General features: G+C 56.8%; 105 protein-coding genes and 1 pseudogene (2 of these 106 running past the window's edge). 40 read left to right on the forward strand and 66 right to left on the reverse strand.

Annotated elements, in window-relative coordinates:
• Both ACR3EH_RS18750 and ACR3EH_RS18755 read right to left on the reverse strand, forming a co-directional pair.
• Nucleotides 1–136, reverse strand: the 5' end (the start) of a protein-coding gene (locus ACR3EH_RS18750) for a M24 family metallopeptidase (RefSeq protein WP_171187618.1). It extends 1,124 nt beyond the left edge of the window; the window shows 136 of its 1,260 coding nt (coding positions 1–136); its start codon is at nt 134–136; its stop codon lies beyond the left edge, outside the window.
• Nucleotides 133–924, reverse strand: coding sequence for a HalD/BesD family halogenase (locus ACR3EH_RS18755; RefSeq protein ID WP_171187617.1), 792 nt, complete (start codon nt 922–924; stop codon nt 133–135). Before ACR3EH_RS18755 ends, ACR3EH_RS18750 begins: the two co-directional genes overlap by 4 nt.
• 79 nt (nt 925–1,003) lie before the next feature.
• Here ACR3EH_RS18755 and ACR3EH_RS18760 point away from each other — a divergent pair, with 79 nt between their 5' ends.
• Together ACR3EH_RS18760 and ACR3EH_RS18765 are read left to right on the forward strand one after the other, a co-directional pair.
• Complete coding sequence (locus ACR3EH_RS18760) at nt 1,004–1,906, forward strand: LysR family transcriptional regulator (RefSeq protein ID WP_171187615.1); 903 nt, start codon at nt 1,004–1,006, stop codon at nt 1,904–1,906.
• A 628-nt stretch (nt 1,907–2,534) separates the two neighbouring features.
• Entirely contained in the window at nt 2,535–3,308 is a 774-nt protein-coding gene (locus ACR3EH_RS18765) for a hypothetical protein (RefSeq protein ID WP_171676280.1), read from the forward strand.
• Nucleotides 3,309–3,493: 185 nt separating this feature from the next.
• Here the strand turns inward: ACR3EH_RS18765 and ACR3EH_RS18770 are convergent, their stop codons facing one another.
• Nucleotides 3,494–4,735 (reverse strand): M24 family metallopeptidase, encoded by a 1,242-nt coding sequence (locus ACR3EH_RS18770; protein WP_171187611.1) that lies wholly within the window; start codon nt 4,733–4,735, stop codon nt 3,494–3,496.
• Nucleotides 4,736–5,363: 628 nt separating this feature from the next.
• On the opposite strand from ACR3EH_RS18770, the gene ACR3EH_RS18775 reads away from it, so the two are divergent.
• On the forward strand, nt 5,364–6,692 hold the full coding sequence (locus ACR3EH_RS18775; protein ID WP_171187610.1) for an MATE family efflux transporter: 1,329 nt from the start codon (nt 5,364–5,366) through the stop codon (nt 6,690–6,692).
• 28 nt (nt 6,693–6,720) lie between these two features.
• Here the strand turns inward: ACR3EH_RS18775 and ACR3EH_RS18780 are convergent, their stop codons facing one another.
• Complete coding sequence (locus tag ACR3EH_RS18780) at nt 6,721–7,536, reverse strand: IclR family transcriptional regulator (protein WP_171187608.1); 816 nt, start codon at nt 7,534–7,536, stop codon at nt 6,721–6,723.
• Nucleotides 7,537–7,746: 210 nt separating this feature from the next.
• Here ACR3EH_RS18780 and bhcA point away from each other — a divergent pair, with 210 nt between their 5' ends.
• From bhcA to bhcD, 4 genes are all read left to right on the forward strand, one after another.
• On the forward strand, nt 7,747–8,937 hold the full coding sequence (gene bhcA / locus ACR3EH_RS18785) for an L-aspartate--glyoxylate aminotransferase BhcA (RefSeq protein ID WP_171187606.1): 1,191 nt from the start codon (nt 7,747–7,749) through the stop codon (nt 8,935–8,937).
• A 10-nt stretch (nt 8,938–8,947) separates the two neighbouring features.
• Complete coding sequence (gene bhcB / locus ACR3EH_RS18790) at nt 8,948–9,922, forward strand: beta-hydroxyaspartate dehydratase BhcB (RefSeq protein WP_171187605.1); 975 nt, start codon at nt 8,948–8,950, stop codon at nt 9,920–9,922.
• 10 nt (nt 9,923–9,932) lie between these two features.
• A complete protein-coding gene (gene bhcC / locus ACR3EH_RS18795) occupies nt 9,933–11,096 on the forward strand; it encodes a 3-hydroxy-D-aspartate aldolase BhcC (RefSeq protein ID WP_171187603.1) in 1,164 nt (387 codons plus the stop codon).
• Between the two features lie 89 nt (nt 11,097–11,185).
• Nucleotides 11,186–12,166: an iminosuccinate reductase BhcD gene (gene bhcD / locus ACR3EH_RS18800; RefSeq protein WP_216600486.1), complete on the forward strand. Its 981-nt coding sequence runs from the start codon at nt 11,186–11,188 to the stop codon at nt 12,164–12,166.
• A gap of 112 nt (nt 12,167–12,278) precedes the next feature.
• Here bhcD and ACR3EH_RS18805 read toward each other — a convergent pair whose 3' ends face one another.
• The 8 genes from ACR3EH_RS18805 to ACR3EH_RS18840 all read right to left on the reverse strand — a co-directional run bounded on the left by ACR3EH_RS18805 (nt 12,279) and on the right by ACR3EH_RS18840 (nt 20,557).
• Complete coding sequence (locus tag ACR3EH_RS18805) at nt 12,279–13,391, reverse strand: mandelate racemase/muconate lactonizing enzyme family protein (protein WP_171187599.1); 1,113 nt, start codon at nt 13,389–13,391, stop codon at nt 12,279–12,281.
• Nucleotides 13,392–13,602: 211 nt separating this feature from the next.
• Nucleotides 13,603–14,286: a GntR family transcriptional regulator gene (locus tag ACR3EH_RS18810; protein WP_171187597.1), complete on the reverse strand. Its 684-nt coding sequence runs from the start codon at nt 14,284–14,286 to the stop codon at nt 13,603–13,605.
• Nucleotides 14,287–14,414: 128 nt separating this feature from the next.
• Nucleotides 14,415–15,440: a trans-3-hydroxy-L-proline dehydratase gene (locus ACR3EH_RS18815; protein WP_171676277.1), complete on the reverse strand. Its 1,026-nt coding sequence runs from the start codon at nt 15,438–15,440 to the stop codon at nt 14,415–14,417.
• Nucleotides 15,441–15,518: 78 nt separating this feature from the next.
• Complete coding sequence (locus tag ACR3EH_RS18820) at nt 15,519–16,769, reverse strand: NAD(P)/FAD-dependent oxidoreductase (RefSeq protein WP_171187592.1); 1,251 nt, start codon at nt 16,767–16,769, stop codon at nt 15,519–15,521.
• A 65-nt stretch (nt 16,770–16,834) separates the two neighbouring features.
• A complete protein-coding gene (locus tag ACR3EH_RS18825; RefSeq protein ID WP_171648035.1) occupies nt 16,835–17,767 on the reverse strand; it encodes a 4-hydroxyproline epimerase in 933 nt (310 codons plus the stop codon).
• Nucleotides 17,758–18,717, reverse strand: a complete 960-nt coding sequence (locus tag ACR3EH_RS18830; RefSeq protein ID WP_171187588.1) for a dihydrodipicolinate synthase family protein — start codon at nt 18,715–18,717, stop codon at nt 17,758–17,760. Before ACR3EH_RS18830 ends, ACR3EH_RS18825 begins: the two co-directional genes overlap by 10 nt.
• A gap of 290 nt (nt 18,718–19,007) precedes the next feature.
• Nucleotides 19,008–19,541 (reverse strand): 2'-5' RNA ligase family protein, encoded by a 534-nt coding sequence (locus tag ACR3EH_RS18835; RefSeq protein WP_171095263.1) that lies wholly within the window; start codon nt 19,539–19,541, stop codon nt 19,008–19,010.
• A 2-nt stretch (nt 19,542–19,543) separates the two neighbouring features.
• Complete coding sequence (locus ACR3EH_RS18840) at nt 19,544–20,557, reverse strand: LacI family DNA-binding transcriptional regulator (protein WP_171676276.1); 1,014 nt, start codon at nt 20,555–20,557, stop codon at nt 19,544–19,546.
• Between the two features lie 143 nt (nt 20,558–20,700).
• Between ACR3EH_RS18840 and ACR3EH_RS18845 the strand changes: the two genes are divergently transcribed.
• From ACR3EH_RS18845 to ACR3EH_RS18875, 7 genes and pseudogenes are all read left to right on the forward strand, one after another.
• Complete coding sequence (locus ACR3EH_RS18845) at nt 20,701–21,873, forward strand: ABC transporter ATP-binding protein (RefSeq protein ID WP_171187584.1); 1,173 nt, start codon at nt 20,701–20,703, stop codon at nt 21,871–21,873.
• Nucleotides 21,874–21,890: 17 nt separating this feature from the next.
• Nucleotides 21,891–23,033 (forward strand): extracellular solute-binding protein, encoded by a 1,143-nt coding sequence (locus ACR3EH_RS18850; protein ID WP_171095269.1) that lies wholly within the window; start codon nt 21,891–21,893, stop codon nt 23,031–23,033.
• A gap of 74 nt (nt 23,034–23,107) precedes the next feature.
• Nucleotides 23,108–23,944 carry an ABC transporter permease gene (locus ACR3EH_RS18855; RefSeq protein ID WP_171187583.1) on the forward strand — a complete coding sequence of 279 codons (837 nt, stop codon included), beginning with the start codon at nt 23,108–23,110 and terminating at the stop codon, nt 23,942–23,944.
• On the forward strand, nt 23,941–24,423 hold the full coding sequence (locus ACR3EH_RS18860; protein ID WP_253762141.1) for an ABC transporter permease: 483 nt from the start codon (nt 23,941–23,943) through the stop codon (nt 24,421–24,423). Before ACR3EH_RS18855 ends, ACR3EH_RS18860 begins: the two co-directional genes overlap by 4 nt.
• A gap of 12 nt (nt 24,424–24,435) precedes the next feature.
• Nucleotides 24,436–24,744, forward strand: a pseudogene (locus ACR3EH_RS18865) (ABC transporter permease); the annotation flags it as partial.
• A 1-nt stretch (nt 24,745) separates the two neighbouring features.
• Nucleotides 24,746–25,534 carry an inositol monophosphatase family protein gene (locus ACR3EH_RS18870; RefSeq protein ID WP_171676274.1) on the forward strand — a complete coding sequence of 263 codons (789 nt, stop codon included), beginning with the start codon at nt 24,746–24,748 and terminating at the stop codon, nt 25,532–25,534.
• Nucleotides 25,535–25,735: 201 nt separating this feature from the next.
• Nucleotides 25,736–26,863: an aminotransferase gene (locus ACR3EH_RS18875; RefSeq protein WP_171187578.1), complete on the forward strand. Its 1,128-nt coding sequence runs from the start codon at nt 25,736–25,738 to the stop codon at nt 26,861–26,863.
• A gap of 194 nt (nt 26,864–27,057) precedes the next feature.
• On the opposite strand, the gene ACR3EH_RS18880 is transcribed toward ACR3EH_RS18875, so the two are convergent.
• The 14 genes from ACR3EH_RS18880 to ACR3EH_RS18945 all read right to left on the reverse strand — a co-directional run bounded on the left by ACR3EH_RS18880 (nt 27,058) and on the right by ACR3EH_RS18945 (nt 40,918).
• On the reverse strand, nt 27,058–27,753 hold the full coding sequence (locus ACR3EH_RS18880) for an RraA family protein (protein ID WP_171187576.1): 696 nt from the start codon (nt 27,751–27,753) through the stop codon (nt 27,058–27,060).
• The gene (locus ACR3EH_RS18885; RefSeq protein WP_171187574.1) at nt 27,750–28,445 is read right to left on the reverse strand and encodes an alpha/beta fold hydrolase; all 696 of its coding nucleotides are present in this window, start codon (nt 28,443–28,445) and stop codon (nt 27,750–27,752) included. Before ACR3EH_RS18885 ends, ACR3EH_RS18880 begins: the two co-directional genes overlap by 4 nt.
• Nucleotides 28,442–29,569, reverse strand: coding sequence for a cobalamin-independent methionine synthase II family protein (locus ACR3EH_RS18890; RefSeq protein WP_171187572.1), 1,128 nt, complete (start codon nt 29,567–29,569; stop codon nt 28,442–28,444). The genes ACR3EH_RS18885 and ACR3EH_RS18890 overlap by 4 nt, the downstream gene beginning before the upstream one ends.
• A gap of 18 nt (nt 29,570–29,587) precedes the next feature.
• Nucleotides 29,588–30,550, reverse strand: coding sequence for a cupin domain-containing protein (locus tag ACR3EH_RS18895; RefSeq protein WP_171095283.1), 963 nt, complete (start codon nt 30,548–30,550; stop codon nt 29,588–29,590).
• A gap of 155 nt (nt 30,551–30,705) precedes the next feature.
• Nucleotides 30,706–31,695 carry a nuclear transport factor 2 family protein gene (locus ACR3EH_RS18900; RefSeq protein ID WP_171187570.1) on the reverse strand — a complete coding sequence of 330 codons (990 nt, stop codon included), beginning with the start codon at nt 31,693–31,695 and terminating at the stop codon, nt 30,706–30,708.
• The gene (locus ACR3EH_RS18905) at nt 31,692–32,711 is read right to left on the reverse strand and encodes a LacI family DNA-binding transcriptional regulator (RefSeq protein WP_171187569.1); all 1,020 of its coding nucleotides are present in this window, start codon (nt 32,709–32,711) and stop codon (nt 31,692–31,694) included. The genes ACR3EH_RS18900 and ACR3EH_RS18905 overlap by 4 nt, the downstream gene beginning before the upstream one ends.
• Nucleotides 32,711–33,478 carry an SDR family NAD(P)-dependent oxidoreductase gene (locus ACR3EH_RS18910; RefSeq protein ID WP_171187567.1) on the reverse strand — a complete coding sequence of 256 codons (768 nt, stop codon included), beginning with the start codon at nt 33,476–33,478 and terminating at the stop codon, nt 32,711–32,713. Before ACR3EH_RS18910 ends, ACR3EH_RS18905 begins: the two co-directional genes overlap by 1 nt.
• A gap of 1 nt (nt 33,479) precedes the next feature.
• The gene (locus ACR3EH_RS18915; protein WP_171187566.1) at nt 33,480–34,532 is read right to left on the reverse strand and encodes an ester cyclase; all 1,053 of its coding nucleotides are present in this window, start codon (nt 34,530–34,532) and stop codon (nt 33,480–33,482) included.
• Nucleotides 34,529–35,860 (reverse strand): histidinol dehydrogenase, encoded by a 1,332-nt coding sequence (gene hisD / locus ACR3EH_RS18920; protein ID WP_171187564.1) that lies wholly within the window; start codon nt 35,858–35,860, stop codon nt 34,529–34,531. Before hisD ends, ACR3EH_RS18915 begins: the two co-directional genes overlap by 4 nt.
• An 11-nt stretch (nt 35,861–35,871) precedes the next feature.
• Entirely contained in the window at nt 35,872–36,402 is a 531-nt protein-coding gene (locus ACR3EH_RS18925) for an ester cyclase (RefSeq protein WP_171187562.1), read from the reverse strand.
• Between the two features lie 137 nt (nt 36,403–36,539).
• Complete coding sequence (locus ACR3EH_RS18930) at nt 36,540–37,421, reverse strand: carbohydrate ABC transporter permease (RefSeq protein ID WP_171187560.1); 882 nt, start codon at nt 37,419–37,421, stop codon at nt 36,540–36,542.
• Between the two features lie 10 nt (nt 37,422–37,431).
• Nucleotides 37,432–38,463, reverse strand: coding sequence for a carbohydrate ABC transporter permease (locus tag ACR3EH_RS18935; RefSeq protein WP_171187558.1), 1,032 nt, complete (start codon nt 38,461–38,463; stop codon nt 37,432–37,434).
• 69 nt (nt 38,464–38,532) lie between these two features.
• Entirely contained in the window at nt 38,533–39,777 is a 1,245-nt protein-coding gene (locus ACR3EH_RS18940; RefSeq protein WP_171095302.1) for an ABC transporter substrate-binding protein, read from the reverse strand.
• Between the two features lie 94 nt (nt 39,778–39,871).
• Nucleotides 39,872–40,918, reverse strand: coding sequence for an ABC transporter ATP-binding protein (locus tag ACR3EH_RS18945; protein ID WP_171095304.1), 1,047 nt, complete (start codon nt 40,916–40,918; stop codon nt 39,872–39,874).
• A gap of 113 nt (nt 40,919–41,031) precedes the next feature.
• Between ACR3EH_RS18945 and ACR3EH_RS18950 the strand changes: the two genes are divergently transcribed.
• Nucleotides 41,032–42,036 carry an ester cyclase gene (locus ACR3EH_RS18950; protein ID WP_171187556.1) on the forward strand — a complete coding sequence of 335 codons (1,005 nt, stop codon included), beginning with the start codon at nt 41,032–41,034 and terminating at the stop codon, nt 42,034–42,036.
• On the forward strand, nt 42,033–42,908 hold the full coding sequence (locus ACR3EH_RS18955; RefSeq protein ID WP_171187554.1) for an amidohydrolase family protein: 876 nt from the start codon (nt 42,033–42,035) through the stop codon (nt 42,906–42,908). Before ACR3EH_RS18950 ends, ACR3EH_RS18955 begins: the two co-directional genes overlap by 4 nt.
• A gap of 20 nt (nt 42,909–42,928) precedes the next feature.
• Here ACR3EH_RS18955 and ACR3EH_RS18960 read toward each other — a convergent pair whose 3' ends face one another.
• The 4 genes from ACR3EH_RS18960 to ACR3EH_RS18975 are packed head-to-tail and all read right to left on the reverse strand — an operon-like array spanning nt 42,929 to nt 47,202.
• Nucleotides 42,929–43,792: an HpcH/HpaI aldolase/citrate lyase family protein gene (locus ACR3EH_RS18960; RefSeq protein ID WP_171648021.1), complete on the reverse strand. Its 864-nt coding sequence runs from the start codon at nt 43,790–43,792 to the stop codon at nt 42,929–42,931.
• Entirely contained in the window at nt 43,789–45,207 is a 1,419-nt protein-coding gene (locus tag ACR3EH_RS18965; protein ID WP_171676272.1) for an MmgE/PrpD family protein, read from the reverse strand. Before ACR3EH_RS18965 ends, ACR3EH_RS18960 begins: the two co-directional genes overlap by 4 nt.
• 11 nt (nt 45,208–45,218) lie before the next feature.
• On the reverse strand, nt 45,219–46,055 hold the full coding sequence (locus ACR3EH_RS18970) for an HTD2 family dehydratase (RefSeq protein WP_171676269.1): 837 nt from the start codon (nt 46,053–46,055) through the stop codon (nt 45,219–45,221).
• 19 nt (nt 46,056–46,074) lie between these two features.
• Complete coding sequence (locus ACR3EH_RS18975) at nt 46,075–47,202, reverse strand: CaiB/BaiF CoA transferase family protein (protein WP_216601667.1); 1,128 nt, start codon at nt 47,200–47,202, stop codon at nt 46,075–46,077.
• 101 nt (nt 47,203–47,303) lie between these two features.
• On the opposite strand from ACR3EH_RS18975, the gene ACR3EH_RS18980 reads away from it, so the two are divergent.
• Nucleotides 47,304–48,191, forward strand: a complete 888-nt coding sequence (locus ACR3EH_RS18980) for a LysR substrate-binding domain-containing protein (protein ID WP_253746681.1) — start codon at nt 47,304–47,306, stop codon at nt 48,189–48,191.
• A 47-nt stretch (nt 48,192–48,238) separates the two neighbouring features.
• Here the strand turns inward: ACR3EH_RS18980 and ACR3EH_RS18985 are convergent, their stop codons facing one another.
• The 6 genes from ACR3EH_RS18985 to ACR3EH_RS19010 form a co-directional block, all read right to left on the reverse strand.
• Nucleotides 48,239–49,261 (reverse strand): GlxA family transcriptional regulator, encoded by a 1,023-nt coding sequence (locus tag ACR3EH_RS18985; RefSeq protein ID WP_171187542.1) that lies wholly within the window; start codon nt 49,259–49,261, stop codon nt 48,239–48,241.
• 18 nt (nt 49,262–49,279) lie between these two features.
• Nucleotides 49,280–50,494, reverse strand: coding sequence for an NAD(P)/FAD-dependent oxidoreductase (locus tag ACR3EH_RS18990; protein ID WP_171187540.1), 1,215 nt, complete (start codon nt 50,492–50,494; stop codon nt 49,280–49,282).
• Between the two features lie 24 nt (nt 50,495–50,518).
• Nucleotides 50,519–51,880: an aminotransferase class III-fold pyridoxal phosphate-dependent enzyme gene (locus tag ACR3EH_RS18995; protein WP_171676265.1), complete on the reverse strand. Its 1,362-nt coding sequence runs from the start codon at nt 51,878–51,880 to the stop codon at nt 50,519–50,521.
• Nucleotides 51,881–51,910: 30 nt separating this feature from the next.
• On the reverse strand, nt 51,911–53,014 hold the full coding sequence (locus tag ACR3EH_RS19000; RefSeq protein WP_171676263.1) for a mandelate racemase/muconate lactonizing enzyme family protein: 1,104 nt from the start codon (nt 53,012–53,014) through the stop codon (nt 51,911–51,913).
• A gap of 76 nt (nt 53,015–53,090) precedes the next feature.
• Nucleotides 53,091–54,248 carry an alcohol dehydrogenase family protein gene (locus ACR3EH_RS19005; RefSeq protein WP_371810738.1) on the reverse strand — a complete coding sequence of 386 codons (1,158 nt, stop codon included), beginning with the start codon at nt 54,246–54,248 and terminating at the stop codon, nt 53,091–53,093.
• Between the two features lie 10 nt (nt 54,249–54,258).
• Entirely contained in the window at nt 54,259–56,736 is a 2,478-nt protein-coding gene (locus tag ACR3EH_RS19010) for an FAD-dependent oxidoreductase (RefSeq protein WP_171676261.1), read from the reverse strand.
• A gap of 106 nt (nt 56,737–56,842) precedes the next feature.
• Between ACR3EH_RS19010 and ACR3EH_RS19015 the strand changes: the two genes are divergently transcribed.
• From ACR3EH_RS19015 to ACR3EH_RS19035, 5 genes are all read left to right on the forward strand, one after another.
• The gene (locus tag ACR3EH_RS19015; RefSeq protein ID WP_171648014.1) at nt 56,843–57,730 is read left to right on the forward strand and encodes a MurR/RpiR family transcriptional regulator; all 888 of its coding nucleotides are present in this window, start codon (nt 56,843–56,845) and stop codon (nt 57,728–57,730) included.
• The gene (locus ACR3EH_RS19020; protein ID WP_171095334.1) at nt 57,727–58,815 is read left to right on the forward strand and encodes an aromatic ring-hydroxylating oxygenase subunit alpha; all 1,089 of its coding nucleotides are present in this window, start codon (nt 57,727–57,729) and stop codon (nt 58,813–58,815) included. Before ACR3EH_RS19015 ends, ACR3EH_RS19020 begins: the two co-directional genes overlap by 4 nt.
• 74 nt (nt 58,816–58,889) lie before the next feature.
• Nucleotides 58,890–60,344, forward strand: coding sequence for an aldehyde dehydrogenase family protein (locus ACR3EH_RS19025; protein WP_171676259.1), 1,455 nt, complete (start codon nt 58,890–58,892; stop codon nt 60,342–60,344).
• Between the two features lie 34 nt (nt 60,345–60,378).
• The gene (locus ACR3EH_RS19030) at nt 60,379–62,052 is read left to right on the forward strand and encodes a BCCT family transporter (RefSeq protein ID WP_171648010.1); all 1,674 of its coding nucleotides are present in this window, start codon (nt 60,379–60,381) and stop codon (nt 62,050–62,052) included.
• 58 nt (nt 62,053–62,110) lie between these two features.
• Nucleotides 62,111–62,494 carry a carboxymuconolactone decarboxylase family protein gene (locus ACR3EH_RS19035; RefSeq protein ID WP_171095340.1) on the forward strand — a complete coding sequence of 128 codons (384 nt, stop codon included), beginning with the start codon at nt 62,111–62,113 and terminating at the stop codon, nt 62,492–62,494.
• A gap of 103 nt (nt 62,495–62,597) precedes the next feature.
• On the opposite strand, the gene ACR3EH_RS19040 is transcribed toward ACR3EH_RS19035, so the two are convergent.
• Nucleotides 62,598–63,722, reverse strand: a complete 1,125-nt coding sequence (locus ACR3EH_RS19040) for an amidohydrolase (RefSeq protein WP_171187529.1) — start codon at nt 63,720–63,722, stop codon at nt 62,598–62,600.
• On the reverse strand, nt 63,715–64,725 hold the full coding sequence (locus ACR3EH_RS19045) for a pyridoxal-phosphate dependent enzyme (RefSeq protein WP_171676257.1): 1,011 nt from the start codon (nt 64,723–64,725) through the stop codon (nt 63,715–63,717). The genes ACR3EH_RS19040 and ACR3EH_RS19045 overlap by 8 nt, the downstream gene beginning before the upstream one ends.
• Before the next feature lie 86 nt (nt 64,726–64,811).
• Here ACR3EH_RS19045 and ACR3EH_RS19050 point away from each other — a divergent pair, with 86 nt between their 5' ends.
• The gene (locus ACR3EH_RS19050; protein WP_371808454.1) at nt 64,812–65,288 is read left to right on the forward strand and encodes an Lrp/AsnC family transcriptional regulator; all 477 of its coding nucleotides are present in this window, start codon (nt 64,812–64,814) and stop codon (nt 65,286–65,288) included.
• Between the two features lie 86 nt (nt 65,289–65,374).
• Here ACR3EH_RS19050 and ACR3EH_RS19055 read toward each other — a convergent pair whose 3' ends face one another.
• The 6 genes from ACR3EH_RS19055 to ACR3EH_RS19080 form a co-directional block, all read right to left on the reverse strand.
• Complete coding sequence (locus tag ACR3EH_RS19055; RefSeq protein ID WP_171187526.1) at nt 65,375–66,352, reverse strand: HpcH/HpaI aldolase/citrate lyase family protein; 978 nt, start codon at nt 66,350–66,352, stop codon at nt 65,375–65,377.
• A gap of 17 nt (nt 66,353–66,369) precedes the next feature.
• Complete coding sequence (gene glyA / locus ACR3EH_RS19060; protein WP_171679265.1) at nt 66,370–67,665, reverse strand: serine hydroxymethyltransferase; 1,296 nt, start codon at nt 67,663–67,665, stop codon at nt 66,370–66,372.
• A 78-nt stretch (nt 67,666–67,743) separates the two neighbouring features.
• Nucleotides 67,744–68,715 carry a 2-hydroxyacid dehydrogenase gene (locus tag ACR3EH_RS19065; protein WP_171676159.1) on the reverse strand — a complete coding sequence of 324 codons (972 nt, stop codon included), beginning with the start codon at nt 68,713–68,715 and terminating at the stop codon, nt 67,744–67,746.
• Complete coding sequence (sucD, locus tag ACR3EH_RS19070) at nt 68,715–69,602, reverse strand: succinate--CoA ligase subunit alpha (protein WP_171187157.1); 888 nt, start codon at nt 69,600–69,602, stop codon at nt 68,715–68,717. Before sucD ends, ACR3EH_RS19065 begins: the two co-directional genes overlap by 1 nt.
• Entirely contained in the window at nt 69,602–70,798 is a 1,197-nt protein-coding gene (locus tag ACR3EH_RS19075; RefSeq protein ID WP_171187159.1) for a malate--CoA ligase subunit beta, read from the reverse strand. Before ACR3EH_RS19075 ends, sucD begins: the two co-directional genes overlap by 1 nt.
• A 28-nt stretch (nt 70,799–70,826) precedes the next feature.
• Nucleotides 70,827–72,068, reverse strand: coding sequence for a pyridoxal-phosphate-dependent aminotransferase family protein (locus ACR3EH_RS19080; RefSeq protein WP_171187161.1), 1,242 nt, complete (start codon nt 72,066–72,068; stop codon nt 70,827–70,829).
• Nucleotides 72,069–72,287: 219 nt separating this feature from the next.
• Here ACR3EH_RS19080 and ACR3EH_RS19085 point away from each other — a divergent pair, with 219 nt between their 5' ends.
• Both ACR3EH_RS19085 and ACR3EH_RS19090 read left to right on the forward strand, forming a co-directional pair.
• Nucleotides 72,288–72,917 (forward strand): response regulator transcription factor, encoded by a 630-nt coding sequence (locus tag ACR3EH_RS19085; protein ID WP_253746657.1) that lies wholly within the window; start codon nt 72,288–72,290, stop codon nt 72,915–72,917.
• 115 nt (nt 72,918–73,032) lie between these two features.
• Nucleotides 73,033–73,878 carry a TauD/TfdA dioxygenase family protein gene (locus tag ACR3EH_RS19090; RefSeq protein WP_171676161.1) on the forward strand — a complete coding sequence of 282 codons (846 nt, stop codon included), beginning with the start codon at nt 73,033–73,035 and terminating at the stop codon, nt 73,876–73,878.
• On the opposite strand, the gene ACR3EH_RS19095 is transcribed toward ACR3EH_RS19090, so the two are convergent.
• Nucleotides 73,875–75,143 (reverse strand): cytochrome-c peroxidase, encoded by a 1,269-nt coding sequence (locus ACR3EH_RS19095; RefSeq protein ID WP_171187165.1) that lies wholly within the window; start codon nt 75,141–75,143, stop codon nt 73,875–73,877. The two genes, ACR3EH_RS19090 and ACR3EH_RS19095, sit on opposite strands and share 4 nt — an antisense overlap.
• Nucleotides 75,144–75,158: 15 nt before the next feature.
• Between ACR3EH_RS19095 and ACR3EH_RS19100 the strand changes: the two genes are divergently transcribed.
• Complete coding sequence (locus ACR3EH_RS19100) at nt 75,159–75,629, forward strand: tetratricopeptide repeat protein (protein WP_171095376.1); 471 nt, start codon at nt 75,159–75,161, stop codon at nt 75,627–75,629.
• Nucleotides 75,630–75,660: 31 nt separating this feature from the next.
• Here the strand turns inward: ACR3EH_RS19100 and ACR3EH_RS19105 are convergent, their stop codons facing one another.
• From ACR3EH_RS19105 to ACR3EH_RS19130, 6 genes are read right to left on the reverse strand one after another with little or no spacing between them, the layout of a single operon-like run.
• A complete protein-coding gene (locus ACR3EH_RS19105; protein WP_171187167.1) occupies nt 75,661–76,722 on the reverse strand; it encodes a TRAP transporter substrate-binding protein in 1,062 nt (353 codons plus the stop codon).
• Nucleotides 76,723–76,746: 24 nt separating this feature from the next.
• The gene (locus ACR3EH_RS19110; RefSeq protein WP_170337175.1) at nt 76,747–78,036 is read right to left on the reverse strand and encodes a TRAP transporter large permease; all 1,290 of its coding nucleotides are present in this window, start codon (nt 78,034–78,036) and stop codon (nt 76,747–76,749) included.
• Nucleotides 78,037–78,624 (reverse strand): TRAP transporter small permease, encoded by a 588-nt coding sequence (locus ACR3EH_RS19115; RefSeq protein ID WP_171095381.1) that lies wholly within the window; start codon nt 78,622–78,624, stop codon nt 78,037–78,039.
• Nucleotides 78,625–78,676: 52 nt separating this feature from the next.
• Entirely contained in the window at nt 78,677–79,192 is a 516-nt protein-coding gene (locus tag ACR3EH_RS19120; RefSeq protein ID WP_171187168.1) for a flavin reductase family protein, read from the reverse strand.
• A complete protein-coding gene (locus ACR3EH_RS19125; RefSeq protein ID WP_171187169.1) occupies nt 79,192–80,082 on the reverse strand; it encodes an aldo/keto reductase in 891 nt (296 codons plus the stop codon). The genes ACR3EH_RS19120 and ACR3EH_RS19125 overlap by 1 nt, the downstream gene beginning before the upstream one ends.
• On the reverse strand, nt 80,082–81,236 hold the full coding sequence (locus ACR3EH_RS19130) for an LLM class flavin-dependent oxidoreductase (RefSeq protein ID WP_171187170.1): 1,155 nt from the start codon (nt 81,234–81,236) through the stop codon (nt 80,082–80,084). The genes ACR3EH_RS19125 and ACR3EH_RS19130 overlap by 1 nt, the downstream gene beginning before the upstream one ends.
• Nucleotides 81,237–81,343: 107 nt before the next feature.
• Between ACR3EH_RS19130 and ACR3EH_RS19135 the strand changes: the two genes are divergently transcribed.
• Together ACR3EH_RS19135 and ACR3EH_RS19140 are read left to right on the forward strand one after the other, a co-directional pair.
• Nucleotides 81,344–82,054 (forward strand): GntR family transcriptional regulator, encoded by a 711-nt coding sequence (locus ACR3EH_RS19135; RefSeq protein ID WP_171187496.1) that lies wholly within the window; start codon nt 81,344–81,346, stop codon nt 82,052–82,054.
• Between the two features lie 12 nt (nt 82,055–82,066).
• Nucleotides 82,067–83,164 carry a Gfo/Idh/MocA family protein gene (locus ACR3EH_RS19140; RefSeq protein ID WP_171676163.1) on the forward strand — a complete coding sequence of 366 codons (1,098 nt, stop codon included), beginning with the start codon at nt 82,067–82,069 and terminating at the stop codon, nt 83,162–83,164.
• Nucleotides 83,165–83,284: 120 nt separating this feature from the next.
• Here ACR3EH_RS19140 and ACR3EH_RS19145 read toward each other — a convergent pair whose 3' ends face one another.
• The 3 genes from ACR3EH_RS19145 to ACR3EH_RS19155 form a co-directional block, all read right to left on the reverse strand.
• Nucleotides 83,285–85,300 (reverse strand): DEAD/DEAH box helicase, encoded by a 2,016-nt coding sequence (locus tag ACR3EH_RS19145; RefSeq protein ID WP_253746655.1) that lies wholly within the window; start codon nt 85,298–85,300, stop codon nt 83,285–83,287.
• 154 nt (nt 85,301–85,454) lie between these two features.
• Nucleotides 85,455–87,395: a CocE/NonD family hydrolase gene (locus tag ACR3EH_RS19150; protein WP_216601665.1), complete on the reverse strand. Its 1,941-nt coding sequence runs from the start codon at nt 87,393–87,395 to the stop codon at nt 85,455–85,457.
• Nucleotides 87,396–87,603: 208 nt separating this feature from the next.
• Nucleotides 87,604–88,110, reverse strand: a complete 507-nt coding sequence (locus ACR3EH_RS19155) for a RidA family protein (RefSeq protein WP_371732125.1) — start codon at nt 88,108–88,110, stop codon at nt 87,604–87,606.
• 201 nt (nt 88,111–88,311) lie between these two features.
• Between ACR3EH_RS19155 and ACR3EH_RS19160 the strand changes: the two genes are divergently transcribed.
• The 6 genes from ACR3EH_RS19160 (at nt 88,312) to ACR3EH_RS19185 (ending at nt 94,944) form a co-directional block, all read left to right on the forward strand.
• Nucleotides 88,312–89,106 (forward strand): creatininase family protein, encoded by a 795-nt coding sequence (locus ACR3EH_RS19160; RefSeq protein ID WP_171187174.1) that lies wholly within the window; start codon nt 88,312–88,314, stop codon nt 89,104–89,106.
• Nucleotides 89,103–90,353 carry an amidohydrolase family protein gene (locus ACR3EH_RS19165; protein ID WP_253762114.1) on the forward strand — a complete coding sequence of 417 codons (1,251 nt, stop codon included), beginning with the start codon at nt 89,103–89,105 and terminating at the stop codon, nt 90,351–90,353. The genes ACR3EH_RS19160 and ACR3EH_RS19165 overlap by 4 nt, the downstream gene beginning before the upstream one ends.
• On the forward strand, nt 90,350–91,756 hold the full coding sequence (locus ACR3EH_RS19170) for an FAD-binding oxidoreductase (protein WP_171187176.1): 1,407 nt from the start codon (nt 90,350–90,352) through the stop codon (nt 91,754–91,756). Before ACR3EH_RS19165 ends, ACR3EH_RS19170 begins: the two co-directional genes overlap by 4 nt.
• Before the next feature lie 9 nt (nt 91,757–91,765).
• The gene (locus tag ACR3EH_RS19175; protein ID WP_171187178.1) at nt 91,766–92,650 is read left to right on the forward strand and encodes a TauD/TfdA dioxygenase family protein; all 885 of its coding nucleotides are present in this window, start codon (nt 91,766–91,768) and stop codon (nt 92,648–92,650) included.
• A gap of 88 nt (nt 92,651–92,738) precedes the next feature.
• Complete coding sequence (locus ACR3EH_RS19180; RefSeq protein ID WP_171187180.1) at nt 92,739–94,400, forward strand: ABC transporter substrate-binding protein; 1,662 nt, start codon at nt 92,739–92,741, stop codon at nt 94,398–94,400.
• Nucleotides 94,401–94,464: 64 nt separating this feature from the next.
• Nucleotides 94,465–94,944 carry a DUF2165 family protein gene (locus ACR3EH_RS19185; protein WP_253746650.1) on the forward strand — a complete coding sequence of 160 codons (480 nt, stop codon included), beginning with the start codon at nt 94,465–94,467 and terminating at the stop codon, nt 94,942–94,944.
• A 155-nt stretch (nt 94,945–95,099) separates the two neighbouring features.
• Here ACR3EH_RS19185 and ACR3EH_RS19190 read toward each other — a convergent pair whose 3' ends face one another.
• Genes ACR3EH_RS19190 through ACR3EH_RS19215 form a run of 6 tightly spaced genes read right to left on the reverse strand, consistent with a single transcriptional unit; the run spans nt 95,100 to nt 100,335 of the window.
• Nucleotides 95,100–96,116, reverse strand: a complete 1,017-nt coding sequence (locus ACR3EH_RS19190; protein WP_171187184.1) for a proline racemase family protein — start codon at nt 96,114–96,116, stop codon at nt 95,100–95,102.
• A gap of 20 nt (nt 96,117–96,136) precedes the next feature.
• A complete protein-coding gene (locus ACR3EH_RS19195; protein ID WP_171187186.1) occupies nt 96,137–96,583 on the reverse strand; it encodes an SDR family oxidoreductase in 447 nt (148 codons plus the stop codon).
• Nucleotides 96,580–97,404, reverse strand: coding sequence for a pyrroline-5-carboxylate reductase (locus ACR3EH_RS19200; RefSeq protein ID WP_171187187.1), 825 nt, complete (start codon nt 97,402–97,404; stop codon nt 96,580–96,582). Before ACR3EH_RS19200 ends, ACR3EH_RS19195 begins: the two co-directional genes overlap by 4 nt.
• A 7-nt stretch (nt 97,405–97,411) precedes the next feature.
• Nucleotides 97,412–98,113, reverse strand: a complete 702-nt coding sequence (locus ACR3EH_RS19205; protein ID WP_171095408.1) for an SDR family oxidoreductase — start codon at nt 98,111–98,113, stop codon at nt 97,412–97,414.
• A gap of 20 nt (nt 98,114–98,133) precedes the next feature.
• Nucleotides 98,134–99,384, reverse strand: coding sequence for an NAD(P)/FAD-dependent oxidoreductase (locus tag ACR3EH_RS19210; RefSeq protein ID WP_171187189.1), 1,251 nt, complete (start codon nt 99,382–99,384; stop codon nt 98,134–98,136).
• 60 nt (nt 99,385–99,444) lie between these two features.
• Entirely contained in the window at nt 99,445–100,335 is an 891-nt protein-coding gene (locus tag ACR3EH_RS19215) for a dihydrodipicolinate synthase family protein (protein ID WP_171187191.1), read from the reverse strand.
• 411 nt (nt 100,336–100,746) lie between these two features.
• Between ACR3EH_RS19215 and ACR3EH_RS19220 the strand changes: the two genes are divergently transcribed.
• A complete protein-coding gene (locus tag ACR3EH_RS19220; RefSeq protein WP_171187193.1) occupies nt 100,747–101,469 on the forward strand; it encodes a GntR family transcriptional regulator in 723 nt (240 codons plus the stop codon).
• Nucleotides 101,470–101,530: 61 nt separating this feature from the next.
• Here the strand turns inward: ACR3EH_RS19220 and ACR3EH_RS19225 are convergent, their stop codons facing one another.
• The 5 genes from ACR3EH_RS19225 to ACR3EH_RS19245 all read right to left on the reverse strand — a co-directional run bounded on the left by ACR3EH_RS19225 (nt 101,531) and on the right by ACR3EH_RS19245 (nt 106,686).
• The gene (locus ACR3EH_RS19225; protein ID WP_171095413.1) at nt 101,531–102,661 is read right to left on the reverse strand and encodes a CobW family GTP-binding protein; all 1,131 of its coding nucleotides are present in this window, start codon (nt 102,659–102,661) and stop codon (nt 101,531–101,533) included.
• Between the two features lie 140 nt (nt 102,662–102,801).
• Nucleotides 102,802–103,329 carry a flavin reductase family protein gene (locus ACR3EH_RS19230; protein WP_171187195.1) on the reverse strand — a complete coding sequence of 176 codons (528 nt, stop codon included), beginning with the start codon at nt 103,327–103,329 and terminating at the stop codon, nt 102,802–102,804.
• Between the two features lie 96 nt (nt 103,330–103,425).
• Nucleotides 103,426–104,589 (reverse strand): LLM class flavin-dependent oxidoreductase, encoded by a 1,164-nt coding sequence (locus ACR3EH_RS19235; protein WP_171187197.1) that lies wholly within the window; start codon nt 104,587–104,589, stop codon nt 103,426–103,428.
• Nucleotides 104,590–104,799: 210 nt separating this feature from the next.
• Nucleotides 104,800–105,675 carry a helix-turn-helix domain-containing protein gene (locus ACR3EH_RS19240; protein ID WP_171187200.1) on the reverse strand — a complete coding sequence of 292 codons (876 nt, stop codon included), beginning with the start codon at nt 105,673–105,675 and terminating at the stop codon, nt 104,800–104,802.
• A 249-nt stretch (nt 105,676–105,924) separates the two neighbouring features.
• Nucleotides 105,925–106,686, reverse strand: a complete 762-nt coding sequence (locus ACR3EH_RS19245; protein ID WP_253746649.1) for a DnaA N-terminal domain-containing protein — start codon at nt 106,684–106,686, stop codon at nt 105,925–105,927.
• Between the two features lie 390 nt (nt 106,687–107,076).
• Here ACR3EH_RS19245 and ACR3EH_RS19250 point away from each other — a divergent pair, with 390 nt between their 5' ends.
• From ACR3EH_RS19250 to ACR3EH_RS19270, 5 genes are all read left to right on the forward strand, one after another.
• Entirely contained in the window at nt 107,077–108,384 is a 1,308-nt protein-coding gene (locus ACR3EH_RS19250; RefSeq protein WP_171676167.1) for an AAA family ATPase, read from the forward strand.
• Nucleotides 108,381–109,490 carry a ParB/RepB/Spo0J family partition protein gene (locus ACR3EH_RS19255; protein WP_171676169.1) on the forward strand — a complete coding sequence of 370 codons (1,110 nt, stop codon included), beginning with the start codon at nt 108,381–108,383 and terminating at the stop codon, nt 109,488–109,490. The genes ACR3EH_RS19250 and ACR3EH_RS19255 overlap by 4 nt, the downstream gene beginning before the upstream one ends.
• 993 nt (nt 109,491–110,483) lie before the next feature.
• Nucleotides 110,484–111,344, forward strand: a complete 861-nt coding sequence (locus ACR3EH_RS19260; RefSeq protein WP_171676171.1) for a LysR family transcriptional regulator — start codon at nt 110,484–110,486, stop codon at nt 111,342–111,344.
• A gap of 90 nt (nt 111,345–111,434) precedes the next feature.
• A complete protein-coding gene (gene acdA, locus ACR3EH_RS19265) occupies nt 111,435–112,670 on the forward strand; it encodes a 3-sulfinopropanoyl-CoA desulfinase (RefSeq protein ID WP_171676173.1) in 1,236 nt (411 codons plus the stop codon).
• Between the two features lie 120 nt (nt 112,671–112,790).
• Nucleotides 112,791–114,209 (forward strand): tetratricopeptide repeat protein, encoded by a 1,419-nt coding sequence (locus ACR3EH_RS19270; protein WP_216600472.1) that lies wholly within the window; start codon nt 112,791–112,793, stop codon nt 114,207–114,209.
• A gap of 357 nt (nt 114,210–114,566) precedes the next feature.
• Here ACR3EH_RS19270 and ACR3EH_RS19275 read toward each other — a convergent pair whose 3' ends face one another.
• Nucleotides 114,567–115,343: the 3' end of a tetratricopeptide repeat-containing sulfotransferase family protein gene (locus tag ACR3EH_RS19275; RefSeq protein ID WP_171187210.1), read on the reverse strand. 1,329 nt of this gene lie beyond the right edge of the window; only the last 777 of its 2,106 coding nucleotides appear in the window; its start codon lies beyond the right edge, outside the window; it ends in the stop codon at nt 114,567–114,569.

Consider the following 115,343-nt stretch of genomic DNA (forward strand, 5'->3'; position numbering starts at 1 on the left):
ACCGTGTCAACCGATAGGCGCGGGCCTTGTCCAACGTGGTTTGTGATACCGGGCTGATCAGCGGCTTGTCCGCCCCGTCGCTGTTCAAATATGTCAGCTTGCGGTCATCTTTGAAGGCGTTGCGCGCCCGCGTCATGACACGGATCGACCATAAAAACCGATTTGTTCCTCAGCCGAGAAAGCGACGCCTGGTGTCTCGTAGAAGGAAAAAATCGCGATCACGCGTTCCGTGTCGCCTTTTACCGGCACCACGCGGTGCGGTGTGTTCACCCCGCGAAAAACGTTCAGCGCACCCGGCGCAGGCATGATCCGTTTGATTTCCGGATCCTTGCCAGCCAGAACAGCGGCCACGCCTTCATAGTTCTGGTCATCCGGTGTGCGCAGATCCTTGCGATACTCAAGCTCACCACCCACCTCCGGCGCCTGCAGCAGGATCGTGGTGGTAAATTCTGAGCGGTCGAAATGCCAGTTCAACCCTTCGCCATCCCGCGTCGCCTGCACGTTTACTCGGGCCATCGGGTCGTCCATTTGATAAAGCCGTTCCTTGCCCATAGTTTCGGCCAGAAAGTCCGCGAAGGGCTGCCATTCATACACTTCGATCACGGGGTTACCCTCTAGCTGATCGGCACAGAGCGTGTGATTGACCGTCTGCGATTTGATCATCGCGGGGTGATTGTCATCGATACCGGGCATTTCGTCCTTGAAGTAGACGTTGTGTTTGCGCGCATGCCGGAATGAGGCCGTTTCCATAGCGGGTTTCGCCTTGTCTGCCGCCTGCTGCGCAACCCCGGCTCTGAAAAACCCCGGCAGATTAAACATGCCATCAGAAGCCAGATCTGCCCGGCACTTTTCTACCAACTTCGCGTATTCTGGACTGTCAGGCCGATCCAACGGGTAAGTTTCAAGCTCAAGCAGATGATTCATGGCGTCCTCCTTTACAGCATTGAAATTCAATCTATGACAAAGACAACCAGAAAAATTATTGGGTATCATAAGATTTACTATGGGCTACAGTGACTCCCTTCCGCCTCTGACAGCATTGCGGGCCTTCGAAGCCGCCGCACGATGCGGCAGCTTCGTGTTGGCCGGGAAAGAACTGGGCGTCAGTTCGGCCGCCGTCAGCCTGCAGATCAAAACGCTCGAGGATCACCTGGGCAAAAGACTGTTTGTCAGAAAGGGCAATCGGATTTCACTGACGGATGCAGGTGAAATGATGTATCCCAAACTCGCCCGCGCTTTTGAGGAAATGTCTGACGCGGCCCGAATTGTGCAAAACGCGACACGTCCCCGACAACTGGTGATCAGCGTGCTACCGGCATTGGCAGAGCTTTGGTTTCTACCCAAGGCAGTCACATTTTCCGAAGAAACCGGAATACCGCTGGATATCCGCGTGCAGGAAGACCCAATCGATTTTGAACGTGAAGCCATCGACGTTCGCCTGACCTATGGCTCGACACTCTATCCAGGCTACCGGGAAGCAAGCCTGTTTTGGGATGTTGCGATACCGGTCTGCGCCCCTTCGTTCCAAGAGGCATATCCGAACATGGATGAATCCTTGTCACATATCCCCGACAGCAAGCTCATTCACAACAAATGGGGCCCCAGTTATGCCAGCGAACCACTCTGGTCGGATTGGAGACAGCAGGCCGGATCTGATGCGACGCAGTTTTCCCATGCAGGTTTAACGATCAACGATCTGACGCTTGCCATCTCTGCCGCAAAAAGAGGAGCTGGCATCGCCCTGGTTCCATCCGTTTTGGCAAAAACCGATCTCGCATCCGGATTGCTCGTGACGCCTTCGCAGCATGCCCTGAAAATGAAAAAGGACTACGTTTGCGTGATGCCGCATGCTCGATCCGAAACATCTGCCATCCGCCAATTCAGTGCGCACCTCACACTTGAGTAGGATTGAGAAAACGACCGACCGCAACGAAACACCCGAAAACACAGCGCCGCAGCGTTTTTGCGATTGGATGGACGGCGAGGCGCTTTACAGGGTACCGCACTCGCAAATTCTTTAGATGCGAGACAACAGGACCCTGCTAATCTGTCCAAAATCGCCCTGTCGCAGATTTCTGTCTATTTTGGGGAAATTGCGAATGAAGTACTGACACTTTCAGATTAGAGGCGAACTTTATTGCTTTATCTGGACGGTTTGCGGAAAGTGGTCGAGGAGTAAGTTGATGCGTGTAGGTCATCCCAATAGCCACAGTCAAACTTTGGAACGGAAGCCCGCGCCCTTTTTGCGGGCCATCGTCATTCTTTCTCTCTTTTGTTTTGGTTTTTTCGGGTCTCGTTCAGCGTTGGCCTGCCAAGTTTGCGTCACCTTGCCCGAGGCTTCTCTTGCGGATCATTTGATTACCGCCGACGTCGTCGTTCTGGCCGCACCCGCCCCGGGTAATCCGTTCAAATTCGTGCCAAAGCGACAGATAATAGGGGCACAGACCGACCTTGAAAGAACTCCTGACATCCCTTTCCTTGTAGATAGCAGGACACGCGCCGCCTTCCGCGCAAATCCCTCAATGACGGTCCTGATGACGTTCGGAACCGTTACCAAGGATGGCGCAGGGCGCGGCGTTTCACGCAAATGGACGCGGATATTCAATCTGACCCCAGAGCGTGAAGAATTTTTGAATGCCCTTTGGGCGGAGAAAAATCTTTGGCCGGGTGGAAAGTCCGCATCCGGCGCGCGCGTTGCGTTTTTTGCACGATACCTTTCACACAAGGATCAGGTGTTAAGAGACACCGCCCTGATAGAAATCGACCGGGTGCCGTACAGCAGTATCCAGATATTGCGAAATACGGTCGCCGCAGACAATCTGTTGCGTGAGTTTGACAGCCTCGGTCGGTTGAGCTTCGTTCCGGTTGCGATCCGACTATTGGGTTTGCAGCACAACGATGAAAAGGCCAAACGCATTGTTCGGTCTCGATACCCCGGGTCTATTCTTCGAAGCTCTGGCTATGCGTATGATTGGGCGCTGGCTGGCATAGCCGTAGATGGGCCAACAGCAGTAGATGCCATTGGCTCGGCTTTGCAGGCCGCAAACGTCAAACAAGACCACAAAGAATCCCTCATTCGCGCATTGACAGATTCTGGTACTGTGTCGCCTGGCCTAAGGGATCAGATCATTCCAATCTTCTCTCGCGAACTGGCCCAGGACAGCCAGACGGCCATGGAGATTGCAATTGCCATGCGCAATTGGGATGAGACACGCTTGGACGCCCAGCTCGGCAAATTGCTTCACATGGAAGACATTGATCCGGTCACGCAATTCATCATCCAAACCAAACTTTCTTCAAAGGACTGAAGTTCATCACAGCTGACAGAGGGGGTTCTCTGATCGGTTCTGCGTTTTGTGTTGGCGGTGCATGCCTCTTGATTTTACCGGAAGCCAACACATCTACGCGCCAATTTCAATGCAGTTGGTCGAAGACGTTTTTCCGCCTCTCACGTCTCCCTTCGCGAAGCCTTCTACACCAATACAGATATGGTTTAATCGAGCAACTCTTCCTCGAAAGGATAACTGGAAAGCAGCTCAAAACCATTGTCGGTTATGAGTACCTGTTCTTCCAGCTTGACCCCATCACGCTCGCCTACGGCGCCTACATAGCTTTCAACTGTCAGCACCATGCCGGCCTCGACCTCACCGTCATAAGGGTTCAGCCCCGAGTGATATGGGATGATCTTCGGGTATTCGTCACACATACCGACCCCGTGAAAGATGCAGGGATAGGCTTGTTTCTGAAAGGGTTCCGGGATTTCAAACGACTGCTTCTGCAATTCGTGAAAGGTTATCCCGGGACGCAAAAGCGCCATATTGTGCTGCACCTCGTCATAGGCAATCTGATAGATTTCCTTCTGCCGGGCGGTGGGCTTGGCAGGTCCGCAATGGAACGTGCGCGAGACGTCACAGAAGTAGCCCATCGGACCAACCATATCGGTGTCAAATCCAACCAGATCCCCGGATTCAATCACCCGCTGGGTCGCCTCTTGCAGCCAAGGGTTGGTGCGCGGGCCAGAACACAGCATCCGCCCGTCATGCCATCCGCCCTGGTTTGCCAGATTTGTGTAATTCAAAATGCCCCAAAGCTGGGTTTCGGTCACGCCAGGACGCAAAGCCTCCTTCATCTTCGCCATTCCCAGCTCTGCCACCGCCACTGACCACTTGATACATTCAATCTCGTCAGGAGATTTTATCAACCGGGCGCTTTCAGTCAGTGTCACACCGTCAACCACCTCAAGACCGCGCTGCAGACAAGCCTGAGTAACAGACGGGTTCACATATTCAATCGCGACGCGCCGATTGTCAGACCCGATTTCTTCGAGGTAACCGTGCAGACGATCAGCCAACCTGCGTGCATTATCCGCCAGGTTGGGGCCCGCATCAAAAAACGCGATAAAGTCCGCCGGTTCCTCTCGGTCTATCAGACGACTGTTACCATAACCTCCGAACACAATGGTCGGTCCGTCCTGCGCCATGAAAAGATAGGTTGTGGGTACTCGCGACTGATACAGCTGATAGGAATCGTAATTCGCGGCGTATTGCATACTAAGCGGGTTCACGATGACCAGCGCCGCCACGTCCTGCAGCTTCATCTGTTCCCGAATCCGACCTGTTCGGTACTCAAGAAGCCGCTCCAAATCGATGTCTGGCAGTTCGCGGAACTGACGTAGATCACTCCAGTTGTCATCCAAAACCATCGTGTCCGGGCGCTGTGGCACAGTATTTTGCATTGGTGAGGGTCTCATCACTAAAAAGCACGTCGCGCAGGCAGGATTGAGCAAAGTTTTTCGAAAAAACTATCAATTCTGCGCCAAGTTTTTGTCGCGTTCACTCTCAACCAGCATTCGAATTTCTAAACTGATTTGTCCTTTTCGATCATTCCAGACCAGGACCGAACCCGGCACGTTTAACCCTAGAAGACAGTTGTTCCGTTGATGCAGTTCAAAAATACCGCGCGCAGCAGACATTCCGCATTGACCAGAACGACCAAGGCGATGCTTTCACTGGTTTAAACCGCGTCAATGGCAGCATGCTCGGCTACGACATGTCCGCTCGACGCGTTGGATATCGACAACTCAAACAAAGATTGCCCCACTCCTCCCAGGAAAACTCTCTTGTGCGGGTGCCCTGCTCTTGGCCGATGTGAACGAGTGGAAATTCAGTCAACGCGTTAGGATACCAGACTTCAACCCTCTGGACGCGGTTCAACTTATCCCATAGAACCACGTGCAACGCATCGTCCAGAAAAGGACCAAGTTCATGATTCATCCGTCGCTGGGCTGAACGCCCCAAATCATCCAGAGCAAAAAACGCTCGATCTTGCGACTTTGAGGCCGGACCGAATCCGGTGTTTGAATCATGACAGACCATATCCTTGTGTCCCAGGCGCAAACGCGCGCTGAGTTGTTGCCGCTGATCAAGTTAGCCGTTCCTTTGATGGTGGGACTTGCCGCAGCGCTTTTGATCGGTGTTGTCGATACCGCGATGATCTCACCCCTTGGAACTGTGCCTTTGGCGGCAGCTGGAGTGACCACTGCGGTTTTGATCATTCTGATCTCTGCCCTTTGGGGCGTCGTAACAGCGCTTTCAGTTCAGATCAGTCAGGCAGAGGGTGCCCAGGACCCAAAAAAGGTCGCCCTCGCATTACGTGGCGGGCTTTTGCTTTGTTTGCTGGGCGGTGGGCTTGCGGCCCTTCTCATGATGGCTCTTTACCCTCTTTTAGGTCTTTTGGGTCAACCAACGGAAGTTCTTGAGATCCTTTTGCCCTATTGGATGTCAATGGCGGTCTGGATCATCCCATTCACCTTGTTCTTTGGCCTCAAGGCACTTTTCGATGCGGTGGGACGGCCCTGGACGGCAGTGGGCCTGTCCTATCTCGGCGTGCTCATCAACGTGCCGGCCAACTACACCCTGATCCATATTCTGGACCTCGGAATTCTAGGCGCAGGTCTGGCCAGTATTCTTTCACAATGCGTGTCTCTGATTGCTGCTCTTGTTGTTCTTAAACGGGCCCCGGGATTGGCTGCGTTTCGTCAACGGGTTCAGGTTGTCTGGGCCGATGCTTGGGCGCAGGCCAAAGACGCCCTGCCGCTTTGTCTTGGTTATGCAGGCGAAGGCGGCGCATACGCCGTGGTTGGTCTGATGATGGGGTGGCTTGGTGCCGAAGCCCTTGCGGCACATCAGATTGTCAACGCACTGGCAGGACTGGCTTACATGATTCCGCTTGGAATGGCTGGCGCGGCCTCCATCCGCGTGGGCCTTGCAGTGGGGGCTTGCGATACCTCACGGCTGCGACCAATCCTGAAAGCTTCGTTTGTCATGGTGACCCTCTGGCAGGCGATTGCAGCAATCGTGTTCATAACCGCTGGTCGAATGATGGCGGAATCCATGTCCGACGATCCTGCGGTGGTCGATCTTGCAGTCACTCTGTTCTTTATCGTCGCGCTATTGCAGGTCGCCGATGGTGTTCAGGGTACTGCGCTTGGTGCGTTAAGGGGCATGTCTGACATGAACTTGCCTACTGTCATCACACTGACCGCGTATTGGCCACTTGCCCTGCCAGCAAGCTATGCCCTCGGCTTCGTTTTTGATTATGGTGCCATGGGTGTTTGGATAGGGTATACGATCGGTTTGGTCGTCGCGGCGGTTGCGTTACCCATTCGATTTTGGTCGCTGACCAAAGCGTGACAGTCGGATACCCAACTTTGTAAAGCCTTCAGCGCGGCGACCCTCCGATTGCGATAGTTATCTCCCGTGCTGCATCCAGGACCATTTCGCCGAAATAGGCGACGTTGGCTTTGTTGATCCTTGCTGTTGGGCCCGAGACGGAAATACCAGCACAAGGAATGCCGAACTGGTTTAAAATAGCGGCACCTGTGCATGACATGCCTGCATAGCGCTCTTCATCATCAAAGGACCAGCCGCGTTGCCGGACCAGCGTCAGATCCTCTAACAACGATATGGTTGATCGATGAGTGCGGTCAGTAAAGGCTTCGTAAGCGACATCTGACAGCAGAGCTTGAACCGCATTCGTGCTCATTTCGGCCAGCAATGCCTTTCCGGTCCCGGACGCGTACATGGGCGTCCGCGCGCCCGGAGGAAAGAAAGCGCGAATTGGATTTCCGGTTTCTACCTGACTGACGAATACGACGTGGCTGCCGTCAGGCATGGCCATATTCGCGGTCTCACCGGTATCGCGCATGAGCCTGCGCAGGATGGGCCGGCCGATTTCAACCACACTGTTGCGATTGAGGTAGGAGGCGCCTGTTCGATAGGCCTCGATACCGACCATCCATTCCTGGCGTTGTTCGTCGAAGCTGACATAGCCACGGTTGGACAGCGTCGTCAGTATGCGATGGGTCGTCGCCGTTGGAACGCCGGTTTCCCGACTGAGGTCGCTGAGCGTAGAGCGTTCCAGGGCTGCGAGCGTTGTCAGTGTTTCCAACGCGCGGTCGAGGGATTGCACTGTCCCGGCCGAGCTTTCCTTGAAGATTGATTTGGGCCGTCCTCGCGGTTTTTTGTGATTCTGCACCGGTTTTTTCCTGTGTGGTTAGGACCTTGATTTTAGGCGTCGGAGCGTGTTTTTCAAAATCGGCATTTGCTTTCGTCAATATTGAAAAACTGTCTCTTTCATTTCTTTCAGTACGTTATGGTATTTTTCCGTATAGTGAAAAACTTTTTCGAGAAAATTGCAAAGCGCGCGTCTTGGTAAGATAATTTTACCAAACCGGAGGATTTTCATATGTCCACACAGAACCCAGTTTTCATTCCCGGCCCGACCAACATCCCGGATCGCTTGCGTTTGGCGATGCAGGTTCAGACGCAGGACCACCGCGCGCCGGATTTTGTAGAGACATTTGCGCCCGTGCTTGAAGACACCAAGCGGGTGTTTGGCTCCAGCGCGGGTCAGATCATCACCTTCCCGGCCAGCGGGACGGGCGGATGGGAAGCGTCGATCACCAACACACTCAGCCCCGGTGATACGGTTCTGGTGGCGCGCTATGGCATGTTCAGCCATCGCTGGACCGACCTGTGTCAGCGTCACGGGCTGGATGTTCGGATCATCGAATGCGCGTGGGGCAGCGGTGCGCCGGCAGACAAGTTTGCCGAGGCTCTGGCAGCCGACAAGGCCCATGAGATCAAGGCGGTTCTGGTCACCCATAATGAGACGGCCACCGGCGTACGTTCGGATATTGCGGCGGTGCGCAAGGCGATGGATGCCAGTGCCCACCCGGCGATGCTGTTTGTGGATTGCGTCAGCTCGCTGGCCTCGATGCCGTTCGAGTTCGATGACTGGGGCGTTGATATCGCGGTCTCGGGCTCGCAGAAGGGCTTCATGCTGGCGACCGGCATGGCGATCCTGTGCGTCAGCCCCAAGGCGCTGGCGGCAATGGAGACGGCACAACTGCCGCGCACCTTCTTTGACTTCCGCGACATGATGAACGCCAACGCATCGGGCGGCTTTCCCTATACCCCGCCGCTGCAGCTGATCTATGGCATGGGTGAGAGCCTGAAGATGCTGTTCGAGGAAGGCTTGGACAATGTCTATGCCCGCCACTTCCGTCTCGCCGAAGGCGTGCGCAAGGCCACCTCGGCCTGGGGGTTGGAGCTGGTGGCGCAGTCGCCGGATCTCTACTCGGACACCGTCAGCGCGATCTATGTACCCGACGGCTTCGACAGCAATGCCCTGACGGATCACGCCTTCAACGCCTATGGCGTCAGCTTTGGCATCGGGTTGGGCGAGATGAACGGCAAGGCCTTCCGCATCGGCCATCTGGGCAGCCTGACGGACGTGATGGTGCTGTCCGGTCTGGCCACGATCGAAATGGCCATGGCCGATCTGGACTATCCGATCGAGCTGGGCAGCGGTGTGGCCGCAGCGCAGGAATACTTCCGCGCGGGCCGTGCCACACCCATGCAATCTGCAGCGTAAGGAGGCTCCGATGTTGGATGCAATGACCACAGCCGATTGCCTGACCATCGCCGATATGCGCGAGGCGCATGAGCGGATCAAACCCCATATCAACCGCACCCCCGTGTTGCGGTCGGAGTATCTGGACGATCTGACCGGCGCGCAGCTGTTCTTCAAATGCGAGAACTTCCAGGAGGCGGGCGCTTTCAAAGTGCGCGGGGCCTGCAATGCGGTCTTTGGCCTGAATGACGAGGCCGCCGAGCGCGGCGTCTGCACGCATTCTTCCGGCAACCATGCGCTCAGCCTGTCTTATGCGGCGGGCCGCCGGGGCATTCCCTGCAACGTGGTGATGCCGCACACGGCACCGCAGGCCAAGAAGGACGCGGTGCGCCGCTATGGCGGGATCATCACCGAATGCGAGCCCTCGACCACTTCGCGCGAGGCGGTATTTGCCGAGGTGCAGGCGCGCACCGGCGGTGAGTTCGTGCACCCCTATAACGACCCGCGCGTGATTGCGGGGCAGGCGACCTGTTCGGCAGAGCTGCTGGAACAGACCGACGGGCTGGACGCGGTGGTTGCGCCCATAGGCGGCGGTGGCATGATCTCGGGCACCTGCCTGACCCTGTCGAACCTGGCGCCTGAGGTGCAGATCTATGCCTCGGAACCGGAACAGGCCGACGATGCCTATCGCAGCTTCAAGGCCGGTCACATCATCGCTGATGACGCCCCGGTCACCATTGCCGATGGGCTGAAAGTGCCGCTGAAGGAAAACACCTGGCACTTTGTGTCGAACTTCGTGCGCGACATTCACACCGCCAGCGAAGACGAGATCATCGCCGCGATGAAGACCACCTGGAAATACCTGCGCATTGTGATGGAGCCCAGCTGCGCCGTGCCGCTGGCCACCATTCTGAAGCACCCCGAAGCCTTCAAAGGCAAACGCGTCGGCGTGATCATCACCGGCGGCAATGTGGATCTGGACAAACTGCCCTGGACCCGGGGCTGAGGAGGACATCATGAACAAGCCCGTAAACATCGAGCAACTCGAAGTCGGCTACGACATTCCCGCCGCCATCGGCATGGACGCATCCGAGATCCAGACCCCGGCGCTGGTTCTGGATCTGGACGCGCTGGAACGCAACATCCAGAAGATGGGCGATTACGCCAAGGCCCACGGCATGCGCCACCGGGTGCATGGCAAGATGCACAAATCCGTCGACGTGGCGCAGCTGCAGGTCGAACTGGGCGGCGCCTGTGGCATCTGCTGCCAAAAGGTCTCGGAGGCCGAGGTGTTTGCCCGTGGAGGTATCAAGGATGTTCTGGTCTCCAACCAGGTGCGTGACCCGGCCAAGATTGATCGGCTGGCGCGGATGCCCAAGCTGGGTGCGCGCACGATCTGCTGTGTGGATGACATCGACAATGTCAGCGATCTGTCCAAAGCGGCTGAGCGCCACGGCACCCAGATCGAATGTCTGGTCGAGATCGACTGCGGCGCGGGTCGCTGCGGCGTGACCACCACGCCCGAGGTCATCGCCATCGCCAAGGCCATCGACGCGGCCCCGGGGCTGAAGTTTGCCGGTATCCAGGCCTATCAGGGCGCGATGCAGCACATGGATCTCTACGAGGATCGCAAAGCCAAGATCGACATCGCCGTGGCGCAGGTCAAAGACGCCGTGGACGGGCTGGCCGCCGAAGGGCTGGACTGTGACATCGTCGGCGGTGGCGGCACCGGGTCGTATTACTTCGAGAGCACCTCGGGCGTGTACAATGAACTGCAATGCGGCTCTTACGCCTTCATGGACGCCGATTATGGCCGCATCCTTGATGAAAACGGCAACCGCATCGACCGGGGAGAGTGGGAGAACGCCTTCTTCATCCTCACCAGCGTCATGAGCCATGCCAAGGCAGACAAGGCCATCGTGGATGCCGGCCTCAAGGCCCAATCCGTGGACAGTGGCCTGCCGGTGATCTTCGGGCGCACGGATGTGGAATACGTCAAATGCTCGGACGAGCACGGCGTGGTCGCCGACCCCGACGGTGTTCTCAAGGTCAATGACAAGCTGCATCTGGTGCCCGGTCACTGTGACCCGACCGCCAATGTGCATGATTGGTATGTGGGTGTTCGGAACGGCAAAGTTGAAGCGCTTTGGCCGGTCTCCGCGCGCGGCAAGGCTTACTAGCCGCCGCACATGCGTCCCGGGCGGCAGTTATCCCTTCCCCTGCCGCCCGGACCTGCACCCCAAAGCTCAAGGAAAAGGTCATGAAAGATATGACAGACAAACCCCTGCTGATCGTTGGAGAAGACCTCTGCCAGCAACTGGTCGGACGCCGCGAGGCCTTCGACGCGGTTCAGGACGTCTTCGCTGCCATGGCGCGTGGCGACGCCTATAACTTCCCGGTCATTCGTGAGGCCATCGGCTATGCCGATGCGCTTTATGGCTTCAAATCCGGCTTTGACCGCGCCGGTCAGGTGCTGGGTGTGAAATCCGGCGGCTACTGGCCTGGCAACATCGATAAGGGCCTGACCAATCACCAGTCCACCGTCTTTTTGTTCGACCCCGATACCGGGCGGCTCTCGGCACTGGTCGGCGGCAACTACCTGACCGCCGTGCGCACAGCGGCATCCTCGGCTGTGTCGATTGCACATCTGGCCCGCAAGGATGCCAAGGTGCTGGGCATGGTCGGCGCAGGCCACCAATCCGCCTTCCAGCTGCGCGCCGCTGCCGAGCAGCGCGACTTTGAGAAAGTCGTCGCCTGGAACCCGCACCCCGAGATGCTGCCTCGCCTGGGCGCGGTCGCAACCGAGCTGGGTCTGGAGTTCGAGGCCGTCAGCCAAGAAGATCTGGGTGCACAGGCGGATGTCATCATCACCATCACCTCGGCCTTTGAACCACTGTTGATGAAAGACTGGATCAAACCCGGCACCCACCTGGCCTGCATGGGCACCGACACCAAAGGCAAGCAAGAGGTCGACGCCGCGCTGGTCGCAGCCGCCACTGTCTTCACCGACGAGGTCGCCCAGTCCATCTCCATAGGCGAGGCCCAACACGCCATCGCGGGCGGCACCCTGACCGAGAACCAAATCACCCCCATCGGCGCCGTCATCAACAGCGACCACAAGGGCCGCACCAGCGACACCGAAATCACCCTCTTCGACGGAACAGGCGTCGGACTACAAGACCTCGCCGTCGCATCAGTCGCCGCAAAACTCGCAGATCAAGCAGGGCTGGCTGAACACGTTGCACTGTGATCATCCACGAAAAAGAGTGAACGGATGCTCACCCAGAGCGGTTCGTTCCGGGCCGTTCCAAGACTAAGGCGACAGCGTCCAACCCGGACGCTTTCGCACACACAAATCAACGTTAGGCACTGAAAGAAAAGGGCTCGCCCAAGGTGTCAGGGTCGACCTCAACCCCCAGACCTGCTCCTTTCGGCACGTGCAGCAATCCGTCAGTGCAGGGCGGCATACCGGTCGCATTCTGTACCGTCACCCAATTCATGAAATCCACCGTGTGAGCTGCAAGCCGCACTGGGAGTCTTGCCATCATCTGAGCTGTGGCGGCCGTGTTGATGGTGCTTCCGCCAGTATCTTCAATGGTCACCTTCAACCCCAGCTGCACGGCCACATCACTGAGCAGCCGGGTTGGGCCAACCCCACCGATCCGGGCCATTTTAAGCGTTACCCCCGAAACCATCCCATCGGCATGAGCGACTAGCATAGGTTCGAGACCCGTAATGCTTTCATCCAAAATGAACGGATGAGGACAAGATTGCGCAACACGCCGGTTTTCGGCCATCGACATACAAGGCTGTTCAAGCCAAAAATCCAGATCGCCCACCCCCCGCAAAAAGCGAAGCGCATCTTCGACCAGCCATCCGCCATTGGCATCCGCATAGAGCGCAACATCAGAAGGAACAGCGCTTCGGACTGCGCGCAAACGTTCAATATCTTCCAACGGGTCCTGTCCAACTTTGACCTGTAGACGCCGGTAGCCTTGCTTTAGATAGGACTGCGCGCTCTGCGCCATCTCATCGGGGGCAGCCTGACTGATCGAGCGATAGAGCGTAACGGATCGAGTGGCGCCCCCGCCCAAAAAAGAACAAAGCGGCATCCCTGCCCGGCGCGCCGCCAAATCCCACGCGGCCATGTCAATTGCGGATTTCACCCCGGGCTGGCCCAGCATGGCCGCGTTCAACACCTCGGCCAATTGAGCTGGTGCGTCAGACGGTCGACCAATCACCTCTGGTAACAACCGCGCTGTGCCTTCCGCCATCTCTTCGGGAAAAGCCTCGGCATAAAACGCCCCAAGGGGCGCCGCCTCTCCCCAGCCGATGGTGCCGTCAGCCGCTTCAATCGCTACGATCACAGCGTGAAAGCCATGTTCGGTCTGCCCGCGGCACACATACTTTCCTGCGGCAAAGGGTTGGTATTGCTGCCAGGCTCGGGCCGAAACAATGGGAGCAGGTTGGATCATGTGACCGCCTTAGACCGCCGAAGCACGTCAGTCGGAACAGCTTGCAGGTTTAGCATTGCGTTCTCATTTGCCTCTGTCAAAACCTTCAACTTTCTTTTTCAATTCTTCAGACGGTATGTGCCGCGTCAAACGGTTATCAGGCCAAACCAAGTTGTTCTGAACATATGCCACCGCCCAAATACGAAAAGAAGGATCCCGACCCGACAATTTGTCAAGTCGCCCCTTCAGCGTCGCGCTTCGCGGCGATCATGCCCAGAAGCTGCTCTTTGGTGCGCCGGATATGGTTGGCCAAGACGTTGCAAGCCTCTTCAACTTTACGCTCTTGCGCCAGCCGCAACAGGTCGCGATGGTCTTTCTTTGCCGGTTCACGCTGCTTCATCACACTCAGATGCATACGCACATACCGATCCGATTGCAGACTGATGCGATCCAGCAATTCATTGGTGAGTTTCCGCTTCGAGGCAGCGTAAAGCGCTGAATGATATTCGTAGTTCAGGACGCCCCACTTCCCCACATCGTTTTCGTCATAGGATCTCTCCATCTGGGTTAGAATCTCTTCGCACCGTGCAAAGTCAGCGGATGTCATATTTGGGATAGCGTGGTGAAACAGATCCACTTCGATCAGGATGCGCAAATCGAAAATTTCACCAATTTCACTGAGGGAATGTTTGGTGACAGAGCCGCCTCGATTGTTAGCCCATTGCACAAGACCCTCGGCGTTCAAGCGTTTGAGCGCTTCACGGACCGGCATTCGAGAAACATCGTATTCTTCAGCCAGAGCCTCTTGCCGAATGGTTTCGCCCTCGGCCAGTTCACCGCTCAGAATACGTTCCCGCAGATCATTTGCGATGACCTCCGGCAAGCTCTGCTTGGTGATTGCTCGTTTTCCTGCCATTTCAAGTCTAGCCCTGCAGCATTTTAGTTAGGGGTACTGAGTTTTCGCAATTTCTCAATGCCGAACCAATGATTTCGCGCCGGCAGAATGCTTCCACCAACCCGAGCGTGGGGTATGGGTATACGCGGTCAAACACCCCAGGTATCCGACAGACGATAGCCTCCGGGCCAAGGATCGTCAGGGTCAAGCATATGCTGGTGAATACCTGTGATCCATCCTCGGCCACTGATCTCGGGTATGATCGCCGCGCGACCGCCCACCTGCGCCACGTCAACGATCCGGCCCGTAAAGCTCGACCCGATGATTGAGGTGGCTTCAAACGTCTGACCAGTCGTCATCAATCCTTTTGCGATCATCAACGCCATGCGTGCGGATACTGCTGTTCCGGTGGGCGAGCGGTCGACCTTACCCGGTTGGATTGCGACAGCGGACTTACCGGTCAGCCCTTTTTCGGTCGCAGTCAACGGACCACAGAAGGCACAGAACGAGATATGATCCCATTCGGGATTTTCAGGATGCGAGAACCCAAGCTGCTCATTGGCTGCGTTCGTGATCTTGACGCCCAAACCGGCGATGTCGCGGGCTTCATGTTCGGCGATTTCGAAGCCCAGCGCCTTGGCATCAACCATCACAAAACTGTCGCCGCCATAGGCCGTATCCACAGTGATCGTGCCCAACCCCGGCACCTCAAGAGGGACCGACAGCTCATCGGCGAAACTGGGCAGGTTCTGCACAAAAATACGCCGCGCCTTGCTATTGCTGCACTCAGCCCTGACCCGAACCAGCCCGCCCGGGGCCTCTAGCACCATATTGGTTTCGGGTTCCTGCATCGGAATGATCCCGCCATCCAGCAGCACGGTCGAGACACAGATCGAATTTGACCCTGACATTGGTGGTGTGTCTTCCGGCTCCATTATAATCCAGGCTGCGTCGGCCTCGGGGTGTTTCGGTGGCACCAGCAGATTGACATGGCGGAACACACCGCCGCGGGGTTCGTTCAGGACAAAGTTTCGCAAGGTCTGGTCTTGCGCGATGAAATTACGCTGCGCCCAAACCGTTTCGCCGGGTGGTGGGGCTACACCTCCAACTATAACATCGCCCACCTCGCCTTCAGCATGCGCCGAAATCACGTGTATCGTCTTGCTGCTACGCATTTGGCTCCTCAATCATGTTGCGCGAAAGGCGCTGGTTACCGCGAATGCCGAAGTGATTTTCATCGCGCATCCTCGGGCTCAAAACCGTGTGGATGCGTAAGGCGTCAAGTCAAGCACGGGTTTCGCGCCTGTGGCCAGATCAGCAATAAGCTCAGCGGTGCCTGCGGATTGGGTAAGACCCAGATGGCCGTGGCCAAAGGCATATAGAACCTGAGGCGCTCGGGCAGAGCGGTCAATGACCGGCAGGCTGTCTGGCAGCGATGGGCGGAAACCCATCCATTGCGTCCCACCTTCAAGGTTCAAGGCAGGCAGGAACCGCCCAGCCTTGGCCAACAGCGTATCGGCACGCTTGTAATTTGGGGCCAACGTCAACCCACCCAGTTCAACCGCGCCTCCTACTCGGACACCATCGTTGATCCGCGTCACCACGAACCCGTGCCCGCCAAAGGTCAGGTGCGTGCGCAGATCAAAAGCGCCTGCTGGCAGGGTGGTGTTGTACCCGCGCTCGGTCTCAAGCGGAATGTGGTCATCCAAGGTTGCAGCCAATTGGTGCGACCATGCCCCGGCCGCCACAATCACCTGACCGGCCGGAACGTCACCATCTGTCGTTGAAAGAGTCACGCCCGCATCGGACCGGGTCAACGCCTCAACACCCGCGCGTTCAACACGACCTCCGCGCGCGGTGAATTGCGCGGCCAGATGGCTGGTCCAGCGGGCCGGGTCAACCGTGTTCATCCAAGTTGGTGTAAAGCCCGCATGGGTAAATCGGCGGTTCAAACCGGGCTGAACCTCGGCAATCTGTTCTGGGCTATCCAACAGATCAAATGGAATGCCATGCTCCCTGCGCAAGTCCCAAGTGGGCAGGCTGGCACGAAACTCAGCTTCGCTTTCGAACAGCTGTAACTGGCCCTCGCGCCGTATCAGCGTCTCGCCATCCACCTCTTTGATTTGACGTTCCAGCGCGGCGCGGCAGTGGTTCATCAAAACGGCCTGCGCTGACAGCGATGCCACATAGCGATCACGCCAACTGGCTCGCCAGAACCGCAGCATCCAAGGCGCAATGTTCAACGCATATGCGGGAGGAATCGACAACGGGCCCAACGGATCAAGCAGCCACCCCGGCGCTTTGCGCATGATCCCGGGCGTAGCAAGCGGCACAATGTCGGTAAAGGCAAACGCACCGGCATTGCCTTTCGAAGCCCCTGCCCCAATACCTTCACGGTCAAGAACCAGAACCTGCTTGCCGCGCTTTTGCAACTCTAACGCCGCGCTGATACCAACGACACCAGCGCCGATCACAACGATTTCTGTTGGGTTGCTTTGCTGCATCGCTGGAAAATCTCAATCTGTAGTTCAAGCTCAGAGGCCGATCACGCCGCACCCTGAAATCTAAGTCAAAGGAAGATCCCGTCGCGAAAAGGGTCGTTTTGCGCGAAAACCAATTTGCCTTCCCCCATGATATACGCCCGGCCGGTCAGCGTTGGGATCACGCCCCCGTTCGGCCCGGCTTGAAAACTCAGGCGATACGAGCTGCCGATCACACTTTCCTGAGTGATTTCTTCACCGGGGGCCAGCACTCCATCCGCAGCCAAACACGCCAGTCGCGCCGAACTGCCCGTGCCGCAAGGGGACCTGTCATATTGATCATCTGGGCACAGCACGAAATTGCGGCTGTGAATGCCCTTTGTGGGCGACGAGCCCTGCAGGATCACATGGTCGACCGGTTGTCCGTTTTCACCACATACCTTCTGAGAGATACAAGCTTCGCGGATGGCAATGGATAAGTCAGTCAAAGCGCGAATGTTCACTGGTTCCACAGCAATTGGGCTGGGGTCGACAATAAAGAACCAGTTACCGCCATACGCCAAGTCACCTTTCACCTGACCATGGCCTGCGACCTCAATCACAACCGACGTCTTTACCCGGCGGCTTTCGATATTGGTGACACGCACGGTATTTGCGTCCAGCAGATCGACCGTGATCTGACCGGCTGGCGTTTCAATCTTATGCGTGCCCGGCGCGATCCGGCCCAGATGCGCCAACGTCACCGCCAGACCAATAGTGCCATGCCCGCACATTCCCAGAACCGCGTCGGCATCGAAATAGATCACACCTGTTTCACAACTCGGGTCTTCTGGCGGTACAAGAAGCGCGGCCACCATGCCGGGCTGCCCGCGCGGTTCCAGCAAAACAGACTTGTAAAATGCCTCATGCTCTGTGGCCAGAAGGCGGGCCCTTTCAGCCAATGAGCCTGATCCCAAATCGGGTGCCCCATCCAGAATCACCCGCGTGGGCATCCCGCCCGTATGGCTGTCGATCACATGCATTCAGCTATCACTCCGCCCTGCTTCGACCAGTCGGCAAACCACGCGCAGAACAGGGTGTATTGCTGTTCGCAATACTTGCGTTGCGCATCCGTCAATTCGTCGGTCTCTACAAAATGCAGTCGGTATTCCGTTTCACCGTTCAGAACCAACAGATGCTTGTAATACAGCACCAGATCGGTGCCTTCGTCAAAGCTTGCCAACACACCAAAGGCTTCCTCCAGTTCACGCGCGCGCAAGCGCGCTTCGGCATGACCGGTCGCCGCCTTTTGGCACAAGGCCGCAAGCAGCAAAGCCTCTTTCGGCAGCGCCGTTCCAATCCCGGTGATCGCGCCAGTTGCTCCGCAATTGACAAAACCATGATAAACTTCGGTGTCTACGCCCACCATCAGCGTAACCTGATCGTCTTGTGAGGTAATATGCTCTGCCGCATAGCGCAGATCGTCCTTGCCGCCGAATTCCTTGAACCCCACCAGATTTGGGTGCTCGGCCCGCAAGGCAAAGAACAACTCGGCCCGGGTCGCAAAGCCATAGACCGGGCTGTTGTAAATAATGGCCGGAACGTCAGGAGCGGCGGACAGGATTGCTTTGAAATGGTTGCGCTGTGCTGCGACCGAGGACCCGCGAGACAAAACGCGCGGGATAACCATAAGCCCTGCTGCGCCCACCTTTTGCGCATGCGCCGCCAGCGCGACCGCTGATTTCGAGTTGATTGCACCTGTACCGACGACAACAGGCAAACCTGCTGAAACCAAACGCTCGACACCTTCCATCCGTTCGGCATCCGACAGCAGCGGCCAGTCACCCATCGAACCACAATACACAACGGCAGACATACCGGCCGCGATCATTTCCTTGCCCTTTTTGACCAGGGCATCGAAATCGGGTGTCCGATCGTCTTTGCAGGGGGTCATTAGGGCGGGCATGATGCCGGTAAAGACATTCTTGGACATGAAGGTATCCTTCCTCAATGCGTCAGCGGCCAAAGTGCTTTGGGCACGTTGGCCGAAACTTTACAGTCGCCCAGTCGTTCTCCGGACGTTTCAGTGGCTAAAACGAACCGCGATACGTGACACTGGCCTCTGTGAATCACCTACTATCGCCTCAATATGGGATTTTGGATCCAAAATCCATAATTGATTGATACGTCCTCATAGACCTAGTTGGCAATGACCAGTGAGCCATGCGCAGCAATGTGTTTTCTCGGTAACGAATGTAACCTAAGAGACCAGATCCGAGAGCCCTAGATAGATGCAAGATCAAAAGACTGCAGAATGTTCCAGTCTTCGACAGGCACGTTCTGACTCGACCTTACCAAATGTAAGCGCCGGAAACTGATCTGCGTTCCAATCATGTCTTCATAAACATGGGCTTCCGCAGATTTGATTTCCGGGGCAATCGGACCGTAAGCCACACTTACATGAGGCAGAAAGTCCCTGGGACGCTGGGATGCCGGCAAGGCACTGGCCAACTTTTCCTGCTCGCGCACCAAATCCGCCGTAGGTGCAAGATCCAGATAAAGCGATTTAAAAAACACGTTTTCAGCACCAATCCCGGTCACGGTCAGGTTGCAGCTGGAAAGACCCGCTGAGAATTTGCCCAGAGTCGCCTTCAGTTCTGCCTCTTCCCCCGCGATGTCACCCACCAGAGTTACATGTGGGATAAACGAGGGCGTGCCGTTTGCATCAGCAAATCGCTTGATCCTTTTACTCAAGTCAGTCAGCAGAGGTTCTTCTGGCAGCATCCAGATTGAAAAACTTGCAACATTAGCCTTCATATTCAATGCGTTCCTCGAGAAATAAATTCCGGTTCGATGAGAATGGTTTCGCTGGGCTTTTCAGGTTGATCCAAGCGTTCAGTGAGCAGTCGCAAAATCTGCGAAACAGTCTGATCCATATCGTTTCTGATGGTCGACAACTGAAAACTGGGCCATTGGGCAATCGCGATGTCATCAAATCCCACAACGGACAGGTCAGAAGGGATAGACATGCCAAACTGTTGCCGGGCCGCAGCAATCGCACCCAATGCCATAGCGTCATTTGCACAGAACAGCCCGTCCAGCTCGACCTCACTGCTCATAATTTCTGTCAGGGACTCGTATCCGCCCTCGTAACTGAAGTCAGAGTGTTTCACGGCCGCTGGTTTCAGACCTGCCTTGGTAAGAGCATTCTCAAAGCCTGCCTTCCGTTCCTGATCGGACGACAAATGCGCCAAGCCGCCTAGATAGCCCAACCGGGTTTTACCCTGGGCGATCAGCCGCGCCACCGCCAGTTCCGCCCCGCGCGCGTTGTCGCAACAGACACAATCCACTCCTTCGGCGTCCATCACACGACCAGACACGATCAGGGGAATGTTCAACTTGGCGCAATGGATCGCAACTGATTCGTCCACACTGCCCCCTCGCAGAATCAGGGCATCCAACGGATACGCCAGCACTTCGAGAACTTCGGCTTCAGATGTTTCGGCAGAGCCTCCCAGTACAACGGGCCACTTGCCCATCGCATGTAATCCCCGCATCAGTTTTGCCAGAATTTCGCTGTCGTAGTGATTGACAAGATCACCTATAACAATGGCGACAAGGTTAGATCGACCCCTGCTTTGCAACCCCGCCGCAAGCGCATTGGGTCGGTACCCAAGCTGTTCAGAAACCTGAAGAATTTTTTTCTTCTTGTCCTCATCCAAAGGCGATCCCGGTGTGAATGCACGGGATACTGCTGATCGCGAAACGCCTGCGGCCTCGGCGACCTGTTTTGCCGTTACACGGCGAGGCTTGATTTCTTTACCAGTATTCATGTGTCAGTCGGGGCTCATCTCGAAGGACCGGAACTTCTTTTCCGAATACCTGAAATTTAGGGTTGCGTCATAAAGGTGTCATTTCTTACCGTTACATGAACACGTGTTCACTACGTTTGTAGCAGAATTATGAAAGATGCAAAATGAACCTTGCTCCGGTCGACTACGAATCTTCTTCTTCCACGCTTGGGGCCGAGATCAAGCTGCGCAACCTTCGGGTGGGATACGCCGAGCAGGATGTGCTTTCCAATATCGACCTTGACGTTAAGGCCGGTGAGTTCATTGCCCTGCTCGGGGCGTCGGGCTGTGGCAAGACAACGTTGCTGCGGGCCCTCGCTGGTTTTGTTCCAGTGCGCGGCGGGTCGATTTCTGTCGATGGGCAGGACATGAGCCACACCACCCCCGAGAACCGCGGCATGGCGATGATGTTCCAATCTTATGCACTGTGGCCGCACATGAATGTGGCGCAAAACATCGGATACGGGCTGAGGCTTCGCAAGAAAAGCAAAGCTCAAGTTGCATCCCGCGTACAGGAAATGGCCGCGCTTGTCGGGTTGGGTGATCTGATCCATCGCAAGATCGGCGCGTTGTCGGGTGGTCAGCGGCAACGTGTGGCGCTTGCCCGTGCTTTGGCCATAGACCCACCGGTTTTGCTGCTGGATGAACCGTTGTCCAACCTTGATGCAGGCATCCGCGCGAATATGCGGCACGAAATCCGGAGCCTGCAACAGCGACTTGGTCTTACAACAGTTCTGGTCACCCACGACCGCGAAGAAGCCATGTCGATGGCAGACCGCGTTGTGATCTTGAACCAAGGTCGGATCGCGCAGGTCGGCACCCCGGAAGATGTCTTTCAAACACCCGCCAATCCATATGTCGCTCGGTTCATGGGTGCGGGAAACACACTGCATGGTGTCGCCGAGATTGGCCCTTCATCAATTGATCTGACATTGGATGGCGAAACGCATCGCCTTCCGGTGCCCGGTCAGGATCGTTCAGGCGTCCATTTCCCCGAAAGCCAAAGCGGCCCGGTGGAAATACTGTTTTACAGCGATGCTGCCCGATTGGGTGGCGCGTCTGATGATTGTTTGTCACTGCCCGGAACGGTCCTTCAGCATTCCTATCTGGGATCGGTCTATCGCCACGAAATCCAGGTCGGCGAAGCCCGGATCATGGCGGACAATCCCCACAAAATGCCCATCGGCGCAGTTGTCGATGTAAGCGTACCGGCCACGGCCTTAAGTCTGTTTCCTGCAAAGTCCCAGACAGCCGTGACCGGACATGAGGCGGCGACCCCGGCCGCACAACACCTCTGAGACCCTGGAGAAACACCATGACTTCCAAAATTGCAAACCTTTTTGCCTCAGCGGCCATAGTCGTCGCTGTCGCAGGCACGGCGCAGGCCGAAAACGTGCTCAACGTGGCCTCTGGCGGCAGTCAGAACATGGTTGATTACGTAACCGATTATCTTGGCCCGTTGTTCGAGGAACAGAACCCGGGCTGGGAAGTGAACGTTGTCGGCACAGGCCCAGGCAACGCAGGCAGCCAGGCAATTCTTGAAAAAATCAAGGCACAGGCCGGAAACGAAGCTTGGGATACAGATGTCGTTGTCATGACCCAGCTGAAATCTGGTGAGATGGTGACAGAAGGTCTCTTGCAGAAATACGTAGGTGACATCGATACCGGTCAGCTTGCCACGCGCGACACGTCCAAGACCGCTCTGGGCACAGATGTCGAGGGCTATGTCATGCCCATGTTCCACAGCCAGACCGCGATTGCCTACAACCCCGATCTGGTCCAAAACCCACCTGCAAGCTTTGACGAACTGAAAACCTGGACAGCAGAAAACAAAGGCGCGTTCGGCTATAACGGCATCAAGAACGGAATGTCGGGCGTCGCATTCACCGCAGCGTGGATGTATGCTTATGCTGGCAACACCGATCAGTTGATGAACGGCCCCTACGATCCGGAGTTGAAAAACAGCTGGGACCAGGCCCTGAACGACCTGAAAGCTTTCAACGAAAACGTCACCTTTACCCCCGGCAACGCGGGCACTCTGGATATGATGAACCGGGGTGAGATCGTGATGGGACCGGTTTGGGTTGACATGTTCTACACATGGCAAGCCGACGGCCGCCTGAATCCGAACCTCAAACTGTTGCTGCCCGAGCCGGGCATGCCGGGTCAGCCCTATTACTACGCGATCCCGGCCAAGGCAGAGAACGCTGAAGCGGCGCGCAAGTTCATCGCCCTGGCCACCAGCCCCGAAGTTCAGGCCGAAGGCATCGTCAAGCGCTTCAACTGGTATCCTGGCATCGACGCTCAGCATGTCGAAAGCGCGTTGGATCAGGAAACCTGGAACAAGCTGTTCACCGATGTCACGCCGGAAGATCTGGCTGCCAAAGGCAAACCCTTCCCGCTGGGTCCGTTCTTTGACGATATCCGCGAAGCCTACGAGCAAAAGGTTTCCAACTAAATCCCTCTCATGGAAACCAATGTGCGGGCCTTCCCCCATGGGGCCCGCACTCAAAATTCTTGGACTGACCCCCGATGATCACCCGAAAAGCCTCATTAATCCTGATTGCTCCGGCAATCGTATTGCTTGCCTGCCTGTTTCTATACCCTCTGGGTTACTCCCTGTTGTGGGCGTTCCGGGATGAGGAGCTTGGCGGTTGGGGTCTGCAAAACTTCACAAAGGCCTTTGCCTTGTATTCCAACGATGTCCTGTTCACCCTGATCATCGTCAGTATCTCAACCGTGATTATCGGCCTGCTTTCTGTTGCCATCGGTGGCTATCTGACCTTGGGCGAAAACCGCGTGGCCCTTGCTGTGTTGCGCTGGCTCTATCGCTGGCCATTGTTCATTCCGTTTGTTGTTGCCGCACAGCTGATGCGAACCTTCCTCGCCAAGAACGGCATGATGAATAATATCATTGTCTCAACCGGTTTGATGGAACCCTTGCAAGCCGCCAGCTATCTGGACTGGCGCGGCATCGTGATTACTTTTGTGTGGAAACAAACACCCTTCGTGGCCTTGCTGGTTGCAGGCGCGATGGCGTCTTTGGATCGTTCGACGATCGAAGCCGCGCGCAATCTGGGCGCATCCCGACTTAGAATTCTGTTTGAAATTGTGGTGCCGCAAGTGGGCACAACACTCATGGTTGGACTGATCCTGTCTTACGTCGTGATGATGTCCGTTTTGTCCGTGCCGCTAATGATCAACGCACAGACGCCCACGATGATCACGGTGGACATGGCATGGCGCATCAACGCCTATTCCGACTATGGCGTGGCAAACGCGCTGGGCTTTATTTCATATGCAATGACGGCCGTGATTGCCTGGGTCTACCTGCGTCAAGGCGTCCGTGAAGGAGGGAAGCCCGCATGACCATTCTTCGCACAACCCTCACGGCAGTGCTGTTGGCCCTGCTGGCCTTTGCTATCTTTGGACCGATCACCAACATGCTGATCTGGTCCGTCGCCGAGACGTGGTATTTTCCGGCGAAACTCCCGCAAAGTTATGGCTTTTCCTTCTGGGAGCGTGTGTTCCGTCCTCAGGGCAACGCAATGGAATCGCTCTATAGCTCGGTTCTGATCGCTCTGTTTACTGTGCTGGCGTCTCTGGTGGTTGCTATCCCGGCGGGGCTGGCGTTGGGGCGCGGCAGCCTGCCATGGCGGACATTCTTCCTGCTGTTGTTCCTGTTGCCACAAGCCTTTCCATCCATCGCCGTACACATGAACATCGCGCGCATATTCTATGGGCTGGGCCTGAATGGCACTTATGTCGGCGTGGTTCTGGTACATACGATCCAAGGGCTGGTGTTTTCAGTTTGGATCGCCACCGCCGCGTTTGCCGCCGTGGATTGAGAGCTTGAGGAAGCCGCCGCAAATATGGGGGCGTCACCCTTCACGGTGTTCCGCACTGTCACCTTACCGCTTGCCCTTCCCGGACTGATGGCCAGTGCAATCTTCGTATTCCTGATCTCGCTGGACGAGTTCACCGGAACGTACTTTGTTGGCGTGCCGGACATTACGACGATGCCCTTGCTGTTGTTCACCGCATCAATGGAGGGGAACTATCAAATCGCCTCAATCACTGCGCTCATTCTGTTGGTCCCATCGGTTGGATTCATGTTGTTCATCGAACGGTTTCTGAAATCGGAAGTTTTGGCCAAGGTGGGAAGCTGACATGACCGATGTCGAGAACCGGCTGGCCTTCGCCAAGTCTTTGGCCCAAGACGCCGCTGCGCTGGCTGTGCGTCTTCGCGACGAGCGCGGTGCTGAATTCATCGCCGAGAAAGGCCCACAGGATTTTGTCACCTTCGCGGATCGCGCGGTCGAAGACCTGATACGTCAACGCATCGCGGAAAGCTGGCCAGACGACGCCATATTGGGTGAAGAGGACGGCGTATCCGGGTCGGGCAATGCGTTTTGGGTTGTGGACCCGATTGACGGGACCGCCAACTTCATGCGCGGGCATCGCGACTGGGGCGTTTGCATAGCGTTTTATGACGGCCAAAACATACCGCTTGGTGTCATTTGCGCGCCAGACCTGAACATGTTGGCCTGGGCGTCTGTCGGGGGTGGCGCGTGGCTGAACGAAAAACGCCTGAGTGTTTCCACTTGCGCTGAACCAACCCGTTCTCAATTGATGTTGGGCTGGTCGACCCGCCGACCATTTACAGAACATACTCAGTTGATCGAGGCTTTGCTGGGTGCAGGTATAGATTACCGCCGCAACGGCTCTGCTGCGATCAGCTTGCTGGCCGTGGCCACCGGTCAGGCTGAAGGTTACTATGAGGCCCATTTGAACCCCTGGGATGCTTTTGCCGCCATTCCGATGATCCAGGAGGCCGGAGGGCAGATCGACTGCGAACCCCTGGACGAGTTTTTAACGCAAGGCAGCCAAATTTTGGCGAGCGGTAAGGGCATGCACCTTTTGTTTCGCGAAAAAGTCAGCGGGCATTGTCAAACTTAATCCCGACAGCTCTGTTTTGAATTCTTGAGCCGACGGCTTGTTCATCTGAAAGGTCAATTCTGTCGGCTTGGTGTCTCAGAGACGAAGCCGAGCAAAAATCTTGTGTTCCTACTTTCCATTGACCCGAGTCTGGAAGATACCATGGTGGCACGCGCCATCAATGTCGCGGCTTCGGCTTTACTGAGACGATAGGAGAGACCCATGGATATCAGGCCTTTCGGTGTCGAAATGTGGATGAACGAGTTCGAAACCAAGTGCGAACTCAATCTGGCTGAAACCTGCGTCGAGTCTATTACACTGGGTGAGCTCTTTGAGATGGCGGGCCAACACAACAGCATTCTGAACGATCTGTCCGCCATGAAGATGACCTATGGCGCAATCGAAGGTTCGGACCGTTTGCGCGATGCCATCAGTGGGCTGTACGAAAACCAGACTCGTGAAAATATCCTGACAACCCATGGAACCATCGGTGCCAACTCTTTGGTGCATCAAACGCTGGTTGCGCGCGGGGATCACGTGATTTCGGTGATCCCGACCTATCAGCAGCATTACTCGATCCCCGAAAGCATCGGAGCGGAAATAGAGCTGTTGCACCTGACCCCAGAAAACGCGTTTCTGCCCGATCTCGACAAGTTGCGCGCGATGGTTCGACCCAACACGCGGTTGATTGCGATCAACAATCCGAACAACCCGACCGGCGCTTTGATGGACCGTGCCTTGCTGGAACAAATCGTCGAAATCGCGCGCAGCATCGATGCATGGCTTTTGTGCGATGAAGTCTATCGCGGCACCGACCAGACCGGTGATGGCTTCACGGCGGCCGTGGTCGATCTTTACGAAAAAGGGATCAGCACGGCAGGTATGTCCAAGGCGTATTCATTGGCCGGGTTGCGGGTCGGCTGGATCGCGGGGCCCAAAGATATGCTTCATGATGTGATGATCCACCGTGACTACAACACCATCTCGGTCGGTCAGGTGGACGAAATGCTCGCGGCCATTGCGCTTGAAAACCGCGATAAAATTTTGGCGCGCGCACAGCGGATCACGCGAGAGAACCTGAAGATCGTCGAAGATTGGATGGCAAATGAACCACTGCTAAGCTGGGTACCGCCAAAATCAGGCACCACGGCGCTGCTAAAGTATGATTTGCCTATGTCGTCACGCGATCTTTGCGTGATGCTTTTGAAAGAAGAAGGCGTGATGCTGACACCGGGCAGCGCGATGGACATGGAGGGCTGGCTGCGCCTTGGCTACACCAATCCGACAGCGGACCTTAAGGCCGGGTTGAAAAAGCTGTCGGGCTTTTTGGCGCGCCACAGTGTAGCGTAAATTACGGATTAGAGATCGCTCGATACCCAGCGCACCCAGACATGTTGTCCCTCTGGCGGTAAGAGACGAACCGCATTGCAGTTTTGGACTGTTCAACGAAGTTGTGACGGCCGGATTGTAATCTATCGACCGGCAACCACAATTTTATGCTGGAACCAGAATCCGCAGGCTCGATCCAGTTGAGTCACACGTCTTCAGGTACGAGCTTTCTCGAACTCAGACCAAGCGACCGAGAAGGCATCAAAATCAAATCCTGGCTGCGCAGCCGCGTCCAGGACGATACGTTCCGTGGTCAGCAGCTTCTGGATTGCGGCCTCAAGCTGGTCAACAACGTCTTCGGGAATCGCCAACGCACCGTGCCGATCCGCATGGATCAAGTCACCGGGATTGACCGTCAGGCTAAAAATCGTGACGGGCGTGTCAATCTCGCGGACATGGACAAAGCCGTGGCTTGGGCCAACAGACCCAGCAACAACGGGGAATCCTTCGGGCACGTCCCCCAGATCCCGCATCACGCCGTTGGTCAATGCCCCCGACATGCCAAATCCCTTGTGGACCGTAGTGTTGATCTCTCCCCAATAGGCACCGATGCAATCGGGGAAATCCAAATCCTCAACCACTGCCACCGAAGGCGCGGGCCCTTCGGCCATGTACTTGTAATAGGCCATTCGGCGCGCCTTGATGACATCGGCGGGTTCGGTTGGCGGATTGACCGCTGCAATCTTGGCTGTGCGGGCATAGCCGACAATGGCTGGTTCGTCCGGAGCCGAGCACAGCATGGTGCCGCGGGTAAAGCCGTTGAACCCGCGCTTGCCTTGCGCCACCTCAATGGCGTTGCAGACAGTGGGCGTATCCACTTTGCGGAGCAGTGACAAAAGTGACGGTGTCATGTGTCCTCCAACCAGCGGATCAACGCCGCCGTGGTTTTGTTTGGTTGTTCCAATGTGGGCAAATGCCCGGCTTCTTCGATGATCTCAAACACGCTGTTTGGCAGCAGATCATGCATCAACTGATGCCGCTCGACCGGGCAAAGACCATCTTCCCTGCCGCAGAGAACCAGAGTTTTTCCGGAATAGGCAGATAGGGTCTGGCGTTGGTCCGGGCGGTTCATCAAAGCGTGGGACTGGCGCAGAAATGCCTCGGGCCCCAGATCAGTGGCCATTGCCATGCACAGGTCAAGTATCGCCCCCTGATGAGGGCCATCTGCCAAATAATTCGGCTTCATCTCGTCCCGCATCACGTTTCGCAGCTTACCATTCTTTACGGCCTCGATCTGAGGGGCACGGCGGGCTTTGACCTCGGACGTTTCCGCCAAGGGGTTGGTGTCCATAAGCACCAGCTTTTGGGTGCGCGCGGGCGCTTGTCGCAACACTTCCATCGCCACGATCCCGCCCATCGACAGCCCGGCAAGCGCAAAGGCGGGCGGTGCGTGGGCCAGAATTTCAGCAGCCAGGGCCTCGACGCTGTCATGCTGATGCAGCGGAAAGGTCATGACCGGCATCTTACCCGACAACGCCTCGATCTGGGGACCAAAGAGCCGGGCATCGCACATCATGCCCGGTAAAAGGATCAATGGTGTCATGCCGAAGCCAGCTTAGCCCCTTCGGACAGCGAAGCCAGTTTGGCATAGGCGATCTGAGGGTCTACGGCCCCAAAACCGGCAAAGGTGCCAAAGCCGCAGTCACTGCCGGCAATCACACGATCTGCCCCCACGATGTCCTTGAAACGCTCAATTCGCTGGGCCACCAATTCGGGATGCTCGACGAAATTGGTGGTGGTGTCGACGACACCGGGCACCAGAACCTTGTCGTCCGGGATCTCGGCCTTGCGGTCGCGGAACACGGTCCATTCGTGGGCGTGACGCGGGTTTGAGGTCTCGAACAATATATAGCGGGCTTTGGTTGCCATCAGCGTGGTGAACACCTTGTCCATTCCGATATCGCAACAATGCGGCCCTTCGTAGTTGCCCCAGCAAATATGCACGCGCACGCGATCCTGCGGTACGTTTTGCAAGGCATGGTTCAGAGCCTCGACATGCATATCGGCGATCTTGAGGAACTCGTCATCGGACAGATCGGTGAACAGCATGTGGCGCGACAAGGCCAGATCGGGGCAGTCCAATTGCAGGTCCAGACCAGAGGCCACGATGGTTTCGTATTCTTCTTTCATCGCATCCGCCAGCGCCGCAAGATAAGCTTCACGCTTGGGATAGAAGTCGTTTTGAAGGAACAAGGAAATCACACCGGGTGAGGCTGCGTTCATGAACCCGCGCTCAGCACCATGTTGAGCCATGGCAGCTTTGAGGTTGGCAATATCTTTCTCAAGCTCGCCCTGACCTTTCGAGCGGACCTCGCCCGTACACATGGGCCTCGCATATTGCGGCGTACCACCGTCATTAGCGAGGCGTTCCAAAAAACTGGGAAACATTTTCAGATCAGCTGGCGCGTTACGCGGGCTGTCACCGGAAAACCCCGTGTAGCGGTCCTTGACGTAGGTGGCATAGGAAATCTTTGAGGTTTCGCCATCACTGACAATATCGACGCCAGCCTCAACCTGCTTACGCACGGTTTCGGAAACCGCTTCTGTCATGCAAGCGTCAAAAGCAGCGGCGTCGTAAGCCTCGTTGTTCTCGCGCGCGAAGATAAAGTCCACAACGTCCTGAGTTCGGGGCAGAGACCCCACATGTGAAGTAAGAATTTTGGTCATGCGGGGTCTCCGTCTGTGTTAGTTACCAGTCCAGGTTGCACCTGCCGGATCATCGGTTGCGGTGATACGGTAGAGCCCGGCCTGACCGGTCATCGAGGGTTGAGCGCTGTAGCTTTCGCCCGGCATTACCACTGCGGTATCGCCGTTGGACAATGTGGTCACAACATCGTTGATCTCGATCCGCCAATGGCCACTTGCGGGCATCAGAACCACCGGTTTTTCTGCTTTGACACGATCGTTCACAGCTGAGCCACGGGTCAGGAAATCAACCTCGAAGCCCGGCTTGTCCTTGATCAGGCCGTTTTCACCGATCACAACAGCAGGCTTGTTTGCCGACAGCGCCATCAGGTCCCAATAGCGGGCAACGTATTTACCGACCACATCCTGAACCGGAACCTCGGGATAGGCTTTCAGTTCCACTTCGGTCAGCAAGGGCATGGGCTGCACATTGTGCGGCAGCTCTTCACCCTTCTTGCTGTCATAAAGCACGCCATTGTTGCCCAGCATCAGGCCATGGGCTTGAGCGTCTTCAATAACCTGAGGTGCCCATGTCACGCCACCACCCGCGTCGTCACCACCAAGGATCGACATGATCATGCCGTAGTCCTGACCAACGTTTTCGAAGCCGCGGAAGATGCCGGTGGGGATGTTGAAGATGTCACCCTCTTCAGCGATGAACTCACCAGCAGTACCATACCGGCCCCAGAAGAAACGCCAGCGACCTTTGGCAACAAAGAACACCTCGGCCGTGGTGTGGCTGTGCAAAGAGTTGCGGCATTTCGGCGGTTGCCCCGCCGCGCCGATGTTGAACCCGATCTTGTCGGTGATGTGAACGTGCTGGTCCGGGCTTTCCGAGACGCCACCGCCGACGATGGTAAAGTTCTCTTTCTGGTCCGACCCGGGTGTGTGGGCATCGATGAAAGCGGTTTTGCAGGGTTGCAGCTCTCCGTAACGGACGATGCGGCTTTGAATGGTACTCATATCTGTATTCCTTTGCTTGGTTTGAGGTTTGAACGGATCAAACCCCAAACCCCGGCGGGCGATTATTCAGCCGCCGGGCGCGCAGGCTGGCACGATGAGCGTGGTACCGCCGCATCGCCTGCCCCGCATCCAGATTTGAGATACGGCGGGACATGTTACTTGCCGCCGGTCTGCAACAGGATCTGTTTCCAGACCGATGTTTCGTCAAACAGGGTGTATTCCCGGCGCAACTGCGGCTGGCCGCTGATCAACTCGCCAAATTCACCGTGGCTGATGCCCAGCACATACACCTCGGCCCCGGTTGGAACACCGAACACGCCCCAGCCGTCATGCTTACCATGCAGGCTCCACCGCACTGCCGCGCGCGGGGCCATGTTGGGATCGTCTCGCCCGATCTGGTGTTCGATCTTGAACTCGGCATTGGGGAAGCTGGCGCGCAGGCCCATCCAGAACCGATCCACCGAGTCCCAGCCGTGGCCGGTGACGCCGCCCACATATTCGGATTGTACAGCGCGGTCATACTCGGCCTCGATCACGCCCATATCGGCGCTCATGATCCGGGTCAGGATGTCGGCATAGCGCTGACCCCATTCATTGTCGTTGCCTTTGCTCTTGTAGGGGCCGGGCTGGTCCGTCGCGGGCGTCAGCGGTTTGACGCAATTTTCCGGCCCGCCCTCACGCGCGATCAGATCAGCAGCATATTCCTTGGGGTCCCAGCCCATTTGGCGCACGATGGCACCCTGGTCGCGGATCAGCCATTCATCGTTGATCTGATTGTCGATGGCATGGCAGTCGGCCAGAATCCGATAGCGCAGTTGCTTGCCTGTCGCCTTGCCATAGACACCATCGGCCAGATGCGTCGCGGTCGAGATGATGCGGTGCGAGCTCAGCATCCCTTCTTCCGGAGTACCGGACCAGATCACATCCTCGCCCAGCAACTGCCGGTCGGGGAATTCGGTCAGAGTTGCCATCGTTGCCCCTATGACGTTCTGGTTACCCAGCACCACCGAAGCGGGCGAGCGTACAACGATGTCCGGCGAGTAGTAGTGATGCAGCGTTGCAATGCCGCGATCTTCCCAGATTTCCTTGGTGATCCCGATGATATAGTCGGGGAAATCTTTGAATTTGGGATCAAATCCCTTCATGTCTTCCATCCTTCAGGTATGCGGGCCGAGCCGCGAACAATCAAAGGCCCATCAATCTCTAACCGGCGCGGACCAACATCCGGGTCATCGATTTTGCTGAGCAGAATTTCCACCGTTTCGCTCACCATACGATTGGCTCGCTGGCGTACGGTTGTCAGGTCGTAAGTTGGCCAAGCGGCCACCGAGACATCGTCATATCCAACGACAGATACGTCGTCTGGCACCTTGACGCCCAATTCAAAGCGCAGCGTATCCATCACCGCAATCGCCATATGATCATTGGCCACAAACAGCGCATCGGGCGGATCCGAGGCGAACATGCGCCGCGTCGCTTCCTGCGCCTGTTCGGTTACAAAGTTACCAACCTCGCGCGCATGCAGTTCGACACCTGCGTCACGCAACGCCCGGACAAAACCTGCCTCGCGGTCACGTTGGGTCGAAGTACCTTCCCAACCTGCGATGTAGCCGATTTTCTTATGGCCCGCAGCCAGCAGGAACTCAGCCACCTTACGCCCGCCTGCAATGTTATCTGACGTGACCGCAGACATGGCCGGGTCGTCCTGCGCCCGGTTGAACAGCACCATTGGCACCCCCGCCGCGCGGCACCGATCTGATAATTCAGAGGACAGAGTGACCGAGGCCGCAATGATACCATCAACCTGAAAGTCCAGTATTTCAGACACCACCTTGTCGACGTTGACTGTCGCTTGCGGTGCCATGAAGATCATCACGTGATAGCCACGTTCCTGCAGTAGATTGGTCAGCTTTTCCAAAGCTTCGGGATAAAACTGGTTGTCCAGATACGAGACCACAAGGCCGATGATCCGGCTTTTGCCAGAGACCACCGCACGCGCCAGAACATTGGGGCGGTACCCAAGCTCATCCGCAGCCTTGCGCACCTTGGCGATGGTCTTTTCCGAGGCCGACGCACCGGGCGTAAACACACGGCTGACAGCGGATTGGCTTACCCCTGCCCGCCGTGCCACGTCCAATGATGTGACCTTCTGAGTTCCCATCAGTCCGCTGTCCAGCCTCCATCCACCAACATCGAAGTGCCTGTTACCAGTGCTGAAGCATCCGAGGCCAGATAGACCACCGCGCCCATTATATCTTCAATCTCACCAGGGCGGCCTAACTTGATCTTGTCTAGAATCCAAGCGCGCTTATCCGGGTCGTCGAAGGTCGAACGTGTCAGATCGGTCAGAATAAATGTCGGGCATATAGTGTTGACCCGGATTTTTGCAGAACCGAATTCAAGCGCCATGGCTTTGGTGAAGCCTTCAACTGCAAATTTTGAGGCACAATAGACAGCACGCTCGCGCCCGCCCACATGCCCCATCTGACTTGAGATATTGATCAACGAGCCAGGGTGCCCTGCGTCGAGCAACCCCTTTGCCACGGCCTGAGTCAGGAAATAGGCACCGCGTACATTGACATTCATCACCGCATCGAAATCCGGTGCCGACGTGTCAATCGCCTTGCCATGACGGGCCAGCCCGGCCGAGTTTAATAGGATCTCGAACGGACCGTTTTCCGCCACGGCCGCAGCAGTGGCATCAACATCGGATACATCCAGTTCCAGCACCTTGGCCGACCAGCCGCGCGCAGACATCTCGGACGCGATCTCTTGCAGCGCGCCCGTCCGACGCGCTGCAAGAGTAACCTCAGCCCCATGTTCCGCCAGCGCCACGGCACAAGCCATGCCGATGCCGGACGATGCCCCCGCAACCAAAGCGCGCTTGCCGCCAAGGTTGAAGCTGGGCGTACTGGGGAGTTGCGCCATATTAGACATCCCCGACCGGGAACGAGATCGACCCAGGAACCCGCGCTTTGTTGAACTCGCGCAGACGGGCAAACACGTCGACACCCAGTTGCCTGTAGGCATCCAGAATATCGACGGTGACCCAGTTTTCGCGGATCTTGCCGTTCTCAAGACGCCAGAAGTCCAAGCTGCGCATGGAGATCCGTTTGCCTGACGGCGCAATGCCCATCCAACCATCGTGAGTCACAGTCTGGATCATATCGGGCCAACCGGTCACAGCTGCATATTCACCGTCACCGAAGAAGTGATACTGAATCTCGTCGAGATACTGACCACGATCCGGCATTCCGTTCAGAAACGGAATTTGGTGCCAGTTGCGGAACCCGGAAATTCCCCGCCCCGTACCGATTGCGGCAGGTCCGTACCAATTCATGCGCTCGTGCCAGAACTTTGGCATCTCCATCACTTCCGGACCACCCTGAGTGGGGTGCTTCTTGAGATGTGCCAGCATTGTCACGATGTGCTCACAGGACGCCTGCGACTTCGCCTCATCCCAGGGCCCCGGCACAAGGCCGTCATGTGTCGCAGGGCCCGGAATGCAGAATTCAAGCCCAAGCGACGGTGCCATCGGCCAGGCATTGGCCTGAATCATGACTTCCGGAATATCCCAGATCGTTTGGATCTCGACCACCTTGCCATCTTCAAATCGGTAGAATTCGTGGTACCGCATATGAGTCAGATGGCCTGTTGGCGGAATATCCAGCCAAGGTGCTACGAAGGTGCCATAGTAATGGCCGCCGCAACCGATCCAGTCACCGCCATGCTCGGTACGCCCTCCCATGACGATCCAGTCACGCCGCTCCAAATCCGGCATCGAGGCCAGTAGCGGTGCGTAGCATTTATCATACAACTCGACCGGGCCAGTCAGGTCACCAAAGGGGTGGCACATATGCACCACCGCATCCGGGGCAATCAGCGCTTCCAGCGCTGCGCGTACCCCGGTTTCTTCAAAGTCATACATCGCCGCCCGAAGCGGCGCGATCAGCGCTTTGTTTGCTGAATGTACGTCGCTCATTCCGCGGCCTCCCGGTACGGCGCACCCTCACCGTAAGGAACATTGATGCCGCCATAGCGACGCACACGGATATTGCATTGCTCGGCATGGCCGACAAAGCCTTCAAGCATGCACAGGCGCGAGCCATATTCGCCGATCATCGTTGCGGCCTCATCCGTCAGTACTTTCTGATAGCTGTGTGTTTTCAGGAACTTGCCAACCCACAGACCGCCGGTGTAGCGACCGGCCTTTTTGGTGGGCAACGTGTGGTTGGTCCCGATCACCTTGTCGCCATTGGCCACATTTGTGCGCGGACCCAGGAACAGCGCTCCATAACAGGTCATGTTTTCAAGGAACCAGTCGTCTCGGTCGGTCATGACCTGAACGTGTTCCGAGGCGATATCGTCAGCAACCTGCAGCATCTCGTCATAGGTGTCGCAGACTATCACTTCGCCGTATTCATCCCAGCTGACCCGCGCGGTGCCCGAAGTCGGCAGAATGCCCAAAATGCGCTCGATCTCGACCAGGGTATCCTCGGCCAGTTTGCGCGAGTTGGTCAGCAAAACGCAGGGGCTGTTATAACCGTGCTCGGCCTGACCCAGCAGGTCGGTGGCGCACAGTTCAGCGTCAGCCGCGGATTCATCTGCAATGACCATGGTCTCGGTCGGACCAGCGAACAGATCGATACCAACACGGCCAAACAACTGGCGTTTGGCTTCAGCAACAAATGCATTGCCGGGACCGACCAGCATATGAACCGGGTCGATGGTTTCGGTGCCGATGGCCATAGCGCCCACGGCCTGAATACCGCCCATCACATAAATCTCATGCGCGCCACCCAAATGCATCGCCGCGATCACAGCAGCGTTGGGCGCGCCATTGAACGGAGGCGTGCAGGCGATGATGCGCGGTACACCCGCCACTTTCGCTGTTGCCACCGACATATGCGCCGAGGCCACCATCGGGAACTTGCCGCCGGGCACATAGCAACCCACCGACTGAACCGGTATGTTCTTGTGGCCCAGGATCACGCCAGGCATCGTCTCGACCTCGATGTCCAGCATCGAGTCGCGTTGCGCTTGGGCGAAATTTGTCACTTGTTCCTGTGCGAACTTGATATCGGCCAGCTCGCGATCCGACAGCGAAGCAATCAGATCATCGATCTGCTGCTGGCTCAGCCGATAGCTTTCGGGTGAGTAATTGTCGAACTTCTCAGAAAGTTCACGCACGGCCGCATCGCCGCGCGCTTCGATGTCCTTCAAGGTCGCCTCAACGACAGCGCGGGTCTTGGCGTCATCCTCGGCCCTGTCAGCCTCGGGCTTGCCACGTTTCAGGTATTCGATAGCCATTGTCCTAATCCTCAGTTTGCGGGCCGAGGCGGAGTTTTCTCGCCCCGGTCATATGCTTCCCATCCGTTCCCCTGGAACAGATCAACGCCCAATTGGGCTGCCACATGGGCAAAATCGACATTCACCCAGTTGTCGACAATCTTGCCGTCAACCACTTTCCAGAAATCCATGTACCGAATTTCGACACGCTTGCCCGTGGCGGGAATGCCCAGAAACTCGCCCGAATGGGTGGCTTCTTGACGACCAAAGGCCGCAGCCCATTCACCCATGTAAAGGCGCGCCTCATCAATGCAGGTCTTGTCGGAAAACGCCGCCTGAAAAGGGCGTTGCCAATTGTCCTGGAATTCATTCAACCCGGTCTTGGTGCCGCAGCCCTGGTTGCCCATCCAGCGGAAACCCTGCGCGAAAAATTCACCGATGTCATCGATGCGGTGGTCATTCAGCCCGTCAACCATCCCTTCGATGACGGCGCGCGTTTCTTCGGTTTTGCTCATATCCGTGTCTTTGGTCAGCACGGCTTGTTCGGGGCGTGAACCCTTCATGTTTTCAGTCCTTTAATCGTATTCAAATGAGATGATCTGTTTGGCAGAGGGACGTCAGCCGCGTGTCAGAAAATCTCTTGGCATCCGGTTGAGCGCCGGATGGCGCGCAACCGCGTTATGTCTTGCAGATGCACTCATCAGCCTTTGACCGCACCGGCTGTCAGACCACTGACAATCTGGCGCTGGAAGAACAGGATCAGGACGAACAGCGGGGCAGTGGTCGAGACCACAGCAGCAACCGCGTACATGATCTTGCCTTCAACTTGCGTGGTGCCCATGAAGCTGTTGATGGCAGGAATGATGGTCTCATTCTCTTCACTCAACAGCATCGCCGTGACGGCAAAGTCGTTATAGGCCAGCAGGAAGCTGAACAGACCTGTGGTGATCACGCCGGGCCACATGACCGGTACGATCACATGCCAGAAGGCCTGGAACCGCGTACAACCATCGACCATGGCGCTTTCGTCCATGTCCTTGGGGATGTTCTTGAAGAAAGAATGCAGCATCCACAGCGTGAACGGCTGGTTGATCGCCACAAGCACGATGATCGTTGTGGGCAGAATACCCCAGACATTCCACTCGAAAAACGGCAACAGATAGCCCGAGACTAGCGTGATATGCGGCATGGCACGGAACACCAGCGCAGCCATCAGGATCCAGAAGGCATAGCGAAAACCGGACCGGGCCAGAGCATAGCCGCCCAAGGTGCCGAAGGTCAGCGAGATGACCACGGTAAAGAACACAACGATGCCGGTGTTCCTGAAATTGAACCAGAAATCCTCGAGCACCCAGGCGCCGTAATAGCCCGCACCGGTAAAGGCGCTTCCGGTCTGTTCGATTGTGTTGGTACCTGTCAGGGCGTTCATCCAGTCGGCCTTTGACAAGAAGTCGGCCTGCACCTTGAAACTGCCCCAGAAGGTCCAGAAGAACGGGAACGCCGCAATGATCAGCCACACCGCCACAAAGGCGTATGAGAACAGCTTGAGCGGGGTCATGCGAGATTGTGCTTTGGTCGCCATGTCGTGTCCTCTAGTGAGATTTGCGGGTGAAGTCGCGCCAGGTGCGGATCAGCACAGGCGTCATCAGGATGACCACCAGAATAATGGTAATCAGCGAAGTCGCACCGGCCGAACCGTAAAGCGGATTGCCGCTTTCGCGCAGGTCATTGTAGATGATCCAGCTGAGCGACTGAGCGTGCGCTTCAGCCTTGAAGCTGACGATCGGTTCAAAGACGCGGAAGTTATCCATGATCATCATCAGCGTCACAAAGGATACCAGCGGGGCAAGGTGCGGTACGATCACATGGATCATACGCTGCCATTTGGTGGCACCATCGATCTGTGCGGCCTCCATCGTGTCCTCGGGGACCGTTTGCAAACCCGCGTAGAATGTGATGAAGCTGAAGGGTAAGGTGTGCCACACCCCGTAAAACATCAGCATGATCCATGTCAGCGCGGTCGATGCTTTCAAACTCAGAGTTGGATCGTTGAAGATGTTTTGAATCGTGGCCCCAATCACACCATCACTGTCGACCATCCAGAACAGGATCAAAGAACCCACAAGCGGTGTAACGAGGAAGGGCAACAGCGAGATGAAAATCGCCAACCCCTTGAGCATATTGGGCAAGTTGTTCACGCCAACTGCGATGGCCATACCAAGGACTAGCACCAGTGGGGTTACGATCGCCGTGTAGGCCAGTGTAAAGGTCAGCGCGCTATAGAACGGAAGGTTGTAGACCTTCGAAAAGAACTCACCCATCGAAGCCGAGCTTGCCCAAGCCTCGCCTACTTCTGCAAAAGCCAGATGCGAGCGGTTGGTGTAAGTTCCTAAACCATTGAACTGACCCAGCGGCCGTTCCTCTTGCAGCTTGGCCGTTGCTTCAAGGTCTACCGACGTTGTCGGCGTACAACCGAACGGGCCGCAGCTTTCAGACACGACCAGAACTTGTTCGTGCGCAACAAACAGCGACTGAATAAAGACCGAGACGATAGGCAGGGCGATGAACAAAATCATCGCGGAAAGCGTCGGCAGAATGAACCAGAAAAAGGTGCGGTGCTTCATGGCGTTCGTCCCGATCTGAAGTCCGAGTTGTGTGAGGGGGCCTGAACAGCCCCCTCGGTTCCGGCAGAATTACTGGAGGAAACCAGCTTCTTTAGCGGATGTTCTGTAGGCGGCCTCGACATCGGCCAGCGCTTGTTCAGCGCTTTCGTCACCCTTCAGGAAGTCCGCCAGTTCCGCGCCCAGCGCTGCGTGCAGCAGGCCCATCTGCGGGATCATCGGATAAGGCTTGGCACCACCCTGAGCGGTTTGCGCTACACCCGCCGCAGCCGGTCCGGGCTGGAAGCCGTCCAGCAGCCAAACGGCGTCGTCATTGTTGGCTGCAACCATGTCCGGTGTCAGAGCACTGACCAGAGCCGCAAAGGTGGCTTCAGCCTCTTCATCCGATACGTTGGACGAGATCGCGATGCCATCCCACCACAGTGTGGCCGAAGGGATCGAGCCACCACCAACGGTCGGCGCCGCAGACAGAACCGTGTTCGATGTCACTTCTTCGGTCGAACCTTCATCGTCCAGGATTGGCGAACCGCGCGAACCCCACATGACACCCAGTGCCGCCTGACCGGATTCCCACAGGCCCTGCGTCTCGTTCGAGGCGTGGGTCAGGTGGTCAGGATGGGCATACTCGGCCAGCGATTTCATGACTTCCAGAGCAGCAAGGCCCTTTTCGTTGTTGACCGCTGGTTCCGCCGAACCGGGCTCGAAGAACTCACCGCCATGACCCAGATAGATCATGTTGAACACCTCACCGACGTTCCAGCCGGTTTGCAGGTTCATCACAATCGGGTGCTCCATGATACCCGCTTCGCGGATCATGGCTGCGGCTTCTAGAACCTCTTCGTACGTGGCAGGGATGCCTTCGAAACCTGCCTGCTCAAGAATGTCCTTGCGCGAGAACAGGTGCTGCGAGTTGGCCATGAACGCTACGGCCATGACGTTGCCGTCGATGGTGATCAGCAGGTTGGGCGAGATGTTTTCGCCGTACTTCTCAACCAGATCGTTCAGCGGGCGGACCAGACCGTCATTCATCAGCTGAGTCAGCGTCGCGTTTGCCAAAATCACCGAGGAATACTCAGCCGGATTCGGCGTCAGGGCCGCGTTCATGATCTGACGGGCTTCGGTCGTGTGGTTGGTGGAAAACTCAGACGCACCGGCGGCACAGTTGCTCTCAGCAGTACCTGCGACAGCGTGGATGGCCGGGAAGTCACTGGCCAGAATGCGAATGGATTGACCTTCGGGACCACAGTTGGCCGCATAGGCAGCCGTACCCATCAGACCCACAAAGGCGGTTGCGGTAGCTAGATTTTTCAGAAACATCTCATCTCCCTGTTTCTTTGAAAAGTGATGCGCGCCCCTTACGCGCATGGGTTAGATTCCCGGGGTTGCTCCCGGTGGTTTGGCGGGGCTTTCTTCAGATCCGTTGTCCAGACGTGCCATCAAACAGGTGGCAAATTTCGGTGGGAACCGAAATGGAAACCATATCGTCGATCTCTGCCCGGAAGTTCTTGTCTGCCTTCACGGATACCAATGCGCCTCCGACACGAACCGAAATCATCGTCGCATCGCCCAGCAGTTCCTGCGTGTAGATCGGAGCGTTGATCTGCCCCTGCCCTTCCGCCGCCAGCGTCGCATCTTCAGCGCGGAACCCAAGTGTCAGGGGACCATCAGGCGCAGTGATATTCGGAATCTCCACGTGGTCGGCGACAAACGTGCCGTTGCGGACTTGGCCTTCCATCAGGTTCATGGCCGGGTTGCCGATAAAGCTGGCCACAAATGTATTGGCCGGGGTGTCGTAGATTTCGGTCGGGCTGCCGACCTGCTGAACGACACCGCTTTTCATCACCACAACGCGATCTGCCAGCGTCATTGCCTCGATCTGGTCGTGTGTCACGTAGATGGTTGTCACTGCCAGTTCATGGCTGAGGTTCTTGATCTGCGCCCGAGTTGAAACCCGCAGTTTCGCGTCAAGGTTGGACAGTGGTTCGTCCATCAAAAAGACGTTCGGCTCACGCACAATGGCGCGCGCCAAAGCAACGCGCTGGCGCTGCCCGCCCGACAGTTCCGCTGGTTTGCGATGCAGGAAGTCGTCCAGTTCGACCATTGCCGAGGCACGGCGCACCTTATCATCATGCGTTGCAGGATCGATACCGCGTACCCGTAGCGGGAAGCGGATGTTCTCGTACACGTTCATGTTCGGATAGAGCGCGTAAGACTGGAACACCATCGCCACATCGCGGTCTTTCGGCTCCATTTCGTTGACGCGCACGCCGTCGATCATGATGTCGCCTTCACTGGCATCTTCCAGGCCCGCGATCATCCGCATCGTTGTGGTTTTGCCGCAGCCTGAGGGACCCAGCAGAACCAGGAACTCCTTGTCAGCTATGGTCAGATCGAAATTGTCGACGCCGACAAACGAACCCCATCGCTTGCCAACATTGCGCAATTGAATCTCGGCCATCCGCTTCTCCCGTTGGATTGGAAATTTTTTGCATACGCTTGCAAATACGGTAGACTTAACTGCGTCATTTTGGCAAGGTTTTTTTGCAATCGTATGCAGAAAGGCGTTACTCGATGTCCGGGTTCTCGGCAGAAAAGCAAGTAATCAAAGAGTTTTATGAGCAACTGGACCGCTCCGAAACAGGAGCGGAACACAAGGTTCTGTCAGAGTACTACAGCTCGAATCACATCTGGCGCGGGTTTCATCCGTTTGACGAGATACGCGGACCTCAGGCCGTTGCAGATACCTTCTGGACGCCCCTGCGCGCATCGCTGACGCAATTACAAAGGCGGCAGGATGTCTTCATGGCAGGCGCCAACGAAATGGACGATTTCTCGTCTGTCTGGGTGGTGTCGATGGGACATCTGATGGGCTTGTTCGATACGCCCTGGTTGGGTATCGCGCCAACCGGCAAGTTGGCTTTTTTACGCTATTGCGAATTCAACCGTGTGGAAGATGGCAAGATCACCGAAACAGCGATGTATTTCGATGTTCCACATCTAATGTTGCAAGCCGGGCTGCAACCCTTCCCGCCGCAAACCGCTGCCCAACTGGTACAGCCCGGACCAATGACCCATGACGGGCTGATGTTTGACCCCCAACCCCCAGAGGAAGGTGAACAGACTCTGGCGGCGATCAACGCGATGATCTCGGATCTGGGTCAATGGAACAGCGGGCTGAGCCTTGAGGATGAACTGCGCCGCACATGGCACGAAGACATGTTGTGGTGGGGACCCACAGGGATCGGCGCGACCTACACGATTGAGCGCTACGCCAAGCAACATGCAGGGCCGTTCCGCGCAGGTTTCACCGACCGGTCAAAGACCAAACATCTCTGCCGCATGGCCGAGGGGCATTATGGTGGCTTCTTCGGCTGGCCCAACTTCACCGCCCGCCCTACCGGAGGCTTCATGGGCATGCCCGCCACAGACAAGGCCGGAGAATTCCGAGTGATCGACATTTACCGTCGCGCGGGTGACAAGCTGGCTGAAAACTGGATTTTCATTGACTTGCTGCATTTCTGGAAACAGCAAGGCGTAGACATTCTGGGACGTATGCAACAGGTGCCGCGCACATGACTGGCTGGATAGACGCGCATCATCACCTTTGGGATCTAAAGGCCGTTCACTACCCGTGGCTGATGGCCAAAGGCGTTGAGCGGTTTTTTGGAGACCCGTCTACCATTCAGCGGAACTACCTTTTGGGCGAATTCAACGCAGATGCCCAAGCTCAGGGCATCCGCGCCTCGGTCCATATTCAGGTGGGGGCCGAAGATGGGATGGCCGAAGCCCGGTGGGTTCAATCGGTGGCGGACGCCAACCCCAACTGGCCCATGGCACAAGTGGTCTTTTGCGACCTGACCGCACCGGATCTGACGGACCAATTGGATGCGTTCCAGCACCTCAGCACCGTACGTGGCGTGCGCCAGATCGTTGGCCGCGCGCCCGGAGAGGATGCGCAAACCGGCACCAACGCCCTGTTGGACGACCCCCGCTTTCTGACCGGTTTGCAAGAGGCCGGGCGACGAGGGTTAAGCTTTGATTTGCAACTGATCCCCGAACTCTACGAGAAAACCGCTCGTGTGTTGGCCAAAGCGCCAGACACGCAAGTTGCGCTTTGCCACGCTGGATCACCCCATGACCGCAGCACTGCGGGGTTGAATGAATGGGCCAAAAATCTGCGAACGCTGTCAGATTTGCCGCACGTGACCTGTAAACTCTCGGGTCTGGGCATGTTTGACCATCACTGGTCGACCCAAAGCATCCGCCCGATTGTCGAGACAGGCCTTGACCAATTCGGCGCGCACCGAACCATGTATGGTTCGAATTTTCCGGTCGACAGCCTGTACAGCGACTACGCAACCCTCATGAGGGCCTATGCGGAATTAATCCCGGAAGAGGCCAAGTCGGCAGTGTTTCGTGAAACAGCAAAGCGGTTTTATAAGCTCTGACGCCGAAGAACTGTGTAGGTTCATGCGAAACGGTCAGAAAACCGAGATCCCGCCTCAAGGACGCGCCGCGCTTTTTCGACGATCGGCAAGTCGATCATCTTGTTGTCGAGCGAAACGGCACCACGACCTTCAGCCAGGGATTTTTCGTATGCAGCCACAATCCTCTGCGCCTGAGCAACTGCGTTTTTCGACGGGGTAAACGCAGTATTCAACGGCGACACTTGTGAAGGGTGGATTGCAAAACCGCCCTCAAACCCCAATTTGGCAGATCTTTCCACTGTCGTGCTGAAGGCGGGAATGTCGTGATACTGCGCGATGCTGCCGGCATAGCCCAAAGGGATTTTGCCGGCCGCCCGTGCTGCTGTCACGATCTGTTGGCTCGGATAAAGCAGACCGCCCCATTCGGGCTCCATGCCCATCTCCAGGCAAAAGTCTTCCGTCCCGAGATTCAACGCGATCAATCGCTCTTGTGCTGCAGCAATCATCGGCGCATTAAGCAACCCCACCGGGCTTTCGATCAAACCAATCAGGGACACGTCATCGCATCCCTTGGCATGAACGAAATCGGCAACTTTCTGAATAAATTCACGGTTTTCGACTTTTGGCAGGATCAAGTAATCGATCCCTGCCGCAGTCGCTGCAGACAGGTCATCCTCTAGAAGCGCGTCGTCGTTGTTTATCCTGACCGCTACCGATTTGCCTTTATTCCGCAATACGGTCGTCGCACCGCGAAGCCTTTGCCGCCCATTCTCCTTTTCGGACTGCGGCACTGCATCTTCAAGATCAAGGATTATAACATCAGCTTCCGTCCTTGCAGCTTTGGGGACGAGGGCTTCAACGTGCCCGGGGATATAGAGAAGCGACCTGAGAGATCTGTTTTTCATCCCGCGCGCGCCATCATTGGGGGCGACACCTGACCAAGCAATCCGGTGTCCAACAAAGGCGTATCGCCATGTGCCGCCAGATATGCCTGTGCCAATTCGACCGAGCAGCCGCAGGCGCGCACCTTTTGCATTAAGTCGGCTTTGGTCATGGGCATGGACGCACCGCCAGGAACAAAAGTCATTTCATGGCTGATCACTTGACCGTCTTTGAGTTCGACTGTGATCGTTTCCGGGGTTGTCGGACCGATGTCACCAGTGTCACCTTTCGGCAGATCGTACAGATCCAGCTCGATCGAAGCTGTCAGTTCGCGACGCTGAGGATCGTTGAATCCGTCTGGCTCAAAGTCGCCGGGGACGACGCGGCCTTCCAGTAAACCAACGGCGATACAGTACCGCACCGAAAAGCGGGCCTCGGCGTCGTTGTCCGGTACACCAAAGCCTGCAACGCGATGGAACGGCGCGGGCATGCGGATTTTGACAGAAGCGATATCGCTTGGGTGTTTGATCTGTTGGCTCAACTCAATCGCACCGTAAATTGGGCGTTGTGTGTAGGCGCAGCTCGGCCACAGCTTTCGGATAACCGGGTACTGTTGAACAGCCTGGCCCAGTTCCATCGTCTTCATCATTTCACGAAAACCAATGGATTCCGGTGTGCCGTAAACCTTTGTAAACCCAAACTCGGAATCCCACAGATTACAGTTTCCAGTTGCGTCCGCGCGACCCAAAAGCGCCGCCCTCAGCCCAGCTTCCGCCGCCAATCCGGTATGAAGCGCTTTGGCGTCATAGCCGATCTGTGTCAGCAACCCGGAAGAAGACGACACCGCAAGCGCCATAGCATTGAACATTTGCCGCGCCGACAGCCCAAGTGCCTTGGACACTGCGGCAGCTGTCCCAATCGGACCCAATGTGGATGTCGAGTGCCACCCGATGTCGTAGTGACCGTATCCCAGCGCTTTGCCCATCCAGATGATGGTCTCATACCCTACGATCCAGGCGTCATTCATTTCGTCAATTGTCATCGGCACCTTGTGAGCAAGGCTCAGCAAAGCACTCAGAACCGGCGCGCTTGCGTGACTGGACCCGGACAGTTCGTAATCGTCGAAGTCCAGCGCCGCTGCACGCGCGCCATTGGCCAGCGCTGCACCGGTTATCGACAGCATCTCACCGCCACCAACCGGCGGAACTGACCCCTGTCTCAGGCCAAAAAGCATTGCATCCGATGCCGCAGTGGCCTGACGCTCTGTCGCGCCCAAAACCATACAGGACAATGTGTCGATCAGCGTGAAACGCGCCTGTTCTCTCACTTCGGCGTCAACGCCAAGGTCCGACTGCGTTGCCCATTCCGCAAGACGCTCCGAGAAGTTCAGCACATTTGGTTTTGCCACGGTTTGCTCTGCGTCGAGTTTCGATTGCATAGGCCTGAACCTTAGAAAGTGGCTGTTGCTTGCATGGCTTTGGCCCCGTCATGGCGGCGCGCCCACAGCTGCATCGTGTTGTTTTCGCGAACACCTTCGATATGGAAGGGATTCATCCCTGCCAGAGGTGCAGTCCCGCGAAACTCAAAGGTCTTCGGGGCTTTTCCCATGGTGCGCTGGGCAAGGTCGACCAACAAGGTTGCCGTGAGCGGCCCATGAAAGACCAGACCGTCATACCCTTCAACCGAACGGGCATAATCCACGTCATAGTGAACCCGGTGCCCGTTAAAGGTCAGCGCCGAATAGCGGAACAGCATAACCTGTGTGGGCGAGATCACCTCGGACACTTCAGCTTGGTCAGGCGCTTGGGCTGGCATAGGTTTTGGGGCGTCAGGATGCGGATCTTCGCGGTACACGATGTCATGCTCTTCGGTCAGAGCAAGCGTACCGTCGCCCAGGAAAACCTCATGCAGAACGGTCACGAAACATAATGAGCCGCTGCGCCCGTTCTTTTCCGCAATATGCTTGATCGTAGACCGCTTTTTGACCTGATCGCCAATCGGAACGGGTTCCAGAAATTCAAACCTGCCACCGGCCCACATCCGACGGGGCAGCGCGACAGGAGGGAGAAACCCCCCTTTTTTTGGATGGCCGTCCCTGCCCAACTCATCAGCTGGTTTCGCTTCAAGAAAGTACAGCCAATGCCACAGGGGCGGCAAAACATCGCCGTTTTCCAACGTCGGTTCGCGACCAATCGTGGCCTGCATGAACTGGGCGGGCTCGGCGCGCAAACTGTCTTCGTGCGTCTGCGAACGTCCGATCCAGGAGTCTACGGCTTGCAACATCATGTTGACCTCTCTGCTTTGGTCAGGCGAATTCAGCGCGCAGCGCCGGGCCATGCTGGTTGATTGCAGGAGAAGACGACAACGGGCTGACCTCTTCAACATCCACCCAACGAATTGGCGCTGCGGGTATCGCGATCGTTTCATTTCCTTCAGTTGTCACTTCGCGACGCCGCAAGGCTGGGTGGTTGCCCAGCGCTTCAACACTGTTGACTGCGCCATACGCGATGTTCGCTGCGGCCAACCGAGCCCGGAACTCTTGCAAGGTCAGCTCTCGCGACACCTTGGAAATCAGGTCCTCCAGCGCGTCGCGATTGGCAACCCGGTCATTGTTGGACGCAAATCTGGAGTCTGAGCCTGCGGTGTTCGAGCGCAAGACCTCTTGGCAAAACCGCTGCCACTCACGTTCATTTTGAATGGCGATTAACGTTAATGCGCCTTCGCTCGTTTCGAACGCACCATAGGGGGCCATACTTGGATGGCGCAAACCCACGCGTTGCGGTGCACCTTTTCCGTATTCGCTGTGCATCAGCGGGACACTCATCCAGTCTGCTGCCACGTCGAACAACGAGACGGCCAAAGCAGCGCCTTCGCCCGTCATTTCACGACGCATCAGGGCTTCCAAAACGGCCGCGTGGGAGGTCATGCCTGCACCAATATCACAAATCGATACGCCGATGCGTCCCATTTCGTCAACACCACCGCTGATTCCAGTGAGACCAGATTCAGCCTGAATCAGAAAGTCATAGGCCTTCAGATGCTTGACCGCGTCGCTTTCTCCATAGCCGGTGATGTCAACGGTAATGAGATGCGGATGCATTTCGCGCAACTCTGCCGAACCAAACCCGGCGCGCGCCATGGCACCCGGAGCAAGATTTTGAACAAAAACATCAGCCTGAGCGACAATCCGATGCAGCAAGGTCGCGTCTTCTTCAGTGCGGAAGTCAAGCGCCAGCGATTCCTTGCCTTGGTTGGTCCAGGCAAAATACGAACTTGTGCCTTTGGCCGCACGATCATAGCCACGCGCAAAATCCCCTTCTGCGCGTTCGATCTTGATGACACGTGCCCCGGCTTCGGCCAGTCGCGCAGTGCACAGCGGTGCCGCCAGTGCCTGTTCGATCGAGACCACGAGAATGTCTTTCAACGGCTTCATTTCGGCATCCTTGCTGCGATCCATTTTAGGCAGGATAAAAGCGGCTAGCTTGAAAGAAAATTCATTGCTTTTGTATTTTTTGTTTAGTTATTTTAAACAAAATGACGACTCACAAACTCCCTCCCCTTCACGCGTTACATGTGTTTGAAACCGTCGCCCGTCTGGGCGGTGTCCGGGCAGCCGCAGCCGAGTTGAACGTAACCCCCCCAGCAGTCAGCCATCAGTTGGACAAATTGGAAGGATTTCTTGGGGCACCCTTGTTCATTCGCCGAGGGCGCAATCTGGTTCTCACCGAAGGCGCGCATGATTATCTGACAGAAGTCCGCCCCGGCCTAGAAGCGATTGGGCGTGCGACATCGGTTGCGACCCAACAATCTCAACGTGAAATTCTGACAATTGCGGCCCCGCCTACGCTGACCGCAATGTGGCTGATGCCCAAACTGCACGGGTTCTCGGAACTGTATCCCGATTTTGACATTCGTCTTCTCGATCGGATGACATTCAACCCCGAAGAACGAGGCATTGATGTTGCCATTGAATATAGGTTCGAGGCCGACCCGGATTTGGTTTCACTGCAGTTTTTGCCAGACGAACTCGTTGCGTTGACCAGTACAGATTATGCTGAGGCGAACGCATTGCGGGCTTTGGATGACCTGAAAGGCGCGACGCTGATAGAAACTGAAAGGCGTCTGACGTCATGGAAAAAAGTGCTGGCAGGGCGATCCTGGCTGCGTCGTCAGCGTTTCTTTTCGGTCAGTTACTCATTGCACGCATTCGAGGCAGCAGCCCGAGGGATCGGCGTGGCTTTGGGCAATCGGGCCAATGCCGAGAGGATGCTGGCCGAAGGGCGACTGTGCATTCCCTTTGAACTGCCTTCCGAAACCGTGCCCCCTGCCCCGCGCTATTTCCTGAGCGCGGTTTCCCACCGCCAACGTCAGCCAAGGGTTCGCGCCTTCTGGGACTGGCTGGTCGTAGAGGCCGCGATGTAGTTCGCCTTTTCGGGATCGCTTGCTACCACTTTCAGATAGCCGCGCCTTTACGCGGCTGATCGGTCTGCCGTTGGACGCTCGCCAAATCTCGTTTTGTAGGCTTTCGAGAAATTGACGATACTGGCGAACCCTGTCGCGACGGCAACATCAATGATGGACAGATCAGTACCGCGCAGCAACACCCGCGCCCGATCAAGACGCAAATTGCGATAATATCGGGACGGGCTTGTCTTGAGGTGTTTGTTGAACAAACGTTCGATCTGCCGTCTTGAGATTTTTTCGTCTTCGATAAGTTCATCGACCGGAATTGGGTCCTGCAGCGAGTCCTCCATTTTCTTGAGGATACTCAGAAACGCGGGGTTCCGGGATCCGGCCATTTTCGACATGGCCTGGCGTTGCGACCGGTTGCTGTGGCAGTCGAAGTCGTGGACGCAATAATCCGCCACTTTCTGAGCGGTGCCGTTGTCGAAATCCGACTCGATGATGGACAGAGTCAAATCCAGGCCTGCAGTGCCCCCAGCGCTTGAGGCCACACCGTCATCAGCCACAACCCGCGACGGCAAACAGTCCAATTTTGGGAACATTTCTTCAAAGACCGGGGCCAGTGACCAGTGCAACGTCAATTGCGCTTCGTTTGCCAGCCCGGCCCGCGCCAATGTAAACGCGCCGGTTCCAATCGCAGCAACCCGACCGCCGAATCTGGCATGTCTACGCAACCATTGCAGGGTTTCGGGACGGGCTTCCAAGTACCCGGCATTCCCCGAGCATACAATCACGTAATCTGAATGTCGCGTTGTACACAGGCCTGTCTGCGCAGGGATTTCGATTCCGTTCGAACACGTTGCATGCGCGCCGGTCTCGGTCATAATCGACCAGGTGTAACCTGTTTCCCCCGTAACGGAATTGGCGGCCCGCAGCGGTTCGATCCCAGCCGCAAAATCCAGCATGTTGGAACCGGGAAGCAGCAGAAAATAAAAATGGCGCTTCTGCGCAACGCCCGCAGAATGTCCGGCAGCGCTTGGGTGCTCGCCCTCCCGGCACCGGGTGATGGGTTTTGACTCAAGATACATGCGCTGTCGTGCCTTTCCTCAGACTTTAAGAAGTGATTTGAGATCAGTAGCTGTATCCGCAACCATCTGGGGATGCGGGGATTTTCCGGATTCGATCAGCCGTTTCGCAACCATGTAGGCGCGCGGGTCGTTCATCGCATCCGCGGCGATAAGCTGGGCATCGCGGTAGTACCAGACTGAAGTCGACCCATCCTCGCCTTCACGAGAAACGACCTGATCGTAGCCGGCATTCAGACCAGCAATCTGAAGCTTCACATGGTACTGATCAGACCAAAACCAGGGTTTTGCTTCATAAGGCTTGGTTGCACCCATGATGTTCTCAGCAACCGCTTCGGCCTGATCAATGGCGTTGCCGACGCTTTCCAGGCGGATCTGTGCATCACCATGCGGAAACGTCGCACAGTCTCCTGCCGCCCAGATACAAGGATGCGAGGTGCGGCCCCATGTGTCTGTCTTGATGCCGTTTTCAACGTCTACACCGGCGGCTTCGGCAAGGGCCGTGTTTGGCGTGATGCCGATCCCGAAAACAACAAAATCGGCCGGGATCACCTCACCATTGGCAAGCTCCACCCCGTCTGCGCGCTCTACTCCGGTAACGCGTGCAATCTTGGTATCTTCAAAAATGCGTACGTTGTTGGCATCGTGCAGGTCGCGGAAGTACTGAGCGGTTTCCGGGGCAGCAACCCGCTGCAAAATGCGCGGAGCGGCTTCGATCAGTGTAACTTCAAGATCAAGCTTTGCAGCAACGGCAGCAACTTCCAGGCCAATATAGCCCCCGCCAATGATGACGATCTTTCGCCCTTGCTTGAACTCGGGCGCAATTGCATCGATGTCGGCGATGCCACGGATTGTATAGGTCCCGGGCAGAGTACCACCGATGCTCTCGGGCAGGCGGTTGGGGGTCGAGCCGGTTGCGAGGACCAGATGCTCAAACGCCAGCGTTTGGTCGCCACAAACAAGTGTCTGGTTGTCTGCCGATATCTCGGTGACTTGCTGGTTCAGGTGCAGGTCGATCTGATGCTCGTCAAAGAAGCTTTCGGGCCTCAGGAAAAGACGGTCACGCGGCAGCTCGCCCAGAAGATAAGCTTTGGAAAGAGGCGGCCGCTGATAGGGCGGGTGCGCCTCTTCACCGATCAGGGCAATTGGCTTGTCATAACCAAGATTGCGCAGTTTGACGGCAGCGGAGCAACCAGCTTGCCCCGCCCCCACAATGATGACACCGTAATTGGTCATTTCATCGGCCTCTCAAAGTCACGCTCAAACACACTCGCAGTCAGCGATGTCGAGGGTACGATCCAGTATCTCCAGACCGGCCATCAGATCCTCTTCGCTGATGTTCAGCGGCGGTGTTAGACGAACGACGTTTGAGTAGAACGACAGGTACAGGCCCTCGTTCATCGCAAAGCTCATCATGTCCGTCATCGGTTTGGCGTCCGGGCCTTTCGCGGCAAACGGAACCAGCGGCTCGCGCGTGTCGCGGTTCTTGACCAGCTCGATACCGTTGAACATGCCCTTTCCGCGAATGTCGCCGATGCTGGGATGCTTTTCGGCCATCTTGGCCAGTTCGGCGCGCATCTTCTCACCCATCGCAGTGGCGTTTTCCAGCGCACCTTCGTCCTGCATGGCGCGAATTGCGGCAATGCCCGACGCACAGGCCAGCGGGTGACCGGCATAGGTCAGACCGCCCGGCATCGGAGTGTCGCGCAGCCAGTTGTGCAGCTCGGTCGAGACCGACATGGTGCCCAGCGGCACATAGCCCGAGTTGATGCCCTTGGCGCTGGTGATGATGTCGGGCTGCACGCCCCAGTGATCGACGGCGAACCATTTACCGGTACGACCAAACCCAGCCATGACCTCATCCGCGATCAGCAGGATGCCGTGTTTTTCGCAGGTTTCTTTGATCGATTGCAGGTAGCCATCGGGGGGCACGATGATGCCGTTGGTGCCCACGATCGGCTCCAAAATGACAGCCGCCACCGTGTTGGGGTTTTCGTACATCAGGATCTCTTCCAGATGCGGACCACCCTGCGCCACCGGGCATTTCGCCGGGTCGGTGTGACCAGTCGGCAGGCGATAGACATAGGGGTCCAGCATCCGCACCACGCCCGGCATATCGGCCCGGGTCAGGTGATGGCGCGGGTCGCCTGTCAGGGACAGCGTGCCACCGGTCGCCCCGTGATACGAGCGATAGCGCGCAATGATTTTGGTGCGCCCGGTATAGTGCCGTGCCAGACGGATCGCGGTTTCGTTCGCTGCCGAGCCGCCGGTTGTGAAGAAGGTCGAAGTGATGTTCGCGGGCGTGATCTCATTCATGATCGCCGCCATTTCCGAACGTACATCCGAACCCATGGCGGGGCCGATATAGCACAACTTATCGGCCTGATCCTTGATCGCCTGAACGATCTTAGGGTGCTGGTGGCCCATATTGGCGTTCACCAACTGGCTTTGGAAATCGAGATAGCGTTTGCCATCGCTGTCCCAGAACCAGCTGCCCTGCGCGCCGGTAATAACGCGCGGGCGGCTGCCTTGTTTCGACCAGCTTTGCAGATAGTGATCTGCGTGCATGTCTTTGACCCATTCAGGATCATGTGAGGGGTAGGCGTTGCTGAAATCTTCCATAACAGGTCTCTCGGCAGGCTGGGATTGGGATCAATCGATAATGGTGACAGGCTGGCCCAAAGCGTCGGCGTCGGGCGTGACGCCCAGACCGGGCCCTTCGGGCGGGGTAATTCGGCCGTTTTCACGCACCGGACCATCGGGGGCCAGACGTGGGCCGACATAGTGGCTCAGGTCGCAGGTGTTCATGATTCCGCGCGCAGGGGTCGAAGCGGCCAGATGCAGAAGCGCGGCGGTGGTGATGTCGCTGCCCCAGGTATCCTCGATACACATCTGAGTACCCAGCGTCAGACAGACATCGCGGATTTGCCGCATGGCGGACAAGCCACTCATCTTGGACAGCTTCAATGCAACAGCCTGCATACAACCGGCCTGATGCGCTGCGATGACCGAGGCGACGTCATACGCGTTTTCGTCGATTTTCATCGGCAGGCCAGTGACCCGCTGCACATGGGCGCATTCCTCGAGCGTCGCGCAAGGTTGCTCGAGCATGACATCCAGATGAGCGACGGCGCGACCGACACGGATCGCGTTCAGCGCATCGCTGCCACAGTTCCAGTCGCCATAGACCAATGGGCCCGGACCAACGGTCTCGCGCACTTTGGTCAACCGCTCAACATCCGTCTGCCAGTCGCCATCAGCCCCCAACTTGACCTGAAACTGGCGCATGCCCTTGTCATACGCATCTTGCGCCATGCGGGCCATTTCGTCCGGGGCCACGCAGGTGATTGAGTGATAGAGCGCCATGTCCTTGACCTGCCGCCCCCCCAGAAGGCGGTGAACAGGTAGACCCGCGGCTTGCCCTGTCGGATCCCAGAGCGCAGTATCCAACGCGGACTTCGCGTATGCATGACCCCGCAGAAACCGGTTCACCTGCTCCATTACGGTTTCCGGCCCCACCGGGTCGGTGCCGATCAGAACCGGGGCCAACTCAGTGATGGCGGGGATCACACCCTTGGCATAGGCAGGCAGGTAATGCGGGATCGGGCAGACCTCACCCCAGCCAGACAGGCCCGTATCGGTGTCGAGACGCAGCACAACCGAGGTTGTGGTGTCGCAGGTTTTCCCATCTGCCATGTAATAGGTGTCATGGCTGGTCAGCGGGACTTCCCAAGCTGCAATGCGGATGATCTTCACGTCAGTTTTCCTTAGATTGGCCCGCCAAACCAAAGACTGGTTTTGCCGTTTTTCTTAAAAAGGGGCGTGGCGCGCGTTAGGGTGTCACCACGATATTTCCAACATGCGTTTTCTGAACGAACGCCTCTTGCGCCTTCGCGAGATCTTCCAGCGGATAGATCGCCGCCAACAGAGGCTTCAAAGCGCCGGTTTCGATCATGCCCACCACGCGCTGCATTGTGCCTGCCGGGCAGATGGTTGCGCCGGTCAGCTGCAGGTCCTTGTAGACCAGCTGACGCAGGTCGAATTCGGCCATTTGACCAGCGATGCACCCTGATGTGGAGTAACGCCCACCCTGACGCAAAGCGTTGATCAGCGCCATGAACATCGGTGATCCGACCACATCCAGCGCGATGTCCACCGGCCCGCCTGCGGCGTCGCGAATAGCGGCTTCCAGATCAACGGTGTTGCGGTCGATGACATGGGCTGCGCCCAGTTCATGCAGCATTTCGGCCTTCGAGGGGCTGGCAATCGCGATCACCTTGCAACCGCGCAGGCGGCATAGCTGAATAGCGGCCGAGCCCACGCCACCGGACGCGCCTGTGATCACCACGACCTCACCCGGACGCGGAGCGGTGCGCTGAACCAGATTTTCCGCGGTCGTATAGGCGCAAGGGAAAGTGGCCAGTTCCGCATCGCTCAGGCTGCTGTTAACGGGCACCGCATTGGCCGCGCGCACCTTGGTGTATTCGGCATAGCCCCCATCCGCCTCGGACCCGAAATAGCCCGAGTTTTCAGGGTTCAGCCAATCCCCATGGCTCAGCAACCAGGGGTCGATCATCACTCGTTCGCCGACGCGTGCGGGATCAACGCCTTCGCCAACGGCAACGATTTCACCAGCCACGTCGGCGCCCTGAATGACGGGGAAGTTCAACGACCCGCTGCCCCAGGTGCCGTCATCGCCGCTGGCTTCGTCAAAACCATCCGCCGCGCCGCTGCCCAGAACGGCATCCACTTTCTTGGAATACCAGGCTGTGCGCGTGTTGATATCAGTATTGTTAAGACCACAGGCCCCGACCTTGATCAGCACCTCACCCTTTTCGGGCGTCGGCGTGGGCATGTCGCGGTATTCCAGCATGTCCAATCCGCCGTGACCATTCATCACAACGGCTTTCATCGTTTCCGGGATCATCTGGTCCATGTCCTGAATTAAGTTCTTTGGCCTAACGCGGCGGGCACCTGTGTTGGTGCCCACCGGTCTTGTCTTATGCGGGAACCGCAGCGGGCGCGTCGGTGCGCGGCAGCTTGCTTTGCGGATCATAAGCAGCTTCGCCCAGAATGCGGCCCTTGCGCGGCTCACCTGCAACGATCACCTCGATCTCCTGACCCGGTACGTTGGCGTCCGGCTTGATATAGGCAAAGGCCAAGATCTTGCCGACCGTGTGGCCGTAAGCAACAGATGCTGTCGCACCAACAATCTCGCCGTTTACCTTGATCGCCTCGCCACCGTGTCCGTCCTCGATCCCGTCGGGCTCGATTTCCAGATAGGCGCAGACCCAGGGCATTTCGCCTTTCTCGGCCTGCTCGGCGCTGACGCGTGTGGCTTCGACACCCAGATACTCTTTGTCCAGCTTGAAGAAGCGACCCACATTGGCCTCGGGCAGCGTGACCTCATTGGTCAACTCGCCCGCACCGGGGAAGGCTTTCTCCATCCGCATCGCGTTCATGGCGAATGAACCGTAGTTGACGATGCCATGCGGCTCGCCCGCGGCCCACAGCGCGGTGTAGACATCCACGCAGGCTTCATCCGGCATGTGGAATTCCCAGCCCAGCTCACCGGCATTGGACATGCGGAACGCCCAGACCTTGTGACCGGCCACGGTGATTTCCTGCGCCGACAGCCAGCGGAAACCGGCATTGGACAGGTCCGCATCGGTGCACTGTGCCAGAACTTCGCGCGATTTCGGACCGTTCAGCGACAGGGCCGACCAGCCAGCGGACAGAGGCGTGATGGTCACGTTCTCATCCGCGCGGTTGTGGTTCAGGTGGTCCAGCAGCCGCTGTTCGAAGAAGGCCGCGCAGACCAGATAGAAGCGGTCATCCGCCATCCGCACCAACGTGGTCTCCAACTCGATCCGACCGCGGCGGTTCAACATATGGGTCAGTGTGATCGAGCCGGTCTTCTGCGGCATCTTGTTTGCGGTCAGACGGTCCAGCAGCGCATAAGCGTCCGGGCCCGAAACTTCGACCTTGGTAAAGGCGGTCACATCCATGATGCCGACGCTTTCGCGGACGGCTTTGACCTCGGCCCCGACCACATCATGCACCACGTTGCGGCGGAAGCTGTAGTGATCGCGCTGCTCGACACCTTCGGTTGCAAACCAACGGGGACGTTCAAAACCATAGACTTCTTCGTAAACCGCGCCCTTGTCCTTGAGGATTTCATACAGCGGCGACGGCTTGATCGGGCGGCCTTCTAGACGGTTGAAGTGCGGGAAGGGGATTTCGTGGCGCAATTTGTAGTCTTCGTGCGCTTTGATGACCTGCCAGTCTTTCTTGGCATAGGCGCCAAAGCGGCGCGGGTCGTAGTCGCGCATCGAGATGTCCGCAGCGCCGCGGACCATCCACTTGGCCAGTTCGCGGGTCAGACCGGGGCCCCAACCGATACCGATCTGGGTACCGCAGCAGCACCAGTAGTTCTTTACGCCCGGAGCGGGGCCAACCATCGGGTTGCCATCCGGCGGATGGCTGATCGCGCCATGCACTTCGCGGGTGATGCCCAATTCGGCGAATATCGGCATCCGCTCTAGCGAGTTTTCCAGCCAGGGCATCACGCGGTCATAATCGGCCTCGAACAGCCAGTTCTCGTATTCCCATGGGCATTCGTCATGCCAGACCGAGTTCGAGTTTTCTTTTTCGTAAATCCCGATCAGGCCCTTTTTCTGCTCCATCCGGATATAGCCCGAGACCTGTTTGTCGTCGCGGATCACAGGCAGCTCAACGTCCAGATCCTGAAACTCGGGCACATTCTCGGTGACGAAATAGTGGTGCGTCATCGAGGTCATGGGCAATTGCAGACCCGACCATTCACCCATCTGGCGGGCATACGTGCCGCCCGCGTTCACCACGTGTTCGCAGACAATCGTGCCTTTTTCGGTCTCGACCACCCATTCGCCCGCATCGTTCTGCGTGATGTTGGTGGCTCGGCAGTGGCGGAAGATTTTCACGCCTTTTTGGCGGGCACCAGTGGCCATCGCCATGGTTACGTTCGACGGATCCACATGACCGTCATCCGGGGTGTAAAGCGCGCCCAGAACGCCATCCAGATTGTAGAACGGGTGCTTCTCGGCGATGAAATCAGGGCCTACCAGTTCGATATTAAAGCCCAGCGAACGACCCACAGACAGGGTGTGGCGCAGCCAGTCCATTTCGTCTTCGGTATACGCCAGACGGAACGAGCCACAACCATGCCAGGTGACGGCCTGCCCGGTCTCTTCTTCCAGAGTCTTCGAATACAGGCCAATGTTGTAGTCCACCATGCGACCCAACCCGTATGAGCTGGTTGAATGGGTGATCTGACCCGCCGCGTGCCAGGTCGATCCGCTGGTCAATTCGGCCTTTTCCAGCAAGACGGTTTCTTCGCCCCAGCCTTCATGGCCAAGGTGGTAAGCAAGGCCGCACCCCATGACACCGCCACCGACGATGACAACCTTGGCGCGTTCGGGCAGTTCTTTTTTGGACATCGCAAAAATTCCTGTTCGAGAGTCGCATATTTCTGTGGACTTCCTATTGCCACATATGTACCAGTGTCAACGTAAAACGGCACAAATGTACATACCGAGATACGCAATGAATGGTACAGATGTTTCAAGCGAGGTTCTGGGACGCCTGTCACAAGAATTGTCGCTCTTGACCCCCGAAGCACAGAAAGCCGCGCGGTATGTTCTGGAAAACCCCAGAGAAGTTGGCGTCTCCACCGTCCGTGAGATTGCCGAAGCCGCCAGTGTCAAACCAAACACCGTGGTGCGAATGGCCAGACAAATCGGCTTTGAGGGCTATGGAGATTTTCGGGAACCATTTCGTGATGAGATTCGCCGAAGCGACGTCTCATTCCCCGACCGCGCACGTTGGTTGCAGGGAATCAGCCGTTCTGGCGACCTGGGTGAGCTTTATGCAGACTTGCTGGGCTCAGCCATTCGAAACATCGAAGAGACCTTTGCGGACATTGATGCCAGTCGGCTACAATCTGCTGCGGAAACGATTTGGTCGGCGCGATCCATCTATACTCTGGGCGTTGGAATAAACAATTCGAACGCGTCCAACTTCACGTATCTCGCCCGCACCGGTATGACAGATTTCCATGCGATCCCCCGGCCCGGATCAACAGCGATTGATGATCTGGCATGGGCGGACGAGCAGGATGTCCTGATCGCCATCACGTGCCACCCATATCGCACAGAAGTCGTCGAGGCGGTACAGACCGCGCGAAAGCAAGGTGTAACCGTAATCGGAATATCCGACTCGCCAGCCAGCCCCGTAATCTTGTCTGCTGAACACGGTTTTGTTGTGTCAGTAGATACCCCTCAATTCTTCCCTTCCTCCGTGTCTACAATTGCTCTGTTAGAAACACTGCTCAGTTTTGTGATAGCAGTGTCCAGCGATGAGATCGTCGAGCGGGTCGAAAAGTTTCATATACGCCGTCATCAGCTTGGCCTTTACCAGGAGGAACACACATGAATGCCCCGCTGACCCATTCGCTGGACGCCAGCTATTACACCGACCCGGCAGTCTTTGAAAAAGAGATGAATGGTCTTCTGATGCGCACCTGGCAGTATGCTGGCCACGCTAACGACATCCCTAATGTCGGCGACTATTTCGCGTTTGAAATTGCTGGTCAGAATCTGTTTGCCATCCGCGGGCGTGACAACGTCATCCGCACTTTCTACAACGTGTGCCAGCACCGCGCGCATGAGATGGTCACTGGAACCGGCAACACGCGGGTTGTGGTTTGCCCCTACCACCAATGGTCCTACGAGCTGACCGGCGGATTGCGCGCGGGGCCCAACGTCAAGAACGTTCCCGGATTCCAGCGCGAAAAGATTTGCCTGACCGAGGTTCGAACCGAGGACTTCCTGGGCTTTATCTTCGTCAACCTCGACAAAGATGCCGCGCCCATGGACGAATGGTATCCGGGTGTGCGCGAAGAGATTGCGGAATACGTGCCTGGCATAAACGACCTGGCACCGCTGGAATGGGTCGAGATTCCGGAAAACTGCAATTGGAAAGTTTCTATCGAAAACTACTCCGAATGCTATCACTGCCCCTCGAACCACCCCACTTTTGCGGAAGGTGTTGTAAAGCCTGAAACTTACGACATTCAACCCGATGCGGGCGGCGGTTACGTGTTGCGTCACACCACGGAATGTCAGGCGTTGGATAAGATGACCTATCCAATCGATATGTCAGTTCCGCATGCAGGCGACTATCAGTCGTGGTTCCTGTGGCCCATGTTCTCGTTCCAGTGCTATCCGGGCAACGTGCTGAACACCTATCACTGGCGTGCCAACACTGTGGACACCTGTACGGTATGGCGCGGCTGGTATACCGAAGGCGGTCATGAAAGCGACGTAATCCGGGGGCTTGCCGTACAAGACCGCCAGACCACAGTCGAAGAAGACATCCGCCTTGTTGAATCCGTTCACCGCGGGCTGAAATCCAAAGGGTATGTTCCCGGCCCGCTGGTTCTTGACCCCGCCTGTGGTGTCATGAGTGAACATTCCATCGCCAAGCTCCAGCAATGGATGCGTGAGGCGGTGGAATAAAACCAAACAAAGTCAAAGAAACTTGCGCTTCGGAGGGTAATTCATTGCCCTCCGAAGTTTTGGAGATGCGCGACATGCAAGACGTTAAGCCATATTGGCAGAATTATGTGGACGGCACCTGGATCGATGGTGGTGCGGGTCGGATCGATGTTTTCAACCCGGGAACCGGCGGAAAACTAACTGAACAGGCGCTGGCCGATGCCGGTGACGTGGATCGTGCGGTCATGGCGGCCCGCCGCGTGCATCTTTCAGGTGCGCTCAGCGATCTGCGACCTGTGGAACGTGGCCGCATGGTACAGGCTATGGGCCGCTACCTGCTGGACAACACTGACGAGATTGCTCGGGTTCTGACCCTTGAGCAGGGCAAACCGCTTTGGGAAGCACGCGTCGAAATCGAAGGAGCGGCACGCTATTTCGAATACTATGGCAATCAGGCTGAAACCGTCGAAGGCCGGTCCATTCCACTAGGAGCGAGCTACTTCGATTTCACCACGTACGAGCCGTTTGGTGTTTCCGCACAAATCATCCCATGGAACTATCCTGTCGAGATGACCGCGCGGTCGCTGTCGGCGGCTTTGGCCACAGGCAATACTGTTGTCATCAAAACCCCGGAATTGACACCTTTGACCAATGCCTGGTTTGCGCATGCTGCCGAGGCGGTTGGCCTACCGAAAGGCGCTGTAAACATCCTTTGCGGTTTGGGTCACGAGGCAGGAGCCGCGCTTTCGGCGCATCCACATGTCAATCAGATCGTCTTTACCGGCTCGGTGCCAACCGGCATCGCAATTGCCAGTGCAGCCGCACGCAACGTTGTGCCCTGCGTCCTGGAGCTTGGCGGGAAATCTGCAGCCATCGTGCATGATGACGCGGACCTGGAAGCCTTCGAAAACGACGTACGCTGGGGGATCTTTTTCAACGCCGGTCAGGTGTGTTCAGCGATGAGCCGCGTGATCGTGCATGAAAGCCGCCACGACGAACTGATCGAACGCATCTCGAACGTAGCAAGCAACCTGTCCGTCGGTCCGGGTATCGAACGGGGTGAGTTTGGCCCGAATATGGGGCCGATGGTCAGTGAAGCGCAGCGTGACCGCGCGGCTGGCATGGTGTCTGGCGCAATCGCAGCTGGCGCGACTGCAGCCACCGGCGGACGTAAGATGAACATTCCCGGTGCATTTCTGGAACCAACCATTCTGACCAACGTCACTCCTGACATGAACATTGCGAACGAAGAAGCTTTTGCACCGGTTCTTTCGGTTCTGAAGTTCCGTGACGACGCTCAAGCAATCGAGATTGCAAACGGAACACCCTACGGGCTGGTCGGCGGAGTCTTCACGCGCGACATCGACCGCGCCACGCAGGCGGCCCGGCAGATCCGCGCCGGTCAGGTCTTTGTCAACGAATGGTACGCCGGCGGCGTAGAGACGCCATTCGGTGGATATGGAAAATCCGGTTACGGGCGGGAAAAGGGGCGCGAAGCACTGTGGAATTACGTCCAGACCAAGAACGTGGCTATTCGGCTGCGCAGCTAATCCACCAACTCAAGAACAATAGGGAGGACACCCAATGCCAATAAAACCACCCGTCACCGACCTACCCATCAAAACCGCCGACAGCGGGTTCTACCGTGGTTTCACAAAAGACGTGACCATCACTGCCAAGCTGCTGATTGGTGCCCTCGTCATTTGGGCCGTGGCCTTTCCTGACAATGCCGCTTCGGTTCTGTCCGGATTGAATTCGTTGATCCTGGCGTCGTTCAACTTCTGGTACGTCTATGTGATGGCCTTCTTCTTCCTGACCTGCATCGTTCTTGCGATCCTGCCGGTGTCGGGGCGCATGAAACTTGGCCGCCCGGAAGACCAACCTGAATTCTCGCGCTTTTCATGGTTTTCGATGATGTTCGGGGCGGGCATCGGTATCGGGATGCTGACCTATGCAACCGGTGAGCCGATCTATCACTTCCAAACCAATCCAGACATCATCCAAGGCCTTGCAGAAGGATCCACGCAAGAGGCCGTGCGTTCGGCCTATAAATGGTCGTTCTCACATTGGGGCCTGCACGCGTGGGCCAGCTATGCCATCGTTGGCCTTGCGCTGGCCTATTTTTCGTTCCGGCGCGGCCTGCCGCTGACCATCCGGTCGGCGCTGACACCGATCTTCGGAAAATCGCTGTCCGGCCCGTTGGGTCACGTCATCGACGTAGTTGCCGTTGTCGCCACCGTTCTGGGTGTTGCGCAGACGCTTGGCTTTGGCGTCAACCAGTTCATTGCGGGGCTGCATCGGATCGGTTTCGGGGACTGGCTTCTGACCGACGCGGGTGATCCGACCAAAGTGGCGATCGCCGTCGCGCTGTTGATCATTGTCGGTGCGTCCACACTGTCGGCGTTGTCCGGAGTAGGAAAAGGCATCAAATGGCTCTCTAACATCAATATGGCGCTCAGCTTTGCATTGCTTGCCTTCTTCTTGTTCTTCGGCTCGACCTTTTTTGGCCTGCAGGCGCTGTTTGTCGGCATCTACGACTACCTGATCGCAACACCAGCCCTCTTGTTTACCGTCTGGAACAGCGACGGGGTGGATGGATCGGTCGCAAGTCAACTGGCCGGATGGCAGGGCGGCTGGACCGTGTTCTATTGGGCTTGGTGGATTGCATTTGCACCCTTTGTCGGCGTCTTCCTGGCGCGCATTTCCAAGGGCCGAACCATTCGCGAATATGTGCTTGGCGCGGCAATCGTACCGTCCGTCATGTGCTTTGTCTGGTTCGCCCTGGTTGGCGGTACAGCGATCGAGCTTGAGCTTTCGGGCGTCGCGGACAATGCAATCATTGGCACCGGGCTTTCGGATCAGCTTTTCGCGACCCTTTCGGTCATGCTGAGCGAAACCATGGCCTGGGTGTTTGCGATCATGGTCGTCGTGCTGTTGCTCACCTACCTGGTAACCTCGGCGGACTCGGCGGTGCTGATCATCAACACCATCAATGCCGCTGGCGACGAAGGCCCCAAGGCGCGGCCGCACATTCTGTTCTGGGGTGCTGCCCTGGCGCTGGTCGTGGGCGCATTGCTGATGATTGGTGGCCTCGGGGCGATCCAGACAGCCATGATCATCGGCGCATTGCCATTCAGCGTGGTCATGGTTCTGATGGGAATTTCGGTCCTCAAAGCAATCTGGCGGGACAGCCAGCGCGAAAAGCTGGGCCTGTCGGTCTTTGACGAAGAAGAGGCCGAAGCGACCCCGGCAGAATAATCAAACCCATCCGGGCCGGTCATAGTACAGGCCGGCCCGTTCACCAAAGGAGAACGAAATGGACGACAACTTGTTCGAACACGGCCTGAAACAGCGCAAATCCACGCTGGGTGCCGAATATGTTGAAAAGAACCTTGCAGCCGCGGATGACTTCACCCGCCCCTTCCAAGAGGCCATGACAGCATGGTGCTGGGGTTTTGGCTGGGGCGACGACACGATTGACCACAAGACACGGTCGATGCTGAACCTCACCATGATCGGCGCGCTGGGCAAGATGCATGAATGGGAAATTCACTGCAACGGCGCTCTGAACAACGGCGTGACCAAAGAAGAAATCCGCTCGATCATTCACGTGATCGGCATCTATTGCGGTGTCCCGCAATCGCTGGAGTGTTTCCGTGTCGCTCGCAAGGTGCTGACCGAACGCGGGTTGCTGGACTAAGCTCGCGTCACAATTTCCTTCACTTCAGTTAAGGGGTCCTCGCACACAGTCGGGACCCTTTTCCTTTTTGAAAAGGATCACCAGAGCGGCAACCGCGCCAGACTCAAAAACCGCGCTGCGCAAGGCTGGTCCAGAACGCAATTCCGTATCTGATCGCTTCATCGTTGAAATCATAGGACGGGTTGTGAAGCGGCATTGCATTGTTCCCTTCCAACCCGTTTCCCATGAGAATAAACGCGCCAGGGCGATGCATGAGAAACTCGGCAAAATCCTCCGAGAAGCCAACTCGGCCAAATTCAGCATCAAGCGTCCCAACTTTGCCAGCTGCGTCCGAGATCGCATCAGTGGCTCTGGCATCGTTTATTAAAGGACGAAACGATGTGGAGTAATCGACCTCTGACACCGCACCCTGTGCCGCACTAACCCCGTCGACAATGGCGCGCATTCTGCGCTCGATGCATTCCGACACATCTTTGGAAAACCCCCTGCAATCCCCGCGTATGGTGACATTGCTCGGCAGGATGTTGCGTGCACCGTCTGTCAGGAATTCTGTAATTGAAACCACGCCATGTTCCCGGGGCGGTAGGGAACGCGAAACGATAGATTGCAATTGCATGACAATCGCCGCCCCGGTCACGATCGGATCGACGCCCTTCTCTGGCATGGAAGCATGACCCCCCTGCCCCTGAATGCGGATTTCAAAATTGTCCTCGAATGCGCAGAAAGGCCCCGCCTGGGTCGCGAAATACCCAAGCTCCATTCCCGGCATGTTGTGAAGCCCAAAGATTGCAGACATGGGGAATCGTTCGAACAAACCGTCAGCGATCATCGCGGTGGCCCCATTTCCGTTCTCTTCATCCGGCTGGAAAATGAAGTGAACGGTCCGGTCCAACGATGTGTCCGCAGCAAGCGACAAAGCAGCACCAAGCAGCATTGTGCTATGCCCGTCATGACCGCAACCGTGGAACTTGCCCTCTGTTTTCGACCGGTAGGGCAAATTGGTCATTTCGTGAATTGGCAGCGCGTCCATGTCGGCACGAAACCCGATTGCGGTCTCACCAGGACCACGGCGCAAGGTGGCAACAATTCCGGTTCGACCCACGCCTCGGGTGACTTCGAGCCCGGCGCGCTCCAACTCGGCCGCGATCAAATCGGGGGTCCGGTCAAGGTCGAACCCGGTTTCCGGATGGGCATGAAGATCGCGACGAAACGCAACAAGATCAAGCATCAGAAACGCCCCCTTCGGACAAGATGACCAATGGCAAATCATCGTCGCCCTCAAGGCAGGCGGCAAGCCCGGCTGCTCCGGATGGCGTTGTCGAGAAACCCAAATCCAAGGCGCTGTTTACAGCGTTCTGAGCCTGTTGGTCACTGATTGTAACCCAGTCATCTGCACAGCGCTTCAAGATATCCAAAGCCAGCATGGATGGCGTTTTGCAATCCAAACGCCCCATATTTGAAACGGGCCCTTCAACCGTAAGGATTTCTCCGGCTCGGGCGCTTTCCTTCAGACAGGGTGCAGCATCTGGTTCAACAACTGTGATCTTTGGTTGCACTGGCCAGTTGGACCGGATCATATAGGCAATGCCCGCGGCCAGCCCGCCAACACCCGCCTGCAGGTACACGTGGCTCGGCCAATTTGCGTACACTTCTAAATCGTGGCGCATTTCTTCAGCAATGACAGTATAACCCTCCATCACCAATCGCGGAGGCTCGGTATATCCCGGCCACGACCCATCGGCGAGGTGAATGGCACCGGTTGCTTCGGCGTCGGCGATGGCTGCGGCGACGCTTGCTTCATAGTCACTGCCGGATCGAACAACATCTGCGCCTTTCGCCCGAAGACGAACGGCAAACTCTTCGGGGACTGTTTCGGCAAGATGGATGCGTGCCGTTGCACCAAAGAGCTGCGCCCCAGCGGCCACGGCCATGCCGTGATTTCCTGCGCTGGCGCACACAAAAGTCATTGATCGCGCCGCGTCCTTTATGGGATCGCTCAGAAAGGCGCTGGGGGTCAAAGAACGACCAACACGCGCTTCGATCAGCTTGGCAACAGCGTAAACACCGCCCAAAGCTTTGAACGCACCCAGGCCCATCCTGTTGGTTTCATCCTTGATCAGGATCGTTCGCCCCTTGAAACTGCGGGTTTCCAATGGGCTCGGTTTATATGCAGGACATTCCGCCAGCAGCGCCAGCGGCTTTGCCACATCGAGTTTGTTACTGTTTTCCATGATCAGAGTTTTACGCACAAGCTGTGATCGATTATGGTCACATTTACCGATTTTTCGGGAAACTTTTTCACATCAAGGAAATCTTTGTGAAACTCGACCAATTTGACCTCAGCCTGCTGCACCTGATGCAACGTGATGCCAAAATGGGGCTGGAAGCGCTTGCATCCGAAACAGGCTTATCGGTCGCATCCGTTCAAAGGCGCCTGAAGGCGCTCAGAGCTTCTGGTGCCATTCACTCGGAAGTGGCAATCGTCGACCCGAAAAAGTTGGGCTTTGCAATGAGCTTCGTTGTCATGGTCGAGTTGGAACGCGAACGCCAGGATCAGATCGACGCTTTTTCGCGACAGGCACAGGCCGAGCCAAGGGTGCAGCAGTGCTATTACATCACAGGTGACGCGGACTTCTGCCTGATCTGTACGGCGCGTGATATGGATGATTTTGAAGAGCTTACCAAAAAGCTGTTCTTCGACAATTCAAACGTCCGCCGGTTTCGCACCTCTGTTGTGATGGGGCGAAAGAAAGTCGGTTTGGGCATTCCTTTAAGAGATCAGGACACAGGTTAGGGCCAAATGCGTTTCCGGTATCGGTGGGAGGCAAAGACCAAGATCGCGCGTGCGCGTTTGATTTGGTCTTTGCCCTGTCACTTCATTTACGCCGCCGCAATCTGGCTTGCTTTCTCAACCAGCACTTCCGCTTGGCGGATTGAGGCGTAGTCGATCAACCGGCCGTCCAAAGATACGGCTCCTTTCCCATCCGCTTCGGCCTCGGCCATGGCGACAAGAATGCGCTGAGCCTTGGTCACTTCGGCGTCGGACGGCGACATAACTTCGTTTGCCAAGGCAATCTGGCTGGGGTGAATTGCCCATTTCCCTTCGCACCCCAAAACAGCAGCACGTTTGGCGGCAGCTTTATAGCCGTCAGGGTCCTGGAAATCTCCGAACGGCCCGTCGATTGGGCGCAGGCCGTTGGCGCGGGCAGCGACCACCATACGCGCCAGCGCATAGTGCCACATGTCGCCCCAATGTGTCAGGCGGCCCCCATCGGCATCCGCATCGGTCAGCACTGAATAATCGGGGTTCACACCGCCGATAATGGTCGTGCGTGCACGTGTCGACGCCGCATAATCGGCAACTCCAAAATGAAGGCTTTCGTTGCGCCTAGAAGCGGCAGCAATCTCGCTTACGTTTTGCATACCCAGCGCAGTTTCGATGATGTGTTCGAACCCGATCCGCTTGTTGTAACCCTTGGCATCCTCGATTTGCGTGACCAGCATATCAACAGCATAGACGTCAGCAGCGGTTCCAACCTTGGGGATCATGATCAGATCCAGCCGAGCGCCAGCCTGTTCAACAACATCCACCACATCGCGGTACATGTAGTGGGTGTCCAGCCCGTTGATGCGTACCGACATGGTCTTGTTGCCCCAGTCGATGTCGTTCAACGCCTGAATGATGTTCTTGCGGGCCTGTTCCTTTTCGTCCGGTGCGACGGCATCTTCCAAATCCAGGAAGATAACGTCCACATCCGATTTTGCCGCTTTTTCAAACATTCCGGGCTGGCTGCCGGGAACGGCAAGCTCGCTGCGGTTCAGACGGGCTGGGGCTTGTTCAATAGAATGAAAACTCATGTGTTGGGTCCTTGGCCTTACAAGTTCGGATAGATTGGGAAGCGGGCGCAGAGGTCTGCGACCTCGGCTTTGACCTTGGCTTCGACGGCGCCGTTGCCGTCTTCGCCATTGGCAGCCAGGCCGTCGACCACTTCGATGATCCAATCGGCGATCTGGCGGAACTCGACCTCGCCAAAGCCGCGGGTGGTGCCGGCGGGTGAGCCCAGACGAATGCCCGAGGTAACGGTCGGCTTTTCGGGGTCAAACGGTACGCCGTTCTTGTTGCAGGTGATATGCGCCCGCCCCAGAGCCTTCTCGGTTGCATTGCCCTTCACGCCTTTAGGGCGCAGGTCGACCAGCACCACATGGGTGTCGGTGCCGTGGGTCACCGTGTCCAGACCGCCCTTGATCAGCTGGTCCGACAGCGCTTGTGCGTTGGTAATGACCTGCTGGATATAGGTTTTGAACTCGGGCCGCAGGGCTTCGCCAAAGGCCACGGCCTTACCGGCGATCACATGCATCAGCGGGCCACCCTGAATGCCGGGGAAGATCGCCGAATTCACTTTCTTAGCGATATCTTCATCATTGGTCAGGATCATACCCCCACGCGGTCCACGCAAGGTCTTGTGGGTCGTCGTGGTCGCCACATGCGCATGCGGGAAGGGGCTGGGGTGCTCACCCGCCGCAACCAGACCGGCGAAATGCGCCATGTCTACGTGCAGATAGGCACCCACCATGTCGGCGATCTGGCGCATGCGGGCAAAGTCGATCTGGCGCGGGATAGCCGAGCCGCCGGCGATGATCAGCTTGGGCTGGTGCTCTTTCGCCAGCGCCTCGACCTGATCATAGTCCAGCATGTTGTCTTCTTTGCGGACGCCGTATTGCACCGCGTTGAACCACTTGCCCGACTGGTTCGGGCGCGCGCCGTGGGTCAGGTGACCACCGGCATCCAGGCTCATGCCCAGAATGGTGTCACCGGGCTGGATCAGCGCCTGGAACACACCCTGGTTGGCCTGAGAGCCCGAGTTCGGCTGCACGTTCGCAAAGCCGCAGCCAAACAGTTCCTTGGCCCGGTCGATGGCCAGGTTCTCGGCAATATCGACAAACTGGCAACCGCCATAGTAGCGCCGACCGGGATAACCTTCGGCGTATTTGTTGGTCATCACCGAGCCCTGCGCTTCCATCACGGCGGCAGAGACGATGTTCTCGGACGCGATCAGCTCGATCTCGTCGCGCTGACGGCCCAGCTCGGACGTGATCGAGCCAAAAAGCTCAGGGTCACGGTCCGACAGGGACTGGGTGAAAAATCCGTCTGTACGGTGCGGCGCATTCACGGGTCAAATCTCCTGTGTAAAGGGGTCGATGAGGTCCTGAGGGCCGCATCGACAAATTCGATTGGTACGTTGGGTGGGTCAGATCACCCGATCGCGCGGCTCTCGGCCTTCAAAGAAGTCACTCAGGTTATCCAAAACCCTGAACCCCATTGCCTCGCGCGCCTCGCGGGTGGCGCTGCCAAGATGCGGCAGCATCACGAGGTTGTCGCACTGCAGCAGATCTGCACAGATACGGGGTTCACCATCGAACACATCCAGTGCTGCACCGCCGATCATGTCGAACATAAGCGATTGGACCAGCGCCCGTTCGTCGACGACTTCACCACGCGCCGTGTTGATCAGGAATGCGTCAGGTTTCATGAGGTCCAACCTGCGCGCATTGATCATGTGGCGGTTCGCAGCCCCACCGGGGCAATGAAGTGAGACGAAATCGCATTGCGGCAACAACTCATCAATTGACGTGACCTGAGTGGCATTGCACCGCGCCAATACAACCGGGTCCACCGGGCTGCGGTTATAGACCAGCACGTCCATGCCAAAGCCGTGATGCGCACGGCGGGCCATCTCCTGACCGATGCGCCCATAGCCGATGATGCCAAGCGTCTTACCGCTGACTTTGGTCCCCACCAGATGCGTGGGTCGCCAACCGGTCCAGTTTCCGGCGCGCAACTCGCGTTCGCCTTCGCTGGCGCGGCGGGCCGCCATCAGCAGAAGTGTCATGGCAATGTCCGCCGTGCACTCGGACAGAACATCGGGCGTGTTCGTCACGGTCATACCCAGTTCGCGGGCAGACGGCTCACAGATATGGCTGTAGCCCACTCCATAATTCGCAAGGATTTTTGTCTGCGCGCCAGATACGTCCAGCGCCTCGGCGCTGAGCGTATCGGTTACCGTAGGCAAGACCGCGTCATAGGATTTCAACGCCTGCCGGATTTCGGACGGGGACAAAGGTTTGTCCCCGGTGTTCAGCACGGTGTTATAGTTCTCGGCCAACTGCGCCTCGACGGCAGCAGGCCAGCGGCGGGTCACAAGAACCGAAGGTTTGACCATCACGCAGCCTCCATCACACGCGCAATTGTTTCACCAATCACGGCAGGGTTTTCCGCCACGGTCACTCCAGCGGCAGACAGGATTTCGACCTTCTCGCTGGCGCTTTCGCCAAAGGCCGAGATGATCGCACCTGCATGGCCCATGGTCCGCCCTTTCGGAGCAGTCAGGCCCGCAACATAGGCGATCACCGGTTTGGTGATGTGGTCACGAATATACTCTGCCGCCTCGGCTTCCTGCGGGCCGCCAATCTCACCAATCATGGCGATGACATGGGTGTCTTCGTCGTCTTCGAACCGTTGAAGGATGTCCTTGAACGATGACCCGTTGATGGGGTCGCCCCCGATCCCGACGCTGGTTGAAACACCAATCCCGCGCTCTTTCAGCTGCGCTGCGGCCTCATAGCCCAGCGTGCCAGAGCGACCGATGATCCCGACATGCCCCGGCAGGTAGATGTGACCCGGCATGATCCCCAGCAACGCTTTGCCCGGCGAAATGGTGCCCGCGCAGTTCGGACCGGTCAGAACCATACGTTTGTCCTTGGGGTAACGGTACATGTAACGTTTCACCCGGATCATGTCTTGCGCCGGGATACCGTCGGTTATGCAAACGCAGTACCGGATACCGGCATCCGCTGCTTCCATGATCGAATCCGCTGCAAAAGGGGGGGGAACGAAAACAAGGCTGGCATCTGCGCCGGTCGCCTCAACGGCTTGTTTGACGGTGTCAAAAACCGGAACGCCTTCGACGGTTTCACCTCCCTTGCCGGGAACGACGCCACCTACGACATTCGTGCCATATTTCAGCATGTCTTTGGTGTGAAACCGCGCCATCCGGCCGGTGATGCCCTGTACGATGACACGCGAGTCGCGATCGAGAAGAATGCTCATTACACAGCCCTCATCTTGGTGCCTTGGGTAAGGTCGTTTTTCCATGCGCCCACGGCGCGTTCTGCCGCTTCCATAAGTGTTGTGGCGCGAATGATCGGAAGGCCGGACTTGGCAAGGATTTTCTGGCCTTCTTCGACATTGGTACCAGCGAGCCGGACAACGACCGGAAGGTCGATATCCAATTCTTTCAGCGCCTGAACGACGCCCTCGGCCACCCAATCGCAGCGGTTGATGCCTGCGAAAATGTTGACGAGGATGGCCTGGACATTGGTGTCCGACAGAACGAGCCGAAACGCCTTGGCGACCCGTTCTGGCGAAGCCCCGCCCCCAATGTCGAGGAAGTTTGCAGGCTCACCCCCTGCCAGCTTGATCGTGTCCATTGTGGCCATCGCCAGACCGGCGCCATTGACGATGCAACCGATGTTTCCGTCCAAACCCACGTAAGACAGCCCCCGGTCCGCCGCACGGCTTTCGCGCGGGTCTTCCTGGCTTTTGTCGCGCAGTTCGGCGATCTGCGGGTGGCGGAACAGAGCGTTGTCGTCAAAGCTCATCTTTGCGTCCAACGCCAGAACGCGGTCGTCGCCGGTGATGACCAGCGGGTTGATCTCGACCATGGTGGCATCCAAGTCGCTGAACGCGGCATAGCAACCCTGCAGTGTGCGCACCATCTGCTGGATCAGCTTGGGTTCAAGACCAAGCTTGAACGCAATTTCACGCGCTTGGAATTCCTGAAGCCCAACTGCCGGTTCCACAATGGATCGCACGATGCTGTCCGGACGGTCGGCCGAGATATCCTCGATTTCCATACCACCCTCTGACGAGGCAACAATCATCACCCGCTGGCTGGATCGGTCCAGAACAAAGCCCAGATAAATCTCGCGATCAATCGGCACGGCGGCTTCGACGTAAACGCGGTAGATCCCTTTGCCTTCCGGCCCCGTTTGATGCGTGACCAGCTTACGACCGAACAGGTCATCGCAGGCCTGATAAATCTCGTTTTCAGTGTTGCACAGCTTGACCCCTCCGGCCTTGCCGCGCCCACCCGCATGGACCTGCGCTTTGACGATCCATTTGTCACCGCCCAGCTCGCGCGCCCGATAGGCCGCCTGTTCCGGGCTGTAGGCAAGCGCGCCCGCAGGGACGTCCACCCCGAAATTGGAAAGAAGTTCTTTCGCTTGGTACTCATGAATATCCATCTGCAATCCTCCCGTTCATGCAGTGTGGTTAAGCAGCGATTGAAGTGCCGTAGCGGCTTTCAAGCAAAGCCTCGATCGCATCTCGATCAACCTCTCCGCCAAGCTCGCGCAGGGCTTCGGCGAACAGACGTACGATCCGGCTGACCGCGTCGCGGTTCAACTGATTGAGGATTCCGATCCGTACCTGTACCGGAGCGCTGAGAGTCGGCCAGATGCCAAATCCCCGTGCGCGGCAGTTCTGGACCAGCTCCATCTCACGCCCCGCCAGTTCCGGCGGCAGGTTCAGAACAACAAGGCTGGGCATGTCCGATGTCACTTCGCAGCCCATTTCGATCACCGCATCGCGCAGAACCTTCTCATGAGTGCGGTAGGCCATGGCCCGCTTTGCCAGGCTTTCTTGCAGGGTCAGTCGCAGGGCTTCGTGGAACGCCGCAACGGCGTATCCCGAATGCGTCCGGTGATAAGTTCCCTTCTCTACGTCTTGCCCATCGACAATGCCCCAATGGCGCGCTTCAAAGATCGGATTGTGAACATAGGAGTATGCACCTGACGCCTTCAAACTTTCGATATAAGCATCCGTAAAGCTGACCGGCGCGTAGGTCAGCGGCAGACAGCACAGACCTTTTTGCGGGCAAGACGCCCACCCGGCGATCCCGGGGTACTCGTCAATTGAAAAATCATCCGCACCCAACGACGAAACCGCGTCGATCAGACCCATGACACCATTGCGTTCACAGGCGTCCGAAAAGCCGCGCAGATCGTTGACACGCCCGGATCCGGTTTCCCAATGCGCCATGAACGCCCATTTGGGCTGGTGCTCAGACAATGCAGCGTCAACCAGTTCACATGTCACCGGCTGACCGTGCGGAACCTCGATCACGGTGACACTGGCGGCTTGCGGGTCAAGCGGGTTGGATGCGTGTTCTTGAGGTGTAGCTGCCTTGATCCGCAGGGTCAGAGCGTCGATACCCGAGAATGTCCCGTTGGCAAACGCCACAACCTTGTCGCCAGGCATGACGGCAGAGAACATAGCGTCCAGAGCGCTCCAACCGGTGCCTGCGACCGCAAAAGTATAGGTGTTGGACGTGCCCCAGATCTTTCGCAGCATGTGTTTGCACTCGATCATGCCCCGCAGAACGTCACCCTGCATGTGATCCGCCACGCCTGCGCTGCTGAAGGCGCGCAGGACACGGGCGTCGGTGTTGCCCGGTCCCGGGCCAGCGGCCAGAGTCTCGGGGATCTCAAGAGGAGGGAAAATCTGAAACGTCATCGTCTGTCATCCTCGGCGTTGGTCGGGCTCTTGGACCCGTCATGTTTCGTTGCCGGACAGAAAACGCCGCCTTGCGCAATGACGCAACGTAACTTACTACTGCTTTAGGATGGCCAAAAGGATGGGGAATTTCCCACCAGAATTGGTAAAAATACCAAGGTATACTGAGTTTTCACCTACCCGTTTGGGTAGTAAATTGCGAAAGTTGGGTAAAAACAGATGATTGGCGCGCCAGGTACCCCTATTGATGTCATGCTGGCAGACGGCAATCCGCTGGTTCTGTCTGCCATGTCTGAAATCTTTGAACGCGACCCGCGATTCTCGTTGGTGGCGACGTCAGCCACCGCCGAAGGGTTCCTGGGAACCGTCATGCGAGTTCCGGTTCAGGTCGGGGTGGTCGACTGGAACCTCCCGGTGCTCGGAGCAGCAAAGCTGATCGAGGTTCTCCGAGAACAGGCCAATGCTCCACGGTTTGTGGTGTATGGGGATGTCACCAGCGAAACGCCGCGGCTGGCCATGCAAGCCGGGGCTGCCGGTTTCGCAGCGCGATCCGGCGAGGTCGAAGGCTTGCTTGAAACCTGCGCCGATGTGGCGGCTGGCAAAATGGTCTTTCCATTCATCGACGTTCGGAAAATGCAACAGGACCCAATCCAAAGCCTGTCCCGCAAAGAACGCACCATTCTTGAAGCCTTGGCCCAAGGCATGTCAAATCGGGACCTTTCAAAAGAGCTTCAGATTTCGACGAATACGGTCAAATTTCACCTGTCCAATATCTATGACAAGCTGGCCGTGAAAAACAGAACTCAGGCCATAGCGTTTTACTATTCGTCCAGATCCGCACTGGATTAGGACCATGGTCCGAGGTCTGCTGTCCAGAATGCCCAGCGGCGCAGTGCTCACTAATTCCGTTTCTCCAAAGCCCAATCGTCCTTTATCCTGATCTTGAAAAAGCAGGAGCACCCCGATGGACATCACACCCCTCACCGGCGGCTTGGGCGCTGAAATCGACGGCGCCGATATTCGAGACAGCGGGCAATTCCCTGATATCCACCAAGCCTTTGCCAAGTATTCCGTTATCGTCTTAAGGGGTCAAACTGCCACCCCTGAAGACCATCTGAACTTTGCTCGCAGCTTCGGCGCGATCAACGTCAACCGTTTCTTCAAACCGGTTGATGGCCATCCCGAGATTGCGACGGTACTCAAAGAAAAAGACCAGAAAGAAGCGGTGGGTGAAGGGTGGCACACCGATCATTCCTATGACGAAGCGCCAGCCATGGGATCAATCCTGCATGCGATTGAGATGCCGCCCTATGGAGGAGACACGCTGTTTGTGTCTATGGCAGCCGCGTATGAGGCACTCTCGGCCCCAATGCGTCAGTTTCTAGACGGGCTGACTGCTGTGCATTCTTCACGTCACGTCTTTGGTGCCGCCATACAAGACAGCGAAGCCGCCAAGAGCGGTCGATTAGGCAACGCAGACGCCGCAACACAAGATGCGCACCATCCCATTGTCATCACACATCCACTCAGCGGGCGTCGTGGTCTTTTTGTGAACCCTGTCTTCACAACGCACATCGAAGGGCTCAGCAAAGACGAGTCTGATGCAATTCTTGGGATGCTGTACGAGCACTGCAAACAACCCGAGTTCCAATGCCGCGTGTGCTGGCGCGCGGGCGACATAACGATGTGGGACAACAGAGCCACATGGCACAAGGCAATCAACGACTATCACGGTTTTCGACGCCTGATGCACCGGGTCACGGTTGAAGGCGTCGCGTTGTCCAACCCTGCTGAAAACAAGGACAGCTAAGGAACAAATCCACTGGGCACGCCAAAAATCGGTGCATCCACACTGGAACCTGTCAAAGCGTCCATAAAAGCGATCAGATTCTGGATTTCCATGTCCGAGAGTTCAATCGGATCAATGTCAGTTTTGCTGCGTTGACGTTCCATTTCCAGTCGATCATCCCAAACCAGAAAGTCAGCGTCGTGCAACCACGAAACCTCGGGCAACCCGGCCATATCGGGCGTCCAGGCATCCAAACTTGCCTGAGGGTTAAGATGATGGCGGATGACGCTTTCAAGGTCAGGGAAAGCCCCGTTGTGACCGTAAGGGGCCGTCAAAGCAACGTTGCGCAACATGGGGGTGCGAAACCTGTAGGCATCTTCCAACCGATTGCTTTCACCCATACGACCAACGTCACGCGCATACGGATCCCATTGACGGGTTCGACCCGGACCAAAAGGAGGAATGGCCAAAGCATGGAATTCCTGATCGGACATCAACGGTCCCGCGTGGCACGCGGAACAGTTTGCCTTACCATAGAACAGATCCATCCCGTCTTTTTGAACGGTTGATAACGCATTCATGTCCCCAGCAAGATAGCGATCAAATGGGCTGTCGGTGCTCCTCCACTCGATGGCCATGAACGCGGCCAAAGCGTTGGCGATATGGGTGATTGTGATGTCTTCCGTGGTTTCAATCTCATCAAATGCTGCGACCATTGCCGGGCCGTAATGGGGATCCGTTCTTACGCGTTTGGCAAGGATCGGCCACCCCTTGTCGATCCGATCGTGGACGGCCCCGGTGACTTGGTTTTCGGCCACGTTACCGGCCATTTCGAATTGCGAGGTCAGCGGAAAAAGCGCTTGCGCAGCGAGTAGTGAGTTTAAGCCTTCAGGTAACCATTCCTGAGCGGGTGAGTTGAACCCGTTGCCGTAGACATCCGAGATGCTCAACCGGCCATCGTGAAACACCGTGTGGATGTCTTTTGCCCCTAGGTTCCAAAGCCCCGGCGAATTTCGGGGAATGCGTTTTCGAATCCTGTCTGCACCGATGCCGGGTGTGCGCTCTGGCCCCAACCCCTGTCCGCCTTCTCCGATGCCCAGCGACACCCCATCCGAGGTACCGAAGTCCGGGTGGTGGCAATGGGCGCAGGATATGTTTCGATTGCCCGACAGGATCGGATCGTAAAACAGTTGATGACCGATGGCGGCCTGTTCCATATCAAAAGGCAGGAAGTCATCATCTGTCAGAGGGCGCGGCACATCCTGTGCCGCAGCGCTCCCGGCCAAGAGGAAAGCAACCCCATGCGCCAGTTTGTACTTGCCCTTTGTCTGCTTGCCAGCCCGGCGCTCGCCGAACTGGAACAGGCGCGCGATTTGATGGAGGCTGGCGAGTTTGAGGCCGCGCGCAAAGAACTGCTGCCCGCCGCCCGCTCGGGCAATGCCGAGGCCGAGGAATTGATCGGCGTGATGTACGGGTTGGGCCTGGGCGTCGAACGGGACTATGAGCGCGCGTTCGAATGGTATCTGCGCGCCTCGATGAAGGGGCATCCGGGGGCCCAGTCGGGGGTTGGCTGGTATTATGAGTTGGGTCTTGGGATGCCCGCGCCTGATCTGGTCAGGGCTTACATGTGGTACACGCTCAGCGCCATTGGGGGCGATCCCGACGCGGCGATCAGCCTTGAGGAAGTAATCAAGAAAATGTCGCCGGAGCAGATCGAAAGAGCGCATGTTCTGGTGAACGACTACAAAGGGTGGATGTACCCGTTTCGGTAAGGGCCGGGCCTTAGGGGCCCGACCCGGAAGCTTAGTTCAGATCCGCATCGCGCGACGCGTTCACATCGGCCTCAGCCGCCGCCACCGCATCTGTCAACGCAACAAAGATCTCGTCTCCACGCGCGACATTGGACTGGAACCAGTCATAGACCGGCGTTGCGGCCTCTTTGAACGCAGCCTTCTGGTCAGGTGTCAGCACATAGAGATCGCCGCCACCGGCGACAAAATCCTCATAGGCTTGGATCGACTTGCGCTTGGGCGAGGCAAACGTAGCCTGTTGCAGCGCATAGAACCCGTCGACCACGACGCGGCGCATGTCCTCGGGCATTTCCTGGAACTTGGCGTTGTTCATCCACCACAGCGCGCCCATATAGGCGTGGCCGTCCAGCGTTACGTACTGCAGGCCCGCATCCGGGAATTTCATGCCCATGATGTCGGTGATGCCGTTCTTGGACCCTTCAACAACGCCGGTCTGAAAGCTGGTGAACAGTTCCGGCCACGGGATCGGGGTGGGCGATGCGCCCAGCGCTTTGACCAATTCCTGCGGCAAGTCAGCAACCACGGTGCGAATTTTCAAACCTTCCATATCCGCGGGCTCCGCGATGCGGCGCTGCGTGTTGGCGAAGTTGCGCCAGCCACCGGTGTTGCCGATGGTCATCAAACGGATCGCGCCGCCCGAGTCCTCAAGCGCCATGTCGCGCATGGTGCGGGTAAAATCGCCGGACAGAACATGTTCGGCAATCCGGTCGTCAGCCATCAAATAGGGCAGATCCAGAACCTGCACGTATGGGAAAATGCCAGACGCACCACCAGAAGTGGAGATGTAGATGTCGATGGTACCGTCTGCCACACCCTGCAAGCACTCGGCCCCGTTCGAGCACAGTTGCGTGCCAATAAACAATTCGACTTCAATCGCGCCGTTCGAGGCGGCCTCGACATAGTTCTTGAAGACGATCAGGCCGTCATAGTCCTCGTCGTTTTCGTTCGAATTGGCAGTGGCGCGCAGCGTGTAGTCGGCAGCTGTTGCCGCGATGGAAGACGCGGCCACAAGCGAAGTGGCCACCGCTGCGGTTTTGATGAAGTTTCTGAGCATGCGTTTCCTCCCTGTGGAACTCAGTTAGTTGGCAAATCCCGTTATCCTCGGGATCGTCATGGATAGTGCGGGGATATAGGTAATCAGGAAAATCACGATGATTTCGACCGCCAGGAACGGCAGGATCGCTTTGGCGATGGTTTCGACCCGTTCGCGCGAGACAGCAGCAGCGACAAACAAGACCAGGCCCATTGGCGGGGTGGCGAGGCCGACGGTCAGGTTGACGCTCATGATGATGGCGAAGTGGATCGGGTCAACACCGAGGCTGGTGAAGATCGGGCCAAGGATGGGACCAAGGATGATGATCGCAGGGCCTGCATCCAGAAACATGCCGACGATGAACAGCAGCAGATTGATCAGGAACAGCAGGATCAGCGGGTTTTCCGACAGGCTCAGGATCAGCGAGGCCAGTTGCTCCGGCGCATGGCTGAGGCTGACGACCGTCTTGAACGCCATCGCCGCGCCGACCAGCAGAAGCACAACCGCCGATGTCATACCTGCGTTGCTGAGAACCTCGGGCACCTCTTTCCATGTCAAAGTGCGCAGAACGAAGAAACCGATGATAAAGGCATAGCCTACGGCGACGGCTGCAGCCTCGGTCGGGGTGAAAATACCGCCGAGAATACCGCCCAGAATGATGACCGGGGTCATCAGCGGGAAGAAGGCTTTAAGGCTGGCCTGACGCCGCTCGGGCCACGTGTATTTTCGGCTGGCAACGGGGAAGTCATATTTGTCAGCCATCAGTTTGATCATCAGCATAAGGCCGACGCCCACCATCACGCCCGGCACGATACCCGCAAGGAACAGGGCGGCCACGCTTTCGCCCATCACATAGGCGTAGATGATCATGATACCCGAAGGCGGAATGATCGGTCCGATCACCGAACTGGCCGCTGTGATCGCAGCGGCAAATTTGCGGGTATAGCCCTGTTTCTCCATCGCCGGGATCAGCATCGACCCCAAAGCGGACGTATCGGCCACCGCAGATCCCGAGAGGCCCGCGAACAGGATCGAACTCAGCACGTTCACATGTGCCAGACCGCCACGCAGATGGCCCATAAGCGCCTGTGAAAATTCAACAAGACGGATGGTGATGCCGCCTCGGTTCATCAACTCTCCGGCCAGCATGAAGAAGGGGATTGCCATCAGTGGGAAACTGTCCATACCGTTATAGACATTGCGGTAGAGCAGCGTGATGTCGTTGGTTTGACCGTTCAGCCATAGCAGGATGCCCGGGGCGGCAAGCAGCGCGAAAAAGACCGGCAGGCCGATCAGCAAGAAAATGAGGAAGGTGGGCAGGAACCAGATCAGCATTTATTCGGCCCCCACTGCCGCATCAGGAATTTCGGGCAATAGGTGACCTCCGCCCAGCAGAGTGATGAAAGATCGCAGGATCAACTCGATATTCACCGAGATCAGCAAGATGATCCCGACCAACAGCGAGGCCATCATCCAGCTGCGCGGGATGCGGTACCATTCGTCGAACCCGAAAGATGTGGGCAGATACAGCGCGGCGGTGGCGAACCTACCGCCAAAGCCAGTCACTTCGGACCAGCCGATATTGACGGCGACCAACAGCACGGCGAGCGATATTACCAGCAGGAACAGGTTCAGCGTTTGGCCAATAAAACGCGGTAAAAAGCGCTCTAGCATATCAATGGCAACAAAACCCCCGCGCCGAAACGCCGTTGGGGCCATCAGACCGGTCATCCACAACATGCAGAACCGCGCGGCTTCATCCGGCCAGGGCAAAGCATTGCCCAGAACGTATCGGAAGAACACCTGAATCAGGATTGCGATTACCATGAGTGCAATCGCAACGACACCAACCGCGCGGCCCAGACGCAGCACGGTTTCGTTCACGAATGCAATCGGCGCAAGCACCGATGCCAGTCCGCCCATGCGGATCCTCCCTTGTTCAGCCGCGGGTATGCCCACGGTCGTCAGATCGCGCTTAGTGCTGCGCGAATTGGCCGAGTTTCCCGGCGTAAAAGGTCAGCGCGTCTCCATCCGCCATGCTGGCCCGTAGAACTTTTCCTACGACAATAACGTGATCGCCCGCGTCGTGATATGCATGTTGCTCGCATTCAAACCGTGCCAGACAATCCGACAGGATCGGCGTGCCGTTTTCGCAGCGCTCATGCGCGATATCGCGCAGGGCAAAAGCGTCTTTCGAACAGCCAAAGCACAGCTCGGCCTGTTCCGCCGACAGCACATGGACGCTGAAATGGCGGGCTTTGTGGAAATAGGGGAAGCGGCGTGAGTTTCGGTCGCCCGCCCACATGATCAGCGGCGGGTCCAGCGACAGCGACGAAAAGCTGTTTGCGGTGATGCAGACCGGGCCATCTGCGCTGTCGCAGGTGACGATGGTGACGCCGGTCGCAAAGCGGCCAAAAGCGTCACGAAGGGTGCGGGTGTCGTCCTTATGCGGAACGAAAGTATGGGTCATGTCCTTTGAGATTGCGTTCATCATGGTACCTCATGCCCCAGCGCCGCCTCATAGAGGCGGTACCAGCTTTCGCGATCCAATTTGACTTTCAAAGCGTCCGAGATGGTTTTTATGCGGCCCAGATTGTTGGTGCCCATCACCGGCAGGATGTTTGCAGGATGCGCCAGCAGGAACGCCACGGCTACGGCGGCGCGATCCACGCCGCACTCGGCTGCAATCTCGTCTGCCACAATTCCGACCGGAGGGTTTCCGGCCATCAACAGACCGCCACCCAGTGGAGACCACGCCATGATCGGGTGCCCATGCTGCTGGTGAAACGCCAGATCGCCATTGGTGAAAGGGCTGATCTCGCCCAGCGAGATCTCGATCTGGTTGGTGACCAGTTTGGTCTTCATGGCCGATTGCAGCAACGACCAGTCCCAGGGGCGGAAGTTCGATACACCCACAGCACCGACCTTTCCGCTGGCAACAACTTCGTCCAGCGCGGCACCGGTTTCATGGTGGTCCATCAATGGATCAGGGCGGTGAATCAACAGCAGGTCGATATGGTCAATGGCCATTTCTGTCAGCGAGGTATCGACCGACTTCACGATATGCGCACGCGACGTGTCGTAGTATTTCACCTTCGCATCCGCGTAACGGCCCACCGGGGCGATGATGTCACATTTGGTGACGATCTCCATCTTCTGGCGCAAGCTCGGGTTGGCGCGCAAGGCATTGCCCAGAACAGCTTCGGCTGCGTAACCACCATAAATGTCGGCCTGATCAAAGGTGGTGATGCCCTGATCCAAGCAAGCCTGAATCTTGGCCTCAACATGCCCTGTGGACGTGTCGCTGTCATCGCCCAGCCGCCACATGCCATAGACAAGACGGCTCATCTCAAGCGAGTCAGATAGTTTCACACGTTGCATCAGCGGCGTTCTCCGTTGCCCAGTGGGGTCGCTGGGGTCATTGCTGGCACGCGCCCGTAAGCTTCGGGCAGCGAGCAGGTTTTTAAGTTGGGCAGCACCCGAGCACCAAAATGTTTGGCCTCATCCATGTGCGGGTAGCCCGAGAAGATGAAAGCGCGGATGCCCATCTTCTGATATTCCTCGATCTTCGACATAACCTGATCGGTCGATCCGACCAGAGCGGCACCGCAGCCAGACCGCGCCCGGCCAACACCAGTCCAGAGACCGGGTTCGACATAGCCGTATTCATCTGCCAGATCGCGGTTCTTGGCCTGATGCGCGACACCCAGCGACGTCGCGTCCAGCGCCCGTTCACGGATGGCGCGACCGTATTCGTCATCCAGTTTCGAGACGATGTAGTCCGCATATTCCTGCGCCTCAGCCTCGGTATCTCGGACGATCATGTGGACGCGCAGTCCGTAATCCAGTGTTCGGTTGTAATTCTCGGCAACTGCGTGCACGGCCTTCATACGTTCGGCCAGTTGGTCCTTGGTTTCAGGCCACATCAGGTAGACGTCGCAATGCTCACCGCACAAGTCCAAAGCCGAAGGTGAATATCCACCAAAATACAGCAGCGGGCCGCCGGTCTGATAGGGTTTCGCAGGATCGGTCGTCAGACCCGAGAAACTATACACTTCGCCGGCGTGGTTGATCTCATCCTGTGTCCAGGCCTGTTTCAAAATCTCGACCACTTCGCGCGATCGCTGATAACGGAACGCACTGTCGGCTTTCTCACCGGGGAAGTCCGATGAGATGATGTTGACGGTCAGCCGCCCCTTCAGCATGTGATCCAGCGTTGCGATGGTGCGCGCCAGCATGATCGGTTGCATCTCACCGCAGCGTACGGCGGCCAGCATGTTGATCCTGTCGGTGATCGGTGCGCAGCCTGCGACAAAACTCAGGGTGTCCTGACCAACCTGATACGAAGACGGACACAGGATATTGCGAAACCCCTGTGCTTCGGCCTCTTTCACGATGCCCGAGCAATGCTCCCAACTGGATCGAAGATCGCCGTCCGGCACACCCAGAAACTGATAATCATCCGAGCAAAGTGCCGCAAACCACGATACTTCAGCAGCGTCCAGATCAGGGGATGTGATGGGGACGATAGTCATCTGAGTCGGTCTCCGCGCAGCGTTTGCTTTTTCTCTTGCGTAGCAATCGCTTTGATGTAGATCAATAGTGTATCAATTTTTCCCGCGACCAAGTGAAGCGACTGACTGTGCCCTCTGCCAATCGAAATCCGAACGCACTTCCGGTTTACATCCAGATTGCGGAACTGCTGATCCGCGATGTCGCGGCAGGGCGGCTGATCGATGGAGAGCGCCTGCCGCCTGAACGCGAGATGGCGGCTGATCTGAATGTCTCGGTCGGGACACTTCGAAAATCGCTCGCCGAGCTTGAAAAAAAGGGGATGCTGGAACGCATCCAGGGTTCGGGAAACTACATTCGCGAAACGGGCACGCAGAACAGCGTCTATGCGATGTTCCGGCTTGAACTCCCCGAAGGCGGTGGCCTGCCACGCGCCGATGTCCTGTCGGTTGATCACCTGGATAAACCATCCGATCTGCCGCAATTTGGTAAGTCGAGCCGAGGATCACGCGTGCGCCGGATGCGCTATTTGAATGACACAATCATAGCTGTCGAAGAAATCTGGCTGGACGAATCAGCAGGTTTGATCGACCGGACCCTCTTGTCCGACTCTCTTTACCGCTACTACCAACGCCAATTGGGATTTTGGATCATTCGGGCCGAAGACAGGGTCTCGGTCCAATCGCTTCCCGATTGGACGCCCGACACCTTCACCAAACCAACGGGCCAAACAGTAGGGTATATCGAGCGTTTCAGCTGGTCAGAGACCGCTGAACCCGTTGAATTCTCGAAAACATGGTTCGACCCGGATCGGGCCAACTACGTCCAACGTTTGAAGTAAAAGGAAACACGCATGACCCGGACCATCAACTACGGGCTGATAGGATGCGGCATGATGGGGCAAGAGCACTTGCACAATATCGGCCTGTTGGAAGGGACGCGCGTGGCAGCGATTTTTGAGCCGGATCCGGTGATGGCAAAAGCCGCCAAAGCCATTGCGCCGGATACCACGATGGTGAGCTCGGTCAAAGAGCTTCTGGCAGTCGAGGACTTGGATTGCCTTGTCATAGCAAGCCCTAATCACTTGCACGTGGACCAGATCTGCGAAGTTGCGGAAACGCGACCCCTGCCGCTGCTGGTGGAAAAGCCGTTGTTCACCGACGCACAGGATGCGGCTCGGTTAGAAGAGGTTGAGCGTAGCTATCCCTGCCCCATCTGGGTTGCGATGGAATACCGATACATGCCCCCAATTGCTGCTTTGATCGACAAGGCGGAAGCAACAGGTGGCGTAAAGATGCTGTCTGTCCGCGAGCATCGTTTCCCATTTCTGGAAAAGGTCGGCCACTGGAACCGGTTTAATCGCAATACCGGAGGCACCTTTGTTGAAAAGTGCTGTCATTTCTTCGACCTCATGCGCTTGATCCTGCAATCCGACCCGGTGCGGGTTACCGCAAGTGGGGGGCAAGCCGTCAACCATCTGGACGAAAGCTACGAAGGCGAAACACCGGATATTCTGGACCACGGGTACGTTATTGTCGATTTCGCCTCGGGCGCACGCGCCATGTTAGAGCTGTGCATGTTTGCGGAAGGCTCTCGGTATCAGGAAGAAATTTCGGCTGTTGGACCCGACGCCAAAGTTGAGGCACTGGTTCCCGGACCAGGACGCTTTTGGCCTGATCATCTGGGGGAACCGCCTGTGCCCAAGGTCATCGTAAGCCCCCGCAACCCCAAGGGGCCTACGTCAATAGACGTCCCCGTAGACGCCAGAATACTGGCAGCCGGAGACCACAATGGATCGACCTATTATCAGCACCAAGGGTTTCTGGCCGTGCTGCGCGGCGAAAAGGCCCAACCCGATGTCAGCCTGAAGGACGGTCTTTGGGCTGTCAGGATGGGACACGCCGCACAACAGGCGATGGAAAGCGGCGAAACCGTACGCTTAGGCGGCTGACAAAAGCGTCATAAAGGGTTGAGTTCTCAAATCGTTTGGAACTCAACCCTTCTCGTACGACCGCCCGAAACCTTTGTGGATGTTGCTTGCACGGGATCCGCAAGCAGACATGGTCAAGGTTCATTTTGTCCGCGATGGTTTCCTCATCGGACGCGCATCTGGGCCTTTTTTCGCACGCACTTTAAAGGTCTTGGGCTTATCGCCGTCCTGTCGACTTTTGTGGCGTTCGGTCCGTGACCCCATCGGTTTCGACGGATCGGCCGCGTTTTTGCGCCGTTTGTTTTCCGCACCGCCGCTTTTACCCGTTGGTTTCTTTCCGGGGTTGCCCTGACCTGCCTTCGGCTTTGCAGACTTTGGTTTGTCCGGGTTTTCCCGGCGCTTCTTCGGTTTTTTTGGGCTTGGTTCAAACTCAGCTGGTTTCGACGCGCCAGCGGGCTTGCTGTCTCGACGCGATGTGTCCGCTTTCCGATCTGGGCGTGGCGTTTTACGTGGTGCTTTCGGCGCAGCCGGGGGGCCTTTGGGCGAGGCGTCGAAATCCGGAACGCCCGGCAATTCGGTCAAGCGCGCGCCCTGTTCAAGATCAAGCTCAGGGCCAAGCTCGTTCTTCATCGCCGGTACTGCGTCGCTGAGGATTTCAACGAATGTTTCCTGGTACTGGACACGAATGGCCCCAATCGCATCTTTGGAGATCCCGGCATTTCGACACAGCATCGGCAGCAACCAACGCGGCTCAGCCCGCTGTTTGCGGCCCAAAGACAACGAAAACCAAGTGCTGGGCCCGAAATCCGAAGCCTCCCGCTTTTTACGGGCACCCGGTTCAGGCACGTCACCCAAAATTTCGGGCGCGGAATTGCGCTCGCGGTAGAGCCGCAGAAACGCCGCCGCAATTTTCTCGGCTGAATGCTCTTGCAACAGCCTTTGCGCAAAAGCCTGTTCTTCGGCGCTTGGCGATTGGCTCCATCCCGGATCGGACATCAGCCGTTCTTCATCGCGCGCAAGGACCGCTTCGGCGGAAGGTGGCGTACCCCATTCCGCCTCTAGTTTGGCGGATTTCAACAGGCGTTGTGCCTTTGACCGTTGGCGCCCAGGTACAATCAGCACCGAAGTGCCCTTGCGTCCGGCGCGGCCTGTTCGCCCGGACCGGTGCAACAGGGATTCCGCATTGGACGGCAGATCCGCGTGGATCACAAGTTCCAGCCGGGGCAGGTCAATGCCGCGTGCAGCCACATCTGTTGCGATACATACACGCGCCCGCCCGTCGCGCAGGGCCTGCAAAGCGTGGGTGCGCTCGGACTGGCTCAGTTCACCCGAAAGCGAAACCACCGAAAACCCCCTGTTGGAGAACTTCGCAGTCAAGCGGGCCACCATAGACCGGGTATTGGCGAAGATGATCGCCGTTTGCGCATCATGAAAACGCAAAAGGTTGATGATCGCCTTTTCGATGTCTGACGGGGCCACGGACAGCGCAAGATAGGAAATGTCAGCGTGCTGGGCGTCTTTGTTGCCGACCTCAATCCGACGGGCGTCTTCTTTCTGATAGGTCTGCGCAAGCTTGGCGATACCGCGCGGTACCGTTGCGGAAAACAGCAAAGTCCGACGGTTTTCCGGAGTGTGATCCAGAATGAATTCGAGATCCTCGGAGAACCCCATGTCCAGCATCTCATCCGCTTCGTCCAGGACAACCGCTTTGAGATCACCCAGATCGATCACGCCTCGCGACACGTGGTCTCTGAGACGACCGGGCGTGGCGACGATGACGTGTGCGCCGCGCTCAATCGCTCTGCGTTCCGTGCGCGCATCCATACCACCCACGGCAGATGCGGTAACGATCCCGGCTTCAGAGAAAAGCCAGTCAAACTCTCGCTGAACCTGCATGGCCAGTTCACGTGTGGGCGCGATGACCAAGGCCAAAGGGGCTGCCGGTCGATCAAACCGGCCGTCTTTGTCCAGCAGGTCGGGTGCAATTGCCAACCCAAAGCCAACCGTCTTTCCTGATCCGGTTTGCGCTGACACCAAAAGGTCAAGCTGGGCCAGCTCAGGCTGCGTCACCGCCACCTGAACGGGCGTAAGTTCGCTGTAACCTTTGTTGGTCAACGCCTGCGAGAGCGTCATTGGCAGGTCGAAGAGGTTGGGCATACATCACCTTGCAGAAGAAAGATCACGCCCTTAACGACGATGGCAGACTTTGTACAGCCTCGTTTGGGCCTGCAGGTCCGATCAGCAATGAAACAAACCGGAACCGGCAGGATTTAACTTTTTTGAACTGTTGATGCTCGCAGTCTTGAAGCCGTCAGTGAAATCCGCGCGGGACGCTTTCCGTCCACTCTTTGACTATGATTTCAGTGCCCTCTGCGCCTTCGGTAGCCCGCAGTTTTCGTGTCAGGTAGAAATTCTGCGCATCACAATGCATCGAACTCTCGGTCTCAATCTCCACGTTCCAGTCGCCCCGCTCAAAGGTGAAACGCCATTGGCTATCAAAACGGGCGGATGCAGGGTCGTCGGGGTGGATGCTGTAATGCATGGCGACATGGCTGCCAACGACCAGTCCGTGATAGGGATCACGCGCTTTACCATAGTCGTCGAACGTGTCCAGAACGAGGGTCCCATCGTCAAGCACATGCTGATCGGATCGCCCGGACGGCGCGCGCAGTACTTCTGTTTCCAGTACAGGAAAATCCCGTGCCGGACCCGGGTTCTGCGGTTCGATTTCCGCCTCAACCTCGCGCACGGGCAGTTGCAGAACGCTGCGGTCCAGATGAAGCGTGACCTTGGCCTGTTCCGGTGCGGGCCAAACAACGGGCCAATAGCTGGTCGACAGCGCCAGCCGCAGCCGGTGGCCTGCGCGCAGGTGATGGGCGCATTCGTTCAGCAGGATTTCCGCCTCATAAACCTGTCCCGGCACAAGGGTTTCGGGCGTTTCATGACTGGCATAATGGCAAAGATTGAGCGGCCTGTAGCTGATGCGCTGGGACACCTCTTGGGGAGAAACATCACACAGCCGCGCCATCAGTTGCGCAACCGGTTTATCGACGCTGAATGCAATGCGCAGCCGCGCCCGTCCCAAAATCTCTAGCGGTTCATCCAGCACGGCAGTGTCAAAGCATTGCGACAGCACATCATCGGGGGCCTGATCCCCGCACAGTTCATTGTCAAAGCGCATTCCCGGACAGAAATATCCGCTGGTCGCTCCAACACTGGCCGGGCTGCTTACGGTGACTGTACCGTTTGTAGGTCCGGCACCAAACCCGTCCTGCGTCAGGTACAGAAAGCGATCCTTCACATTGTCCGACGGCCAGTTCTGTTCGGCAATCCAGCGCCCTTTGCGTGGGCCATTCTGTTTGGTCGGTTGGAAGTGTTCCTGCATGAAAGTACGATAATCTGGCAGGTCCTCGGCCCCGTTCTGCCGCCCTTTGAGCCAGCGATCAAACCATGTAATCACTTCCGAGTGGAAATCGGATGGTGCAAGTTTTGAGATGTGTGGATAACGATGCTCCCAAGGGCCAACCATTGCTTTGGCCGGGACTTTCAAATGGGTCGCAATCGCGGAGGGCGCGTTGACATAGGCATCAGCCCAGCCTGTCATGGCCAGCACCGGAACTTTGATTGCATCCCAGTCCTCACACACGGATCCGTGTTTCCAAAACGCATCACGCGTGGGATGCCGCAACCAATCCACTGCGGAAAAGGGCAGCGTTTCCATCCGGTTCAGCCAGTCTTCACGCCAATCCTCACGCAAGTCCGGATCCGCCGGTCGCGACAGATAGGCAAACATCTGACTGGCCCAGTTTGCATTATCGCTCAGCAGACAGCCGCCCATAAAATGGATGTCATCAGCATAACGATCCACGGTCGAAGCAACGGAAACTACGGCCTTGAGCGCCTCAGGCTGACGGTACGCCAGTTGCAGCCCATTGAAGCCACCCCAGGAGATCCCGATCATACCAATATTGCCGTCACACCAATCCTGCGCGGCAATCCACGCCAAGACCGCCTCGCCATCGCTCAGCTCCTGCTCGGAATACTCGTCATCGAACTGACCGTCGCTGTCACCGGTTCCCGTGATATCCACCCGGACACACGCATAGCCCCCGCGGGCAAACACGGGGTGAGTAGATTCATCCCGAGGTGCCGTGCCATCGCGTTTGCGATAAGGCAGGTATTCCAGAATGGCCGGGCTTGGCCCGCTTACAGGCAACCAGATCCGAGCGGCCAGATTGCGACCATCCGCCATTGGGATGAAGACATTTTCAATTACGCTATGATCATTTGTCACGAAGTATTCCCCTAGCGATTCTCTGGCACCCTAACCCCTTTGGCTACCGCACTTAACAACACCAGCGACACCGAAGCCCAAAAAAGACATTTGAAACAGAAAGTGCAGATCACGACTGCCCCGTTTGTCGGCAGGGATAATGACACCACTGAATTTAACACGTTCCCTAAGGGGCGGCGGCAAGCACCTCGACTTCGACCTTGAACTCCGGCCTCGTAAAACCGCTGACTATCAATAGCGTCGAGCTTGGCACGCGGCTGGTCGAAGCAATAAATTCATCCCGGGCGCGCATGTAGCCTGCCATGTGCGATCGGTCGGTTACAAAAGCTTTGATATGCGCGACATCCCCTGCGCCCATACCCGCTGACCGCAGAATTTTTTCGATGTTTTGAAAACAGACAATCGCTTGTTCGTACGCGCCTTCCGGTACGCTTTCATCGGCGCGAATCCCCAATTGCCCCGAGGTTTGAACAAGCCTCCAATCGCGGGGGATTTCGACGCCATGCGCATAGCGCGCGAACGGAGGTGACATATCGGATGGGTTTAACTCTTTCATTTTCCTGTACTCTTTTCTGAATTGTAATTTTTCTTGCGAGTTCAAACTTTCTTTGCAAGTCTTAGCGCACTTCTCTGGCACGGATAATCCAAGGGCCACGTATTCCAGTTTCGTCAAGGAGGGCGATATGGGCAAACGTGGTCATTTGCTGTGTGACGTGTACGCGCTCTACTTCAATTTCGGTCCAATACCGGGGATCCACCCGACTTGTCATACATCAGGGCGGGCGAACGAAGTCACCCGGTTGATAAGCGAACACGGCCGACCACCATCCAGTCGTTTCTGCCGTTCATCGAGCCGCCTGTTTGGGAGGCTCGCATGAGCATTCAAGGCTATTGGGCCAATCACAAAGCGCCGGATTTTCGCGATCTGCCAGATGATCTGGTTGCCGTTCTGCCAATCGGAGCCACAGAACAACACGGTCCTCATCTGCCGGTATCCGTTGACAGTGACTTGGTGGCCGCTGTGGTCGAGCGTACTTTGCCGCGGCTACATGCCGAGCAGAACGTACTGATCCTGCCCGGTTTGACCGTCACCAAAAGCGGCGAACATGATCGGCATCCCGGAACCCTCAGCCTTTCTGCGGATACTTTGCTGGCGGTGTTGCGCGACATCGGGGCCTCGATCGCGCGGGCAGGTGTACAGCGGCTTGTTCTGTTCAACGGCCATGGGGGAAACACAGCCCTTTTAGATATTGCAGCGCGCGATTTACGGATCGCGCACGAGATGATCGTTGTTACATGCTCGTGGTTCGGTTTTTCCGATTGGGAAAGCATCCTCGACCCCGATGCTGCCTCGGTCGACTTGCATGCCGGAGAGGCCGAGACCTCCTCTATGTTGGCGGCTAAACCGCATCTCGTGAATATGAGCCGGGCGCAGAACTTTGTTCCCGCCATCCGGGATTGGGAAAAGCAATTCAACCATATCGGTCTGACGGGGCAAGCCGCGCGGCCGGGCTGGATCATTGATGACCTACATCCGGATGGGGCTTGCGGGGATGCCTCTGCCGCGACTCTGGAAAAGGGGGAACGCCTCTTGGATAAAGCCGCCGACAATTTCGCGCAGTTTCTCGCCGAGTTCGCCCGGTTCGATCACCGGAGTGGCGCGACATGAACATGCTGAATGCAACAGATTCGTACGTTGTCGAGAACGTGCTTGTCCCTGTCTCGCTGCTCTTGGACCCGCATGGTTTTGGGGGCACGCAGATTTCGGATTGTTTGGCGGGCGATCTGATTATCCGGGGCGGACAGGCGGTTTGTTTGCGCCCTAGCACCGCGCCTTGTCATCCATCAGGTTTGATCACCCCGCGCCTGACCGAATGCCATGTGCATCTGGATAAATGCCACACAATCTCAAGAATGGGCCGGATTGGCGGAGATCTAAATGCCGCCATGGACGCCCAGCGCCGCGACCGCATGTTTTGGACGGAAGACGACCTGCGCCAGCGGGCGGAACGGGGACTACAAGAGTTGATGTCCTCGGGGTGCGGCATCGTTCGAAGTCATTTCGACTGGGCCGCTGATCCGGAAAGTACCTCGCCCCCTTTGTCGTGGTCCGTGTTGCAAGAGCTCGCGGTGGACTATCAGGATACGGTCCACGTACAAATCGCCGCGCTGTTGAACACAACCGATTTGGCCGACCCGGCCAAGGCAAATGCGATAGGTCGCGAGATCGCCCGCGGCAATGGGGTGCTCGGGCTGTTCGTTTTGAACCAACCGGATCGCCACGCCGCGATACAAGTTGCGGTTCAGCTGGCTGAAAAGCATGGCCTCGCATTGGATTTTCACGTTGACGAAGGGTTACACCACGGGCTGGACGGGCTGGAGATCATTGCAGACACCCTCATCGAGACAAGTTTTCAGGGCCCTGTGCTATGCGGTCACGCGTGCAGCCTGATCAACGTGGCGGGCGAGCCTTTGCAAGCGCTTTTGGACAAGATCGCACGGGCCGGGCTGACCATTGCCAGCCTGCCAACGTCCAACCTGTATCTGCAGGGGCGCAGCACAGGCACACCAGACCGGCGTGGGATCACGCGGATCGGCGAGCTGCGCACCGCAGGTGTGCCGGTTGTCGTTGGCACCGACAACGTGCGCGACGCTTTTTGCCCCCTTGGCCGACATGACCCACGCAAAAGTCTGGAACTGGCAGCGCTTACGGCACATCTGGACCCGCCATTTGGTGATTTACTTCCCATGATCACCACAAATGCGCAAACAGCGCTGGGTCTGTCACCCACCACCGTGGATGGGACCGCAGTCGAAGACCTGCTGATCTTTGATGCCGCATCAACCTCGGACTGGCTGACCGGGACATCCGCACCCAAACCCTTGAAGCACGCTCTGACAGGAGAGATTGCATGACGTCGATTTCAGGAAAAAGCGATCTGGACTGGGCCGCGTTTGCCGAACGCCTCGCGCCGGTCGAAGTGATCGACGAACCCGTTCTGGTCAAGAAACGGTCGCGCGATTTCTTCTGGTACAGCCCTATTCTGAATCAACAGCTCAAACGCAGTTTTGGCGATCTGGTCGCCCTGCCGAAAACCGTTGACGAGATGGCGCATTGCCTGAAAACCGCGTATGACGCAGATGCCCCCGTCGTGCTGCGTGGCGGCGGGACGGGCAATTACGGACAGGCCGTGCCGTTGCACGGTGGTCTGATCATCGAAACCACCCGGATGAACCGCGTATTGGAAATCGGAGACGGCTTTGTCCGCGCCGAGGCAGGCGCGCTGATGGCGGATGTCAATGCAACACTGATGGCGCAAGGGTGGGAAATGGCCATGTTCCCGTCGACGCAGGATATCGCGACGATCGGCGGGTTTGTCGCGGGTGGGTCCGCCGGCATTGGCTCGATTGCGAACGGTGTTCTCAGAGAGCCCGGAAACATCCTGCAGCTCAAGGCTCTGTCCGTTGAAGAAAACCCCCAGGAGCATGTGTTCGAAGGTCAGGACGTTCTGCAAATCCACCACGCATGGGGCTTGAACGGGGTCATTACCGAAGTGACGCTGCGCACGGTCCCTCACCCGGATTGGATCGGGTGCATGGCGACGTTCGACAGCTACCAAGACTGCTACGCCGCCGGGTACGCGGTTGCGACCGACGATCAGATCGGATGTAAGCTGGCCAGCACTGTCGACGCGCGGATCGTGGAGTATTTCCCCCGACTGAAAGGCCATGTCCGGCCCGACAAGCACCTTCTTGTTTCGCTTGTACCCGCGACCGATATGGCCCGGTTTCGCGGCCTCATTGTGGATCAGGGCGGAAATCTTGATCTGGAATTGACCGAAGATGACCGGAAGGCAGCATCACTGCCCCATGTGTTCGAATTTGCCTATAACCACACCACTCTGCAGGTTCTGAAAGCGGACCGGTCAGCGACCTACCAACAAATCGGCGTACCGGATGCATCCGACGCGGGCGCGGTTGCAAAGGTTGGTGCAGCCTTGGGTGACGATGTCTGGCAGCATCACGAATTCTCGTTGCTGAACGGCGAGGTCGTCGCCTTTGATCTGCCAATCATCTGGTACTCCACCGAAGATCGCCTGCGAGAGATCGGTCGAATTTACGAAGAACACGGGCACGGCGTGTTTGACGCCCATAGTTTCCATGTGGAAAGCGGTGGTTTGAAAACCGCTGACTATCTGCACCTCGCCTGCAAAAAACGACTGGACCCAAAGGGTTTGCTGAACCCCGGCAAATCCCGCGCCTGGGATCTGGTCAAGGATCTGCCACCCGAAGAAATCGAAGCCAAAGCAACCGTGTAAGAGGTCGCCATGTCCGCATTTGAAACACGCCCCCTGAACCCGCATTTCGGAGTTGAAGTGACCGGGATCAATCTGACTGACGCAACCGACAGCCGGCTGTTCGGGCAAATACGCGCGCTATTCGAAGAACATTCAGCCCTTTTATTCCGCGGTCAAGACATCTCGGACGCGCAGCACAAGCAACTGGCCGAACTCTTCGGTCCCATCGAGGATCGCAAAGCTGACGAGCGCAAAAAGGGCGAAAAATTCGAGGTTCCAACAGTTTCCAACGTGCGCGACGACGGTTCGATCACCGAAGAAATGGACCTGCACACGCTGAACCTGAAATCGAATTTTCTTTGGCATTCCGACAGCACATTTCTTCCCACACCGGCGCTGACGAACATCCTGATCAGCCGTGTCGCCACGACCGAGGGCGGTGCCACGGAACTGGCCAGCACCCGCGCAGCCTGGGCGAACATGCCCGAAGACCTGAAGGCAAAAGTGCGCGGACGCGGTATCTGGCATCGCTACAGCCATTCGCGCCGCAAAATCTCGCCCGAACTGGCCGAATTGCCGATGTTCAACAAATGGCCGGACCAGCATTGGAACGCATTGTGGCGCAATCCGGTTAACGGGCGCGAGGCGCTTTATATCGCGTCACACGCCTTCAAACTGGATGGCTACGACGAAGCCGAAGGCCAGGCGATCATCGAAGATCTCATCGATTTCTGCACGCAACCGCAGTTTGTCTATTCCCACAACTGGCAGGTTGGCGACGTCCTGATCTGGGATCAGCGTGCGGTGCTCCATCGCGGCACGCCCTGGCCCTACGAACAGCCACGCGTGCTGTCGAGCATCTGCTCCACCGTCACGGAAGCCGACGCAATCGAAACCATGCGCAGATCACATTAGAACCCGGCAACCCGGCCGGGCACCACATGGCGAAACCACGCCGCACACACCGAGGGGTCCACCTCACGACCAACAGAGAGGAAAACACATGACTTTCAGAACCCGTACAGGGAAACCACTGCCGCAAGTGATCACCGATCAGGCCAGGAAGGTCGGCAACGATGCGGTGAACCGCCGTGAATTTCTGGCCATCGCCAGTTCATTCGGGGCAACAGCAGCCACAGCTTATGCGATGCTGGGTCTGCCCGCGCCCGCCCAGGCTGCTACTGAACCAAAACAAGGCGGTACGGTGCGTATTCAGATGGATGTACGCGGCCTGAAGGACCCGCGTACATTTGACTGGAACGAAATCGCGAATTTTGCCAAAGGCTGGCTGGAAAACCTTGTCGCATACGAAAACGATGGAACCTTTTCGCCCGCGCTGCTGGAGAGTTGGGAGATTTCGGATGATGCGCAAACCTATACTCTGAACGTTCGAAAAGGTGTGACCTGGAATAATGGCGACGAATTTACCGCCGACGATGTGGCGCGCAACATCACCGGTTGGTGCGACAAGTCGGTGGAAGGTAACTCCATGGCCGGGCGTTTCTCGGTTCTGGTCGATCCGGAAACAGAGCGCGCGCTGGAAGGTGCCATCGAAGTTGTCGACAGTCACACGGTTCAGCTGAACCTGCCGCGCCCGGACATTTCGCTGATCGCGGGCATGGCAGATTATCCAGCGGCCATCGTGCATTCGTCCCATGACGCGGAAAATATGCTGGGTAACCCGATTGGGACCGGTGCCTACCTGCCGGAAAGCCTTGAGGTTGGCGTAAAAGGCGTTCTGGTCCGCAATGACGAGCACACCTGGTGGAATGCCGGCAATGGCGCCTGGCTCGACCGCATCGAGTTCATCGACTTCGGAACCGACCCATCGGCCCACCTTGCGGCGGCGGATGCCGGAGAGATCGACATGGTCTATATCTCGGAAGGCGAGTTCATTGACATCCTGACCGGGCTGGACGGCTGGGTTGAAAACGAGGTTGTCACCATGGCGACCATCGTCATCCGCCCCAACCAACAGGCCGAAGTTGACGGCGTGCAGCCTTATGCCGACAAACGTGTCCGTCAGGCCCTTTCAATGGCGGTGGATAACGCCGTTCTGCTTGAACTTGGGTACGGTGGACGAGGAGCTGTTGCCGCCAACCACCATGTCGGTCCTGCGCATCCGGAATATGCCGATATCGGTATGCCAACCTATGATCCTGCCCAAGCACTGGAATTGATCAAAGAAGCCGGGATGGAAGACTATGAGCACGAGCTGCTGTCAATCGACGATGCGTGGCGCAAAGACACCACGGACGCCGTTGCCGCTCAACTCAGAGACGCCGGTATCAAGGTCAAGCGCACGGTTCTGCCGGGATCGACGTTCTGGAATGACTGGGCAAAGTATCCGTTCAGCTCAACCAACTGGAACCACCGTCCGCTGGGCGTCCAAATCTGGGCGCTGGCCTATCGGTCAGGTGAGCCATGGAACGAGTTTGGCTGGTCCAATCCGGACTTCGACGCAATCCTGGAACAAGCGCTTGCAACTCCAGACGTTGAGAAACGTCGCGAACTGATGGCGCAGGGCGAACAGATTGTCCGCGAAGACGGTGTCACGATCCAACCGTATTGGCGGTCGCTTTATAACCACACGCGCGAAGGACTTGGCGGTGCAGCGCAGCATATTTCCTTGGAAATACGCCCGGCCCAAATGTACTGGAGCTAAAACGCGACGGGGTGGCACAGACCACCCCGTCACATTGGCGGAGTAGGTTACTTTGTTAGAAATAATGGTCCTCGTTGCGCAATCCGCAGCAGTATTTTTCCTTGCGGCTTGGTTGAGCACTGGGTTCGTCGAGAACGTCTTGCATCCGGACCTCAACGAAACGTTCACCGCGCAAGTGCTCAGCATGGAGCGGATGCAAGAAGAGTACCCCGAGGCGTATGAGGTCGTCGCCTATCGCAGCATCGAAAACCCCGCTATTCAAAAGTTTCTGTTCAAGCTGATTGTTTGCTGGGAGGGCCTCGCGACGCTTACGCTTTGGATCGGAGTCGCTTCGCTGATCCTCGCCACCATAGGTGTGATTGAACCAGCCAACGCCAGAGCAATCGGGGTGCTGGGGGTTTTGTTGTTCACCGCCACCTGGGCTGGCTTTTTGATCGTAGGAAACTGGTTCTGTTATTGGTTTTGCCACGAAGGCGCGCAGAATACGCACTACCAGATGACGCTATGGGGTCTGGCAACAATAGTGTTCTTGATTGTCTTTTGATTCCTCACACTTGGTTTCACCCGCAAGCCAATTGCCACTAAGGTCGCGCCTATCCGCTGGGTCCAAACGCTGCCAAGGTTGTACGCCATGCAAAATGCGCGGTCATGATCGTGCAGGGCCGAAATCTGGACGCGCTGTTTAAGCGGCCTCAATCGCTAACCACCCCAGGTGTCTGACAGTCTGAAACCATTTGGAAACGGGTCGCTTGGATCCAACCCGATCTGGCTGATCCCATAGATCCAACATTGCCCGGAAACACGGTTTTGGGTGGCTTGATAGGGCCCAACTTTGGTGAGGCTCAACAGCTCGGTTGTGAACTCTCCGCCGATAATCGAACGTGACACGACCCTGTCGCCGGGCAAGGCCAACCCCGTTGCGTGACGCACTGCCATGTTGGCATTCGATCCGGTGCCACAAGGCGATCTGTCCGCGCGGCCCGGACGCAGTGTTGTGCAGGTTCGCACCGCCCCGTCCGGATCTGTCGACCGGAACATGACATAGGCCAGACCGTTCAGGGCCGACGTGGTCGGGTGCGGAGCACCCTCGATTTCGGCAATCAGATTGCGCAGGGCAACGCCCTGCGTTGCAAGCGCGCGGGCGTTGTCCGGCGTAATCGACAACCCGACCTGATCCACATCAACCAATGCATAGAAGACACCGCCGAAACACAGATCATAGCGGATTGTTCCCCAATCGGGCGTCTGAATTTCAACGTCCTTCTTGGCCACAAAAGCGGGCGGCATATCCAGCGAAACCCGCGTCACCTTCCCGTCTTCACATGTGGCCCGTGCCCGCACAAGGCCCGCCGCTGTGTCCAACGTGACAACGGTTTCAGGGCCGGTTATCGGGATCATTCCAGTTTCCAACAGAGCCGTCACAGCGCACATGGCGTTCGAACCCGACATCGCGTGCGCCTGATCCGGCTGCAGAACAATGAACCCAATATCTGCCTGGGGATCGCAAGCTGGAACCAAAAGGCAAAAAGATCCTGCCGGGGCAGAACGAGGTTCCGAACAAAGCAGCTGGCGCAGGCTGTCATCGACCTTGTTCAGATGGTCCAGCTTGTCAGCCATTGTTGCGCCGGGGATGTCCAGAACTCCTCCTGTAACCACACGGCCAATTTCACCGGCACAATGCACATCGACTGTTTGCAGCGTTCTGGACCAGCGCATGGTTTCTCCCTTTTCGTTTTTCAGACCACCGCCTGAGCACCCGTGATTTCCACCACCGACCCACACAGATATTGCGCCTCGTCCGATGCCAGGAAGGCAACAAGCGCGGCGATCTCATCGGGCTCGCCAATCCGACCAAACGGCACCAGCGCATTCAGGTCATCAAGACTTCGGCCCGAACGCGCCAGATTGCTTTGCAACATCGGTGTCCGAACCTCGCCCGGGGCCACACCATTCACCCGAATGTTGTCCGGCGCATAGTCGCGGGCCAGATTCTGGGTAAAGGCCACAAGCGCAATAGCCCCCTGCCCGAGATCGGTCGCCAGAGCGTCAGCACCGGTTGCATTGCTGTTATAGTGCAGCAGAACACGCGCGCCTTCAGCCGCCAATTCGCGTGCGATGGCCTGGCCAATCGACCCGGTGGACCCCGTCAATAGAACGGTTTTACCGTGCAGATGACGCGTCATTGGACGCCTCTCCCGGATGTTTTGCGGGCATCAGACAACCGCTGCAAAACACTGTCGAGCCCCGTCTTTAATGCGTCGGGACCACGGGCATCTGCAAAGACTTCGAACAATTGCGCGTTCAGCCCGTCCGGGGTGGAGTGTTCAACCCGCAGCGTTTCATAAGGCTTGTCACGATCTTCCATCATCGTGTGCGCGAGCCCGGAAAAAACACCGCTCAGATAGCGCTGCGCGTCCACCCGCCCAATCCCATTGGATTGCATCCAGTCCGCGGCTGCACCCAGCACGCCAAAATACGTGCCCATCAGCGCGCTGGCTGCAGCAAAGGCATCGAACTCCTCTACCGTTTTGGCACTGACCACTGTGCCCAACGCACCAAACAGATCCTCACCCAACGGGTCATGCGGAAACAGGACCGTGACACCGCGATGGTGGGCGACCGATGGCAGAGGGATTGATCGAAACAGGCGCACGTGCGTGCCAATCCAGCCTTGCAAAACTTCATGGGTCAGCGTGGCGATCAGGCTGCACACTTGTTGTCCTTCGGAAAACGTCAGCGGAGACAGCACTGAACGGGCATCTTGCGGACGGACGGCCAGAAACACCAGATCAGAGCAATCAACAACCGCCTGAGCGGACGCGTGAACCTGCACCCGCGCGCTGCTGGCGGCCAGACGCGCGGACACTTCTTGGTTGCGTTTGGTTACGTGAACCTCTGCTATTTCCAGATCGGTCGCCAAAAGGCCGGTCACAACCGCCTCGGTGATCACTCCGGTTCCGACAAATCCCAAACGCAACTGTCGGGCTGACTTTTCGACCTGCATGATCCGCTCACATATGCCGGGTGACGCCGCCATCGACGCGCAAGGATTGGCCGGTGATATAGCTGCTGTCGTCGCTCAGCAGGAAGGCAGCCGCCTTCGCTTGTTCTTCGGCCCTTGCCAACCGGCCCAGCGCGGACATTTCCGCAAATTTATGCGGCAGATCCAGACTGTCGGTAAATCCCGGCAACAAACAGTTCATGCGAATATTCGCCGGGCCATAGCGATCTGAAAACTGTTTGGTAAAACTGGATACACCCACACGATAAACACTTGAGGTCGGAAAGGTCAGCGACGGTTCGAAGGCTGAAAATGTGGTGATATTGACGATTGAGCCACCACCCTGCGCCTCCATCACCGGGGCCAGAAGCTTGGCCATCCGTATAACGGGTTTCAGAACCATCTCATGCGCGCGGTCCCAGTCTTCTTCGGGAATATCCAGCAAATCACCCTTTGGCGGACCCCCCACATGGATCAGGCAGGCATCAATTCGTCCGTAAGTGGCCATGGCCAGATCAAAGGCGGCTTGTGTATCGGCGGCATTCTCTGCCTTGCCGCGATGCGCGACGCCGCCCAGTTCCTGCGCCAGTAACTCGCAGGAATCCGAAGGCGACATCAGCGCCAATTGGTACCCCCGCGCGTGCATCTCGCGTGCCGTGGCGGCACCCATCCCGCGTCCACCACCAATAACTAAACATGTTTTCTCGGCCATGATCCGCTCCTGTTTCAGTGTCAAAATCGATCTATCCGATAGGGGTTCAAATCGATATCGGGCAATTCACCCGAAATAAGTTGTCCCATCAGCTTAGCGGTTGTCGCCGCATAGGTCAGGCCCAGATGGCCGTGACCTGTGGCATAATAAACCCCGGAAACCTTGGCCGACGCAGACATCACCGGCACCGTATCCGGGAAGGCAGGGCGATGGCCCATCCATTCGCTGGAATTGTCGATCCTGAGGTTCGGCAGAGCCTTGCGGGCACGTCCGACCGTGATCTTTGAACGCCGCCAATCCGGGGCAGCGTCCAGACCGGCCATTTCAACCGTGCCGCCCACCCGGATACCGCCAGCAGTGGGTGACACCATGAATGCCATGGCAGGCCAGATGATCGAATGATCCAAACGGATGCCCGGCGCATTGATCTGGGTGTGATAACCGCGCTCAGTCTCAAGCGGGATGGGTTCATCCAGCTTCTTTGACAACCGAGCCGTAAAGGCTCCGGCGGCAAGAACGACCTGATCCGCTTTTATCTGGCGCCCATCTTCCAGCCGCACGTTGGTGACCCGCTCAGCTCGCTCAAAACCAGTCACCTTACCGCGTTGAACCTGACCCCCCAAGCTCACAAACGCCTCAACCAGACGGGTTACAAAGGCATAAGGATCGCGCACCGTTCGGTTATCGGGCAACAGTACCGCCTTTTGAATGACCGGAGAGATTTCGGGTTCCAGATCGTGCAGAGCATCCCGGTTCAGCATCTCATAGCCAAATCCATGGCGGTCCAGCATATCCAGCCGCTCCTGATCTGCAATGAACTCGGCCTCACTTGCATAAAGCGACAGGCAGCCTGTTGTGCTCAGATCACCGGCCAAGCCCAGCTCGGCCATCAGGTTCTCGGTATCGGCCAAGGAACGCTGGCACAGGGCCGCGCCTTGCGCTTCCAGTTGGCGCAGTTTCGATGGCCGCCCGGCCCAGAAAAACCGGGCAAACCAGGGAATCAAATGCGGTGCGTATCTCGGAGAAACACGTATCGGACCTTCGGGATGCAGAAGCCAGCCGGGCGTCTGCCGCCAGACCGACGGGCGCGAGACAGGCATAAACTCCGTCACTGCAATCGAGGCCATGTTGCCGTAAGACGCCCCGCGACCCGGCGTATCGGCGTCGATCAGCGTCACCTGACCACCGCGTTTTTGCAGTTCATACGATATGGCAGAGCCTATGATACCTGCTCCGACAACAACGCTGTGTTTGGGCTGATCCGATTGCATCTGGCGCCACCCTTCGTAGACTGAATGATGACCTGTCAGAGCCATCACTCAGAGATGCGATTACATCGCCAGAATGGGTTGCATGGCCTCAGAAAACTCGGCTTTTTCCGCCTCGGTCAACGGGCCCAGCGGCGCGCGGCATTCACCCACATCCAGTCCCTGCAATGCAGCCCCAAATTTGATCTTCTGCACGAACTTTCCGCTCTCAAGAATGTTCATGGCCCGATACAGCTTTTTCATCAGATCTTTGGCAGCCACCAACTCCCCCGCCTTGTAAAGCCGGTCCAGCTCGCAGCAGGCTTTGGCCATGCAATTCGACGGCCCGCAGATCCAGCTGTCGGCCCCCCAGAACATGAAATCCAACGCGATGTCGTCAGACCCCGAAACCAACTGGATCTTGCCTTCGTAACGCGATGCGATGTCGATCGCGCGCTGCAAAACACCCGAACTTTCCTTGATGCCAATCACGCGCGGATTGTCGGCAAAATGGTCCATCAGATCAAATGAGATGTCGGCACCATCCTTGAGCGGATAGCTATAGAGCACGATGTTCACATCGACCTCGGCCAGAACCGTTTCGTAATGCTTGATCAATTCGTCCTGCGTGGGACGCGTGTAAAACGGAGGCGCGAGCAGAACGTTGTCATACCCGATCTCTTTCGCCATTGCTGTCTGTTCGATCACTTCGCGGGTAGCCGGGGCATTGGTGCCTGCGATCAGGATCTCATCGTCCTTGGCGAAATCCTTGACGAATTTCAGCATCTGACGGCGCTCATCGGTGGACTGGCTGAAATATTCCCCGGTCGAACCGTTCGGGACCCATCCGGTCACGCCCGCGTCGCGAAAATGAGTCAGCAGGTTTTCAAAAGCAGTGAAATTGATTTGGTCATCCGCACCGAAAGGAGTGACCAATGCAGGCATGACGCCCGAAAGTTTGACGTTAAAGCTCATTTGCGGTCCTCTTTTCCTCGCATCGCAAATCCCCCTGCCGCCCAACAGTGGGGAAGAACCACCGTCAAAACGCGCAACCGATACTGGCGCTCTTTTCAGAGCGGGAACACGGCAACAGCAGTCGACCGGGGACTTGATTCCTTTGTGGTTCCTTTCCGTGATTTCGCATATTGTCGATTATATGTCGACAAGATTCACACGCGCGAAACCAACCAAATGGAGCTACGGAACGGCACAGGTACAACTTGGTGTTTGGGTTGCTGGCCTCCTTCACAAAACCGCGCCACGATACGGTGCCTCAAACAGTACGCTACCGTTTGTCAGCCATTGCCTTGTCAACATCCTGCCTAAATGCTTGTTGTTGATACAAACCTCTTCTCGGGTCTTTGCTCCACTGTGGGAAAAATGGAAATGAGCAGAAAACAGATGGAAACGAAGAAACGCGCCAAGGGCGGAGGGTCAAAATACGTCTACGAAACCCTCAAACGCGAGATCCTGTCCCTGGCGTTGAAACCGGGAACGCCACTCGATGAAACCGGCCTGTCGGAACGGTTTTCCATGTCGCGCTCACCCGTACGCGAAGCGCTTGTCCGTTTATCCGCCGAAGGGCTGGTGGTCATGCTTTCGAACCGCTCGACCCTTGTCGCGCCGATCAACTTGACCGAGTTTCCCCGTTATGTCGAAGCTTTGGATTTCCTGCAGCGGATCAACACAAGGCTTGCCGCGCAAAACAGATCCGACAGCGAGATAGAACTGATGAAGAAGGAAGCAGAGGCGTTTGACCAAGCCTGTGTTGCAAACGACTATCTCGCAATGTCCGCCAGCAATCGCGACTTTCACATGACCATCGCCCAGGCAGGTAAAAACCCGTATTTGGCGCGCGCCTATGGCCAGCTTTTGGACGAAGGCCGCCGTATCCTTCATATGCACTTCGACTATATTCAATCTTCAGCCACCGACACCCTATTGGGGTCAGAACACGAGGACATGATCACAGCGATCCGGGACCGTGACATCGCGCGCGCGGACCATTTGGCCCATGAACATACGCGACAATTTCACAAACGGTTCGTTGACTTCCTAAGTGCGCAATACAACGAAGACTTTGATTTCGCTGTGTCGACTTTGACCTAGAAGCCTAGGCGAAATCAGCATGTCGTTCTATTGACCGCGCCAGTCCGCACAGGTCAGCGTTTCAATCACTGCCCCGCGCGGCTTGAACAGACATCGCGTCGGCGTGCTCAGGTTTGCGAAGCAAATCAAGGCTTCGCTGTATCTCGGGTTTGCTCAGGTTGCGGCCAATCAACACGATACGTGTCCGCCGGTCATTGCCGGTCCAGTTCTTCAACGGAACTGGCGGGTCAAAGATGTGCTGGACACCGTGAAACGCAAACGGCGTCTCGATCCCTTCGAGAAACAAAATACCTTTCACGCGCAGGATGTCGTAACCCTTGTAGGCGATCAAAGTGTCAAACCACTTGTCAAAAACCGCGTCATCCAACGCCTCGTCCAGAACAATCGAAACGGATGAGATATCAGTGTCATGGCGACTAAACTCGGATGTCGTCACAGGTTTTGAGACGGACGTTGCCATCAACCCTGAAAGGTTGCCCAGTGGATCGTTGACCACCTTCGGTGTCGTCCAGGAAATAGCCTCGTGTTGATGCGCGTCCTCGCGCATGCTCGTCAGGTTCCAAAGCTTTTTCAATGCGAATTCATGATCTGACCGGCGAAGAATGTCGGCCGTCGGATTCAGATCGCGCAGTCTGTCAGTCACGGCTTTCGCTGAAGCTTTGGAAACAAGGTCTGTTTTGCTCAGCACGATCAGATCGGCCATCGCGACCTGCGACACGGCCTCGAATTGGGCATCCAGTGTCGCGGGTCCGTTCACCGCATCCACCACCGTAACGACACCATCCATGCGTGTATTGCGCGCAAGAAATGAATCCACCAGCAGCGTCTGAAGGATCGGTCCCGGATCTGCCAGCCCTGTGGTTTCAATCACCACCCTGTCAAAGCTGAGCATACCTTCATCCCGCCGCGCGAGCAGTTTGACAAAAGTGTCCGACAGATCACCACGGATGGAACAACACAAACAACCCGACGACATCAGCATGACATCGCCGTTCACCGTTTCGATCAGGTCATGGTCCAGCCCTGCTTCACCAAACTCATTCACAATGACCGCAATGCGCCCCGAAGATGAATCCGAAAGCACCTGGTTCAGCAACGTTGTTTTCCCTGCCCCCAGAAAACCCGTAAGCAACGTCACGGGAACGCGTAGGTCGTCAGTTTGCTCTGGCTGAGTTTGGGAGGCATGGGTCATAAACATCGCAAGCTCTGTTTTGTAATAACATTACATCACTAAAGCGATTCAATTGTGCTGTCCAGTCAGGCACAGACCAAGTTGCTCAAGCGGCCCGGGAAAGGAACGGGCATGCCAAAGACCAACGCCTTTGGTCCTCCTCACTGATCGGTCACTGGACGATCAAGCGCGCCGAAGGTGCTATGGAAATAAAACAGTGAACCGGTACTCTCGTTTTGCCGGATATTCACCACGCGACCAATCATGAGCCTTTGGTTGCCACAGGGGTGCACGTCTTCAACAGCGCATTCCATGCACACCGAGAAATCCGGCAGGATCGGAAGCCCTTGCGTGCCAGCTTGCCATTCCAGATCCCTGAACTTGTCGTCGCTGCGACCAGCAAAATGCGCGGCAATCTCTTTTTGTTCGTCTCGCAGAATATGAACCGCATAGAACCGTGCCCGCGCAAAGCTATCGAAGCTGCGCGATTTGGGGCCGATTGTCCAAAGAACCATCGGCGGCGACAGTGCAGCCGAGGTAAAGCTGTTTGACGTCAGCCCAATTGGCCGCCCCTCAATATCCAAAGCGGTGACAATCGCGACACCTGTGGGAAAGTGACCGCAAGCTTGGCGGAACGCCGTTTCGTCCACGGATTCGTGCTCCGAAGCCGTTATTTTTGGGGTGCTCATAACTGTGCAACCTTGCGTGAGACAGAGCCACGCGCGCAACATTGCGTGGCGCGTGACCCTTGATTGCCTGGCAGTAAAGACAAGAAAACCTGAACCCTAACCTGCAGTGCCGGTTTCTTTTTCATACCGTTCCGTGGCTTCAGCAACTGCCTTCAGTTGCTTCTCTGCCAACCCATCACGGCGCGCTTGCGCGCGGTCTGCGGCTGCCTGCAAACCGCCACCGGAAGACTGGAAATGCGGCATGACTTCGCGCGCAAAAAGCTCAAAGCTTTTTGACGTAGCCGCCTTGTTCGCCCAGTTATGCGCAAGCGTCAGGTAAGCGCCGAACCCGCCATTGCTTTGTTCGACAAGTTCGTTGATCTGCTTGACCATCATTTCGGGCGTGCCGATCACACCGAGACCACCATTCACGAAATCAATCATCTCATCCAGATTGCCACCTTCGACGGCCATCTGTGGGAAGGCTGCCACGTTCTGGAAATACCTGAACCATTGGGTCATTCCGTATTTCACATCTTCGCGGGCCTGTTCTTCGGTTTCCGCAAGGTGCATCAACCCGACCAGCCGCCATTTCGCGCGATCCGCGACCTGACCATATTCTGCCGCTGCCTGTTCCTGAATGGTCCAGTGATGTGCAAGAACATCCATGCCCACGGCAACGGTTGCGCCCAATGACAACAGACCAGCCCCGTAGCGCCCAGCCAGTTTAGCTCCGGAAGGCGAGGCCACAGCAGCAACAGCCAGATCGAACAACGGATCGGAATACGGTCGCAGATGCACCCGCGCATCTTTCAACGTCAGTCGGTCAGACTGGTAGTTGATCGGCTCGTCCGTCGTCAGCAGTTTATAGGCAATATCAATGTATTCCTCAAAGATCGGGCGCATCTGCTGAGGTTCGAGGCCAAGCATGGATGCATCCGTAGGCAAGGCACCCGGCCCCATACCGAACATCACGCGCCCACGCGTGAGATGATCCAGCAGAACCATGCGCTCTACCGTCCATAGGGGGTTGTGATAGGGCATCGACACGACGCCTGTCCCCAGTTTGATGCGCTGGGTGCGCTCGGCGGCGGCCATGATGAAAATCTCAGGGGATGCGATGATCTCGCTACCGGCGGAATGATGTTCCCCGATCCACGCCTCATCATAGCCCAGCGTGTCCAGATGCTGGAGCAGTTCAAGATCGTCTTCCAGTGAAATCGTTGGGTTATGCCCCGGCGCGTGAAACGGAGCCATGAAAATCCCGAAGTTCATCCGCATAGGTATCCTCCCGTTAAGTCCATGCGGCGCTGCTTGCGCGCAGCGCACCTTACTGCCGCTGACGCGGGATCACCCGAAACGTCAGGGCACAGGATCCGCTAAGTCAATCAAGCTGGCCCGGCAAACTCTTGGAGGATTCTGTGAATTTCTTGCACAATCTTGCACAGGCTCGCGTTATCCCTGCCCTGCGAGTGGATCGGGAAAAACGGTTCACGTTCTGCGCAAAGATCCTGGTGTCACGCCCTTTATTTTCTTGAACACACGGTTCATGTGCGGTTGGTCATAAAACCCGCAATCCAAAGCGATGTTCTTTATGGGTTTGCGCGTGTTGCGCAATTGGGAAACCGCACGTTCCACCCGCTGCGTCAGGACATAATCGTGAAAGGAATGCCCGAAGGTCGATTTGAACTTGCGCATGAAATTCCAGTCCCCAAGACCCATTTCGGCCGCAGCTTGTTCGTAAGACAATTTCTCGCGCAACTGGTCCTGAACAAAAGCGACAACGCGGTTTGTTTCAGCGCGCGAGAGTTTGCCAAAACGTGCGGCAGATCCAAATCGGGTGTCAGCATATTTCCGCAGCAGTCTGACCGACATCTCCCGTGCAGCCGCTTCGACGATCAAAGAGCCCCCAACACTGTTTTCTCCGACCTCGGTTTTGATAACCGAAACGCATCTGGAAATACCGGGGTCGCGTGCCTTCAAAGTATCCCGTAAGCGAATGTCGCGCACATCCTGTTCGTAGACTTCGTTGGCGACGCTCTCGACCAGTTCCGCGCTAAGATAGACATGAGATACTTCAACCGTTTCGGACCACGCCCATTCCGATCTGTCTGACTTATTCAAAAGTGTAAGATCACCCACTCCAAGGCTGTAGTCGCTCCAAGTGTTGCCCACTTTTCGCTGCACAGGTGTGCGGCCTTTGTCGTAGGCAATCACCAGAAAATCTTCCATTGGCGGCAGCTCGATTTCCATCCCAAGATGCCTGTAGCTTCGGTAATTGATGCCAGACCATCCGCGCCCGTCGCCACTGCCCAACAAATTTCCCGGTGCGTAGTCCGGGAGCTGTTTATAGGAAATTTCGCTCATTCTCCCTTCCCCCTGAAGCTGAGCGCTCAAGGGCTCAACAGGCAATCGGTCGACAAACGTGTCAGGTCAGGCAACTGGTGGATACCTGACAAAGTAAACTATGGCCCCTCGCGACCTGTCAAGTTCAGGCGCTACAAGCCGGGTCACCGTGAACCCGTCTTGTTGACGTACACTTTATCCACTTGGATCAGTCTTTCCCGTTCAGTGAAGGCTTTTGGTCAAGACCCGCTCACATCAGTCCGGCAGGCTTCACTCGGTTGATTCCACGCGCACAACTCTGACAGCGGGATCCACCCGGCTATACGCCGCAAGCAAACGCTGGCTCCACTTTTGCGAGATGTAGTCGGCCATGAACCGCGACGGCGCATTAAGGGTCACAGACCCCCCTGCCCTTTCACCTTCGGACAGGTGCTGAAACCAACTGGCCCAAAGTTCAGGATCGCGACCGTGAAGAATCGACTGAACCTGTGACCATACATCACCCTCGCCAACTTCGCTGGTTGCAGGCTTGATTGCGAAAGGCACGATGTTTGTTTCCGCTTCAGGCTCATCTGTCATTCGCGCGTGGAAATCAGAACCTATGACCGGCCAGACCTCTTGCGTGTCGATCATGATCTGCTTGAGGTCAATTTCGTAAACGGCAACTCTGCCACGCGCCGCGGGTCTTTTGACCGTTACCCAGCCTAATGCGCGAAATTTGGACATTTCGCGCTTTACCGTCCTTTCGTTCACTGTCCAAAGGCGCGCAATTTCTTCACGCCCGATCGACAATTCATTGCTTCGCCAGTTATATCGGGTCGTAATCAAAGCAATGATGCGCAGGATACTGCGCTGTCGATGTTTGTCTCCGGACAACGCATGAACGGTCAGCGCAGAGAGTATATCATATTTCAAGGCCGCTGCATTACGCCCGACCGGTTTAGCCAGCTGCATACCCGTTCTCACCGCTTCATCTGCCTCAGACGGGTTTTCCCCGCCGTTTTCGCGCCGTTTGCCAACGCTTTTCGTCATCTTGGCCTAATTAGCGTCCAAAGCTTCGATTCTGTCAAGAAGAGTCTGAATTCAGGCGAAATTTGCGCCCATTCCAATTCAAATTTAAAAAAGAATCTGGTGAAGTATTGGTGAGGGGGGACATCTTGGTTGTCCCCTTATTTGCCCTTTGTGTCCCCCTATATATGGGTTTTGGGTCTAAGTTGTCCCCCTAAATACCGGGGTGTGAGGGTCTGTGTTCCATGTGGCGGCACGGTAGGTCTGCCGAATCGATTCCAACCCCTAAAGGCTTTGTTTTCTTACCCGTGGGTAAGATTACAGTCTCATCATATTTTCTTTTGCGTAAAGTGCAAATCGGTCGTAAATAGAAAACGAACAGAAATTTACGTTCCAAACAAAGAGACCCGAGGCATGTACACGCACGAAGACCTGAACGCATTGCGTAACCAATCCCTTAAGCTGCAGGGTTGGATCCGCCAGCAGACCTTTAGCCCCGAGATGGAGAAAACACTCCGCCGGTTTTCCAGCTGGGAGGTGTCCGAGCTGATCTTCCGGGTCAATCAATCGACTTTCCGTGGCAAGCTGGCGGCGGATCCTTCGCTGCCTGGTGGCGAGGTCGAGCCCGACGGTCGTCAGCGCTGGTTCAGCCTGGAAGAGGTGAATGAGTTGCGCCGCCGCCTCAAAGTGAACCGCAAGTCCCTCATGCCCCCACGCCCGGAAGGCAAGCGCGCTATTCGTGCAGCCGTCGCCAACTTCAAGGGCGGTGCCGGCAAATCGACCGTGGCGCTGCATCTTGCGCATGCGTCAGCGCTGGACGGGTATCGTGTTCTGGTGGTGGACTTTGACCCGCAAGCGACCTTGAGCCATTCGATGGGCCTGACGGATGTTGCAGAAGACTATACTGTCTGGGGGATCATGGCGCGTGACCTTATCCGCGAGACGGAGCGCATGAACAACCGCCCTGTCGCCGCGCATTCGGGAACCGCCCTGCCCCGCCGCGAGTTGCCGCCAGCAATTACAGATATGGGTCTTGGTGACCTGAGGATCTCTGACTTCATTCGCAAGACGTCCTGGTCCACCATCGATGCGATCCCGTCCTGCGCTAACGCAGCTTTCGTCGAGTTTGCCTCGGCCCAGTACCGGCACCTAAACCCCGAATGGTCATTCTTTGCAGCGGTGTCTCGATACTTGGATCAGATACCCGACGACGCGTATGACCTGATCATTTTCGATTGCCCGCCGGCCATCGGGTATCAGTCGATGAACGCGGTTTTCGCGGCAGACATGCTGTATATCCCTTCAGGCCCCGGATATTGGGAATACGATTCCACCACGTCCTTTATCGGTCAGCTTGCTGAAGCTTTGGAGGATCTGGCCTACGGTTTCGACAAAACCTTACCCACGGGTAAGATCGGCCTGCCAAAAACGTTTTGCGAGTTGCGGTTCCTGCTGACGCGGTACGAGCCTGGTAACGCCCTTCACCTGGCGATGTTTGAGGCTTTCAAGAAAGTCTTTGGTGAGCATGTCGCCGAACATCCGGTCGAGATGACGCGCGCGGTTGAACAGTCCGGCCGCTTTCTCAGTTCTGTATATGAGATGGATTACCGAGAGATGACGCGGGAAACCTGGCGCCGCGCTCGGTCGACTTTTGACAATGTGTATGAGGAATTCCGGGACGTCATGCTGTCGGCCTGGGACAAGCTGGAGGATGAGGCATGAGCCGCAAGCGCAGAATGTTCGATATCGATATACCGGCCATGGACGACATTCCTGTTGGCAAGGTGCCGGACAAAGTTCTGAAAAAGCGACGCGGCCCTATGGCCGCAGCGATTTCAGAAAACGCTGACGCTTTACGGGATCAGCAATCAACAGAAGAAACCATTCGTGCCGAGAACGATGCACTGGCGCATGAACTGGTTCGCTTGAGAAACGAAGGGCTTGTCACAGAGCATGTGGCACTGGCCGACGTTCTAACCGAAAAACTGACACGAGATCGCAAGCCGGGCCCTGACCCTGAGTTGGACGAGCTCAAGGCATCCATTCGCGATATCGGTTTGTCCAATCCGATACGGCTTGAACGTCGTGCGGATGGTCGGTTCGAACTGATTCAAGGGATGCGTCGACTATCCGCATATCGAGCTCTGTTTGAGGAAACCGGCGAAGAAATATACGCGAAGATCCCTGCCGGTATTTCTGAGGCAAATGACCTCGACAATAGTTATCGGCGGATGGTGGATGAAAACTTGATCCGTAAGGATATCTCATTCGCTGAAATGGGTGCGTTGGCGCGTGCTTATGCTGAAGACCCCGCAAATGAATGTCCCGATGTGGACAAGGCCGTGTCGAAACTTTTCAAGTCAGCAAGCTATACCAAGCGCAGCTACATACGATCTTTTGCCAGTTTGCTGATGATGATGGACAAGGCGCTCATGCATCCGAATGACATTCCGCGCAATGTCGGAGTAGAACTGAAACGAAAGTTCGACGCAACGCCAGGCTTGGTGCGACGTGTGACCGATACGTTGTTGAATGAGCCAGATCGTGATGGTGCTCGGGAAGTTGCGATACTGAGATCGTTCTTGGAAGAACAAGAGCCTAGTGTGAGCAAGAAGCCGGCGAGTGAAGGCAACAGCAAGCCACGGCGGGCAAAGACGACGTTCCAGGTTTCGGGACGGGCAGGGGTCGCAAAATGCTCCGCCTCGAGCGGGCGCATAGAGTTAAAGTATGATTTGGATTTTACGCGGGTGGATCGAAGCAAACTGGAAGAAGCGATTTCGGCTTTTATTGAAGCACTGCCCGAAGAAGACGATCTTACCCACGGGTAAGATTTCAAGCCACCTTGTTCTCAAAGACGCGGACACCTGTCCGCGTCTTTTTCAGTTGCACAGGTAGTCGCTTTGGTTCCTGTGCCCCGGAAACAGCCAGTCGCAATGGCGCGCAACGGTACAAAAAGATACCGCTTCAAAATTCACAGAGGCTGGCAGACGCTTGCGCAAAATTGCGAATGAGGCGGCGGCAACCGGCTTGCACGTTCATTGTGAGTTCGAAGTCTCAAACATGATCATTTCAAAGAGACCAGAACCAAGGCACGCGTCACGGAAGAATGGCGCAGTAGATTTGCGGCGCGTCATTCGTCGCAAATGGAAGCAAGCGCTGGAGCGCCACGGTAAACGTCAGATGGTGAGGGCAGGTGGTAGACACAAGAGAATTTTGTGTAGTCTGACTGTTCGTCTCGAGCGAAACGGCGCGTTCGAGATGGTGCTTATAGCTCCGCAAGAACAGCGCGTCACGCTCGGCTGATCGGGGATTGCCGGCATTGTTTGAACCTCGTGATTTAAGAGAGGGCGACCAGTAGGGCACTGGAAACTGCCGTTCGCGATGTTTGACTCTACGGTGCTGCTATGGGTGAAGCGGATAGGGCGACTAACAAGGGCTTTATGTAATAAGCAAAATGATCATAAAAAGACCATTAAATTCCCTGCGGTCATCCACTTTTGATTATGCCTGGATGTGTTGCAACCTTTAGGAACGGCCAGAGTCAGCGCCTTACTAGACGCACTTATCCTGCGTTCTCGGAAAACAGCCAAAAACTGGAATTCGTAATGGTGGGGAATTGCCGCGTTCGACCGTGATCTCCTCCAGATCCCGATACGAAAACCGCTCTCTAATTCCACTGTTACTCTGCCATCTAAAAAGTTTGCGATTGAACCGCTTCGCAGACTGCCTGAACGGACTAAAAACCTGTCCAATCTGGTCATCGATTTGTCGTTCAACGAGAAATTGCGAATGCAAAACGAGTTTTGCTAGTCTCTTGTCCTATGAACATCAACCAACTCAGAACACTTGTCGTCGTCATAGATCAAAAGTCCTTCGCGGCTGCAGGCGAGGTGATTGGCTTGTCTCCCTCGGCTGTCAGTTTGCAAATCAAAGCGATGGAGGATGAGTTAGGGGTTTTGCTTTTCGACCGGATCAAGCGCCCCCCGGTTCCGACGGCGCGGGGGCGAGCCTTGGCGGAACACGCAAAAAAAACGCTGGAGTTGTTTGATACCTCTGCCTCGATTGCGCGTGGAGAGCTCGTTAGGTCGAAACTGGCCATCGGTGCTGTTCCAACGGCTTTGGCCAGTTTCCTGCCAGCCGGGTTGAAGCTGTTGCAATCGACCTATCCCAGACTTAAGATCGAAGTAAAAAACGGTAGTTCATCGGCGCTGGCGGACAGTTTAGCGGACGGGAAAGTAGACGTCGTAATTTGCACCAAACCGGTGAACCCCATCCCAAGTTTGGATTGGCACAGCATTGCCAGCGAGCCTTTTGTTGTCGTTGCGCCTGCGCATGCCAAGGGGGAAACATGGCAGGACCTGTTACAAGATCATCCATTCATCTGGTTTAATCGCAAGACATGGGCCGGTCACAGCATCGAAGAAGAATTACGGGCGCAAGGCGTTGAGGTGAAACGCGCGATGGAGGTCGACTCGCTGGATGCGATCTCCAACCTGGTCGGCGAGGGGCTGGGCGTGTCCATCGTACCCGTTTGCAAAGGAAGACGCCCGTTTTCGAACCGCTTGCGAACGCTGCCCTTTGGGGACCCTGTGTTCCACCGTGAGATCGGGGCCCTGACAAACTCGGATGGTCGGTCAGATTTTGTAATCGATACCTTCATTGAGGCGCTGCAATTAACATGAGAAAATCTCATGTAAAAAACAAGAAATAGTAATTAACATAAAAATTACTGTTTCTGTTATGATATACGCAGTATTTAAGGCGTATGCATCATGATCCACGACGCTATTCATCCACGCGGCCCATGTTTCGATTTGTCCGATCGGCAGCGGGACCTGCAGGCCAAGGCACGCCAAATTGCCTGCACGGTGGCAGGCCCGCTTGCTGCTGAAACCGACAGGACCGAGCAGTATCCCACACAGGTCGTTCAGGCGCTGACAGAGGCCGGGTTCATGGGGATGTGCGTCCCAAAGGCTCTGGGCGGGCCGGGTCGCAGCTGTTTTGATGTCGCGCTGGTCGTTGAGGAACTGTCTGCAGCATGTGGCGTGTCCGGGCGGATCGCCGTGGAAGGCAATATGGGCGCGGTTGGGGCGATTATCGCCTATGGTACTCAACAGCAGAAACAGAGCGCTGCATCTCATGTGCTGCGTGGTGACAAGCCGGCCATTTGTATCACAGAGCCAGAGGCGGGCAGCGCGGCGACCGACATGACAAGCACCGCCGTTCGGGATGGTGATGCTTGGGTCCTCAATGGCAAGAAACACTGGATCACGGGTGGCGGCGTCTCTCAACTGCATCTGATTTTCGCGCGCGTGATCGAAGATGGCGTCTTCAAAGGAATTGGCGGCTTTATGGCCTATCTTGGGGAAGACGGGCTGAAAATTGGTGCGCGTGAACCAACACTCGGATTGCGCGGTATTCCGGAAACCGAGGTCATTCTGGATAACCTCCGCCTGCCAATGGATCGCCTGATCACCCCGCCCGATGGGCTGGAACACGGTTTTGCCGGGCTGATGAACGCCTACAACGCGCAACGCGTCGGGGCTGCGACAGTGGCGCTTGGCATTGCACGTGGGGCTTATGAGGCTGCTGTTGATTTCGTCAAAAAGCGGCAACAGTTCGGGCGCCCGATTGCTGAGTTTCAGGGATTGCAGTGGATGATCGCCGACATGTCGATGCAGATTGACGCTGCACGGATGATGATCTGGCGCGCCGCTGCCAGCGCTGAAACGCAGACCTCTGGTTTTCCTGATCCAATGCTGGCGGCGCAAGCTAAGGTGTTTGCCTCGGAAATGGCCGTGAAGGTCACCAATGACGCCCTTCAATTGCATGGTGCGCGGGGCTATTCGCGCAACGCGCCCGTCGAGCGGATGTTGCGTGATGCACGCATGTTCACCATTGGCGGAGGCACCGCCCAGATGCTGCGCAATCTGGTGGCGGGCAAAGCGCTGAACATGAAGACGCCGCAGACACGGGGCGGCTATCTTTCGAAGTCAGGCGAGGAATGATCTTTCAGGACCAAGTTCATGAATCTCAGATACGAGATCTCAAGTCAGGTGCTGCAAAAAAGGTTGCATTTGAACGTCAGACATTCACCCTGATTACAGCCGTAGTTGGAGGGAATGCTTATGATGGACGCATCTGAAGAGATTGCCGTGCAAAAGTCCTACTTCGATTGCCGGGGAATTCCCGTTTCATACCCGGATACAAAAGCCATCGAAGGGCTGGAACGCGCAATCGAGATGTCTCTGTCGTTTCGGGGCGATGCGATTGCCGAGATCGATACCGTTCTGGCCGAGCATCCTGATTTTATCATGGGCTGGCTGTTCAAGGCGGGCTGGCTGACGCAATCAATGGAAACGCGAATCTACGGTCTGATGGTCGAAGCGCTGGATCAGGCCGAAAAACGCCTGAGCACTGCCAATGACCGTGAGATCGGTCACTACGAAGCCGTCAAAGCCTGGGTCAACGGCGATTTCTACGGGGCCGTTCAGAAATGGGAGGCCGTGCTGTTCAAATACCCAATGGACCTGCTGGCGATGGAACTGGTCCATTACACCGATGTTCTGCTGGGCGACATTGCCGGGCAGCGCGATGTCGTGGCGCGCGCCTCAACGCTTTGGGATGAAAGTGTTCCTGGTTACGAATTTGTACTGGGTTTTTATGCCTTCGGGCTTGAGGAAAACCGCGATTTCTCGCACGCCGAGGAACTGGCGCGTCAGGCTTTGGCCATTCGCCCGGATCATCCTTATGCGGTGCATGCCGTGGCTCATGTGATGGAAATGCGCGGCCGTCAGTTGGGCGGCGTGCGCTTCATGAACGACCGGGCCAGCCAATGGGGTACGTCCAATTTCGCCAATCACCTTTGGTGGCACACTGCGCTCTATCATCTCGACATCGAACAATATGATCGGGTTTACGAAATCTTCGACACCCATCTGGATTCCCGCCAGAAGGATGGAAACAAATACGAGGAACTCGACGCAGCGGCCTTGTTGTGGCGGATCAATCTCGTCGGGCAGGGTTCAGGGGACCGGTGGAAACACTTGGCCGACAAGTGGGAGCCCGCCGCCCAGGATACGCTTTACGCATTCAACGATGTCCACGCTATGATGACCTTCGTGTCGGATAACCGGGCCGAGGCACAGGACAAGCTTCTGTCGGCCAATGAGCGGTATCTTAAAAAAGCCTCGGACGCCAATGTCGCAATGAGCCGCGAGATTGGGATGCCATTCTGTCTGGCCATGCGGGATTTCAAGAACGAGGACTACGCTGCCTGTGTCGACCGGTTGTTGCCCGTGCGATATATGACCCATCGCTTGGGTGGCTCTTTCGCTCAGCGTGACATTATCGGGTGGACACTGCTGGAAGCAGCCCTTCGCGCAGGCCGGTTTGACCTCGCTCTGGCGCTGGCCAATGAACGAACTGCGTTGAAACCAACTTCTGCGCAGAATTGGCGAGCCGTTGCGCGCGCCTTCAAAGGGTTGGGGGACGCGTCCAACGCTGACCGGGCCACGGCCAAGGCACAGTCTTTGATTCACGTATAGCCCAAGATTGGACCGGCGTAGAACGACGTTGCCTTCCAAGCGCGACACGTTAAAGCCACAGGTCCTGTATCGGTCTGTTTTGCTAACTTCTGTAGTCGGTTTCTCAATCGCTTGAATGGCGACGGATCTACTACAAGACAAAATAGCTCTTCAACAAATCGTGCGGCTGAGTGTGCCTTGATCACACATGGCGGCGGCGTTCTATCCGGTCGCGAAATTCATCGAAAACGCCATCGTCACACGAGCAGCTGTGATTATCGTTCGGGATTGGCGCGAACTCGATTACCCTCAGTTGATCCTTCCTTTGTGTCACGTGCAGCCAGGGGCAAGCGCTAAGTCTGGTTAGCTTGAGTTAAGTTAAACTATCGTACCTTGCTGTTCAGATGTGTCCTTCAACATATCAACCAACGGCAACAAGTGTTCCTCATATTTGCGCCATTTTTCTTTGGACGATGCATAAAGCGGCTGGCGCACCTGCTGAACACTGGCCGTACGCACCCGCCTCTTGGACTTGTGGAAGTCAAGGCACGCATCATGCCAAGGAAGACCGCAATACTCAATCAATCGGCGCGCTTCCGAGTTGATGTCATCAACCAAGGATTCATACCGTAACTCATGGAACGAGCCGGTAGGTAGGGTTTCGCGCCAATGTGTCATGATGCGGGCGTAATTCTTGTAGTATCGGCCAAGCTCAACCAGATCATAACTGTGATATTGGCTACGTTCGAACAGCCGGGTGTAGCAGGACAAGCACGTATCAAATGGGTTACGCACGACGTGAATGATCTTGGCGTTGGGCATGATGCCGTGAATCAGACCGACAAGCTGAAAATTGGCTGGCATCTTGTCGACAATGCGGGACGCATCCGGGGCATGTTGTCTGAGAGCCTCGATATAAGACTCCGCTCTTTTGGTTAGCTTTTCGCCAGGCATGGATTTAACGGCTTGCGGCACGTTGGCGCTGCTATCAGCCAGCCGACCGAAAATGTTCTGCAGATCGTTCAGTTCTCCTGCGCCAAACACGTGGGGATGCGCGTTCAGAATGGATTCCGTCAGGGTTGTCCCTGACCTTGGCATCCCAAGTACAAAGATGGGCTGGTCGCTGGGCACCGCGTACTCTCGCAACCGGTCGAT

The sequence above is a fragment of the Ruegeria sp. BG7 genome, from assembly GCF_056535685.1.

Coding starts and splice junctions, on each gene's coding strand:
- ACR3EH_RS18925 (WP_171187562.1), bottom strand. CDS start 36,402: ATGAAGGGTTCACGCCCCGAACAAGCCGTGCTGACCAAAGACACGGAT.
- ACR3EH_RS19240 (WP_171187200.1), bottom strand. CDS start 105,675: ATGAGCGAAATTTCCTATAAACAGCTCCCGGACTACGCACCGGGAAAT.
- ACR3EH_RS18855 (WP_171187583.1), top strand. CDS start 23,108: ATGATCACCCGAAAAGCCTCATTAATCCTGATTGCTCCGGCAATCGTA.
- ACR3EH_RS18760 (WP_171187615.1), top strand. CDS start 1,004: ATGGGCTACAGTGACTCCCTTCCGCCTCTGACAGCATTGCGGGCCTTC.
- ACR3EH_RS18825 (WP_171648035.1), bottom strand. CDS start 17,767: ATGCATGTGATCGACAGCCATACGGGCGGGATGCCCACGCGGGTGATT.
- ACR3EH_RS19125 (WP_171187169.1), bottom strand. CDS start 80,082: ATGCAACGTGTGAAACTATCTGACTCGCTTGAGATGAGCCGTCTTGTC.
- ACR3EH_RS18915 (WP_171187566.1), bottom strand. CDS start 34,532: ATGAGCGACGTACATTCAGCAAACAAAGCGCTGATCGCGCCGCTTCGG.
- ACR3EH_RS18990 (WP_171187540.1), bottom strand. CDS start 50,494: ATGACCAATTACGGTGTCATCATTGTGGGGGCGGGGCAAGCTGGTTGC.
- ACR3EH_RS18880 (WP_171187576.1), bottom strand. CDS start 27,753: ATGACACCGTCACTTTTGTCACTGCTCCGCAAAGTGGATACGCCCACT.
- sucD (WP_171187157.1), bottom strand. CDS start 69,602: ATGAGCATTCTTCTCGATCGCGACTCGCGTGTCATCGTACAGGGCATC.
- acdA (WP_171676173.1), top strand. CDS start 111,435: ATGATCCACGACGCTATTCATCCACGCGGCCCATGTTTCGATTTGTCC.
- ACR3EH_RS19255 (WP_171676169.1), top strand. CDS start 108,381: ATGAGCCGCAAGCGCAGAATGTTCGATATCGATATACCGGCCATGGAC.
- ACR3EH_RS19025 (WP_171676259.1), top strand. CDS start 58,890: ATGCAAGACGTTAAGCCATATTGGCAGAATTATGTGGACGGCACCTGG.
- ACR3EH_RS19250 (WP_171676167.1), top strand. CDS start 107,077: ATGTACACGCACGAAGACCTGAACGCATTGCGTAACCAATCCCTTAAG.
- ACR3EH_RS18945 (WP_171095304.1), bottom strand. CDS start 40,918: ATGGCCGAGATTCAATTGCGCAATGTTGGCAAGCGATGGGGTTCGTTT.
- ACR3EH_RS18950 (WP_171187556.1), top strand. CDS start 41,032: ATGTCCGGGTTCTCGGCAGAAAAGCAAGTAATCAAAGAGTTTTATGAG.
- ACR3EH_RS18895 (WP_171095283.1), bottom strand. CDS start 30,550: ATGAGTACCATTCAAAGCCGCATCGTCCGTTACGGAGAGCTGCAACCC.
- ACR3EH_RS18930 (WP_171187560.1), bottom strand. CDS start 37,421: ATGGCGACCAAAGCACAATCTCGCATGACCCCGCTCAAGCTGTTCTCA.
- ACR3EH_RS19180 (WP_171187180.1), top strand. CDS start 92,739: ATGACTTTCAGAACCCGTACAGGGAAACCACTGCCGCAAGTGATCACC.
- ACR3EH_RS19160 (WP_171187174.1), top strand. CDS start 88,312: ATGAGCATTCAAGGCTATTGGGCCAATCACAAAGCGCCGGATTTTCGC.
- ACR3EH_RS18810 (WP_171187597.1), bottom strand. CDS start 14,286: ATGGCAGGAAAACGAGCAATCACCAAGCAGAGCTTGCCGGAGGTCATC.
- ACR3EH_RS19115 (WP_171095381.1), bottom strand. CDS start 78,624: ATGGGCGGACTGGCATCGGTGCTTGCGCCGATTGCATTCGTGAACGAA.
- ACR3EH_RS19200 (WP_171187187.1), bottom strand. CDS start 97,404: ATGCAGGTCGAAAAGTCAGCCCGACAGTTGCGTTTGGGATTTGTCGGA.
- ACR3EH_RS19225 (WP_171095413.1), bottom strand. CDS start 102,661: ATGACCCATGCCTCCCAAACTCAGCCAGAGCAAACTGACGACCTACGC.
- ACR3EH_RS18955 (WP_171187554.1), top strand. CDS start 42,033: ATGACTGGCTGGATAGACGCGCATCATCACCTTTGGGATCTAAAGGCC.
- ACR3EH_RS19150 (WP_216601665.1), bottom strand. CDS start 87,395: ATGGCGGATGGTCGCAATCTGGCCGCTCGGATCTGGTTGCCTGTAAGC.
- ACR3EH_RS18840 (WP_171676276.1), bottom strand. CDS start 20,557: ATGAATACTGGTAAAGAAATCAAGCCTCGCCGTGTAACGGCAAAACAG.
- ACR3EH_RS19235 (WP_171187197.1), bottom strand. CDS start 104,589: ATGCGGATGAACTTCGGGATTTTCATGGCTCCGTTTCACGCGCCGGGG.
- ACR3EH_RS18890 (WP_171187572.1), bottom strand. CDS start 29,569: ATGACCAAAATTCTTACTTCACATGTGGGGTCTCTGCCCCGAACTCAG.
- ACR3EH_RS19205 (WP_171095408.1), bottom strand. CDS start 98,113: ATGGCCGAGAAAACATGTTTAGTTATTGGTGGTGGACGCGGGATGGGT.
- ACR3EH_RS18960 (WP_171648021.1), bottom strand. CDS start 43,792: ATGAAAAACAGATCTCTCAGGTCGCTTCTCTATATCCCCGGGCACGTT.
- ACR3EH_RS19185 (WP_253746650.1), top strand. CDS start 94,465: ATGGTCCTCGTTGCGCAATCCGCAGCAGTATTTTTCCTTGCGGCTTGG.
- ACR3EH_RS19065 (WP_171676159.1), bottom strand. CDS start 68,715: ATGGTCAAACCTTCGGTTCTTGTGACCCGCCGCTGGCCTGCTGCCGTC.
- ACR3EH_RS18940 (WP_171095302.1), bottom strand. CDS start 39,777: ATGTTTCTGAAAAATCTAGCTACCGCAACCGCCTTTGTGGGTCTGATG.
- ACR3EH_RS19215 (WP_171187191.1), bottom strand. CDS start 100,335: ATGAGCTTTAACGTCAAACTTTCGGGCGTCATGCCTGCATTGGTCACT.
- ACR3EH_RS19165 (WP_253762114.1), top strand. CDS start 89,103: ATGAACATGCTGAATGCAACAGATTCGTACGTTGTCGAGAACGTGCTT.
- ACR3EH_RS18975 (WP_216601667.1), bottom strand. CDS start 47,202: ATGAAGCCGTTGAAAGACATTCTCGTGGTCTCGATCGAACAGGCACTG.
- bhcC (WP_171187603.1), top strand. CDS start 9,933: ATGAACAAGCCCGTAAACATCGAGCAACTCGAAGTCGGCTACGACATT.
- ACR3EH_RS18845 (WP_171187584.1), top strand. CDS start 20,701: ATGAACCTTGCTCCGGTCGACTACGAATCTTCTTCTTCCACGCTTGGG.
- ACR3EH_RS18860 (WP_253762141.1), top strand. CDS start 23,941: ATGACCATTCTTCGCACAACCCTCACGGCAGTGCTGTTGGCCCTGCTG.
- ACR3EH_RS19045 (WP_171676257.1), bottom strand. CDS start 64,725: ATGGAAAACAGTAACAAACTCGATGTGGCAAAGCCGCTGGCGCTGCTG.
- ACR3EH_RS19140 (WP_171676163.1), top strand. CDS start 82,067: ATGACCCGGACCATCAACTACGGGCTGATAGGATGCGGCATGATGGGG.
- ACR3EH_RS18885 (WP_171187574.1), bottom strand. CDS start 28,445: ATGACACCATTGATCCTTTTACCGGGCATGATGTGCGATGCCCGGCTC.
- ACR3EH_RS19110 (WP_170337175.1), bottom strand. CDS start 78,036: ATGCTGATCTGGTTCCTGCCCACCTTCCTCATTTTCTTGCTGATCGGC.
- ACR3EH_RS19195 (WP_171187186.1), bottom strand. CDS start 96,583: ATGACGCGTCATCTGCACGGTAAAACCGTTCTATTGACGGGGTCCACC.
- ACR3EH_RS19105 (WP_171187167.1), bottom strand. CDS start 76,722: ATGCTCAGAAACTTCATCAAAACCGCAGCGGTGGCCACTTCGCTTGTG.
- ACR3EH_RS18875 (WP_171187578.1), top strand. CDS start 25,736: ATGGATATCAGGCCTTTCGGTGTCGAAATGTGGATGAACGAGTTCGAA.
- ACR3EH_RS19085 (WP_253746657.1), top strand. CDS start 72,288: ATGATTGGCGCGCCAGGTACCCCTATTGATGTCATGCTGGCAGACGGC.
- ACR3EH_RS18905 (WP_171187569.1), bottom strand. CDS start 32,711: ATGGGAACTCAGAAGGTCACATCATTGGACGTGGCACGGCGGGCAGGG.
- bhcB (WP_171187605.1), top strand. CDS start 8,948: ATGTTGGATGCAATGACCACAGCCGATTGCCTGACCATCGCCGATATG.
- ACR3EH_RS18900 (WP_171187570.1), bottom strand. CDS start 31,695: ATGAAGGGATTTGATCCCAAATTCAAAGATTTCCCCGACTATATCATC.
- ACR3EH_RS19260 (WP_171676171.1), top strand. CDS start 110,484: ATGAACATCAACCAACTCAGAACACTTGTCGTCGTCATAGATCAAAAG.
- ACR3EH_RS18820 (WP_171187592.1), bottom strand. CDS start 16,769: ATGCAGCAAAGCAACCCAACAGAAATCGTTGTGATCGGCGCTGGTGTC.
- ACR3EH_RS19040 (WP_171187529.1), bottom strand. CDS start 63,722: ATGCTTGATCTTGTTGCGTTTCGTCGCGATCTTCATGCCCATCCGGAA.
- ACR3EH_RS18815 (WP_171676277.1), bottom strand. CDS start 15,440: ATGCGTAGCAGCAAGACGATACACGTGATTTCGGCGCATGCTGAAGGC.
- ACR3EH_RS19145 (WP_253746655.1), bottom strand. CDS start 85,300: ATGCCCAACCTCTTCGACCTGCCAATGACGCTCTCGCAGGCGTTGACC.
- ACR3EH_RS18985 (WP_171187542.1), bottom strand. CDS start 49,261: ATGTATCTTGAGTCAAAACCCATCACCCGGTGCCGGGAGGGCGAGCAC.
- ACR3EH_RS19055 (WP_171187526.1), bottom strand. CDS start 66,352: ATGAGTTTTCATTCTATTGAACAAGCCCCAGCCCGTCTGAACCGCAGC.
- ACR3EH_RS19100 (WP_171095376.1), top strand. CDS start 75,159: ATGCGCCAGTTTGTACTTGCCCTTTGTCTGCTTGCCAGCCCGGCGCTC.
- ACR3EH_RS19230 (WP_171187195.1), bottom strand. CDS start 103,329: ATGAGCACCCCAAAAATAACGGCTTCGGAGCACGAATCCGTGGACGAA.
- ACR3EH_RS19010 (WP_171676261.1), bottom strand. CDS start 56,736: ATGTCCAAAAAAGAACTGCCCGAACGCGCCAAGGTTGTCATCGTCGGT.
- bhcA (WP_171187606.1), top strand. CDS start 7,747: ATGTCCACACAGAACCCAGTTTTCATTCCCGGCCCGACCAACATCCCG.
- ACR3EH_RS18995 (WP_171676265.1), bottom strand. CDS start 51,880: ATGGAAGATTTCAGCAACGCCTACCCCTCACATGATCCTGAATGGGTC.
- ACR3EH_RS19190 (WP_171187184.1), bottom strand. CDS start 96,116: ATGCGCTGGTCCAGAACGCTGCAAACAGTCGATGTGCATTGTGCCGGT.
- ACR3EH_RS18830 (WP_171187588.1), bottom strand. CDS start 18,717: ATGTCCAAGAATGTCTTTACCGGCATCATGCCCGCCCTAATGACCCCC.
- ACR3EH_RS18910 (WP_171187567.1), bottom strand. CDS start 33,478: ATGGCGCAACTCCCCAGTACGCCCAGCTTCAACCTTGGCGGCAAGCGC.
- ACR3EH_RS19210 (WP_171187189.1), bottom strand. CDS start 99,384: ATGCAATCGGATCAGCCCAAACACAGCGTTGTTGTCGGAGCAGGTATC.
- hisD (WP_171187564.1), bottom strand. CDS start 35,860: ATGGCTATCGAATACCTGAAACGTGGCAAGCCCGAGGCTGACAGGGCC.
- ACR3EH_RS18935 (WP_171187558.1), bottom strand. CDS start 38,463: ATGAAGCACCGCACCTTTTTCTGGTTCATTCTGCCGACGCTTTCCGCG.
- ACR3EH_RS18765 (WP_171676280.1), top strand. CDS start 2,535: ATGACGTTCGGAACCGTTACCAAGGATGGCGCAGGGCGCGGCGTTTCA.
- ACR3EH_RS19120 (WP_171187168.1), bottom strand. CDS start 79,192: ATGAACGCAATCTCAAAGGACATGACCCATACTTTCGTTCCGCATAAG.
- ACR3EH_RS18870 (WP_171676274.1), top strand. CDS start 24,746: ATGACCGATGTCGAGAACCGGCTGGCCTTCGCCAAGTCTTTGGCCCAA.
- ACR3EH_RS19175 (WP_171187178.1), top strand. CDS start 91,766: ATGTCCGCATTTGAAACACGCCCCCTGAACCCGCATTTCGGAGTTGAA.
- ACR3EH_RS18805 (WP_171187599.1), bottom strand. CDS start 13,391: ATGATCCAACCTGCTCCCATTGTTTCGGCCCGAGCCTGGCAGCAATAC.
- ACR3EH_RS19075 (WP_171187159.1), bottom strand. CDS start 70,798: ATGGATATTCATGAGTACCAAGCGAAAGAACTTCTTTCCAATTTCGGG.
- ACR3EH_RS18835 (WP_171095263.1), bottom strand. CDS start 19,541: ATGAAGGCTAATGTTGCAAGTTTTTCAATCTGGATGCTGCCAGAAGAA.
- ACR3EH_RS19130 (WP_171187170.1), bottom strand. CDS start 81,236: ATGACTATCGTCCCCATCACATCCCCTGATCTGGACGCTGCTGAAGTA.
- ACR3EH_RS19270 (WP_216600472.1), top strand. CDS start 112,791: ATGATGGACGCATCTGAAGAGATTGCCGTGCAAAAGTCCTACTTCGAT.
- ACR3EH_RS19220 (WP_171187193.1), top strand. CDS start 100,747: ATGAGCAGAAAACAGATGGAAACGAAGAAACGCGCCAAGGGCGGAGGG.
- ACR3EH_RS19015 (WP_171648014.1), top strand. CDS start 56,843: ATGAATGGTACAGATGTTTCAAGCGAGGTTCTGGGACGCCTGTCACAA.
- ACR3EH_RS19030 (WP_171648010.1), top strand. CDS start 60,379: ATGCCAATAAAACCACCCGTCACCGACCTACCCATCAAAACCGCCGAC.
- ACR3EH_RS19020 (WP_171095334.1), top strand. CDS start 57,727: ATGAATGCCCCGCTGACCCATTCGCTGGACGCCAGCTATTACACCGAC.
- bhcD (WP_216600486.1), top strand. CDS start 11,186: ATGACAGACAAACCCCTGCTGATCGTTGGAGAAGACCTCTGCCAGCAA.
- ACR3EH_RS18980 (WP_253746681.1), top strand. CDS start 47,304: ATGACGACTCACAAACTCCCTCCCCTTCACGCGTTACATGTGTTTGAA.
- ACR3EH_RS19035 (WP_171095340.1), top strand. CDS start 62,111: ATGGACGACAACTTGTTCGAACACGGCCTGAAACAGCGCAAATCCACG.
- ACR3EH_RS18850 (WP_171095269.1), top strand. CDS start 21,891: ATGACTTCCAAAATTGCAAACCTTTTTGCCTCAGCGGCCATAGTCGTC.
- ACR3EH_RS18755 (WP_171187617.1), bottom strand. CDS start 924: ATGAATCATCTGCTTGAGCTTGAAACTTACCCGTTGGATCGGCCTGAC.
- ACR3EH_RS19170 (WP_171187176.1), top strand. CDS start 90,350: ATGACGTCGATTTCAGGAAAAAGCGATCTGGACTGGGCCGCGTTTGCC.
- ACR3EH_RS19080 (WP_171187161.1), bottom strand. CDS start 72,068: ATGACGTTTCAGATTTTCCCTCCTCTTGAGATCCCCGAGACTCTGGCC.
- ACR3EH_RS19245 (WP_253746649.1), bottom strand. CDS start 106,686: ATGACGAAAAGCGTTGGCAAACGGCGCGAAAACGGCGGGGAAAACCCG.
- ACR3EH_RS19090 (WP_171676161.1), top strand. CDS start 73,033: ATGGACATCACACCCCTCACCGGCGGCTTGGGCGCTGAAATCGACGGC.
- ACR3EH_RS18970 (WP_171676269.1), bottom strand. CDS start 46,055: ATGATGTTGCAAGCCGTAGACTCCTGGATCGGACGTTCGCAGACGCAC.
- ACR3EH_RS18770 (WP_171187611.1), bottom strand. CDS start 4,735: ATGCAAAATACTGTGCCACAGCGCCCGGACACGATGGTTTTGGATGAC.
- ACR3EH_RS18775 (WP_171187610.1), top strand. CDS start 5,364: ATGACAGACCATATCCTTGTGTCCCAGGCGCAAACGCGCGCTGAGTTG.
- ACR3EH_RS18965 (WP_171676272.1), bottom strand. CDS start 45,207: ATGCAATCGAAACTCGACGCAGAGCAAACCGTGGCAAAACCAAATGTG.